This window comes from Streptomyces sp. Ru73 (assembly GCF_002920575.1).
In the GTDB taxonomy this organism is placed as follows: Bacteria; Actinomycetota; Actinomycetes; order Streptomycetales; family Streptomycetaceae; genus Streptomyces.
In genome coordinates, this window is record NZ_PQSQ01000024.1 from 1 (window position 1) to 83,548 (window position 83,548).

The window sequence follows — 83,548 nt, forward strand, 5'->3', positions numbered from 1 at the left end:
GGAGGGAAATCGGGAGCCTCCGGACACCGCTCGGCCTGCGGGGTGGTGCCGTGCGGGAAGCGGATCACCCTGTGGACAACGCCCACGCCGCGACCCGCCCCCCTAAACTCCCCGGACTGTAAGGGGAGCCTGGTGGCGAAGCGTTACTTCACGTTGACGCCCGTCCACGCCGCCTCGACGCCCTTGACCTCGGCGCCGTCCTTGCCGTACAGGTCGGTCGCGGCCTTCACGGTCGCCTCGCGGGCCGCCGCGTAGTCGGTCGTCGAGGTCATGTACTCGGTCAGCGCCTTGTACCAGATCTTCTCGGCCTTGTCCCGGCCGATGCCCTCGACCTTGGAGCCGTCGGCGGTCGGGCTGTCGTACTTCACCCCGCCGATCTCCTTGGCGCCGCTGCCCTCGGACAGCAGGTAGAAGAAGTGGTTGGCGATGCCCGACGAGTAGTGCACGTCGACGTCGCCGGCGCCCTTCTTCCAGAAGTCCAGCGACTGGCCGTCCTTGCTGGGCTTGTCCATGTACCGCAGCGGCGAGCCGTCACCGTTGATGTCGATCTTCTCGCCGATGAGGTAGTCGCCCGGGTCCTCGGTGTTCTTCGCGCTGAACTCCGCCGAGGTGCCGAAGATGTCGGAGGTGGCCTCGTTCAGGCCGCCGGACTCACCGCTGTACTCCAGGCCGGCCGTCGCCGAGGTGACGCCGTGCGACATCTCGTGCGCCGCCACGTCCAGCGCGGTCAGCGGGTGGGTGTCGCCCTGGCCGTCGCCGTACGTCATGCAGAAGCAGCTGTCGTCCCAGAACGCGTTGACGTACTCCTTGCCGTAGTGCACCCGGGACGTCGCGCCCTTGCCGTCGCCCTTGATGCCGCTGCGGCCGTGCACGTTCTTGTAGTAGTCCCAGGTGACCTGGGCACCGTACGCCGCGTCGACGGCCGCGGTCTGCGGGTCGTCACCCTTGCCGGTGCCCCACTTGTCGTCCTCGTCCGTGAGCAGCTTGCCCTCGCCGCTCTCCGAACCGCCCAGGTCGAGCGTGGAGTGACCGCCGCGGCTGTCGTCGGTCAGCTCGTAGCCGCCGCTGCCCTTCTTGGTGGCCAGCTCGACCTTGCCGCTGTACATGCTGGTGCCGGCGCCGGTCTCGATGGCCTGGTGCTCGAAGAGCTTCTTGCCGGTGTTCGCGTCGGTGATGACGTGCAGCTCGCTGGGCGTGCCGTCCTTCTGCACACCCTTGACCACGGTCTCGTACGCCAGGACCGGCTTGCCGGAGGCGGCCCAGACGACCTTGTTCGGGGTGGCGGCGTCGGACTTCTTGATGCCCTCGGTCTTCCCGGACACCGACTCCGCCGAGGCCGCGGCCTTCGTCGGGCTGATCTTCGCGGTGGTGGAGGCGACCGCGACGGAGCCCTTGGCGGCCTTGGTCGTGGACTTGATCGCGCCGCCCTTGGCCTGGTGGACGATCAGGTCGCCGCCGAGGACGGGCAGGCCGTCGTAGGTGCGGTCGTAGCGGGTGTGCGTGGTCCCGTCGGCGTCCTTGATGACGTCCTTGACGACCAGCTTCTCCTTGGCGCCGAGCCCGAGCTCCTCGGCGGTCTTCGCCTTGGTGGCCTGCGCGTCGCGCAGCAGCTCGGCGCGGTGCGAGGCGGTCATCTTCGCCGGTGCGCCGGCCGCCTCGTGGGTGGCGGGCGCCGCGCCCGCCGTGGTGGCGATGCCGGCCGCGAGCAGTGCGGCGGCGGCCACGGAGGCGCCGGCGATACGAGTGGTACGCGATATGTGGGGGGTCACGCGTGCTCCTTCAACTTTGCTCTGAGGTGGGGGTGCAAAGCGATGCGGGTGGTACGTGCGGGGTCAGCGTGCCATTCCAACCGGCCGCTGTCACCGGGTAATTGGGCCCGGTTTGCAATTTGTTCGCAAAGAGCGCGCTGTCGTCCGCATAACGGAGGAGTGCCACCCCCGCCGTCCGGCGGGGGTGGCACTCGGGTCGTACGGGACCGCTCGGGAGCGGTGTCAGAAGGTGAGCTTCCAGCTGTTCAGGCGGCCGCTGTCACCGGAGTACACGTCCCGGATCCGCAGCTTCCAGGTGCCGGCCGCGTTCTCCGAGGAGGCGTTGACCGTGTAGGTGGTCTTCACGTCCGCCGCCGAGTCCCAGGCGCTGGAGTTCTTCAGGCGGTACGCCGTGCCGTCCGGCGCGACCAGGTCGAGCACCAGGTCACCGCGGTAGCTGTGGGTGATGTCCACGCCGACCTTGAGCGTGCTCGGGGCCTTGCCGGTGCGGTTGACGGTGATCGGCGAGGTGACCGTGGCGCCCGTGTCCGGGATCGCCAAGCCGTCCTTGTTCTCGTAGACGTTGCCGCCCGGGTCGCCCGGGTCGCCGCCGTCCCCGACGCGGCTGCCGACGTTCACCGCGGCCCAGGTGTTGGCGACCGTGTTGTACGTCGCGGTGTCCTTGCCGAAGAGGTCGGCGGCGGCCTGCAGGGTGGCGGTGCGGGCCGCCGCGTAGTTGGTGCTGGAGGTCATGTACTGGCTGAGCGCCTTGAACCAGACCTTCTCGGCGTTGGCCCGGCCGATGCCCGGCACGGACAGCCCGTCGTACGTGGGGCTGTCGTAGTGCACGCCGTTCACGTCCTTCGCGCCGCTGCCCTCGGACAGCAGGTAGAAGAAGTGGTTGGCGACGCCGGAGGAGTAGTGCACGTCGACGTTGCCGACGCCGGAGTACCAGTAGTCCTTGGACGCGCCGTCCTTGCTGGGCTTGTCCATGTAGCGCAGCGGGGTGCCGTCGCCGTTGATGTCGATCTTCTCGCCGACCAGGTAGTCGCCCGGGTCCTGGGCGTTGTTGGCGTTGAACTCGACGGCCGCGGCGAAGATGTCCGAGGTCGCCTCGTTCAGGCCGCCGGACTCACCGCTGTACGTGAGGTTCGCGGTCGCGGAGGTGACGCCGTGCGTCATCTCGTGGGCCGCCACGTCGATCGAGGTGAGCGGGGCCGCGTTGCCGGACCCGTCGCCGTAGGTCATGCAGAAGCAGCTGTCGTCCCAGAAGGCGTTCACGTAGTTGTTGCCGTAGTGGACCCGGCTGTACGCGCCGACGCCGTCGCCCCTGATGCCGGAGCGGCCGTGCACGTTCTTGTAGTAGTCCCAGGTGAGCTGGGCGCCGTACGCGGCGTCCACGCCGGCGGTCTGGACGTTCTGCGGGGTGCCGTCGCCCCACACGTCGTCCGGGTCGGTGAAGAGCGTGCCGGTGCCGGACGAGCCGTGGTTGAGGTTGTACGTCTTGTGGTTGCCGCGCGCGGTGTCGGTCATGGTGTACGACGGCGCGGTCCCGATGGTCACCTTGCCGCTGTACTGGCTGTTGCCGGTGCCCTGCTCGATCTCCTGGTACTGGAAGAGCTGCTTGCCGGTGCTCGCGTCGGTGATGACGTGCAGCCGGTTGGGCGTCTGGCCGTCCTCCTGGGTGCCGCCGACCACGGTCTCGTAGGCGAGGACCGGCTTGCCGTCCGCCGCCCAGACGACCTTGCGGGGCTCCTTGGCGTCGGACTTCTCGGCGCCCTCCGCCTTCGACGCCTTCAGCGCCTTGGCCTCGGCGGTCGCCGGGGTCACGGCCGCCTTGGTGCTCGGCACCGCGATCCTGGCCTTGTTGCCCTTGGTGACCCGCTCGACCTTGCCGGTCCGGGTCTCGTGCACGACCAGGTCGCCGCCGAGCACGGGCAGGCCCTTGTAGGTCCGCTCGTACCGGGTGTGGGTCGTGCCGTCGACGTCCTGCTGGACGTCCCGGACCACCAGCTTCTCCTCGGCGCCGAGCTGCAGCTTCTTCGCCGTCTGCGCGGTGGTGGCGGCGGCCTCCTTCAGCAGCTCCGCACGCTGCGAGGGGGAGAGCTTGGCGGGCAGTGCGCCCGCCCGGGGCTGTGCGTGGGTGCCGCCCGGGTTGGGGGCTGCGTTGCCGGCGCCGGTCTGCACGCCGACGGCGAGCAGAGCGGTCACGGCGACGAGGGTGCCGGTGGCCATCGCGCGTCTGCGGGCCTGTCCGGAACGTGCATGGGGGGTGCGTCTCACGCTGGCTCCTTCTGCGGGGCCACGACGGGATGTGCCGCGGCCGGGGGGACCGGTCGGCTGGGTGGCCGTCCGGGCAGAACAAGTGCGTGTGGGGGGAGGCGGTACGGAAGTGACCGGCGCGGGCGGTGATGCTGTGGGGACCCGCCCCGACTGCCGCGCAGCTTCCCACCTGCCTTACCCGATTGTCAGGGCCCGTACAAAAAAGTGGCCGGAAACCGTCCGTAGAGCGGCGGTTGGTGTTCGTATAACGGTCAACCAGTGGCCGGCGCGGCCTGTCACCGGCCCCGCAGCGGGGGAGCCGCCGACGGAAGACCGACCCGCTCCTGACACCGAGCCGCCCGCTGCGCATGCCGAGCCGCCTGAACGGCGAAGTCGGACAGCGCCTGACGAAGCGCGCCACCGGAGACGCGGCTGTCGCCCGCAGCCGTCGCCTCGATGTCCAGCGCGAACCTCGTCTCGGCGGCTTCGCTCTTCTGTCCTGGCGGCGTACAGGGCAGGTAGATCATCGTCTTTGTCGGCCACGAAAGGAGATGCATCGTTCCCGGCGGTTCGATGTAGCCGGTGCCTAGGTCCTTCCGCCAGTAGTCGCGCCACGATGCCACGCTGGCATCGCGCCTCTTCACGACAGCCGAAATCATCGACTCCCCTGCATCGAGCGAGCAGAGGAAGAAGAAGTTGTCTGCCGGTGATTCGTGCGATTCTTCCTTGACCTCATGTGCAGCGGGGAGAATCTTTGCCGCGGTCGCCCGCTGAACGGCGCCGCCGCACGGCCGCTCAGGAAGTTTTTCTATGCCGTCCAGGTATATTTCTCGATACCCGAACACCGCGCCGGCGAGCAGTGCCACGCAGCCGATTCCGCCGACGAGCAAGTTGCGCCTCGGGTTTCTCTTCACTGTGATGCTTCCTTTGAAGGCTCAAGAGGTGGCGCTCTTGCCGACTTCCTCCAGGCGGGTGTCGCTTTCGAGCCAGCCGGCTCTTACGGCCTCGCGGATCTCGTTGTCCATGGCGTCCTGGCTCGGGCCGGAGTCGTAGGATTTCCGCGCCTGGCGGCCCGCTTCGATGACGGTTCCGAGCGTGTCGTCCTCGGAGATGTAAAGGCGGCGCCCACTTTGGTACATCGCCTTGTCCAAGCCGTCGAGTTCCCTGCCGTCCATGATGCGGTCCACGCCCATCGTCGCGGCGGCGGAGAAGAATGCGCCGCCTGCCCCCACGGCCGCCTCCGCAGTCGCCCCCACCGGAGCGAGAGCGACTGCGCCGACCGCGAAGCCTGTGGACAGCATCGTTTTGAAGAACTCGCCCTGCCGCTGCATCGCTTCGTTCTCCCCCTGTTCTCCCTCCTGCTGATGTTCGACTTCCATGCCCTGGCGGGAGTGCGCCAGGATGCCGTCGATCAGACCGGAGTTGTGCGAGATCGCTTCGATGGCGGCGCTGGTGCTTCCCCCGAAAAGGTGCGGATCGGCGATGTGAGCTTCCATCGTGCTGCTCGTGTAGATGCTGCGGCCGTAGACGACGGCGGCACTGGCATCGTCGTCCCTGCCCAGTGCACTCAAGAACCGGTACGTGTCGGCACGGTCGAGGCCGTCCGGCGCATCGCTGTTCGTCAGGAAGATGTGTTCGGCGCCCAGCCCGGCGATGGTCCGGTTGATCTCCGGCATGTACGCCGCCGCCATGTGGCCCAGGCTGGCTCCCATGTGGTTGTCGACGAGGGCGGAGCCGCCGTCGGGGTTGGCGACGGCGTGCATGACGTTTCTCATGATGGCGACCTGGGTCCGGTTGTGCGGGACGGGTGCGGCCGGTGTGGTGTCACCGTGGGCGACGCCGGTGACGGCGGCTTCCAGGGCTTGGCCTACCGAGGTGCCCCGGTCGGTGTTCTTCGTGCTCTCCAGGAGGTGGTTCAGGTCGGCCTTCCGGGCGAAGGTGTGCTCGGCGGCCTCCGGGGCGTGCGAGAGGGCGGTCATGAAGCCGGTCACGGGATCGTGTCCGTCGTCCTTGCCGAACACGAGGTCGACGCCGTCGATGTTCTCCCAGATTTCTTCCGTGCGGGTCGCGCCCATGGCGTGGCTCTTGTCCTTGCGGAGCAGGGCACTGCCGTAGGAGTCGAGGAACTCCGTGTCGTACCGGCCGTGGCGCAACAGGCTGCTCATGACCTGGAAACCGAGCGCGCCGGCGGAGCTGCGTACGGGGTCCGGCCGGAAGCTGGTGTTGCCCGCCGTGACGACCGACTCTTCCCAGTGCTGCATCGCGGGGCTGTCGGAGTGCGTCGCGGTGGCCAGCGTCATGCCGAGGTTCGTCTGCAGGTCCCGCAGCATGGCGGCATGGCCGCGGTCGCCCTGGTGTGCGCCGGCCGTCCGCGTCCAGAACTCCAGCGTTCCGTTGCCGCCGAGTTTCGTGGCGAAGGTCTCGGCGAAGAGTTCGTCGTTGCGGTACTTCTTCAGGTCCCGGCCGAGCGCGCCGAGCTGCTTCAGCGACATGCCCTTCGGGTTCCTGGCCGCCCTGGCCCATTCCTCGGCCCGGTGCACTGCCCGGGCCGCGGAGTCGCGGTCCTTGTACGAGGCGCCCGAGAAGCCGTACTTGCTCTGGTCCACCAGCGTCCGCAGGACCTTCGCCGCGGTGGTGTCGCACTCCGTGGCCTTGCCGAGGATTTCCGCGATCTCGTCCCTGACGGCGCCGAGCTCGCCCTCGGTGGGCTGCTCCTCTTCCGCCGTGCACAGGGAGCTGACGACGAACTTGCCGCCGCCCGTGGGCACCACGCTGATCTTCTTGTCCCGGGCGCGGCCCAGCGCGTCCCTGAGCTTCTCGCGGTGGCTGATGAGCTCGCCGCGGGTGTCCCGGAGGATGTTGCGGATGGAGGAGGCCTGGGTGACCGCGTCAGCGAACTCCGCCGCCGTCTTGGTGACGAACTCCCGGGTGACGGTGGCGTTGAGGCCCGCCCAGTCCGCCTTCTTGGCCTTGCCGTCGAGCTCCCGCTCCGCCCGCTCCCGGAGTCTCGTGAGCTTGCCCACCATGTCCGACCAGTCCGTGACCGCCTCGCCGAGCCGGGCGAAGTTGCCGTGCTGCAGGGCTTCCAGGTCCATCAGTGGCCGTCCCGCGAGTCGAACGCCTTGTCGAGGTCGGAAATGCGGCTGAAGACGGTGGCGAGGTACGTCTCATCGCCCCGGTGCGCCTTCCGGGTGCAGTCGAGGTGGTTCGAGATGTGGGCGCACGCGTCGAGCAGGGACCACTGCTGCTCCGTCCACCGGCTCATGACGTGCTCCAGCGCGCTCCCCAGTGCGAAGTCCGCCTTGAGTGAGGAAGCGGCCTCGTAACTGCTGAGACGTGCATGGTTCCCGTCGCGGCTGAGGTCCTGGTGGAGCCTGAAGGCGGCGTCACCGATGGCCGCCAGATCCTGTTGGCTCACCCGCAGGTCGCCGGGCGGATCGGCGGCTCTCGTGCCTTCCGGGGCCAGCTGGTTGAGACGCACATGAGTTCGCCGGGCGTCGGACGAATCCGTCTTGAGCTGCTTCCACTCGGCTTCGAAGGACATGTGGTCCGCTTCCTTGGCCTGCTCGATGCGACGGGAAGCCGCGTGAGAGGAGGGCCCGTTGTGCAGCGTGGGCAGGAGAAAACCGACACGGACGAGCACACGGTGTGCAGCGTGCCGTGTGAGGCATGGGAGATCTTACGGACGCACGGGCCGCTCGGCAGCCGTTGCCGATATTCGCCGGAAGCCGGTCTCCGGCGACCATCGGTCACTGCACCAGACTCTCCCTCCAAGCCGTGTGCAGGCCCGCGAAGTGGCCCTTGTCGGCGATGAGTTCGGAGGGTGGGCCGTCTTCGAGGATGCGGCCTCGGTCCATGACGAGGACGCGGTCGGCGACCTGGACCGTGGAGAGGCGGTGGGCGATGACGACGGCGGTGCGGTCGCGGAGGACGGTGTGCATGGCGCGCTGGACGGCGCGTTCGCCGGGGATGTCGAGGGAGGAGGTGGCCTCGTCGAGGATGAGGACGGCCGGGTCGGCGAGGAGGGCGCGCGCGAAGGAGACCAGCTGGCGCTGGCCGGCGGAGATGCGGCCGCCGCGCTTGCGTACGTCCGTGTCGTAGCCGTCGGGGAGCGCCGTGATGAAGTCGTGCGCGCCGATGGCCTTCGCGGCCGCCTCGATCTCGGCGCGGGTGGCGTCCGGGCGGCCGATGGCGATGTTCTCCGCGACCGTGCCGGAGAAGAGGAACGCCTCCTGGGTGACCATGACGACCCCGCGCCGCAGGTCGGTCGTGGAGAGGTCGCGCAGGTCGACGCCGTCCAGGAGGACCCGGCCGGTGGTGGGGTCGTAGAAGCGGGCGAGCAGCTTGGCGAGGGTGGACTTGCCCGCGCCGGTGCTGCCGACCACCGCGACCGTGCTGCCGGCCGCCAGGGTGAGGTCGAAGCGGGGGAGCACCTCGCCGCCGGTGCGGTACGCGAACCGGACGCCCGCGAAGGTCACTTCGCGGCCCGGGCGGCCGTCGGCGGACGGCGGCAGGGGGACCGGGGTGGCCGGTTCCGGGACGGCGGGGCGCTGGGCGAGCAGGCCGGCGATCTTCTCCAGGGACGCGGCGGCCGACTGGTAGGCGTTCAGGAACATGCCGAGCCGGTCGATGGGGTCGTAGAGGCGTCGCAGGTACAGCACGGCGGCGGCGAGCACGCCGAGGGCGAGGGAGCCGGTGGCGACCCGGTAGGCGCCCCACAGGACGATGGCGGCGAGGGCGATGTTGGCGGACGTGCGGGAGAGGACGACGTACCGGGCCATCTCCAGGATGGCGGTGCCGTTGGCCCGCTCGTGGGTGCGGTTCAGCCGGGCGAACTCCGCGTCGTTGGGCCGCTCGCGGCGGAACGCCTGGACCGGCCGGATGCCGTTGAGCGTCTCGGCGAACTTGACGATGACCGCGGCGATGGCCGTCGAGCGGTTCTTGTAGACGGCCAGCGAGCGGCGCTGGAAGGAGCGGATCAGGAAGAGGAGCGGACCGGCCGACAGTACGGCCGCGGCCCCCAGGCCCCAGTCGAGGTACAGCAGCATGGCCGTCACGTAGACCATCGACAGCACGACCCCGACCAGCTCCTGCAGGCCGTCGTTGAGCAGTTCGCGCAGCGCCTCCACGTCGGTGGTGGAGCGGGAGATCAGCCGCCCCGAGGTGTACCGCTCGTGGAAGTCCAGGCTGAGCGCCTGGGCGTGCCGGAAGATCCGGCCGCGCAGGTCGCGCAGCACGTCCTGGCTGACCCGGGAGCAGGAGCGGGTGAAGGCGTACTGCAGGACGCCGGCGGCCAGCGCGCACCCCAGGTACCCGGCGCCGACGGCGAGCAGCGGGCCGTGGTCGTGCGCCCGCAGCGCGGGCACGGCGCGGTCGATGGCGTACGCGACGAGCAGCGGGCCGGCCTGCACCGCTGCCTGCTGGAGCAGCAGCAGGACGACGGTGAGCCGGCCGCGGGCCGCGTACGGGCGCAGCAGCGAGCGGAGCAGGGCGAACGAGGCCCCCTTGGGGGCCGGCAGGACGTCCCGGTCGAAGGGGTCGCCGGCGGGTGCGGGGCCGGCGGCCGTGCCCGGTTCCGCGTCGCCGTCCTCGGGCGGCCGCCCCGCCTCGGTCGTGGTCGTGGTCATCGCTCCGTCTCCTTCTCGGTACGGTGCGGTCCGGTGCTGTCGGGGGAGCCGGGTAAGCCGGGGGAGCCGGTCCGGCCGTCCCCGGCGGGGCCGGGAGCGCCCGCCAGGTCGGCGCCCGACATCAGGTGGGCGTACTCCGGGTTCTCGCGCAGCAGGTGCTGGTGGGTGCCGACGGCGGTGACGCGGCCGTCGGAGAGGAGCGCGACCCGGTCGGCGAGGAGGACGGTGGACGGGCGGTGCGCGACGATCAGCGCCGTGGTGGTCGCGAGCACCTCGCGCAGCGCCGCCTCGACCCGGGCCTCGGTGTGCACGTCCAGCGCGGAGAGCGGGTCGTCCAGGACGAGGAAGCGCGGCGCGCCGACCACCGCGCGGGCCAGCGCGAGCCGCTGCCGCTGGCCGCCGGACAGGCTCAGGCCCTGCTCGCCGACCTGGGTGTGCTCCGCCTGCGGGAGCGCGGCGACGAAGTCGTGCGCCTGCGCGACCCGCAGCGCGCGCCGCACCCCGTCCTCGCCCGCCTCCTCGCCGCCCATCAGGACGTTCTCCGCCGCGGTCGCCGAGAAGAGGGTGGGTTCCTCGAAGGCCACCGCGACCAGGGAGCGCAGCTCGTCGCGCGGCAGGGTCATGATGTCGCGGCCGTCCAGGGTGATCCGGCCGCCGGTCGCGTCGTACAGCCGCGGCACCAGCGCCGTGAGCGTGGTCTTGCCGCTGCCCGTCGCGCCCACCAGCGCCATCGTCTCGCCGGGCCGGACGTGCAGGTCGACGCCGCGCAGCGTGGGCGGGGCGTCCGCGGGAGCGTCGGGGTAGCGGAACTCCACGCCGGTGAAGGCGAGCCCGTCGGGCGCCGGGGCAGCGGGCGTGCGGGCGAGCGCCGCGGTGCGTACGGCCGGGTCATCGGCGTCCGCCGGCGGTACGTCCATGACCTCGAAGTACCGGTCGGCCGCGGTCGCCGACTCGTTGCTGATCGCCAGCAGGAAGCCGATCGACTCCACCGGCCAGCGCAGCGCCAGCGCGGTGGAGAGGAACGCCACGAGCGTGCCGGCCGACAGACCGCCGTCCGCGACCTGGACCGTGCCGAGGACCAGCGCGGCCCCGATGGCGGTCTCCGGCAGGAAGGTGATGACGCCCCAGATCGCGGCGAGCAGCCGCGCCTTGTGCAGCTCCGTGCCGCGCAGCTCATGGGTGAGGGCGGTGTACGCGCGGGCCTGGGCGCGGTGCCGGCCGAACCCCTTGATGATGCGGATGCCCAGTACCGACTCCTCGACCAGTGTGGTCAGGTCGCCGACCTGGTCCTGCGAACGGCGGGCGGCGACCGAGTACTTGGCCTCGAACACCGAGCAGAGCACGATCAGTGGCACGAGCGGCGCGAGCAGTACCAGCCCCAGCGACCAGCGCTGGGCGAGGAGGATGCCGAAGCCGGCCAGGATGGTCACGCCGTTGACGAACAGGAAGGTCATCGGGAACGCCAGGAACATCCGCAGCAGCTGCAGATCGGTCGTGCCGCGGGAGAGCAGCTGCCCGGAGGGCCAGCGGTCGTGGAAGGCGACCGGCAGCCGCTGCAGACGGCGGTACAGCGCGTCCCGCATCGCCGCCTCCACGCCCGCCAGCGGGCGGGCCACCAGCCACCGGCGCAGCCCGAAGAGGCCCGCCTCGGCCAGGCCCAGAAGCAGCAGGAGGCCGCCGCCCAGCCAGATGCCGGCCGCGTCCCGCCGTGCGACCGGCCCGTCGACCAGCCACTTCAGCACCAACGGGATGAGCAGGCCCATGCCGGAGGCGAGGACCGCGACGCCTGCCGCGCCGAACAGCCGGGCGCGTACGGGGCGGACGTACGGCCACAGGCGCAGCAGCGACCGGACGGCGGAGCGGGGTGGGGGGACGGCGGACTCGGGGCGGTTCGCTGCATCGCTCATCAGCAGTGAGCCTAGAAGTCACCACTGACAATCCTCACGCGGTTTTTCCCGCCGCTGGATTGCCGCGGGACCGCCGCAAGGCCACCGCGGGACCGCCCGGACGGTCCCGCGGCCGGGCTCAGCGTGCGGCCCGCAGCAGCCACACCGCCCGGCCCGGCAGCTCCACCTCGGCGCCCGCCTCGTACGCCGTGCCCGGCTCCGCCGCCTGGTCCTCCCGCGAGGTGTCGACGAGGAGGGCGTACGAACGGGCCCACGGCTCGGCGGGGAGGGTGAAGCGGCCGGGCTCGTGCCCGCTGTGCAGCACGACCAGGAAGCTGTCGTCGGTCACCGGCAGCCCCCGCTCGTCCCGCTGCGGGATGTCCGTCCCCGACAGGAACATCCCCAGCCCGCTCGCCGGCGCGTACCAGTCGCCCTCGGTCATCTCCGTCCCCGCCGGCGTGAACCACGCCAGGTCCCGCAGGCCGTCCGGCCCGTTGGGGCGCCCGGAGAAGAAGGCGCGCCGGCGCAGCACCGGGTGCGCCCGGCGCAGCGCGATCAGCCGGGAGACCAGCTCGGTCAGCGGCCGCCACTCCGGGTCGTCCGCCAGCGACCAGTCCAGCCAGCCCAGCTCGTTGTCCTGGCAGTAGCCGTTGTTGTTGCCCTGCTGGGTGCGGCCCAGCTCGTCGCCCGCGACCAGCATCGGCACGCCCGTGGAGAGCAGCAGCGTGGTGAGGAGGTTGCGCAGCTGGCGGCGGCGGAGCGCCCGTACGTCCGGGTCGTCGGTCTCGCCCTCGGCGCCGCAGTTCCACGAGCGGTTGTCGTCCGTGCCGTCCCGGTTGTCCTCGCCGTTGGCCTCGTTGTGCTTGTGCTCGTAGGAGACCAGGTCGCGCAGGGTGAAGCCGTCGTGCGCCGTGACGAAGTTGACGGAGGCCTGCGGGCGCCGGCCGCCCCAGGCGTACAGGTCGCTGGAGCCGGACAGCCGGTAGCCCAGGTCCCGTACGTCGTGCTGCGCGCCGCGCCAGAAGTCGCGCACGGTGTCGCGGTAGCGGTCGTTCCACTCCGTCCACAGCGGCGGGAAGGCACCGACCTGGTACCCGCCCATCCCCACGTCCCACGGCTCCGCGATCAGCTTCACCCGGCGCAGCACCGGGTCCTGCGCGATCACCGCGAGGAACGGCGAGAGCATGTCCACGTCGTGCATGGAACGGGCCAGCGCCGCCGCCAGGTCGAAGCGGAAGCCGTCCACGCCCATCTCGGTGACCCAGTAGCGCAGCGAGTCGGTGATCAGCCGCAGCACGTTGGGCTGCACGACGTGCAGGGTGTTGCCGCAGCCGGTGTAGTCGGCGTACCGGCGCGGGTCCTGCTGGAGCCGGTAGTAACCCCGGTTGTCGATGCCGCGGAAGGACAGCGTCGGGCCCATCTCGTTCGCCTCGGCCGTGTGGTTGTAGACCACGTCGAGGATGACCTCGATGCCCGCGTCGTGCAGCGCGCGCACCATCCGGCGGAACTCGCCGACCTGCTGGCCGCGGGTCCCCGAAGCGGCGTACGCGGCGTGCGGCGCGAAGTAGCCGATGGAGTTGTAGCCCCAGTAGTTGCGCAGGCCCCGCCGCAGCAGATGGTCCTCGTGCGCGAACTGATGTACGGGCAGCAGTTCGACGGCCGTGACCCCGAGCCGGGTCAGGTGGCCGATCGCGGCCGGGTGCGCGAGACCTGCGTACGTCCCGCGCAGCGGCTCCGGGATGTCCGGGTGCCGCTTGGTGAAGCCGCGCACGTGCAGCTCGTAGATCACCGAATCGGCCCACGGCGTCTTCGGCCGGCGGTCGTCCGCCCACTCGTCGCCCGGCGCGTCGTCGTGCACCACCACGCCCTTGGGGACGTGCGGCGCGGAGTCCCGCTCGTCGCGCACCGTGTCCGCTATGTGCTGCTCGGGCCAGTCCCGCACGTGCCCGTACACCTCCGGCGGCAGCCGGAAGTCCCCGTCGACCGCACGCGCGTACGGATCGAGCAGCAGCTTCGCCGGATTCCAGCGGGCCCCGGCCCACGGGTCCCAGCGGCCGTGCACCCGGTAGCCGTACCGCGTCCCCGGCAGTACGCCGGGGACGAAGCCGTGCCAGATCTCGTGGGTCAGCTCGGTGAGCGGATACCGGGTCTCGGCGCCCGCCTCGTCGAAGACGCACACCTCCACCGCCTCGGCGCCCGCCGACCACAGCGCGAAGTTCGTGCCCGCGACGCCGTCCGGGCCGCTGCGGAACCGCGCCCCCAGCGGCTGCGGGCTCCCGGGCCGCACCACGGCAGGCCCGGCGGCCGTTCTCGCCCGGCCCTCGTCCGGCAGTGCCTCCTGCTCAAGCGCGCTCGACACGTGGCAGCCTCCCGCGGCTCGCGACTCGATCGGGCGGTGCCGCACGCGGCGTCCCGGCCGCGTGTGTGGACGTGCCCTCCCGGCAATCCTTCCCTGCATCCCTCCTTCCCCGAACCGGTCGCCACGTCACGTTTCCCCACGAAGGGAGCGCTCGTTGAGTCCACCGTGACCAACCGATCCCTGACCCACCGAAGGACCCGGCGCTCCTGGACGACCGCCGTACCGCTGCTCACGGGTGCCGCACTGCTCGCGGGCTGCCAGGGACCCGGCGGCTGGACCTCGGACGCGCCGCGCTCCGCACGGGAGGCCGTCCGCGTACTGCCCGCCGACGGGGCGCGCGGGGTACCCGCCGGACGGCGCATCGAGGTCCGCGTGCCGGACGGGCGGCTGGAACGGGTCGAGGTCACCCGGGCGGGGGACACCGGCAGCGAACCGGTGCCCGGCCGGCTCACCCCCGACGGGCTCGGCTGGCGCTCGGCCGGCACCCCGCTCGCGCTCGCCTCCCGCTACACCGTCGAGGCGGTGGCGGTGGACGGGCAGGGGCGGCGCACCGCCCGGCACACCTCCTTCACCACGTACGTGCCGGCCCACCGCCTGGTCGGTTTCTTCCGCCCCGAGCACCGCTCCACCGTCGGCACCGGCATGATCGTCTCCTTCGACTTCAACCGCCCCGTGCGCGACCGGGCCGCCGTCGAGCGCGCCCTCTCCGTCACCGCGCGCCCCGCCGTGCGCATCGCGCCCCACTGGTTCGGCGACCGCCGGCTCGACTTCCGCCCCCGCGCGCCCTGGCAGCCGGGCACCGAGGTCACGATGGCGCTGCGGCTGCGCGACGTCCGTGCGGCTCCCGGGGTGTACGGGATCCAGCACAAGACCGTCCGCTTCAGGATCGGCCGGGATCGGACCAGCGTGGTTGACGCCGCCGCGCACACCATGACCGTACGGAGCGCGGGACGGCCGGTGGCCACCCTGCCCGTCACCGCGGGCGACCAGGACAACCCCACGTACAACGGCCGGATGGTGATCCTCGAACGGCATCCGATGACCCGGATGGACGGCGGCACCGTCGGCTTCGGGGGCGAGTACGACATCCCCGACGTGCCGCACGCGCTGCGCCTGACCACCTCCGGCACGTTCCTGCACGGCAACTACTGGGCGTCCAGGAACACCTTCGGCGCCGCCAACACCAGCCACGGCTGCGTCGGGCTGCGGGACGAGCAGGGCGGCAGCCCGGACACCCCGGCGGGCTGGTTCTACCGGACCTCGCTCGTCGGCGACATCGTGGAGGTGGTCCGCTCCCGCGAGACGACGGTGGCGCCGGACAACGGTCTGGGTGGCTGGAACATGCCGTGGAGCGCGTGGCTGCGGGGCTCCGCCGTCCGCTGACCCCGCGCCCCGCGCGGCCGCCCGCCGCGCCGTTATCCGGCCGAGTTGACCGCCCGCCGGAGGCACTCGCGTACGTCCCGCACCACGCCCACCAGTCGGTACGAAACGGTGACATGTCCGGGGAGTCCCCTCACGTCCGCGGTGTGGTTATCTGGCGGCAAGCGCGCGCGTGGCCCGTGCCGCGCGCCGCGAACGCGGGGTTGTGCGAGGGGAAAAGAGGCCAGTCTTGGACGTGCAGCCGATATGGGGGGCGCCGCGGGAGCGGTTTCGGCGGCGGCAGGGGGGAAGGGTCCTGCTCGCTCCGGTGCTCGGGGCGCTGATGGTGCTGGTGGCCGCGTGCGGGGGCAGCGGTGACGGCAAGGGGGACGGGGAGAAGGACAAGGCGTCCGAGGCCGCGGTGCGGATCACGCCGAAGGACGGCGCCGAGGACGTCGCCACGAGCGGCGCGCTGAAGATCACGGTACGCAAGGGCACGCTGAAGTCCGTGTCGGTCAAGGACCGCGCGGGCCACGCCGTCGACGGCAAGCTGTCCAAGGGCGGCAGCGTCTGGGAGCCGGTGCGGCACCTGAGCACCGCGACGGAGTACACCGTCGACGCGGTGGCCAAGGACGCGGCGGGCCGCGAGGCCGCCGAGCACGCCGACTTCACCACCCTGTCGCCCAAGAACACCTTCATCGGGCGCTACGTACCGGAGAACGGGCAGACGGTCGGCGTGGGCATGCCGATCGACGTGCGCTTCACGCGCGGCATCACCGACCCGAGGGCGGTCGAGGACGCGATCAAGGTGACGGCGGAGCCGTCGGTGCCGATCGAGGGCCGCTGGTTCGGCAACGACCGTCTGGAGTTCCGCCCGGAGAAGTACTGGAAGCCGGGCACGAAGGTCACCTTCACCATGAACCTCAACGGCGTCGAGGGCCGTCCCGGGGTCTACGGGACGCAGAACAAGAAGGTCACCTTCACCATCGGCCGCAGCCAGATCAGCACGGTGGACGCCGAGGCGCACCGGATGACCGTGGTCCGCGACGGCAAGAAGATCAAGACCCTGCCGGTCACCTCGGGCGCGCCGGGCACCGAGACGTACAACGGCAAGATGGTGATCAGCGAGAAGCACCCGGTGACCCGGATGAACGGCGAGACCGTGGGCTTCGGCGGGGAGTACGACATCAAGGACGTGCCGCACGCCATGCGGCTCAGCGACTCCGGCACGTTCATCCACGGCAACTACTGGTCCGGGCAGTGGACGTTCGGCAACCGCAACGCCAGCCACGGCTGCGTGGGCCTCTTCGACTACCGGGGCGGCAGCAGCTCCACGCCGGCCGGGTGGTTCTACGAGAACTCCATGATCGGCGACCTGGTCGTGGTCAAGAACTCGCACGACCGCACCATCCAGCCCGAGAACGGGCTGAACGTGTGGAACATGCCGTGGGAGGAGTGGAAGAAGCCGCAGCGGCCGGCCGAGGCGGCGCAGTAGGGGCGGTGCGGGCGGTCCGGGCGGGCCGCCCGGGCCCCCGGGCGCGACCCGCCGGTGCACTGTGACCAAGTGCACCGGCGACGTTCGCGTGAACGGCCATTAACCTGCCGGTATGACTGTGAACTTCGAGGTCGCCGACGGCGTCGGCACCATCCGCCTGGACCGCCCGCCGATGAACGCGCTGGACATCGCCACCCAGGACCGGCTGCGCGAGCTGGCCGCCGAGGCCACCCGCCGCGACGACGTCCGCGCCGTGGTCGTCTGGGGCGGCGAGAAGGTGTTCGCGGCCGGCGCGGACATCAAGGAGATGCAGGCGATGGACCACGCGGCGATGGTCGCGCGGGCCGGGGCGCTGCAGGAGTCCTTCACCGCCGTCGCGCGCATCCCCAAGCCCGTGGTGGCCGCGGTCACCGGGTACGCGCTGGGCGGCGGCTGCGAGCTCGCGCTCTGTGCCGACTACCGCATCGCAGCGGAGAACGCCAAGCTCGGCCAGCCCGAGATCCTGCTCGGCCTGATCCCCGGCGCGGGCGGCACCCAGCGCCTCGCCCGCCTCATCGGCCCGTCCAAGGCCAAGGACCTCATCTTCACCGGCCGCCAGGTGAAGGCCGACGAGGCCCTCGCGCTCGGACTGGTGGACCGTGTGGTTCCCGCCGAAGAGGTGTACGCGCAGGCGCACGCCTGGGCGGCCAGGCTCGCCAAGGGACCGGCGATCGCGCTGCGGGCCGCGAAGGAGTCGGTGGACGCCGGTCTGGAGACCGACATCGACACCGGGCTGACGATCGAACGCGGTTGGTTCGCAGGTCTGTTCGCCACCGAGGACCGCGAGACGGGCATGCGCAGCTTCGTCGAGGAGGGCCCGGGCAAGGCCAAGTTCCGCTAGACCGAGCGGGGTTGGCGGTACGGCGGGGAAACGGGCACCGCGTGTGCCCCTTGCGGGCGAATGATGTGCGACTCAAGGGCGGCTTGAGAAGCCTCCCGCACACGGCCCCGACGATCACCCTGCGTCAGCACTGCCGCGCAGGTCAGAGTAGGTGTAGGGCCGGGTTGACTGCCCGGGGCATATGTCAGGAGGGGGTGTGGGAGCCGCGGATTCCGGGAGACCGATTCCCGCGGTTCCGCCCCCGTAACGTGCCCGTTGCGTCCATGATGGTGGCATGGCGGGCCTCGGAGGCAGGGAGCAGCCGCAGCCGCGAACCGGCACGGCCGGCGCGCGCTGGGCTCTGCCCGCCCAGGATGCGGAGGGGGAGAGTGCCAGGGTGACGGCTGCCGCTCGGGGTGACGGAGCGTCAAGGGCGCTCGATCTCATCGGCGACCCCGCTCACGAAGAGGTACGGCTTCCCTCGCGTCCCGAATCCGCCGCCACCGCCCGCCGTCTGACGCACTCCGTGCTGCTCAAGCAGTGGTCGCTGACGCCCCAGCTCGCCGAGCACGCCGTGCTGCTCGTCTCGGAGCTGGTCGGCAACGCCGTACGGCACACCGGCGCCCGGACGTTCGGCCTGCGGATGCTGCGCCGCCGCGGCTGGATCCGCATCGAGGTGCGCGACCCCTCGCGCGGGCTGCCCTGTCTGATGCCGGTCCACGAGCTGGACGTGAGCGGCCGCGGGCTCTTCCTCGTCGACAAGCTCTCCGACCGCTGGGGCGTGGACCTGCTGCCGCGCGGCAAGACGACGTGGTTCGAGATGCGGGTGACGGACCGCGCCTGAGCGGTGCCCGCGGCCGGCCCGTGCCCGGAAACGTGACTGGGGCCCTTCCGCGCTGTCGGCGGAACGGGCCCCAGTAGTCGCGCGCCGGCGGGCGGAAGGGGTGTGCCCACGGCGCCATGACGACCTCGCCCGGGTCAATGGGGGTCGTTGCCCCGACTATGGCAGGCAGGGCAGGCAGCTGCCAAAAGGGCATTTCGGTCAAGCACGGACGTAAGGGTGGTAACCTGCGGCTGATCAAAGGTGAGTTGTGCCACCGGCCTTCCAAACACCGCCCCCGAAGGGTGAATCGCTGAGTAATTACCGGACCGGGGTGATGGTTATGCGGACTGCCCGGCCGGCCGCGCACAGTGGCTCGGTCACCCCGTGGGAGCGCGCGGCACCGGTCCGTAGGATGGGGCGCCGAGGCCGCCCGACCGCGGGCGGCACCGGACACCGGGGAGGGAGCGGCCGCATGGGAGCGACGGGGCGTGCGCACCGCTCGGCGGCCTGGACGCTGCTGGTCCTCCTCGCGGTGGTCTTCGCGCCACTGCTGTGCCGTACGGGCGGCGTGCCCGGCGTCTCCGGCGCGCCGGCCGCGACCGCGCCGGGGCACCCGGCCGTCGCCGCCACCGCTCCGTCGGCCGCCGTGGAGCCCGCTCCCGTGGCCGCGGCCGTGCCCAAGAAGTGCTCGCCGCACGACGCGCCGGGCTCCGGCGACACCGTGCCCGCGCCCGCCACGCACCGCGGCGAACCGCTCGCCGCCCCCGCGGCCGTGCCCGCGCCGTACCTCTCCCACGACCCCGCGCGCTGCGCGCTCGCCCGGCCGCCCACCGGCCCGGCCGCCGCCACCGACCCCCGCGCCCTCCTGACCGTGCTGCGGATATAGCGCCGCCCCGCGCGCCGGCACCACGGGCCCCGTGCCCCGAGAACCGAGCGCGCGCACCGGTCGCGTCATATCTCCCTCCGTACGCACGTCAGGAGCACACCCATGTCCGCAGCCCACACGCCGGGCCGCCGCCTCGCGGCCGTCGGCGCGATCCTCGCCCTCATCGTCGGCCTCGTCGCCATCGGCGTCGCCGTCGGCACGGCCGTCGAGGGCGACGGCGGCAGCACGTCCGCCGAACCCGAGCCCGCCGCCTCCGTCACCGACGGGGACTCGCAGGGCCGCCGGCAGATGTACGACGACATCGCCGAGAAGACCGCACGCCGCGAGAAGGGCGACGCGCTGGCCGTCGGCCGGACCGACGCACCGGTCGTGCTGGTCGAGTACGCCGACTACCAGTGCGGCTTCTGCGGCCGCTTCGCCCGCGAGACCCAGCCCGAACTGATCGAGAAGTACGTCGACAAGGGCATCCTGCGCATCGAGTTCCGCAACTTCACCATCTACGGCGAGGACTCCGAGCGGGCGGCCCGCGCCTCCTGGGCCGCCGGGCGCCAGGGCAAGTTCTGGGAGCTGCACGACGCGCTGTACGCCAAGAGCCGCAAGGGCAAGGCGCTCGCCGAGGACAAGCTGACCGAGCTGGCACGCAGCAGCGGCGTCGCGGACATCGACCGCTTCCGGCGCGACATGAAGAGCGACGCTGCGGCCGAGGCGCTGGGCCGGGACCAGGCCGAGGGCTATGACCTCGGAGTGCAGTCCACCCCGTCCTTCCTGGTCAACGGCGAGCCGATCGCCGGTGCCCAGCCCACCGCCACCTTCACCCGGGCCATCGACGACGCCGCGGCCCGGGCGGAGAAGGAGAAGGGGGGCGGCAAGTGACCGACATCGGCTACCTCGCCGCCTTCCTGGGCGGCGCCCTCGCCCTGCTCAGCCCGTGCAGCGCGCTGCTGCTGCCGGCGTTCTTCGCGTACTCGCTCGCCACGCCGGGCCGGCTGCTCGCCCGCACCGGCGTCTTCTACCTCGGACTGGCGACCACGCTCGTACCGCTCGGCGCGGCCAGCACCGCCGCCAGCCGGCTCTTCAACGGCCACCGCGACCTGCTCATCGCCGTCGGCGGCTGGGTGGTGATCGCGATGGGCGTGCTGCAGATCCTGGGCCTGGGCTTCGCGTCCCGCCGGGCGCAGTCGGCCGCCGCCCGGATCACCCCGCGCTCGGCCGTCTCCACCTTCCTGCTGGGCTGCGTCTACGGCCTCGCGGGCTTCTGCGCCGGGCCGATCCTGGGCGCGGTGCTGACGGTCACGGCGGTCAGCGGCTCGCCCGTGTACGGCGCGTCGATGCTGGCCGTCTACGCGCTGGGGATGGCCCTGCCGCTCTTCGTCCTGGCCCTGCTGTGGGACCGGTTCCAGCTGGGCCGGCGGGGCTGGCTGCGCGGCCGGGAGTTCGGCCTCGGACCGCTGCGGCTGCACACCACCTCGCTGGTGTCCGGGCTCTTCTTCATCGGCATCGGCGTCCTCTTCCTGGCGTTCAACGGGACCAGCGCGCTGCCCGGCATCCTCGGCACCGACGCGGAGTTCCGGCTGGAGGAGTGGGTGGCCAGGACCGGGAACGCGGTGCCGGACGCCGTCCTGGTCGCGGCGGCCGCGCTGGCCGTCGCCGCGGTGCTCGGCCGGATCGCGCTCCGCCCGGACAAGAAGACGAAGGACTGATCCCACTCATGGGCCGCTCATAGGGCCATTCGGCTCATATCCGGTGCGGCGGCCGGCGACCTCCCGTGGCGTGCGCGGGATGGCGCCGGCCGGCCACTACGTTGCCGTGCCATGGACGCCCTCCTCTTCGCCGGTCTCTTCGCCACGTTCCTGTGCATCGTGGGGCAGAAGAGCCGGGTGGCGGTGGTCGCGGTGTGGTCGGTGATGTTCGCCTCCGCCGTCTGGCTGATGGCCCATCACATCACCGGTGCCGTGGTGCTCGGTCTTCCGCACTGACCCGCGCCGCGCCCCGCCGTGCGGGCCGGCCGCGGGGCGCCAACGACTGGACCGGAGTTTTCTTTCTCATGAGTGCACTACTGACCGGCCGGATGAGCACGCCGCTGAGCACGCCGGCGATCCCCGCGCTGGACCCCGGGCCGCCGGGGATCGTCGCCCGCGCGCAGTACTGGTTCGCCTGCCTCTTCGTGACCGGCTGGACCGGCGTCCTCTGCGCGGGACTCGCCCTGCAGTTCGTCCGCGGGGAACAGCCGTGCCCGCTGTGCGTCGTACAGCGGATGTTCATCGTGCTGGCGCTGCTCGGCGCCGCCCACATCGTCCGGCAGGGGCTGCGCGGTGCGGTGCCGCGCCGGGACTACCTCATGGGGTGGGGGCTCGCACTCCTCGGCTGCACGGCGGGCTCGGTGGCGGCGGGGCGGCAGGCGCTGCTGTACCTGCTGCACGGCGAACGGCCCGGCGCCTCCGCGGGCGCGGCGTACGGCAGCACCGTGCACGGGCTGCCGGCCGACGCCTGGACGTGGCTCTTCTTCCAGGCGTCCGTCCTGGCGATCGGCGCCGTGCTGGTCACCTCGCACCTCACCACGGGCCGCCGCATCCCCACCCAGGGGGCGCACCGGACCGCGGGTCTGGGCGCGCTGTTCCTCGCCGGGGCGGTGATCGCGCTGAGCACGGGGGTGCTCCTGCTGCAGGCCGGGCTGCACGCCGTCCTGCCCGGCCCGTCCGCCCACTACCCGCTCCTGCACGGCCTGGGGCTGCTGCGCTGAGCCCCGGCGGCGGGGCCGGTCAGGCGCTGCGGCGCAGCGGCCGGTGCGGCTGCGCGTCGGCGCGGCGCCGGCGGTCGTTGCACAGCAGGCACTTGCCGTACCCGGGCGGCAGCGGGTCCTCGGGGTCGCCGTACAGCGGGTCGACGGCGCCGTGCGGATGCGCGGCGCAGCCGGTCGGGCCGGGAACCGGGCCGCTGTCGGAGCCGAGCGAGTCGGCGGCGGTCAGGGCGCGCCGCAGGGCGTCGACCAGCCGGTCGGCGTCCTGCCGGCTGGGGGCCGTCTGCAGGCCCGAGGCGAGGTCGGCGGCGAGGGTGAGCGCGGTCTGGAGTTCGCGCAGGTCTGCGTAACTCATGCCCCGGAGCGTAGGCGCACCCACTGACAGTTGATCTTGCGATCGCACTTCGTGGCATCCCATGGGGCGATCCCTGCCCGCCGGCGCCGACGAATCACCGCCGTGCGGCGGAAGCCCCCCTTGCGGAGGCATGACATCTGCGTGACGGGCGGTACGCCGGGGGCGGTGCGGTGCGATGCGTCCTGCCCGGGGGCTCGAGCCCCGGAATCCCGGATCCGCGGAGCCCCGGGGCAGGAGCGGGGGCCGGGCGCGCCCGTGCTCGCGCCCGGCCCCGGTACCACTGGTCCGTGCCCGCGCTCAGGGCGCGGTCGGCAGCTCGCGCTTGTGCGCGGTGAGGCGGTAGCGGCGCACGATGGTCTCCTGCGTCTGCTCGCTGACCGGCTTGCCCTCCAGGAAGTCGTCGAGCTCGTCGTACGTGACGCCGAGCGCCTCCTCGTCCGCCTTGCCCGGCGACAGCGTCTCCAGGTCGGCGGTCGGGACCTTCCACACCAGCTCGGAGGGGGCGCCGAGGGCGTCGGCCACCGCACGCACCCGCCGCTTGGTCAGGCCCGTCAGCGGCACCAGGTCCGCGGCGCCGTCACCGAACTTGGTGAAGAAGCCGGTCAGCGCCTCGGCCGCGTGGTCGGTGCCGACGACCAGGCCGTCCCGGGCACCGGCGACCGCGTACTGCGCGATCATCCGCTGCCGGGCCTTGATGTTGCCCTGCACGAAGTCCTGGTGGTGCGCGTCGCGGAACGGCACACCGGACGCCAGCACGGCGTCCAGGGCCGCGTCGCTGGCCGGCTTCACATCGACCGTCAGCACCTCGTCGGGCTTGATGAAGGAGAGCGCGAGCTGCGCGTCGTGCTCGTCGGCCTGGACGCCGTAGGGCAGCCGCATGGCGTAGAACGTCGCCTCGTACCCCGCCTCGCGGACCCGCTCCACCGCGAGCTGGCACAGCCGGCCGGCCGTGGTGGAGTCCACGCCGCCGCTGATGCCGAGCACCAGGGACCGCAGCCCGGTGCTCGTCAGCCGCTCGGCGAGGAAGGCCACCCGGCGCTCGATCTCCTCCTGCGCATCGAAGGACGCGGACACCTGGAGATCCCGGGCGATCTCCTGCTGCAGGCTCATGGACGCCGGATCGGTCACGGTCGCTCCTCGTGGTCTCGCTGTGCCGCCGGGGCGTGCCGTGAAGCGGGCGGCACCGGCGCACAGGCGCGTACGTACGAGGAAACTCTATGCGTCGTCGGCCCAGGCCTTCAGCGCGGCCTTGCTGGAGAACTGGCCGACGTTCTTGTCGAGCGGGCTGTCGGTGTACTGGTGGAACCGCCACTTGGCCTTGATCCGCGGGTGCCCGGCCTTGACGTAGTCGGCTATCCAGAGGCCGTCGCCGGCGTAGGACGTCGTGTCGTGGTTGAGCCAGAAGTCGCGGTTGCAGTACAGCAGCACCTTGTGGCGGTGCGGGCGCAGGGCCTTCACCTCGCGGATGAACTGGTCCTTCTGCGCATTGCTCGCATACGTCCCGGCGCTGGTGCGCTCCCAGTCGACTATCAGCACGTCGCCCAGCCGCGACGCGCACTTCTCGACGAAGTACCGCGCCTGCGCCGCGATGTTCCCCGGCCACAGGAAGTGGTAGAAGCCGACCACGCAGCCGGCCTCCCGCGCCCGTGACGCCTGGGAGCCCTGGTGCGGGTTGATGTAGGAGCGGCCCTCGGTCGCCTTGATGAAGACGAAGTCCTGGCCCTTGGTGGAGTAGGTGGGTTGGTACGAGCTGACATCGACACCGTGCAGCATTGCATCCTCCCGCAACCGCGCGATTACCAAGCGTCACTTCGCGTCCCCCATGGACATGCCCGCTGACGCAAGGTCTCAAAGGTGGAGTTGGCCTCCGGCCGTGCTTCGTCGCTCCCCTCGACGTCCCCCGTGCACGACGGCTGTGCACGCTGTGTGAGATGTGCCGTCGGTAACCAAACGCCGTCCGGCGTACGGGAGTTCCCCGCGGTTACTACGGATACGGCGTGCGGCGCGGGTGCGCAAGGAGAAAACGGCAACGGGTCCGACCCGGCAGGGGGTCGGACCCGTCGTGTGGGAGCAGGGAAAGTCAGGCCGGGGGGCGGGGCGCGTAGCGCGCCACCAGCAGACCCAGCGATGCCAGCACGATCAGCGGTATGACGATCACCAGCCTCGCCTGCCCCGCTCATGCACGGCCATTCCGTGACGTGCGTCACAGATGAGTGTGTGCCGTGCCGGGCGGTGCGGTCAGCACTCGATGATGTTCACCGCCAGCCCGCCGCGGGCCGTCTCCTTGTACTTCACGGACATGTCCGCGCCGGTGTCCTTCATGGTCTTGATGACCTTGTCGAGGGAGACGTGGTGGCGGCCGTCGCCGCGCAGCGCCATGCGCGCGGCGGTGACGGCCTTGACCGAGGCCATGCCGTTGCGCTCGATGCACGGGATCTGGACCAGGCCGCCCACCGGGTCGCAGGTCAGGCCGAGGTTGTGCTCCATGCCGATCTCGGCCGCGTTCTCCACCTGCTCCGGGGAGCCGCCCAGCACCTCCGCCAGGCCGCCCGCGGCCATCGAGCAGGCCGAGCCGACCTCGCCCTGGCAGCCGACCTCGGCGCCGGAGATCGAGGCGTTCTCCTTGAACAGCATGCCGATGGCGCCGGCCGCCAGCAGGAAGCGGATCACGCCCTCCTCGTCGGCCCCGGGCACGAAGTTCATGTAGTAGTGCAGGACGGCGGGGATGATGCCGGCCGCGCCGTTGGTAGGCGCGGTCACCACCCGGCCGCCGGCCGCGTTCTCCTCGTTCACCGCCATCGCGTAGAGGGTGATCCACTCCATGGCGCGGGCCTGCGGATCGCCCTCGGCGCGCAGCGCGCGGGCGGCGTTGGCGGCCCGCCGGCGCACCTTCAGGCCGCCGGGCAGGATGCCCTCGCGGCTGGTGCCGCGGGCCACGCACGCCTGCATGACGTGCCAGATCTCCAGCAGCCCGGCCCGGATCTCCTCCTCGGTGCGCCAGGCCTTCTCGTTCTCCAGCATCAGCGCCGAGATCGACAGGCCGGTCTCCCGGGCGAGCCGCAGCAGCTCGTCGCCGGTGCGGAAGGGGTACTTCAGCACCGTGTCGTCCAGCTTGATCCGGTCCGCGCCGACCGCGTCCTCGTCGACCACGAAGCCGCCGCCGACCGAGTAGTAGGTCTTCTCCAGCAGCGGCGCGCCGTGCCCGTCGTACGCGAAGAGGGTCATGCCGTTGGCGTGGTACGGCAGCGAGCGGCGCCGGTGCAGGATGAGCTCGGTGGACTCGTCGAAGTCGATCTCGTGCGCGTCGCCTATCTCGGCGTCCAGCAGCCGCAGCCGCTTGGTGGTGCGGATGCGCTCGACCATGTCGTCGGCCTTCTCGACGTCCACGGTGCGCGGCGAGTGGCCCTCCAGGCCGAGCAGGACGGCCTTGGGGGTGCCGTGGCCGTGGCCGGTGGCGCCGAGCGAGCCGAACAGCTCGGCCCGTACAGAGGTGGTCTGCGCGAGGAGGCCGTCCTTCTTGAGGCGGCCGACGAACATCCGCGCCGCGCGCATCGGGCCGACCGTATGGGAAGAGGACGGGCCGATGCCGATGGAGAACAGGTCGAAGACGGAGATGGCCACGGTGGCGGACTCCTTTGTCGGCTCGTGGTGGGCGGTCGTGCGCGGGCGTGCGGAAAGCACGCGCCGGTGGGGAGGAGGCCGGAGGGCCGAAGAAGTGTGACGTTTCTGCGCCGGCGGACGGTCAGCGCCGGTTGTCGAAGCGGTACCGGTTGTCGAGCGTAACGCGCTTCCGGGGCGACCCGGGCATTCACGGGCGAACCCGTACGTGACGTCGCCGGCTCCGGCGGAGGCCGGGCGGCCGCGCACACCACGGGCCCGGGACATCCTGCCCCGGGCCCGTGAAGCCCGTGCGACCGCGCGGTGGCGTTACTTGCCCAGCGAGGGGTACAGCGGGTGCTTGTCGGCCAGCGCGGTGACGCGGGCCTTCAGGGCAGCCGCGTCGTACTCCGGCTTCAGCGCGAGCGCGATGATGTCGGCGACCTCGCGGAAGTCCTCGGCCTGGAAGCCGCGGGTGGCCAGGGCCGGGGTGCCGATCCGCAGGCCGGAGGTGACCATCGGGGGCCGCGGGTCGTTCGGGACCGCGTTGCGGTTGACCGTGATGCCGACCTCGTGGAGGCGGTCCTCGGCCTGCTGCCCGTCCAGCTCGCTGTCGCGCAGGTCGACCAGGACCAGGTGCACGTCGGTGCCGCCGGACAGCACGTTGACGCCGGCCTCACGCGCGTCCGGGGAGGTCAGGCGCTCGGCGAGGATGCGGGCGCCCTCGACGGTGCGCTGCTGGCGCTCCTTGAAGTCCTCCGAGGCGGCGACCTTGAAGGAGACCGCCTTGGCCGCGATCACGTGCTCCAGGGGGCCGCCCTGGAAGCCCGGGAAGACCGAGGAGTTCAGCTTCTTCGCGAAGTCCTTCTTGGCGAGGATGATGCCGCCGCGCGGACCGCCGAGCGTCTTGTGCGTGGTGGAGGTCACGATGTCGGCGTACTCGACGGGGTTCGGGTGCAGACCCGCGGCGACCAGGCCGGCGAAGTGCGCCATGTCGACCCACAGGTACGCCTCGACCTCGTCGGCGATCCGCCGGAACGCCGCGAAGTCCAGCTGGCGGGGGTACGCCGACCAGCCCGCGATGATCACCTTCGGGCGGTGCTCCTTGGCCAGCTGCTCGACCTCGGCCATGTCGACCAGGCCGTCGGCGTCGACGTGGTAGGGGACCACGTTGAACTGCTTGCCGGAGAAGTTCAGGCGCATGCCGTGCGTGAGGTGCCCGCCGTGCGCCAGGTCCAGGCCGAGGATGGTGTCGCCCGGCTTGGCCATCGCGAAGAGGGCCGCCTGGTTCGCGGAGGCGCCCGAGTGCGGCTGCACGTTGGCGTACTCGGCGCCGAACAGCTCCTTGACCCGGTCGATCGCGATCTGCTCGGTGACGTCGACGTGCTCGCAGCCGCCGTAGTAGCGGCGGCCGGGGTAGCCCTCGGCGTACTTGTTGGTGAGGACCGAGCCCTGGGCCTCCATGACGGCGGCCGGAGCGAAGTTCTCCGACGCGATCATTTCGAGGGTGGACTGCTGACGGTGGAGTTCGGCGTCGACAGCGGCGGCGACGTCGGGGTCGAGCTCATGGAGGGAGCTGTTGAGAAGCGACATGAGTCTTCCTGGGTGGGAGCCTCCGAGGGGCCCGCGGCCCCTCGGCACGGCGGGCGGGCAGGTCAGCCGGCGGTGAAGGCGGTGTACTCGTCGGCGGAGAGCAGGTCCTCCGGCTCGCCGCTCAGCTTCACCTTGAACAGCCAGCCGCCCTCGAAGGGGGCGGAATTCACCAGCGACGGGTCGGCCACCACGTCCTCGTTGATCTCCGTGACCTCACCGTCGACCGGGGAGTAGAGATCGCTGACGGACTTGGTCGACTCCAGCTCGCCGCAGGACTCGCCCGCGGTGACGGTGTCGCCGACCTCGGGGAGCTGGGCGTAGACGACATCGCCGAGCGCGTTGGCCGCGTGCTCGGTGATGCCGACCGTCGAGACGCCGTCCTCGGCGGCCGACAGCCACTCGTGCTCCTTGCTGTAGCGGAGCTGCTGGGGGTTGCTCATGGTTCGATTCTCCTGGATGCGCGGGAATGGTCGTGCAGAGGGTCTTGACAGGTGAGACGCGACTGCGTCACTTCTACCGGCCGGACGGCCGCCGTGCGGTGATTTTCCGGGCCGGAGCGTGCCGTACGGTCACTTCTCCCGCTTGTAGAAGGGGAGCGCGACCACCTCGTACGGCTCGTGCTTGCCGCGGATGTCCACCGCCACCCCCTTCGTCCCGGGCTCGGCGTGCGCCGCGTCCACGTAGGCCATGGCGATCGGCTTCCCGAGGGTGGGGGAGGGGGCACCGGAGGTGACGGTGCCGATGGCGGTGCCCTCCGCGTCCACGACGGGGTAGCCGGCGCGCGGCACCCGGCGGCCCTCGGCGATCAGGCCGACCAGCTTGCGCGGCGGGTTCTGCTCGGCCCGCTCGGCGGCCGCGGCCAGCGCGTCCCGGCCCACGAAGCGTCCCTCGTTGCCCGCCTTCTCGAACTTCACGACCCGGCCGAGCCCCGCGTCGAACGGCGTCAGGGAGGTGGACAGCTCGTTCCCGTACAGCGGCATGCCGGCCTCCAGGCGCAGCGTGTCGCGGCAGGACAGGCCGCAGGGGATCAGGCCCGCGTCCTTCCCGGCCTCGGTCAGCGCCTCCCAGAGGGTGACCGCGTCGGCGGGCCGGACGAACAGCTCGAAGCCGTCCTCGCCGGTGTAGCCGGTGCGGGCGATCAGCGCCTCGGTGCCCGCCACCGTGCCGGGCAGGCCCGCGTAGTACTTCAGCCCGTCCAGGTCGGCGTCGGTGAGGCTCTTCAGGATGCCGGCGGACTCCGGGCCCTGGACGGCGATCAGCGCGTACGCGTCGCGGTCGTCCCGCACGGCGGCGTCGAAGCCGGCCTGGCGGGCGGTGAGCGCGTCCAGCACGACCTGGGCGTTGGAGGCGTTGGCGACGACCATGTACGTGGTCTCGGCGAGCCGGTAGACGATCAGGTCGTCCAGGATGCCGCCGTCCTCCTGGCAGATCATGGTGTACCGGGCCCGGCCCGTCGCCAGCTTGCCGATGTTGCCGACCAGCGCGTAGTCCAGCAGGTCGGCGGCCTGCGGCCCGGTGACCGTGATCTCGCCCATGTGCGAGAGGTCGAAGAGGCCGGCGCGGGTGCGGACGGCGACGTGCTCGTCGCGCTCGCTGCCGTAGCGCAGCGGCATGTCCCAGCCGGCGAAGTCGGTCATGGTCGCGCCGAGCGCGCGATGCGTGGCATCGAGCGCCGTACGACGGGGTTCACTCATGGCTGCGGGCTCCCGGGATGGACGACAGGGACGTATCGGACGTCTCCCCATCTGTCATCGGAACCTGAGAGGTTCACCGACAGCCCCCGACCGGGGCCTCGGCTTGCACCTTGGGTGGGGCCGCACCGGTGCGGCCCGCTTTTCAGATCTGCCTCGTCCGCGCAGTACAGGGGCCTGAGAGATTCAAGGGAGGACTTGCTCCTTCGGCGCCCCGCCGTGGCCTGGCGGGAACTCTCCCGCGCGGATTCAAGCGGCCGGTATGCAGTTGGCGCCGGCGTCGGTCACGGCGTCCGGCGCGCACATCATTGCACGGGATCGCCGGATGCAGGAGCCCCGGCCCGCTGTGCCCGCCGTGACACGGGTGAACCCGCCATGACCTGCTCTCCGCTTGAAGCTCATTACCTTTTCTTGACACTCTGCGGGTAAGGGGGCGGCAGTGAACGGAACGGGGAGGGCGATCACGGTGCAGAGGCAAGCCGTATGCGCGACGTCGGCGGGGACCGTGCGCGGCGCGGTCCCGCGCCGCGCACGCGCTCCGAAAGCGGTGGTACGCCCGGGCCGCGGCGCCCGGGTGACGGACCTGCGCGGCACGGAGGAGGGCGACCGGGAGGTCCGTGAGCTGCGCTTTCCCGCCCGCGGCCTGGTGGTCGTCTCGGGCCTGCCGGGCAGCGGCAAGAGCACGCTGATGCGGCGCGTGGTCCCGGCGCTGGACCGGGCGGGCGCGCCCGTCCACCGCATCGACTCCCAGGACGTCCGGGAGCGCTGGGAGGCCGGCCGGCTTCGCGCGCTGCCGTACGCGGTGGTCCGGCCCCTGGTGCGGTGCGCGCACTACTACGGACTGCGGCGGGCACTGCGCTCCGGCGACAGCGTGGTCGTGCACGACTGCGGCACGCTCGCCTGGGTGCGCCGCTGGATCGCGCGCACCGCCCGGCGGGACGGCCGCGAGCTGCACCTGCTGCTGCTCGACGTGCCCGCCGAGGTGGCCCTGTCGGGCCAGCGGGCGAGGGGGCGCGGGGTGTCCGGCTACGCCTTCGCGCGGCACCGGCGCGCGGTGCGCCGGCTGCTCGCCGCGGCCCGGTCGGCGCGGCTGCCGAAGGGATTCACGGCGACGGTGCTGCTGGACCGGCGGGCCGCCGACGCGCTGGAGCGCACGACGTTCGGCTGACGGGGCCGCGTGCTTCGGTGCCGGTGTGAGACGGGCCATGAGGAACCCGCCGGTCGGACGCTAGGGTTTTCGACCAGGCAGTGCGGTACGAAGCGGGTGGGTGACCATGGACATTCCGGAGCAGAGCATCCCAGGTCAGGGCGTTTACGAGCAGGGCATTCCGCAGTTGGCCTGGCCGGCCAACGAGCTGGAGGAGGTGCTCGCTGCGTCGGTCGGTCATCCCGGGGCCGGTGCCCGGATCGTCGAGGTGCTCGGCCGCAGCCGGATCTGGGTGCCGCTGCCCAAGGGCGGCGGCCCCGACGACGCGGGCTTCGGCCGGCCGGGCCTCGACCTGCCCACCGTGGAGCTCCCCGACGGCCTGGCGTACGTCCCCGTCTTCAGCTCCGAGCAGGAGTTCCTGCGGGTCGCCGGGGAGTACATGTCGTACACGGTGGCGCCGGCCCGCGAGTTCGCCCGCGGCCTCCCGCCGAAGATCGGGATCGCGGTGAACCCGGACGGCACGGTCGGCGTCCCGCTGCCGCCGCCCGCCGTGGCCGAGCTGTGCCGCGGCGACGTCCCCCGCGAGGGCCTGCCCTCCGGCGGCCGGGTGCGGCTGTACGAGCCGGACTGGCAGGACGAGCCGGTGGACTTCCTCGCCGCGGCGGGGCTGGAGTTCTCCGGCGTACCGCACGTGACGACCGCCCGCCGCTGCCTGGCGAACATCGAGGGCGACGCGCCCACGCTCTTCGTCGGCGTGCAGGTCGCCGACCCGGCGGCCGCCCTCCAGGACCAGACCCAGCGGGACGTGGCGCTCGAGGCGCTGGGCCGGGCGCTCGGCGCGGTGCCGGTGCCCTGGCCGGTACAGCTGGTGATGCTGGACATCGCGCAGGACCCGGTCGTCGACTGGATGCTGGAGCGGGTGCGCCCGTTCTACGCGCAGGGGCAGGTCTAGCGCCGGGCGGCCCGCGCGCCGGGGCCGGTCGGCACGCGGGGCCCGCCGGGGCCGGTCCGCCGCGCGACCCGGCCCGTAAGCTGGTGGGATACCGGGCGGGCGCCCCCACGTGCCCGCCGAGAGAAGGGACGGGGACACGTGAGCGCGGGTGCGCATCAGGGAGCGGCGGCCGGCCAGGTCGAGCAGGTGCTGCAGCAGGTCTCGCCCGGCCGGTACGACGCCTACGAAGCGCTGCTGCAGGCGCTGTCCGGCGGCCAGGTGTGGATGCTGCTGTGGCAGGGCAGCGCCGGGTCCCCCGATGCGCAGTACGGGAACATGGAGGTCGACGGGCTCGGCTACGCGCCGTGCGTGACCTCCCCCGCCGAGCTCGCGGCCAGCGGCTGGACCCGGGCCCACGAGGTCGTGCCCGGCGCCGAGATCGCCGCGGCCCTCTACCCCGACCGCTGGGGCCTCTGGCTGAACCCGCACGCGCCCGGCGGCGGCGTCGGCATCCCCTGGCTGGACCTGCGCCGGATCGCCGGCGGCCTGGACCGGCTGCCCGCAGGGCCCCTGCGGATCACCGAACCGGCCGTGGAGATCCCGCAGTTCTACGCCCTCCTCGGGCAGAACGCGCACCGCACGCCGGCCGTCCGCTCGCTGCGCCGCGCCTGGGTGCAGCCCGCGCTCGGCGTCCCCTACCTGGCGATCGGCCTGGATCTGTACGACACGGGGCGGGCCGCCGTGGAGTCGGTACGGCTGATGATGCAGCAGTCCATCGGCGCGGTTCCGGAGGGGCTGCCGGTCTCGACGGTGGCGATGGACGACGAGTACGACCCGGTGGGCATGTGGATGCGCGCCTACTCGCGCCCCTTCTTCGACCGTGGGGCGCACGGCGCGGCCCCCGCACCGGCCGCCTCGTACGGGTACGGATACCCCCGCCCCTACTGACGCCACGCCCGGCCCGTGCCCGGCGGCCGCCGCGGGCTCCCCGTACGCCGCGCTGTGCCGAATTGCCCCCGTGTGTACCGGTGTTGAGGCCGTCTAGAAGGGCCGCGCAAACCGCTCAGCCGTCCGTGTTGTCCGTATAACGGAACGCCGAGGCGCACATCACAGTTGCGCATCCTTTCCCCGGCAGGACTGGTGACTGATCGCGAGTCGGATGAAGACTCCCGCAGCAGGGTCTAGACCCTGTGTGCGACAAGCAGCTCGACCTGTCGCGCGGACATCCGAAAACCGATGAACGACCTCCGGACCGTCCGCCGGCGTGCACACCAGTGATGTGAACCGAGCCGCCGAAGCGGCGGGCGTGGGCCGGCCGCAGGGCGGGCCGAGAGGGGTCAAGGGCACCGTGACCGCACCGATCGAGACCACCGGGGCGGCTGCTGAGGCGCAGCCGGAAGCGGTGCTGGAAGGCGTCGGGAGCAAGCGGATCGAAGGCCGTTCGCTCGGCCAGATCGCGTGGTTGCGCTTCAAGCGCGACAAGGTCGCGGTGGCCGGTGCCATCGTTGTCATCCTGCTGATCGTGGTCGCCGCGCTCTCCCGGCCGCTCCAGTCGCTCCTCGGCCTGGACCCGAACGAGCCGCATCAGTCGCTGATCGACCCCAACACCACCCTGCCGCTCGGCGACTTCGGCGGCATGAGCGCGGACCACCCGCTCGGCGTGGACCCCAAGTTCGGCCGCGACCTGCTCGCGCGCGTGCTGGAGGGCTCCTGGGTCTCGCTCATCGTGGCGTTCGGCGCGACGCTGCTCTCGGTGGCCATCGGCACGGTCCTCGGTGTCGTCGCGGGCTACTACCGCGGCCGGGTGGACGCGGTGATCAGCCGGATGATGGACGTCTTCCTGGCCTTCCCGCTGCTGCTCTTCGCCATCGCGATTTCCGCCTCGCTCCAGGGCGGTGCCTTCGGCCTGGAGGGCCTGCCGCTGCACATCTCGGTCCTGATCTTCGTGATCGGCTTCTTCAACTGGCCGTACATGGGCCGCATCGTGCGGGCCCAGACGCTGTCCCTGCGGGAGCGCGAATTCGTCGACGCCGCCCGGGGGATGGGCGCACGCGGGCCGTTCATCCTCTTCCGGGAGCTGCTGCCGAACCTGGTGGGGCCCATCGTGGTGTACTCCACGCTGCTGATCCCCTCCAACATCCTCTTCGAGGCGGCGCTCAGCTTCCTGGGTGTCGGTATCCAGCCCCCTCAGTCCTCGTGGGGCGGGATGCTCAACCAGGCGGTCAAGTACTACGAGGTCGACCCGCAGTACATGCTCGTCCCCGGCCTCGCGATCTTCGTCACCGTACTCGCGTTCAACCTGCTCGGTGACGGCCTGCGGGACGCGCTGGACCCGCGCAGCCGCTGAGCCGCACCGGCAGCGCCCGGGCAGTCCCGGCAGTTCCACCGAAGTTTCCGACGAACGAAGGGGAAACCGACCATCATGCGAAGGTCAGTTCCGGTCGCGGCGATCGCGGCCATATCCAGTGCGGGCCTTTTGCTGGCCGGCTGCAGTGGCGGCAAGGGCTCGGACGACGGGCAGTCCGCGGCGAACGCCGCCACGAAGGGCATCGTCAACGCCTCGAACGAGAAGGGCGGGACGGTCAACTACGCGATCAGCGACGCCCCCGAGTCCTTCGATCCGGGCAACACCTACTACGCCTTCATCTACAACTTCAGCCGGCTGTACGCCCGTCCGCTGACCACCTTCAAGCCGGCCCCCGGCCAGAAGGGCAACGAGCTGGTCCCGGACCTCGCCGAGTCGATGGGCAAGGCCACCGACGGCGGCAAGACGTGGACGTACAAGCTGCGCAAGGGTGTGAAGTACGAGGACGGCCGGGAGGTCACCTCCCAGGACGTGAAGTACGCGGTCGAGCGCTCCAACTTCGCGCGTGACGTGCTCTCCCTCGGCCCGAACTACTTCCAGCAGTTCCTGGAGGACAAGGACAAGTACAAGGGTCCGTACAAGGACAAGTCCAAGGCCGGGCTGAAGTCCATCGAGACGCCGGACGACCACACGATCGTCTTCCACCTGAAGAAGCCGTTCGCGGAGTTCGACTACCTGGTCTCGGCGCCGCAGACCGCGCCGGTCCCGCAGGACAAGGACAAGGGCGCTGACTACACCAAGTCCGTCCTGTCCACGGGCAGTTACAAGTTCCAGAGCTACCAGGAGGGCAAGCAGCTCGTCCTGGTGCGCAACCCGCAGTGGTCCGCCAAGACCGACCCGCTGCGCAAGCAGCTCCCGGACAAGATCGTCCTGAAGATGAAGGTCGCCCAGTCGACCATCGACAAGGACCTGCAGTCCGGGAACACTCACATCGACCTCGCCGGGCGCGGCGTGGACGGCCAGACCCAGGCCCAGCTCCTGACCGACCCCAAGGAGAAGGCCAACACCGACAACGCGCTCGGCCAGCGCCTGGTCTACACGGCGATCAACACCAAGGTGAAGCCGTTCGACAAGCTGGAGTGCCGCCAGGCCGTCCAGTACGCGATCGACAAGAAGGCCGTGCAGACCTCGCTCGGCGGCCCGATCCGCGGTGACATCGCCTCCACCGTCCTGCCGACGGACATCCCCGGGTACAAGAAGTTCGACCTGTACCCGCAGAAGTACGACGCCAAGGACAAGCTGGACCTGACCGAGGCGCGGAAGAAGTGGAAGGAGTGCGGGGCCGGCAACGTCGACACCACCATCCTCGCCCGCTCCGACCGGCAGGACGAGGTCGACGCGGCCACCACGGTCATCGACTCGCTGAAGAAGATCGGCATCAACGCCAAGATCCAGCAGTACCCGACCAGCAAGTACTTCTCGGACTACGCCGGCGTGCCGAAGTTCAACAAGAAGAACAACGTCGGTCTGATCATGATGCAGTGGGGCTCGGACTTCCCGACCGGCTACGGCTACCTGCAGCAGATCCTGAACGGCAAGGCGATCAGCCAGTCCGGCAACACCAACCTCTCCGAGCTGGACGACCCGGAGATCAACAAGCTGCTCGACTCCGCCATCGCCAACACCGACCAGGCCGCGCGCGAGAAGGCGTACGCCGAGATCGACAAGAAGACGATGGAGCAGGCGGTGATCGTGCCGCTGACCTACTTCAAGGTGCTGATGTACCGCTCGCCGGAGGCCACCAACCTGGTGTCCACCTCCGCCTTCAGCGGCCAGTACGACTACCTCAACGTCGGCGTCAAGAAGTAGCAGCCCCGGAAGGCAGGTGAAGGCATTGGTGCCCGCCGGCGGCGGCCGGCGGGCACCGACGCCGCAGTCCCGTGTTCTCGTACATCATCCGCAGGTTGATCAGCGCAGTGATCCTGCTGCTGATCGTCAGCGCGGTCACCTTCGGCATCTTCTTCGTGCTGCCGAAGCTGGCCGGGCAGTCCACCGACCAGCTCGCGCAGCAGTACATCGGCAAGGCCCCCACGCCCGCGGACATCGCCGCGGTGAAGAAGAACCTCGGCTTGGACAAGCCGGTGTACGAGCAGTTCTGGGACTTCCTCAAGGGCATTTTCGCCGGCGTCGACTACAGGTTCGGCCCTGAAGTGGCGCACTGCCACTTCCCGTGCTTCGGCTACTCCTTCAAGACCCACATCGAGGTCTGGCCCGAGATCCAGTCCCGGCTCCCGGTGACCCTGTCGCTGGCCGCGGGTGCCGCCGTGGTCTGGGTCGTCTCCGGCGTGGCCACCGGCGTGCTCTCCGCGCTGCGGCCCGGCTCCCTCTTCGACCGCGCCGCGATGGGCGTGGCGCTGGCCGGCGTCTCGCTCCCCATGTTCTTCACCGGCGCCCTGGCGCTGGCCCTGTTCACCTACCAGTGGCCGATCTTCGAGCGCAGCGACTACGTGCCGCTGCTGGAGGACCCGTTCGGCTGGGCGCGCACCCTGGTACTGCCCTGGGTGACCCTCGCGTTCCTCTACTCGGCGCTGTACGCGCGGCTCACCCGGGCCGGCATGCTGGAGACGCTGAACGAGGACTTCATCCGCACCGCGCGCGCCAAGGGCCTGCGCGAGCGCAAGGTCGTCGTCCGGCACGGCCTGCGCGCCGCGCTCACCCCGATCATCACCGTCTTCGGCATGGACCTCGGTCTGCTGCTGGGCGGTGCGCTCATCACCGAGCAGGTCTTCTCGCTCCAGGGCGTCGGCGCCTTCGCCGTCCAGGCGATCACCGCCAACGACCTGCCCAACATCCTCGGCGTCACCCTGCTCGCCGCCTTCTTCATCGTCCTGTGCAACCTGGTGGTGGACGTCCTGTACGCCGCCGTCGACCCGCGGGTGAGGCTCTCGTGACCGACTCCGATGACCTGACGAGGACCGCGCCGGCGGCCGGGTCGGCGGCGCTCGCCGAGCCGGTGGCCGAGGGCGGCGCGGCCCCCACCGCCTTCCTCGAAGTACGCGACCTCAAGGTCCACTTCCCGACCGACGACGGCGTCGTGAAGTCCGTCGACGGGCTCTCCTTCAAGCTGGAGAAGGGGAGGACCCTCGGCATCGTCGGCGAGTCCGGCTCCGGCAAGTCCGTGACCTCGCTCGCCGTGATGGGCCTGCACCGGGCCTCCCGGCAGCAGCGCAGCAAGGTGCGGATGTCCGGCGAGATCTGGCTGGACGGCAAGGAGCTGATCGGCGCCGACCCGGACGAGGTACGGCGGCTGCGCGGCCGCGAGATGGCGATGATCTTCCAGGACCCGCTGTCCGCGCTGCACCCCTTCTACTCCGTCGGCAGCCAGATCGTGGAGGCGTACCGCGTCCACCACGACGTCGACAAGAAGACCGCGCGCAAGCGGGCCGTCGAGATGCTGGACCGGGTGGGCATCCCGCAGCCGGACAAGCGGGTGGACGACCATCCGCACCAGTTCTCCGGCGGCATGCGGCAGCGCGCGATGATCGCGATGGCGCTGGTCAACAACCCCGAGCTGCTGATCGCCGACGAGCCGACCACCGCGCTGGACGTGACCGTCCAGGCGCAGATCCTGGACCTGATCCGGGACCTGCAGAAGGAGTTCGGCTCGGCGGTCATCATCATCACCCACGACCTCGGCGTGGTCGCCGAGCTCGCGGACGACCTGCTGGTGATGTACGGCGGGCGGTGCGTGGAGCGCGGCCCGGCCGAGAAGGTCTTCTACGAGCCGCAGCACCCCTACACCTGGGGTCTGCTCGGCTCGATGCCGCGCATCGACCGCGAGCAGACCGACCGCCTGATCCCGGTCAAGGGGTCCCCGCCCAGCCTGATCAACGTCCCCTCCGGCTGTGCCTTCAACCCGCGCTGCCCGTACGCCGACGTGCCGAAGGACAACCTCACCCGTACGGTCCGCCCCGAGCTGCGCGAGGTAGCCGGCGGGGGAGGCCACTTCTCCGCCTGCCACATGGAGCCCGCGGAGCGGGAGCGGATCTGGACCGAAGAGATTGCGCCGAAGCTGTGACCGAGACGACTGGCGAGAAGAACACGACGGCGGCCCCGGCGGAGCCCGACGGCACCGCGGCCGCGCCCCTGCTGAAGGTGCGCGGCCTGGTCCGGCACTTCCCGATCACCAAAGGGCTGCTCAAGCGCCAGGTCGGCGCGGTGCAGGCGGTCGACGGCATCGACTTCGACGTGCACCCGGGCGAGACGCTGGGCGTGGTCGGCGAGTCCGGCTGCGGCAAGTCCACGATGGGCCGGCTGATCACGCGGCTGGACGAGCCGACCGGCGGCACCATCGAGTTCGAGGGCCGGGACATCACGCACCTGTCCACCGGCGGGATGCGCCCGATGCGCCGCGACGTCCAGATGATCTTCCAGGACCCGTACGGCTCGCTGAACCCGCGGCACACCATCGGCGGCATCGTCGGCACCCCCTTCCGGCTCCAGGGCGTCGAGCCCGAGGGCGGCGTGAAGAAGGAGGTGCAGCGGCTGCTGGAGCTGGTGGGCCTGAGCCCGGAGCACTACAACCGGTACCCGCACGAGTTCTCGGGCGGCCAGCGGCAGCGCATCGGCATCGCCCGCGCGCTCGCGCTCAAGCCCAAGCTGGTCGTCGCCGACGAGCCGGTCTCCGCGCTGGACGTCTCCATCCAGGCCCAGGTCGTGAACCTGATGGACGACCTCCAGGAGGAGCTGGGCCTGACGTACGTGATCATCGCGCACGACCTCTCGGTCATCCGGCACGTCTCGGACCGGATCGCGGTGATGTACCTGGGCAAGATCGTGGAGCTGGCGGACCGGTCCTCGCTGTACGAGGCGCCGATGCACCCGTACACCAAGGCGCTGCTCTCCGCCGTCCCGGTGCCGGACCCCAAGCGGCGCACCAAGCGGGACCGCATCCTGCTCAAGGGCGACGTGCCCTCGCCGATCAACCCGCCCTCGGGCTGCCGCTTCCGCACCCGCTGCTGGAAGGCGACGGAGGTCTGCGCGACGACCGAGCCGCCGCTGGTGGCGCTGCGCACCGGTCACCAGGTGGCCTGCCACCACCCGGAGAACGCGCCGGACGCGGCCGCGCCCGACGGCGCCGCCGGCCGGACGCCGGAGCCGACCGGCAAGGAGTAACGGACCGCCGATTCTGATGAGTTGGCAAAGTGACGGGTGTGGCGGAACGGGAGAGTGCAGAGTCGGCACGGTTGTTCGACAAGCATCCGTGTGTGCGAAGGGATCGGCTCACCCATGGCACTCTCCCGTTCAGCACGTGGCACCCGCTCGGCCCGCCGCAGAACCCGGCTGCTCGCGGCGGCCATCGCCACCGCAGCAGCGTGCACCGTCGCCGCGGCGCCCGGCGCCTCACCCGGCGCCCCCGGCGCGGGCGACCCCTACTTCCCGCACCTGGGCAACGGCGGCTTCGACGCCCTCCACTACGACCTCGGCGTCAGCTACGACCCGGACACCGACCGCCTCGACGGCCGTACGACGATCACCGCCCGGGCCACCCAGTCCCTCAGCTCCTTCGACCTGGACCTGCAGCAGCTCGACGTCACCTCCGTACGGGTGAACGGCGCGCCGGCCCGCTTCACGCGCTCCGGCGACGAGCTCACGGTCACCCCGCGCACGGCGCTCCGCGAGGGGCGGCGGTTCACCGTGCGCGTCGTCTACGGTGGCGTCCCCGAACCGCTCGGCGGCCCGATCGTCTTCGGCTCGAAGTACGGCTGGATGAAGACGCCGGACGGCGTCTTCGTCGCGTGCGAGCCGAACGCCGCCTCCACGTGGTTCCCCTCCAGCGACCACCCGGGCGACAAGGCGACGTACGACATCCGCATCGACGCGCCGAAGGGCCTGACCGGCGTCTCCAACGGCCGGCTGGTCGCCTCGTACGAGAAGCGCGGCCGCTCCTACGCGCACTGGCGCGAGTCGCGGCCGATGGCCACCTACCTCGCCACCGCCACCATCGGGAAGTTCGACGTGCGCACCGGGACCACGCCCGGCGGCATACCCGTGTACGTGGCCACCGACCCGACGCTGCCCAGCGGCGGCGTCGACTTCTACGCGGTCACCTCCGAGGCGACGGACTACTGGTCGCAGGTGTTCGGCCCGTACCCCTTCGAGGAGACCGGCGCGATCGTCGACGACATGCCGGACGCGGAGTTCTCCCTGGAGACCCAGACCAAGCCCGTCTACTCCGCCGTGCGCGACGAGTCCACCATCGTGCACGAGCTGGCCCACCAGTGGTTCGGCGACTCCGTCTCCGTGGCCACCTGGCGGGACATCTGGCTGAACGAGGGCTTCGCCACGTACGCGCAGTGGCTGTGGAACGAGCACAAGGGGCGGGCCACCGCCCATGACGCCTTCCGCAAGGCGTACGCGGCCCGGCCGGCGGGCTCCGACTTCTGGAAGGTCGAGGTCGCCGACCCGCAGCGGGACACGATGTTCGCCTCGGCGGTGTACCAGCGCGGCGCCATGACCCTGCAGGCGCTGCGCGAGCGCATCGGCGACAAGGCGTTCTTCGAGCTGCTGCCGGCCTGGACGCGGGCGCACCGCTACGGCAACGCCACCACCGCGCAGTTCATCGCGCTGGCGGAGCGGATATCGGGACAGCAGCTGGACGACCTCTTCCACACCTGGCTCTCCACGGACAGCCGCCCGGCGCTGCCGTAGCCGTAGCGGGTGCCGGACCGGTGGGGGCGACGGGGCGGACCTCGTCGCCTCTCCCGGGTCGCCTCTGCCGGTGCGGGGCTGCCGGCTTGGCTCCGCCTGCCCCCTCTACCGGTCAGTAATATTTCCCTGTACCGTGCACCGTATGGCACAGGTGACCATAGGTAACAGCGAGTTCGACCGCGACACGGCGGTCGTCCGCCGCTCTCCCGGCGTCTACGACGCCGAGCTCTCCGCCGGCTGGACGATCATCCACGCGGTCAACGGCGGCTACCTCCTCGCGCTGATGGGCCGCGCCCTGGGCGACGCGCTGCCGCACCCGGACCCGATGACGGTCACCGCGCACTACCTCACGGCGTCCACGCCGGGCCCCGCCGTCATCCGGACCGAGGTCGTCCGTACCGGCCGCACCATGTCCACCGGCACCGCCACCCTCGTCCAGTTCCAGGAGGACGGCAGCGAGGTCGAGCGGATGCGGGTACTGGCCGCCTATGGCGACCTCGACGCGCTGCCGGACGACGTCCGGACCACCGCCAAGCCGCCCGCCATGCCGGCGCGCGAGGAGTGCTTCGGCGCCGACGCCGCGCCCGGCGGCCGCCCCGCGCTCCCGGGCAGCTCGGCGATCACCGCCCGGCTCGACGTCCGGCTGGACCCCGCGACCTGCGGCTGGGCCATCGGCGCTCCCAGCGGCAACGGCGAGATGCGCGGCTGGTTCGGCCTCGCCGACGGCCGCGACGCCGACCCGCTCTCGCTCCTTCTCACGGTCGACGCGCTGCCGCCGACCGCCTTCGAGATGGGCCTGAAGGGCTGGGTCCCCACCGTGGAGCTCACCACCCACATCCGCTGCCGCCCGGCTCCCGGGCCGCTCCGGGTCTCCATCACCACCCGCAACCTCGCCGGCGGCTTCCTGGAGGAGGACGCCGAGGTCTGGGACGCCGACGACCGCCTGGTGGCCCAGTCCCGCCAGCTGGCACGCGCACTGCTGGACTGATCCGGGGCCGCTCAGCGGCGCTTGCCGGCCGTGGTCCTGCCGGGTGCCGGGCAGCGGTTCCGTGGAGCGCCCGGCTGTGGTGTTGTGGAGGGTGCCTCCGCGCGCCGGGTGTGCGCTCCCGGTGCGCCCCTCGGCAACTCGTAGAATCGTGCGCACCATGGTTTACCTCGACCACGCCGCCACCACCCCGATGCTGCCGGAGGCGGTGCAGGCGATGACCGCCCAGCTGACCGTCACCGGCAATGCCTCCTCGCTGCATGCCGCCGGCCGGCGTGCCCGCCGTACCGTCGAGGAGGCCCGGGAATCCCTCGCCGCTTCGCTCGGCGCCCGCCCCAGTGAGGTCGTCTTCACCGCGGGCGGCACGGAGGCCGACAACCTCGCCGTCAAGGGCCTGTACTGGGCCCGCCGGGACGCCGAGCCGTCCCGCACCCGCCTGCTCGCCAGCCCCGTCGAGCACCACGCCGTCCTGGACGCCGTCGAATGGCTCGCCGAGCACGAGGGCGCGCGCGTGGAGTGGCTGCCGGTCGACACGTACGGACGGGTGCACCCCGACGCGTTCCGCGCCGCGATCGAGTCCGGGGCCGGCCCCGACGACGTCGCGCTCGCCACGGTCATGTGGGCCAACAACGAGATCGGCACGGTCCAGCCGGTCCGCGAACTGGCCGCCGTGGCGAACGAGTTCGGCATCCCGCTGCACGCCGACGCGGTGCAGGCCGTGGGCCAGGTGGAGGTGGACTTCGGGGCCAGCGGGCTCGCCGCCATGACCGTCTCGGGCCACAAGATCGGCGGCCCGTACGGCATCGGGGCGCTGCTGCTGGGCCGCGCGTACGCGCCCGTGCCCGTGCTGCACGGCGGCGGCCAGGAGCGGCACGTCCGCTCCGGCACCCTCGACACGCCCGCGATCGCCGCCTTCGCCGCGGCCGGCCGGTACGCCGTGGACCACCGAGAGGAGTTCGCGCGCGAGGTCGGCGCGCTCCGCGACGAGCTGATCGAGGCCGTACGGGCGGCCGCGCCCGACGCCGTCCTCGGCGGCGACCCCGACCCGGCGGGCCGCCTCCCCGCCAACGCGCACTTCTCCTTCCCCGGCTGCGAGGGCGACTCGCTCCTCCTCCTGCTGGACGCCCAGGGCATCGAGTGCTCCACCGGCTCCGCCTGCACGGCCGGCGTCGCCCAGCCCAGCCACGTCCTGCTCGCCACCGGCATGGCCCCCGACCTGGCCCGCGGCACCCTCCGCTTCTCCCTCGGCCACACCTCCACGAAGGAGGACGTGGCGGCCCTCGCGGAAGCGATCGGCCCGGTCGTGGAACGGGCCAGGAGCGCGGGGCTCAGCTGACCCGCCGGCGGGCAGCCGCGACCACTCGCCCCCGCCGCTGACGGAGCCGCGCGCGGGGCGCCCAGTCACTGACGGGGCCGCGCGCGGGGCACCGGCGGCTAGGCCGGGGCCCGCCCCGGGCTCTTGCCCTTGCCCGGATTGCGGGACAGGGCCTCCTTCACCAGGTCCATGTACCGATCCCAGTCCCAGAGCGGGCCGGGGTCGGTGTGGTCGGCACCCGGCACCTCCACGTGCCCCATGATGTGCGTTCGGTCCGCCGGGATCCCGTACCGCGCGCAGATGTCCGCGGTCAGCCGCGCCGACCCCGCGTACATCGCGTCCGTGAAGTCCTGCGGCCGGTCGACGAACCCCTCGTGCTCGATGCCGATGCTGCGCTCGTTGTACTCCCGGTTGCCCGCGTGGAAGGCGACGTCCAGCTCGCGGACGGTCTGCGCGACGTGCCCGTCCTTCCGCACGACGTAGTGCGCGGCCGCGCCGTGCGCCGGATTGCGGAAGACGCGCAGGGCGGTGGCGTAGCTGCCCTGGACGACGTGGACCACCACCCGGTCGATCACGTAGTCGTCGGGGCGGTCGGCCCGCCGCCAGTTCGCCCCGGACGCGGCGGACCACTGCGCCTCGCGGTAATCGACCTCACCCGGCTTCCGCGGCTTCTCCTGGCCCGGCAGCCGCCACCACCACCGCGCCAGCTGCTCGTGCGCCGCCAGTCCGGCGGCCGCCACCGCTGCCGACCCGCCGATCAGCACCGCGCGGCGGCCGATGCCTCTGCGGGCCGTGTGATCACCGTCTCCCATGCGCTGAACAACGCTCACCCCCCGGCTCCCGGTTCCGCCCGGCGGCCGGTGACCTTCCCCTTCCACCCGTGTCAGCGGTTCCGTCTACTCTGGAAGGGCTATGACTGACGCTCCCCGCCGCCTCCGTGTCCTCGCCGCCATGTCCGGCGGTGTCGACTCCGCCGTCGCCGCCGCCCGCGCCGCCGAGGCGGGCCACGACGTGACCGGCGTGCACCTCGCGCTCTCCGAGAATCCGAAGTCCTTCCGCACGGGTGCGCGCGGCTGCTGCACCATCGAGGACTCGCACGACGCCCGGCGGGCCGCCGACGTCATCGGCATCCCCTTCTACGTCTGGGACCTCGCCGAGCGGTTCCGCGAGGACGTGGTGGACGACTTCGTCGCGGAGTACGAGGCGGGCCGCACGCCCAACCCCTGCCTCCGCTGCAACGAGAAGATCAAGTTCGCCGCGCTCCTCGACAAGGCCCTCGCGCTCGGCTTCGACGCGGTCTGCACCGGCCACTACGCCAAGGTGATCACCCGCGAGGACGGCAGCCGCGAGCTGCACCGCGCCTCCGACATGGCCAAGGACCAGTCCTACGTCCTCGGCGTCCTGGACGAGCGCCAGCTCGCGCACGCCATGTTCCCGCTGGGCGACACGGTCACCACCAAGGCCGAGATCCGCGAAGAGGCCGCCCGCCGCGGCCTGTTCGTCGCCAAGAAGCCCGACAGCCACGACATCTGCTTCATCGCCGACGGCGACACCCAGGGCTTCCTGGCCAAGCGCCTCGGCAAGGCGGAGGGCGACATCGTCGACGAGACGGGCAACGTCCTGGGCAGGCACGAGGGCGCGTACGGCTACACCATCGGCCAGCGCAAGGGCCTGCGCATCGGCACCCCGGCCCCGGACGGCAAGCCGCGCTACGTCCTGGACATCTCCCCGGTGGACAACACCGTCACCGTCGGCCCCGCCGAGGCCCTGGACGTGACGGCCCTCACCGCCATCCGCCCCCGCTGGTGCGGCAGGCCCCCCGCCGGCCCCGGCACGTACACCGCCCAGCTCCGCGCCCACGGCGACGAGACCGAGGTCACCGCCGAGCCCACCCCCGACGGCCTCACCGTCACCTTCGCCACCCCTGCCCGCGGCGTCGCCCCCGGCCAGGCCATCGTCCTCTACGACGGCACCCGAGTCGTCGGCTCGGCAACCATCGCCACGACCACCCGCGCGACGGCGGCGGTATAACCGACCTCCTCGGGCCGGCCTGCCCTCCATGACCGCACGGCCCCGCTGAGGGCCCGTATCTCTGCTGCCCTGCCGGTGTCCCGCCGCAGGGTCAGTGCGCGCTGCCCGCTCGCCTGTCCCCTCTCCGCCCCTTTCCGCCCGGTATTGGGGGAGACGATCGTCACAGCGTGAAGATGTGCCGGGGTTCTCAAAGAGGCCGGGTGTGGGACGTGTTGGCCGGGAACATAGGGTCGCGGGGGCGACGGGACGACAACGGCTGCTGATCGAAAGGGAGTCAACGTGACCGTGCATACGGAGGAGAACCGCGCCGGGGTCCATGGGGCCGGGCCGGCTGCGCTCCACGCCGAGCTGGTCCGGCGCAACCCCGGGGAACCGGAGTTCCACCAGGCCGCACTGGAAGTACTGGAGACGCTGGAGCCGGTGCTCTCCGCCCGTCCCGAGCTCGCCGACGCCCGCGTGCTGGAGCGGCTGGTGGAGCCGGAGCGGCAGATCATGTTCCGGGTGCCGTGGCTGGACGACCGGGGCCGCGTGCAGGTCAACCGGGGCTTCCGGGTGGAGTTCAACAGCGCGCTCGGCCCGTACAAGGGCGGCCTGCGCTTCCACTCCTCGGTCAACCTCGGCATCGTGAAGTTCCTCGGCTTCGAGCAGATCTTCAAGAACGCGCTGACCGGCCTGAACATCGGCGGCGGCAAGGGCGGCAGCGACTTCGACCCGCACGGCAGGTCGGACGCCGAGGTCATGCGGTTCTGCCAGTCGTTCATGACCGAGCTGCACCGCCACCTCGGCGAGCACACGGACGTCCCCGCCGGTGACATCGGCGTCGGCGGCCGCGAGATCGGCTACCTCTTCGGCCAGTACCGGCGGATCACCAACCGCTGGGAGGCCGGCGTCCTCACCGGCAAGGGCCTGGGCTGGGGCGGCTCGCTGGCCCGCACCGAGGCCACCGGGTACGGCAACGTCATGTTCACCGCCGAGATGCTGAAGCAGCGCGGCGAGGACCTGGACGGCCGGCAGGTCGTGGTCTCCGGCTCCGGCAACGTCGCGATCTACAGCATCGAGAAGGCCCAGGCCCTCGGCGCGAACGTGCTGACCTGCTCGGACTCCGGCGGCTACGTGGTGGACGAGAAGGGCATCGACCTCGACCTGCTGAAGCAGATCAAGGAGGTCGAGCGCGGGCGCATCAGCGAGTACGCGGAGCGGCGCGGCTCCTCGGCGACGTACGTGCCCGGCGGGTCCGTGTGGGACGTGCCCGCCGACGTGGCGCTGCCCTCGGCCACCCAGAACGAGCTGGACGAGGACGCGGCGCGCGTCCTGGTGCGCAACGGCGTGAAGGCGGTCTCGGAGGGCGCGAACATGCCCACCACGCCGGGCGCGATCGCGGTGTTCCGGGAGGCCGGGGTGGCCTTCGGGCCCGGCAAGGCCGCCAACGCGGGCGGCGTCGCGACCAGCGCGCTGGAGATGCGGCAGAACGCCGCACGCGAGACGTGGACCTTCGAGCGCACGGAGGGCGAGCTCGCGGCCATCATGCGCACCATCCACGACACCTGCTTCGAGACCGCGGAGCGCTTCGGGCACCCGGGCGACTACGTGACGGGCGCGAACATCGCCGGCTTCGAGCGGGTCGCCGACGCGATGCTGGCGCAGGGCCTGATCTGACGGCTGCCACGAGGAGCGGGCGGGGGACGGCCGTCCCCCGCCCGCCCTTATGGTTGCGGTATGAACATTTGCGTCTTCTGCTCCGCCGCCGACCTCGACGAGCGCTACACCACACCCGCCCGCGAGTTCGCCGAGCTGATCGGCAGGGGCGGCCACGCGCTCGTCTGGGGCGGCTCGGACACCGGCCTGATGAAGGTCATGGCCGACGGCGTGCAGGAGAACGGCGGCCGGCTCATCGGCATCTCGGTGGAGTTCCTGGCCCACAAGGCACGCGCGGGCGCGGACGAGATGGTGATCACCGCGGACCTCGCCGAGCGCAAGGCCGCCCTCCTCGCCCGCGCCGACGCCATCGTCGTGATGGTCGGCGGCACCGGCACGCTGGACGAGGCCACCGAGATCCTGGAGCTGAAGAAGCACGGGCTGAACACCAAGCCCGTCGTCATCCTCAACACCAACGGGTTCTACGACGGCCTGCGGCAGCAGTTCCAGCGCATGGAGGAGGAGAACTTCCTCCCCGTGCCCCTCACCGAGCTGGCCTTCTTCGCCGAGGACGGCGTCGGCGCGCTGGCCTACCTGGAGGAGCAGGCGGGCGTCCGGGCCTGACGCGCCCGTAGGGCCCGCGGCCGCGGCGTACGGAGGCGGGGGCACCGGACGTACCCCCTCGTGTCCCGCCCCGTACGTCCCCCTTGTGCGGACCTGTCGGCGGACCTGTCGTTAGGATCGCCCCCATGGGTACGCACTTGATCACCGGCGCAGGATCGGGCATCGGGACGGCGGTCGCGCGGCGGCTGGCCGACCGGGGCGAGGAGCTGTGGCTGCTGGCCCGGGACGCTGGCCGCGCCAAGGAGCTGGCCGAGCAGTTCCCCGGGGCCCGCACGGTCGTCGGTGACCTCGGCGTCCCCGAGAAGCTCGCCTGGGCGCTCGGCCACCAGACGCTGCCGGACCGGCTGGACTCCGTCCTGCACATCGCCGGCGTCGTCGAACTGGGTGCGGTCGCCGACCTGCCCGCCAAGAGCTGGCAGCGCCAGCTGACCGCCAACCTGGTCGCGCCGGCCGAGCTGACCCGCCTCTTCCTGCCGCAGCTGCGGCTCGCGCAGGGCCACGTGGTCTTCGTGAACTCCGGCGCCGGGCTGCGCGCGAACCCGCAGTGGGGCGCGTACGCGGCCAGCAAGCACGGCCTGAAGGCGCTCGCCGACGCGCTGCGCGCCGAGGAGCACGAGAACGGCGTCCGCGTCACCTCCGTGTACCCGGGCCGCACCGCGACCGCCATGCAGGCCAGCGTGCACCAGCAGGAGGGCAAGGAGTACGACCCGTCCCGCTGGATCGACCCGGAGTCGATCGCGACGACGGTGCTCACCGCGCTCGACCTGCCCCGCGACGCGGAAATCACCGACCTGTCGGTACGCCCGGGCCGCTGAGCCCGCGCGGTGCCGCGCGCCACGCGCGCCCGGCCCCGGAGAACCGCGGCGCCCGAGCCGCATAGGCTCGGACGCGTGAGCGACAAGACCACCACCCCCTGGGGCGCCCGCGCGGCCACCGGTATCGGCTCGATGCCCGGTGGTGACGCGCGGGAGGCCGCGAAGACCGTCACCGGTTCCCTGGAACGGCTGCCGTACCTGCCCGAGCTGCCCGCGCGCGGGCCCGGCGCCGACATGATCGGCCGGACCGCCGGGCTGCTCGTCGAGGTGTACGCGCACGTCGAGCCCAGTGGCTGGCGGATCAGCGACCGGCCGGGCCGGGACACCCGGCGGGCCCGGTCCTGGCTCGGCGAGGACCTCGACGCGCTGGAGGAGTTCACACAGGGATACGAGGGCGCCCTGAAGGTCTCGGCCGTCGGGCCGTGGACGCTGGCCGCCGCCCTGGAGCTGCGCAACGGCGAGGCCGCGCTGAGCGACCCCGGCGCCTGCCGGGACCTGGCGGCGTCGCTGGCGGAAGGGGTGCGCGCGCACCTCGCGGACGTACGGCGGCGGGTGCCGGGCGCACGCATCGTGCTGCAGCTGGACGAGCCGTCGCTGACCTCCGTGCTGCGCGGCAGCGTGAAGACCGCGAGCGGCTACCGCACCCACCGGGCCGTGGACCGCGCCGTCGTCGAGGGCGCCCTCCGCGACATCGTCGACGCGGCGGACGGCGCCCAGGAGGACGGCACACCCGTGATCGTCCACTCCTGCGCCCCCGACGTGCCCTTCGCGCTGCTCCGCCGCGCCGGAGCCGCCGGTATCGCATGCGACTTCTCGCTGCTCACCGAGCGTGACGACGAGGCGATCGGCGAGGCGGTCGAGGGCGGCACGACGCTCTTCGCCGGCGTCGTGCCGGGCTTGGACGGCCCATTGTCGGACCCTGCCGGTAGCGTCATGGGTGTCAGGACGCTGTGGCGCAGGCTGGGGCTGAATCCGGGGACTCTCAGCGAGTCCGTCGTGGTCACTCCCGCGTGCGGGCTCGCGGGTGCTTCGCCCGAGTATGCCCGTAAGGTTCTTGCTCATTGCGTCCGGGCGGCGGGATCGCTCGCGGACAACCCTGAGTGAGCGCACTCAAGGACACGGGAGGACAGACGGTGGCCGGCGAAGAGCAGACCGGACAGGCGGCGGACGACGCGGCGGGGGCCGGCGTGCCCTCGGAGGCGCGCGAGCGGCACCAGCGGCTCGCGGAGCAGATCGAGGAGCACCGCTTCCGGTATTACGTCAAGGACGCGCCGATCGTCAGCGACGCGGAGTTCGACAAGCTGCTGCGCTCCCTGGAGAAGCTGGAGGAGGAGCACCCGCAGCTGCGGACGCCCGACTCGCCCACCCAGAAGGTCGCGGGGGCCTACGAGACGGAGTTCACGGAGGTCGCCCACCGCGAGCGGATGCTCTCGCTGGACAACGCCTTCGACGACGAGGAGCTGGCCGCCTGGGCCGAGCGGCTGGCGACGGAGCTCGGCGGCGACCCGAAGTCCGCCGGGTACCACTTCCTGTGCGAGCTGAAGGTCGACGGCCTCGCGGTCAACCTCACGTACGAGCACGGCCGGCTGACCCGCGCCGCCACCCGCGGCGACGGCCGCACGGGCGAGGACATCACGCCCAACGTCCGCACGATCGCGGAGATCCCGGACCGGCTGGCGGGCGACCGGATCCCGGAGCTGGTGGAGATCCGCGGCGAGGTCTTCTTCCCGATGGAGAAGTTCGAGCAGCTGAACGCCCGTCTGGTCGAGGACGGCAAGCCCCCGTTCGCCAACCCGCGCAACGCCGCCGCCGGTTCGCTGCGCCAGAAGGACCCCAAGGTCACGGCGACCCGCCCGCTGCACATGGTGGTGCACGGCATCGGCGCCCGTGAGGGCTTCGACATCGACCGCCAGTCGCAGGCGTACGACCTGCTGCGCGAGTGGGGCCTGCCGACCGCCAAGCACAACAAGGTCGTCGACTCGCTCGCCGCGGTGCGCGAGTTCATCACGTACTACGGCGACCACCGGCACGACGTCGAGCACGAGATCGACGGCGTCGTGGTCAAGCTGGACGAGGTCCCGCTGCAGGGCCGGCTCGGCGCGACCTCGCGCGCCCCGCGCTGGGCCATCGCCTGGAAGTACCCCCCGGAGGAGGTCAACACCAAGCTGCTGGACATCCGAGTGGGTGTCGGGCGGACGGGCCGGGTGACGCCGTACGCCGTCGTGGAGCCCATCATGGTGGCCGGCTCCGAGGTGGAGTTCGCCACCCTGCACAACCAGGACGTGGTCAAGGCCAAGGGCGTCCTCATCGGGGACACGGTCGTGTTGCGCAAGGCGGGCGACGTGATTCCCGAGATCCTGGGGCCCGTGGCGGACCTGCGGGACGGCAGCGAGCGGGAGTTCGTGATGCCGTCCGAGTGCCCCGAGTGCGGCACGAAGCTGCAGCCCGCCAAGGAGGGCGACGTCGACCTCCGCTGCCCGAACGCACGGGGGTGCCCGGCGCAGCTCCGGGAGCGGCTGTTCTACCTGGCCGGCCGCAAGAGCCTGGACATCGAGCACTTCGGGTACGTCGCGGCGACCGCGCTCACCCAGCCGCTGGAGCCGGCCGAGCCGCCGCTGAAGGACGAGGGTGACCTCTTCGGGCTCTCCATCGAGCAGCTGCTGCCCATCAAGTCCTACGTCCTGGACCCGGACAGCGGGCTGCCCAAGCGGGACCCGAAGACCGGCGAGGAGAAGGTCGTCACCTTCTTCGCCAACCAGAAGGGCGAGCCGAAGAAGAACGCCCTGGCGATGCTGGAGAACATCCAGGCCGCCAAGGAGCGTCCGCTGGCCCGCATCCTGACCGGCCTTTCGATCCGGCACGTGGGCCCGGTGGCGGCGCAGGCGTTGGCCATGGAGTTCCGTTCGCTGGACCGGATCCGGGAGGCGAGCGAGGAGGAGCTGGCCGCGGTCGAGGGCGTCGGGGGCACCATCGCCGCCTCGCTCAAGCAGTGGTTCGAGGAGGACTGGCACCGCGAGATCGTCGACAAGTGGCGGGCCGCCGGGGTGCGGATGGAGGAGGAAAGCAGCGGGGACGAAGGCCCGAGGCCGTTGGAGGGCGTCACCGTCGTCGTAACGGGAACACTTCAATCACACACCAGAGACGGTGCGAAGGAAGCGCTGCAACGTCTTGGGGCAAAGGTGACCGGGTCTGTCTCGAAGAAGACCGGTTTCGTCGTTGTAGGCGACAATCCTGGTTCGAAATATGACAAGGCTATGCAGTTGAAGGTGCCTGTGCTGGATGACGACGGGTTCGCGGTGCTGCTCGAAGAGGGCCCCGACGCCGCGCGAGCGGTGGCTGTCACCCCGCCGGAGGAGGAGTGAGGAAGCGACCCCTTCGGGGCATACCAGACGCTTACGGGTGGTCGGGTCGCATTCGGGCAACCGCTGCCGATCGCTGCCCGTGGCAGCCTTCTGCGGCCTACTGTTGAGGGGTGCGCCTGCCGTGGCGCGGGCACAGCCGGCTGTGAGAGGGATCGGAATGGAACCGACCGACAGCGCCGCTCCGGCGTCGCGGCTCCGGCGGCTCGTCATGCCCGCGTTGCCCGCCGCCGTGGTCCTGACGGCCGCTCTGGTGCTCGTGACGGGCGTGATCATGACGATCGGAGGCGACGCCGCGCTCTTCCCGCGCGGCGCCGTCGGCTGGTCGCTGGCCGTCCTGACCGCCGTCATCGTCGGGCACCTCCTCGCCATCGGCCGGGACCGCTGGTCCGGCGGCACCGGCTCCGGTGCCGCGCTGGCCCTCGCGGTCCTGCTGCTGTACGGCTGGCTGCCCGCGGTACTGATCAGCCTCGCCGTCGTCGTCCTGGTCGGCGCGGTGCGCAGACAACGCCGGCGGCAGGCCGTGGTGCACGGCGCCATCGACGTACTGGGCCTGGGCGCGGCAGCCCTCGGACTCGCCGCGTTCGGGCTCACGCCGAGCGTGTCGGAGCCCGGCGGTTCCGGCGCGTGGGACTTCTCCGTACTGCCCCCGGTCCTCGGCTCGGCCCTGGTCTACCTGCTCGTCACCCGCGCCCTGCTGTGGTTCCTGACGGGCTCGCGCAACGGCCGGCTGCCCTCCATCGAGCGCCGCTCGGTGACCCGGCAGGTCCTGGTCGGCATCGCACTGGTCGGCATAGCGCCGCTCATCGTGGTGGTCGCCGAGCACTCCCCGCTGCTGCTGCCGCTGTTCGCCGTCCCGCTCATCGCGCTCGACTCCACGCTGTGGATAGCCCGCGCGCGTGCGGAGGAACAGCTGCGCGACCCGCTGACCGGCCTGCCGAACCGGCAGTGGCTGCTGGAGCGGACCTGGAGCGCGCTGGACGACGCCGAGCGGGTCGGGGCCCGCGCGGCCCTGGTCCTGATCGACCTGGACCGGTTCCGTTCGGTCAACGACACCCTCGGCCATCTCGCGGGCGACCGCCTGCTGCTCCAGATCGCCGAGCGGCTGCGGCACGCCCTGCCCCGCGGAGCGGAGGCCGCGCGGCTGGGCGGCGACGAGTTCGCGGTCCTGCTGCCCACGGCCGACTCGCTCACCAGCGCGCAGCGGGTGGCCCGTTCGCTTGTGGCCGCGCTGGGCTCGCCGCTCGACCTGGACGGGCTGACGCTGGTGCTCGAGGCGAGCGCCGGCGTCGCCGTCTATCCGGACCACGCGCTGGACGCCGAGGGCCTGCTGCGCCGCGCGGACGTCGCGATGTACCAGGCCAAGCGCGACCGCAGCGGTGTGGAGGTCTACGAGGCCAAGCGCGACGGCAACACGCCCGACCGGCTCGGCCTCCTCGGCGACCTCCGACGGGCGCTGGACGCCGGCGAGGTCGAGCTGCACTACCAGCCCAAGGTGCGCTTCGACGGTCAGGTGGCAGGGCTCGAGGCCCTGGTGCGCTGGGTGCACCCGGACCGCGGGAGAGTGCCTCCCGACGAGTTCATCGCCATCGCCGAGTCCTCCGGGCTGATGCCGAGGCTGACCGAGTACGTCCTGGAGACCGCGCTCGGCCAGGTGGCGCGCTGGCGCGCGGACGGCCTGGAGGTCCCCGTCGCGGTCAACGTCTCGCCGCGCGACGTGCACACCCCCGGGTTCGCCGGCGCGGTGGCGGCGCGGCTGGCCCGCCACCGGGTACCGCCGGGCGCGCTCCAGCTGGAGATCACCGAGCACGTGCTGCTGGAGGACCCGCAGCGGGCCGCCGACACGCTGAACGGCCTGACCGGGCACGGCGTGAAGATGTCGCTCGACGACTTCGGCACGGGCTACAGCTCGCTGGTGCACCTGCGGCGGCTGCCCGTCAGCGAGCTGAAGATCGACCGCTCGTTCGTGGCACGGCTCGCGGTGGACACCGAGGACGCCGAGATCGTCCGCTGCACCCTCGACCTCGCGCACTCCCTCGGGCTGCTGGTCGTCGCCGAGGGCGTGGAGGACGACGAGACCTGGGAGCGGCTGCGCGACCTGGGCTGCGACGCGGTACAGGGCTGGCTGGTGGCGGCCGCGATGCCGCCGGACGAGACGACGGCGTGGCTGCGGGCGCGGGAGCACCACGGCTGGCGCCGGGAGTCGGAAGGCGCGCCTTCCGACTCAGAGGAGGCCGACTCCCGGCCCTCCGGCCAGGTAGTGAAGTAGGGCGCCGGCCCCTGCCGAGCGGGCGCCCCGGCCGCGGGGAAGCGGTCCCGCGGCCGGCCAGGGGCCGCCGGTGGGGGAGCGCCCTCCGGGCGCTGTCCTCAAACTCCCCCCGCTACCGCTGGGAGGTGCCCCCGGACGGGCTGTCTTTAACCGTTTCGCGGTCAGGAGGCCGGGCGCCATAGGATTGGGGCGAAAACTCCACCGGAAACCAGCAGAGGATCGCTGCATGCCTGGCATCACGCGCGAGGAGGTCGCCCACCTCGCACGGCTGGCACGTCTGGAGCTGAAGGACGAAGAGCTCGACCACTTCGCCGGACAGCTCGACGACATCATCGGCGCGGTAGCCCGCGTCTCCGAGGTCGCCGACCAAGACGTTCCGCCGACCTCCCACCCGCTGCCCCTGACGAACGTCATGCGGGCGGACGAGGTGCGCCCGTCGCTCACCCCCGAGCAGGCGCTCTCCGGCGCCCCCGCCCAGGAGCAGCAGCGATTCAAGGTGCCGCAGATCCTGGGGGAGGAGTGACCGAGATGGCAGCGAACGAACTGATCAAGCTGACCGCCGCGGAGACCGCGGCGAAGATCGCGGCCGGTGAGGTCACCGCCGTCGAGGTCACCGAGGCCCACCTGGCCCGGATCGAGGCCGTGGACGAGAAGGTGCACGCCTTCCTGCACGTCGACCGGGAGGGCGCGCTCGCCCAGGCCCGCGCCGTGGACGCGAAGCGCGAGCGCGGCGAGAAGCTCGGCCCGCTGGCCGGCGTCCCGCTCGCTCTGAAGGACATCTTCACCACCGAGGGCGTCCCGACCACCGTCGGCTCCAAGATCCTCGAAGGCTGGCTCCCGCCGTACGACGCGACGGTGACCCAGCGCCTGAAGGCCGCCGACGTCGTCATCCTCGGCAAGACCAACATGGACGAGTTCGCCATGGGGTCCTCGACGGAGAACAGCGCGTACGGCCCGACCGGCAACCCCTGGGACCTCACCCGCATCCCCGGCGGCTCCGGCGGCGGTTCGTCCGCCGCGCTCGCCTCGTACGAGGCGCCGCTGGCGATCGGCACGGACACCGGCGGTTCCATCCGCCAGCCCGCGGCCGTGACCGGCACGGTCGGCGTGAAGCCCACCTACGGCGGCGTCTCCCGGTACGGCATGGTGGCGTTCTCCTCCTCCCTCGACCAGGGCGGACCCTGCGCCCGTACGGTCCTGGACGCGGCGCTGCTGCACGAGGCGATCGCGGGCCACGACCCGATGGACTCCACCTCCATCGACGCGCCGGTCCCGGCGGTCGTCGAGGCTGCCCGCAACGGCTCGGTGCAGGGCATGCGCGTCGGCGTGGTCAAGCAGTTCCGCGGCGAGGGCTACCAGGCCGGTGTCCTCCAGCGGTTCGACGAGTCCGTCGCGCTGATGAAGGAGCTGGGCGCCGAGATCGTCGAGCTGGACTGCCCGTCCTTCGACCTCGCGCTGGCCGCGTACTACCTCATCGCGCCCTCGGAGTGCTCCTCCAACCTCGCCCGCTTCGACGCCATGCGCTACGGCCTGCGGGTCGGCGACGACGGCACGAAGTCGGCCGAGGAGGTCACGGCCCTGACCCGCGAGGCCGGCTTCGGCCCCGAGGTCAAGCGCCGCATCATGCTCGGTACGTACGCGCTCAGCTCCGGCTACTACGACGCGTACTACGGCTCCGCGCAGAAGGTGCGGACCCTGATCACCCGCGAGTTCGAGACGGCCTTCGAGCAGGTCGACGTGATCGTCTCGCCGACCACGCCCACCACGGCCTTCCCGATCGGCGAGCGTGCCGACGACCCGATGGCGATGTACCTCGCCGACGTGTGCACGCTCCCGGTGAACCTCGCGGGCAACGCGGCCATGTCGCTGCCCTGCGGTCTCGCGCCCGAGGACGGGCTGCCGGTGGGCCTGCAGATCATCGCCCCCACCATGAAGGACGACCGGCTCTACAAGGTCGGTGCCGCCGTCGAGGCCGCCTTCGTGGAAAAGTGGGGCCACCCGCTGCTGGAGGAGGCACCGTCACTGTGAGCTCGATCACCAAGAAGGCCAAGAACTTCAAGAAGTCCAAGTCGGGTCTGTACCTGTCCATGGGCACCACCGCCTTCGGCGCGCTGAGCGTCGCCAAGCAGGCGAAGCTCGCCCGGCAGGAGAACGACACGCTCCGGCTCATCGACGCGGCCGTCTCGGCCGCGGCGATCGTCACCGGCCTGGCGATCCTCTACCGGGAACTGAAGCACCTGGGCGACGACGACGTCCTGCTGGGCTGAGGGAGAAAGTTTCACCGTGACTGTCACTGACCTGGTCTCGTACGAGGACGCCCTCGCGACGTACGAGCCCGTCATGGGTCTCGAGGTGCACGTCGAGCTCGGCACCAAGACCAAGATGTTCTGCGGGTGCTCGACGGCGCTGGGCGCCGAGGCGAACACCCAGACCTGTCCCACCTGCCTGGGCCTGCCCGGCTCGCTCCCGGTCGTCAACGCGACCGGCGTCGAGTCCGCCATCAAGATCGGCCTGGCCCTCAACTGCTCGATCGCCGAGTGGTGCCGCTTCGCCCGGAAGAACTACTTCTATCCGGACATGCCGAAGAACTTCCAGACCTCCCAGTACGACGAGCCGATCGCCTTCGACGGCTACCTCGACGTACAGCTGGAGGACGGCGAGGTCTTCCGCGTGGAGATCGAGCGCGCCCACATGGAGGAGGACACCGGCAAGTCCACGCACGTGGGCGGCGCGACGGGCCGTATCCACGGCGCCTCGCACTCCCTGCTGGACTACAACCGCGCCGGCATCCCGCTCATCGAGATCGTCACCAAGCCGATCACGGGTGCGGGCGAGCGCGCCCCCGAGGTCGCCAAGGCGTACGTCGCCGAGCTGCGCGAGCTCATCAAGGCGCTCGGCGTGTCCGAGGCCCGCATGGAGATGGGCCAGATGCGCTGCGACGTGAACCTCTCGCTGATGCCCAAGGGCAGCGAGAAGTTCGGTACGCGCTCGGAGACGAAGAACGTCAACTCGCTGCGCAGCGTCGAGCGTGCGGCCCGCTTCGAGATCCAGCGGCACGCCTCCGTGCTGTCCTCGGGCGGCACGATCGTGCAGGAGACCCGCCACTTCCACGAGGAGGACGGCTCCACCACGTCCGGCCGGGTCAAGGAGGAGGCGGAGGACTACCGCTACTTCCCCGAGCCCGACCTGGTCCCGGTGGCCCCCTCCCGCGAGTGGGTCGAGGAGCTGCGCAAGGGCCTGCCCGAGCTGCCGCGCGTCCGCCGCAACCGGCTGCGCGAGGAGTGGGGCATCTCCGAGCACGACATGCAGTCGATCCTCAACGCCGGTGCGGTCGACCTGATCGTCGCCACCACGGAGGCCGGCGCGGACGCCGCTGCCGCCCGCAAGTGGTGGATGGGCGAGCTGGCCCGCCGCGCCAACGAGGACGGCGTCGAGCTCGCCGCGCTGCCGATCACCCCGGCCGACGTGGCCCGGGTGGCGGCGCTGGTCGCCGAGGGTTCCCTCAACGACAAGCTGGCCCGCCAGACCATCGAGGGCGTCCTCGCCGGCGAGGGCACCCCGGACGAGGTCGTCGAGAAGCGCGGCCTGAAGGTCGTCTCCGACGAGGGCGCGCTGGGCAAGGCCGTCGACGAGGCGATCGAGTCCAACGCGGCCATCGCCGACAAGATCCGCGGCGGCAAGGTCGCGGCGGCCGGCGCGCTGGTCGGCGCGGTCATGAAGGCCACCCGCGGCCAGGCCGACGCGGCCCGCGTCCGCGAGCTCATCCTGGAGAAGCTGGGCGTCGAGGGCTGACCCCAGCCCTCGTACGTGTCGAGGGGCGGCGCACCTATTGGTGTGCCGCCCCTTCGCGTACTCCGGGCCGGATGCCGGATGCCGGATGCTGGATGCCGGACGCCGAATGCCGAAGGCTGGACGCCGGAGGGCGGTCACGCCCCCGGTGGGGGCGCGATCGACTCCCGGTCGAGGAATTCCGTGTCCAGGACGAGGTGTTCGGGGGCGTGGGTGGTGCCTTCGATGCGGGTGATGAGGGACTGGACGGCGCGGGCGCCGAGTTCCTGGACGGGCTGGGCGACCACGCTGATGCGGGGGCGGACGGCGCGGGCCCAGTCGGTGTCGTCGAAGGTGACGACGGACAGGTCGTCGGGGACGCGGAGGCCGTGGTCGCGGGCCGCGGAGAGGACGCCGAGGGCGATCATGCTGTCGGTGGCGAAGACCGCGGTGGGCGGCTCGGGGAGCGACAGCAGGCCGGCGGTGAGGTCGGCCGGGTCCTCGCGGTGGAAGGTGCCGGTGCGCAGGTAGGCGTCGGTGTCGGTGATGCCCGCTTCGCGGAGGGCGGCGCGGTAGCCCTCGATGCGTTCCAGGCCGGTGGAGACCGGATCGGCGGGGACGGCGGCGGCGTCGGCCGGGGTGCCGGCCGCCTCGGCCGGGCCGCCGGCGGGGGCGCTGCCGAGGAGGCTGACCAGGGCGATGCGGCGGTGGCCGGCGGCGAGGAGGCGGCGTACCGCGTCCTGGGCGGCGCCGTGGTTGTCGACGGTCACGGAGTCGGCGGGCAGGCCGGGCACCTGGCGGTCGAGGAGGACGACGGGGCAGCCGGCGGCGTGCGCCGCGGCCAGGTGGCCGGTCTCGGCGGTGGCGGCCGGGGCGACGATCAGGCCGTCGACGTGCTTGTCGCGCAGCATCTTCACCGCGGCGCGCTCGGCGGCGACGTCCTCGTCGGTGTTGGCGAGCAGGACCTGGTAGCCGGCGGCGCGGGCCGCGTCGGTGATGCCGCGGGTGACGCCGGCGAAGAACGGGTTCTGGATGTCGGCGACGATCGCGCCGAGGGTGTGCGTCCGGCCCGTGATCATGGACCGGGCCAGCAGGTTGGGCCGGTATCCGAGCTTCTCGGCGGCCGCCCGTACGCGTTCGCGCGCGTCCGGGCTGACCGAGCCGTAGTCCGCGAGCGCGCGGGAGGCGGTGGAGCGCGAGACGCCCGCCTCGCGCGCGACGTCGGGGATGGTCGCGGGGCGGCCTGCTGGCTTGCGTCGGTTCGTCGTCATGGCGCGGTCAGGCTATCGGGTCCGGCAGGGGTATTGACGGTGGGGAAGCGGGAGTGGGAAGGTTCCCAGCATCCCGCGATTGAGAACGTTCCCAAAGGCGTCACGGCATGACTCTGGGAACGTTCTCAGCAAGGCGTTGGGAACGTTCTCAACACTGGGCGCGCGGCGCCCGGCGCACCGTTTCGGAAAGGACCCGCGTGACTACCGCATCCCTGCCCCTCAAGCCGATCACCGAGGACTTCAAGGAAGCCGTGGCCTTCGCGCTCAGCCAGAACGAGGCCGCGCACGCGTTCGTCGACGAGGCCGTCGCGGGCGGGCTGCGCAACGTCTTCCTCGTCGGCTGCGGCGGCTCGCTCACCGCCGCCTACCCGGCGCACTTCCTGCTGGAGACCCGCGCCTCCTTCCCCGTCTTCCACATGAACAGCGCCGAGTTCACCCTGCGCCGCCCCGCGCTGCTCGGCGAGGGCTCGCTCGTCCTGGTCTCCTCGCACACCGGCACCACCAAGGAGACCGTCGCCGCCGCCGAGTACGCCCGCAGCGCCGGTGCCAGGGTCGCGGCCCTCACCCGCGACGCCGACAGCCCGCTCGCCCGGGCCGCGCACGCCGCCTTCACCTACCGCAGCGAGGACACCGTCGTCGCGCCCAAGGGCGTGCTGTTCGGCCAGCTCGTGTACGCGCTGCTGGAGAAGACCGGAGCGGCGGGCGACTACGCGGCGCTCCGCACGGCGTACGAGGCGCTGCCCGAGGCGCTGTACCGGGCCCAGGAGGAGGGCGAAGAACTGGCCTCCTCCATCGCCACCGCGCTGGCCGACGAGGACATCACGTACGTGCTGTCCGCGGGCCCCAACTACGGCGCCGGCTACGGCTTCACGATGTGCTACCTGATGGAGATGCAGTGGAAGCACGGCGGCACCTACAACGCCGGTGAGTTCTTCCACGGCGCCTTCGAGGTGGTCACCGAGGACCAGCCGGTGATCCTCTTCCTCGGCGAGGACGCCACCCGCCCGATGGCCGAGCGCGCCAAGACCTTCCTGGACAAGTACACCAAGAAGGCGCACTACGTGGACTCGAGGATCTTCTCGCTGCCCGGCGTCCCGGCGGACGTGCGCGGCGACATCACCCCGATCGCGCTGGACGTCTTCGCCACCCGGCTCGCCCGCCACTACGAGTCGGTGCGCGGCCACGACCTGGACCAGCGCCGCTACATGTTCCAGGTCGAGTACTGACCTCCGCGCCCCGCCCGGTGCCGTGCCGCACCGGGCGGGGACACACCCCCCTCCCGACCGCAGCTCCCCCTGAGGAACTCCCATGCGCATCTGCGGAGTCGGCGACAACGTCGTCGACCGCTACCCCCAGCGCGGCCTGATGTACCCGGGCGGCAACGCGCTGAACGTCGCCGTGCACGCCGCCCGGCTCGGTGCCGACGCCGGGTACCTCGGCGTCACCGGCACCGACGAGGCCGGCGCGCACGTCCGGGCGGTGCTCGCCGCCGAGGGCGTCCGCACCGACCGGGCCCGTACCGCCGAGGGGCCCAACGCGTACGCCACCGTGCACCTCGACGCGGACGGCAACCGCACCTTCGGCGACTGCGACGCGACCGTCTCGGTCTTCGCGCCGGACGCCGCCGACCTGGCCTGGCTGGCCGGCTTCGACCTCCTGCACACCGGCGACTGCAGCCGCCTGGAGGCGCACCTGCCCGCGCTCGCCGCGGCCTGCCCGGTCAGCTTCGACTTCTCCGACCGCCCCTGGTCCTACGCCGCGCCCCTGCTGCCGTACGTGCGCGCTGCCGTCTTCTCGCGCCCCGGGGCCGGGGACGACGAGGCGGCGGCCCTCGCCGAACGGGTGCGGCGGGCCGGGCCCGAGCTGGCCGTGGTGACACGCGGGGCACGCGGCTCGCTGGTGTCGTACGGGGGGACGGTGCACCACCAGCGCGTCGTTCCGGTCGCGGCCACCGACACCCTCGGCGCCGGCGACTCCTTCATCGCGGCCCTCCTGGTCTCCCTGGCCGAGGGCCGGTCCCTGGCCGACGCCGCCGCCGCGGCCGCCCGGTACGCGGCCGGGGTCTGCACCAGCCCCGGCGCCTTCGGCCACCCCCTCGCGCTGCCCGGCAGCCCGGCCCACCGCTGACCGCCCGGCCCCGGCCACCGCTGACCGCCCGCGAGGCCCCCTCCGTCCCGCCCGCCCACCCCCGTCCGCCCGCCTCCCGACAGGAGAGAGCCGATGCGCCGTACCCCGGCCACCGCCGCCGGCTGCCTGCTCGCCGTCCTGCTGACGCTGCTCAGCGGCTGCGGCCAGCCCCCCGTCCGGGCCACCGCCGACGACTTCCGCCTCGCCGGCCGGCCGCAGGGTCACCTGACGGTCCTGGAGAAGTGGGCGGACCCGGAGTACGCGCCGTACTTCAAGGCGGCGGTACGGGAGTACGAGCGGCGCAACCCCGGCGTCACCATCGACCTTCAGGCCGTCGGCGACCAGCCGTACAAGGACCGGCTCGCGGTCCTCGCCGCCTCCCGCGAGCTGCCCGACATCTACTTCGCCTGGCCGGGCCGGTACGCGCGCAAGTTCGCCGACGGCAGGCTCGCCGCCGACCTCACCGGGCAGCTGCGCGGCACCCGTTGGGGAAAGACCTTCGAGCCCGACGCGCTGGACGCGTTCACCTTCGGCGGCCGGACGTACGGCGTGCCGCTGACCCTCGACGGCAAGGTCTTCGCGTACAACGAGAAGATCTTCGACAAGGCCGGGGTGCGGCGCGTCCCGCGCACCTTCCCCGAGCTGCTCACCGCCTGCGACCGGATCGAGAAGGCCGGGTACACGCCGCTGGCCTTCGGCAACCAGTACGGCTGGCCGGCCGGGCACCTGCTGACCCAGTTCAATGCCATGGAAGTGCCGCCCGCCGTGCTGGCCAGGGACTACGACGGTGCGAAGGGTGCCTTCACGCACCCCGGGTACGTCCGGGCGCTGAAGGACCTCGCGCAGCTGCGGCAGCGGTGCATGGGCCCCGGCGGCACCAGCATCAGCCACGAGTCGGCGCAGGCCCGGATGCTGTACGGCAAGGCCGCCATGCAGTACGTGGAGACACTGGAGTTCTCGTACCTGGACGAGAGCGGGGGAGCGCCGAAGGAGTTCGCGCGGCACTGGGACTTCTTCACCATGCCCGCGATCCCCGGCGCGCAGGGCTCGCCGCGCGCCGTCGCCGGCGGCACCGACGGCCTGCTGGTCTCCAACACCTCGCCCCGCAAGGCGCTCGCGGTGGACTTCCTGAAGTTCCTCACCAGCCGCGCGCAGGCCCGCGCGATGGTCCGCGACCTGGGCTGGCTGAGCGCGGTGAAGGGCACCGCCGACGCCGCCCGGCTGCCCGGACTGGCCGGCGCGCAGCGGACCCTGGCGCGCCACGAGATGTCGGTCTGGCTGGACACCCGCGCCGACGACAAGATCGTCAACCCGTACCTGGCGGCCGCCGACTCCGTGCTCGGCGGGAAGACCACCCCGGAGCAGGCCGTACGGGCCGTGCGCCGGGGCGCCGAGAATGCCCGCCGCTTCGCCGTCCGGTGAGCGGCCCACCCGCCCGACCGCTCCCGAAGGAGGTGCACCAGTGACACGACGCCGCATCCGGCACGCGTGGTACGTCGCGCCCGCACTCGCGCTGATCGCGTTGTTCGTCTACTACCCGATCGTCGAGAACGTCCGGCTCAGCCTCTTCAAGTTCAGCGTCTTCCGGCCCGGCATGCGCTACGTCGGGCTGGAGAACTACCGGCAGGCCCTCCAGGACCCGGTCTTCTGGCACGCGCTGCTCAACAACGTCTGCTACGCCCTCACCTCGGTCGTCTTCCAGGTCGGCGCCGCGCTGGTGCTCGCCGCCGTGCTGGAGGAGCTGATCGGGCGGCGGCTGCGCGGGGTGCTGCGGGCCGTCTACTTCATCCCGGCCGCCGTCTCCATGACCGTCGCGGGGCTCCTCTTCCAGTTCCTGTACCAGCCGGACGCGGGCCTGGTGAACGCGGCGCTGGACGCGGTCGGCCTCGACGGGCTCCAGCACGACTGGCTGGGCGACACCGCCACCTCCATCTGGGGCGTCATCAACATGAGCCAGTGGCAGTCGTTCGGGTACACCACGATGCTGCTGACCGTCGCGGTCCAGCGCATCCCGCGCGAGCTGTACGAGGCGGCGACCGTGGACGGCGCGGGGCGCATCCGTACGTTCTTCCACGTCACGGTGCCGATGGTGCGGGAGATGACCACCCTGCTGATCATCCTCACCGTCTCCGGGGCCTTCCTGGTCTTCAACGAGGTGATGGTGATGACCGGCGGCGGCCCCGCCAACTCCAGCCAGGTCCTCGGCACCTGGCTCTACACCAGCGCCTTCACCGGCGACGACATGGGCTACGCGGCCGCGATCGGCACGGTGATCTTCGTGATCACCTTCGTGGCCGGCGCCCTCCAGCTGCTCCACTCGCGCAGAAAGGCGGTCGCCGCATGACCCTCACCCTCGACGGGTCCGCCCGCACCGCACCGGCCCCCGCCCGGCCCGGCACCCGGCGCACGCCCGCCCGCTTCGGCCCCGTCGCGGCACGCGTCCTGGCCTACGGGGCACTGGCCGCGCTCGCGGTCGCCGTGATCTATCCGCTGTGCTGGATGGCGCTGGCCGGCCTGAAGAGCAACGGCGAGATCTTCGCCGACCCCTGGGGGCTGCCCGACCACCCGCGCTGGTCCACGTACGCCGACGCCTGGCACCAGGGCGTCCTCGGCTACCTGCTCAACAGCGTGCTGGTCACCTCGGCGAGCGTGCTGGCCGTCGTCCTCATCAGCGCCTGGGCGGCCTACGGCCTCACCCGGCTGGACATCCCCTGCTCCCGGCCCGCGCTGCTGCTGGTGCTCGGCGCGATGATGCTCTCGCCGACGGTGGCCCTGGTGCCGCTCTCGCAGCTGCTCCAGGCGCTGCACATCTACGACACGTACTGGGCGCTGATCGTCCTCTACACCGCCTTCAAGGTGCCCTTCACCACCTTCCTGATCCGGGCCTACCTGCTGGGGCAGCCGGTGGAGGTGGAGGAGGCGGCGTACATCGACGGGGCGAGCCGGTGGCAGACGTTCTGGCGGGTGGTCGTCCCGATGGCCCGGCCCATCCTCGCCTCGGCCGCCGTCCTCCAGGCGCTCTTCGCGTGGAACGAGTACGCCTTCGCGCTGGTCTTCATCACCGACGACCGGCTCAAGACGCTGCCTGTGGGCCTGGCCGACATGGCGGGCCGGCTCAACTCCGACTGGCCGGTCCTCTTCGCCGGCCTGACCATCGCCGCGCTGCCGATGATCGTGATCTTCCTGATCGGCCAGCGGCACTTCGTGCGCGGCCTGGCCGCCGGCATGGGCAAGTGACCCCACCGCAACCAGCTCGGCCACGCCGTCCATAACGGGCCGATCCGAGCGGAAGGCGCCCCTTCGCTTCTTTGTGGGGAAGTACACAAAGGGGTCAAAGGATCTTTTCGGGCTGTCACTCTGCTGGAACGTGGTCCCGCCGCCCCTTCGTCGGCAGGCGGCGGGACCGCGCCCTCCCCCGCCCGTCCCGCGCGCGACAGCACCGGTGGTCCCGGACTTCGGAGCCCAGCCCGGGAAAAGCAGAAAAGACCTCCATGACCGCACTCGCCCGGTGGTGTCTCCGGCGCCGCGCCCTCGTCATCGCGTTGTGGCTCGCCGTCCTCGCGGGCGTCGCCGCGGCAGCCGGTGCGCTCGGCTCCTCGTACTCGAACGACTACACGGTGCCCGGCACCGAGGCCGGACGCGCGGCGGACCGGATGGCGGCCGCCTTCCCCGGCAGGTCGGGCGACAGCGACACCATCGTCTGGCACACCGGCTCCGGCACGGTGCGCGCGGAAGCCGTCCGGGACCGCATGGCACCGGTCCTGGACCGGATCGCCGAGCTGCCCGGCGTCGCCTCCGTCGACGGCCCGTACGACAGGCAGTCCGGCAGCCCGGCGGACGGCGCGGCGGAGCGGCGCGTCAGCGCGGACGGGCACACCGCCTACGCCTCCGTCGTCTTCGACGCGCCCGCCGACGACCTCGACGCGAAGACCGTGCAGGCCGTCGTCGACACCGCGCAGAGCGCCTCCGGGGACGGCCTCACCGTCGCGCTCGGCGGGGCCGGCATCGGCCTCACCGACGCGCCCAAGAGCCACCTCGCCGAGGCCATCGGCCTGGCAGCGGCCGCCGTCGTCCTCTTCCTGGCCTTCGGATCACTGGCCGCCACCGCCCTGCCGATCATCACCGCCGTCGTCGCGGTCGGCACCGCCTCGTCCGGCATCGGCCTGCTCGGCCACGTGATGACCGTGGCCGACTTCGCGCCCATGCTCGGCATGCTCATCGGGCTCGGCGTGGGCATCGACTACGCGCTGTTCATCGTCACCCGGCACCGCAAGAACCTCAGGGCCGGAATGGACGTCGAGGAAGCCGCGCGGAAGGCGGTGGCCGTGTCGGGCCGGGCCGTGGTGTTCGCCGGGGCCACCGTGTGCATCGCGCTCCTCGGCATGCTCGTCCTGCGGCTGAGCTTCCTCAACGGCGTCGCCCTCGCCGCCTCGCTGACCGTCGTGCTCACCGTGGCCGCCTCCGTGACCCTGCTGCCCGCCCTCCTGGGGCTCATCGGCACCCGCGTCCTCGGCAGGCGCGAACGCGCCCGGCTGGCCGCCGACGGGCCGGTCACCGAGCACCCCACCGGCTTCGCCGTCCGCTGGGCCGGCTTCGTCGAGCGCCACCCCCGGCTGCTCGGCGGCCTCGCCGCCGCGATCATGCTCGTCCTCGCACTGCCCACCCTCGGGCTGCACCTGGGCACCTCCGACCAGGGCACCGACCCGCCCGCCTCGACCACCCGCCAGGCGTACGACCTGCTCGCCGACGGGTTCGGGCCCGGCTTCAACGGGCCGCTCACCCTCGTCGGCGACCTGGACGGGGCCGGCGACCGGCTCGCCTTCGACGACCTCCCCGACCGGCTGCGCAACACGCCCGGAGTGGCCCAGGTCAGCGGCCCGGAGTTCGACGGCAGCGGCAGCACCGGCGTGATCACCGTCGTCCCGGACAGCTCACCGCAGTCCCGTGACACCTCCGACCTGGTCGACCGGCTCCGCCACGACGTGCTGCCCGAGGCCGCCGACGGCTCCACCCTGCGCGTCGACGTCGGCGGCGTGACGGCCGGCTACGACGACTTCGCCGACGTCATCGTCGGCAAGCTGCCGCTCTTCGTGGGCGTGGTCGTCACCCTCGGCTGCGTCCTGCTCCTGCTGGCCTTCCGCAGCATCGGCATCCCGCTCAAGGCCGCCGTCATGAACGTCGCCGCGGTCGCCTCCTCCTTCGGCGTCGTCGTCGCCGTCTTCCAGTGGGGCTGGGGCAGCGGACTCCTGGGCCTGGGGAGCGGCGGCCCGATCGAGCCGTTCCTGCCGGTCATCATGGTCTCGGTCCTCTTCGGCCTCTCCATGGACTACCAGGTCTTCCTGGTCAGCCGGATGTACGAGGAATGGCGCCGCACGCACGACAACCGCAGGTCCGTACGGGTCGGCCTGGCCGAGACCGGCCGGGTGATCAACTCGGCGGCCGTCATCATGATCGCGGTGTTCTCCGCCTTCGTGCTCAGCGGCGACCGGACGATCTCCATGTTCGGCATCGGACTCGCCGCCGCCGTCGCCCTCGACGCCTTCGTCCTCCGCACCCTCCTCGTACCGGCCCTGATGCACATGCTCGGCGGCGCCAACTGGTGGCTCCCCGAGCGGCTGGAACGGCTCCTGCCGCGCATCAGCATCGAACCGCCCGAAGAGACCGCGGACGAGCCGGACGCCACCGCGGACGACGGGCCCGGCGCGCCCGTACCCGTCCCCGAGCCGCGGCACGCGGCGGACGCGCCACTGGTACGCGGCTAGCCGGACCCCCGGCGCGCGCCCGCCCGGGGCGCTCTCTCATACGACTCTCAGACGCGGCCCCTACGGTCGCGCCCATGGGTACCACGACGACCAAGAACGACACCGAGAAGACCGAAGCGGTCACCGACGACACGGCCGCCGACCCGAAGCCGGCGGCCGCCTCCGAGGAGCAGGCCACCGCACCCGAGGACCGCGCCCCGGACACCGGTGCCGAGGAGACCGGCCAGGAGGAGCCGCACGCGGCGGACGCGCCCGCCGAACAGGCCGCGCCCGCCCGGCGCTCCATCGCGGCCGGGGCCGGCGCCGTCGCCGGTGCCGCGCTCGGCCTCGCCTCCCTGACCGGCACCTGGGCCGGCACCATCCTCGCCGAGCGGCAGACCGTACTCGGCCAGATCAAGCTGCAGACCGGCAAGACCCAGGACCAGATCGCCGCCGTCTACACCACCCCCTGGCACACCACCGCGCTCGTCAACGGGATCTTCGCCCTGCTGGCCCTCGTGGCCACCGGTGTCGTCCTGGCCCGCCGCCCGCAGGCCGCCTGGACCCGGGCCGTCGCATGGGGCGGGTTCGCCCTCGCCGTCATCGGCCTGATCATCGCCGGCGGCATGTACCTCGACCTGTTCGCCGCGGCCCCGAAGGTCGGCGCGGGCAGCTCCTGAGGAAGCCCGCACGACGGCATACGGAGGGGCCTTAGGCCGCCGCGCACGAGAACGCGGCGAATCTGAGGCCCCTCCGGCCGTGGAGATCGGGAAGTTGCCCGATGCGGCACCCCCTCTGAGGCGGCGAGGCTGACGACATCACGCCAGCCGCCGCGGGACCCGCTCCCGCGGCCGTCCCAGGGGGAACCGTGTACTACTACGAACTCCAGCACCGCGTCCGCCACGAAGAACTGCGCCGCGAGGCCGACCTCGACCGGCTGGCCCGCGAGGCCGCGGCCGGCCGCCGCGCCGCCCGGTCCGCCGAGCACGGGACCGAAGGGCGGGTGAGCCGCAAGCGGGGCCGAAGCCTGCGCACCCGCCGCCGGGCAGCGGCCTGAGGACCCGCCCGGCGGGCCGCCCGGTGCCCCGGAAACTCGGTGCCGGTCTGTCGGACCCTTGTGCCATGCTCTGCGACGTGGAGATCAAGTCCGTCAGTCGTGTGTTCGTCGGCCGCAGCGGAGAGTTGGGCCTGCTGGGCGACGCGCTGACGCGCACGGCGACCACGGGCGAGCCCCAGGCGCTGCTCATCGGCGGCGAGGCGGGCGTCGGCAAGACCCGGCTCATCGAGGAGTTCGCCGCGGCCGCCCGGGCCGCCGGCGCGCTCGTCGCCGTCGGCGGCTGCATCGAGATCGGCTCCGAGGGCCTGCCCTTCGCCCCGTTCTCCGCCATCCTGCGCACCCTCCACGCCCGCCTGCCCGAGGAGCTGGCCGCCGCCGTCGCCGGACAGGAGGGCGAACTGGCCCGCATCCTGCCCGAACTGGCCGAGGCGCCCGGCGAGTCCCGGGACGACGAGCACGGCCGCGCCCGCCTTTTCGAGCTGACGGCCCGGCTCCTGGAGCGGCTGGCCCGCGACCGCAGCCTCGTCATCGTCGTCGAGGACCTGCACTGGGCCGACCGCTCCACCCGCGAACTCCTCGGCTACCTCCTGCACACCCTGCACGACGCGGCCATCGTGCTCGTCGCCACGTACCGCTCCGACGACGTCCACCGCCGTCACCCGCTCCGCCCCTTCCTCGCCGAGATCGACCGGATGCGCACGGTCCGCCGCGCCGAGCTGGCCCGGTTCAACCGCGACGAGGTCCGCTCCCAGATGGCCGGCATCACCGGCAGCGCACCCGAAGAAGCCCTCGTGGCACGGGTCTTCGAGCGCTCCGAGGGCAACGCCTTCTTCGTCGAGGAGCTGGCCTGCAGCATCCACGACGGCACCCTCCCCGGCCTCAGCGACTCGCTCCGCGACCTCCTCCTGGTGCGCGTCGAGGCACTCCCGGAGCACACCCAGCGGGTCGTCCGCACCGCTGCCGTCGGCGGCTCCACCGTCGAGCACGACCTCCTCTCCGCCGTCGCCGGCCTGCCCGAGGACGACCTCATCGAGGCCCTGCGGGGCGCCGTCGGCAGCAACACCCTCGTACCCACCAGCGACGGCACGGGCTACCGCTTCCGGCACGCACTGGTCCGCGAAGCCGTCCTGGACGACCTCCTCCCCGGCGAGCGCACCCGCCTCAACCGCCGGTACGCCGAAGCCCTGGAGGCCGACCCCGGCCTGGTACGCGCCGAGGCCTGCGCACCCCGCCTGGCGAGTTACTGGTACCACGCACGGGACGCCGCCAAGGCACTGCCCGCCGTGCTCACCGCCTCGGTCACGGCCCGCCGCCGGCATGCGCACGCCGAGCAGCTGCGGCTGCTGGACCGGGCACTGGAGCTGTGGGACGAGGTCCCCAAGGACGTCCGGCTCGCGGTCCGCCCGGTGGACTGCGCCGAGGCGTACCCGGCCAGCGGCTGCGACGACGACGCGCTGCGCTACCTCGACCTGCTCGCCGAGATCGTGGTCGCGGCCCGGCTCTCCGGCGACCGCGAGCGCGCCTACACCGTCGCCAAGCGCGCGCTCCGCACCCTCGCCGGCGAGCACGACCCGCTGCGCGAGGCGTGGTTCCTCACCCAGCGCTCCCGGCTGGTGCAGGGCACGGGCCGCGGCGACGGCTGGGACGACCTGCGGGCCGCCCAGGAACTGGTGCGCGGCCTGCCGCCGTCCCCGGTGCACGCCGCCGTGCTGGCCCAGGCCGCCGCCTGGGGCGCGCTGCACGAACCGGGCCCGGACTCCTTCACCGCCGCCGAGCGGGCCGTCGAACTGGCCCGGCTGGTCGGCGAGGAGGAGGTCGAGCTGAACGCCCGCATCACGCTGCACGGCCTCCAGGTCTTCTCCGGCGACGCGGACGGCGGCCTGGCCGGACTGCGCGAGGCGCTGGACCGGGCGCTGGAGCGCGGCTTCTCCGCCGTCGTCGCGCGCGGCTTCACCAACCTCCCCTCCTGTCTGGAGACCGTCGGCAGGTCCCGGGAGGCGGTGACGGTCACCGAGCGCGGACTCGCCATGACCGACCACTTCGGCCTGAAGGACTCCCGCAGCTGGGTGTACGGCAACCTCGCCGAGAGCCTGCTCTCCCTCGGCCGCTGGGCGGAGTCGGCGGAGGCGGCCGCGGCCTGCCGGCGGCTCGCCCTGAGCAGCCGCACCCGGGCGCTGGCCGCCTCCCGCCACGCCGACCTCGCCCTGCGCCGCGGCGACGTCGACGCGGCCGCGGAGGAACTGTCCCAGGCCCGCCGCCACTTCGGCAGCTATGAGAACCAGCCGCAGTACACCCTCCCCATGGCCCGCTTCGCGTACGGGATCGCCGTCCGGCGGGAGGGCGTCGTCGCGGCCAGGGAGGTACTGGAGCCACTGCTGTCGGCCGGCTTCCCGGCCGACACCTACAGCCTCGGCTGGCCGCTGCTGTGGCGGGCCGCGGCGGCGGAGGCCGACGCCCGGGGACTGCCCGCCGCGGCCGAGGGCCGGGACGCGCTGCTCGCCCGGCTGGCCGAGGTGGTGAAGACGCTGCCCCGGCCGGTCCCGGTGTGGCAGGCCTACGGCAAGCTGACCGAGGCCGAGCTGTGCCGGGCCGGGGGCCGCCCGGCGCCGGACCGCTGGGCCGAGGCGGTCGCCGCGCTCCGCCGGGTCGAGCGGCCGTACGAACTCGCCTGGGCGTGCCTCCGCTGGGCCGAGGCGCTGCTGTCCGACGGCCCGATGGCCCGCGGCCCGCGCGAGGCGGCCACGGCCCTGCTCGCCGACGCGCGCGCCGCGGCCCGGTGGATGGGCGCCGACCCGCTGACCGTCGAGATCGACCAGCTCGCCGTACGGGCCCGGCTCACCCTGCCCGAAACCGATGACGAGGGCACGAGCGGGACAGACACCGCACCGGCACCGGACACCGGAGCGGTACGGCGGCGGACCGGGACCGAGGGGGCGCGGCGGCCGGCGATCACGGCGGGCGCTGTACCGGCGGCGGTGACCGGCGCGGCAGCGGCACGCACGACGGCCGCGGTACCCGAGGGGGATCGGGGCCTGGAGCGGCGCTCCGGGGAGCGGCGTCCCGGACGAAGATCCGGAAGACCCGGCGACATGTCCGCCGTGCCGCCCGTCGTACCGGCGCCCGCCTCGTCCGCCGCACCGCCCGCCGCGTCGTCCGCGGCGTCCTCCGGCCCGTCGTCCGGCGTGGCGGGGGAGCGGGCGGCCGGGCCCGCCGGGGCGGCCGACGGCGGGGCCACCGCCGACTCACTGGGGCTCACACCGCGGGAGCGGGACGTGCTGCGGCTGGTCGCGGCGGGCCGCAGCAACCGCCAGATAGCCGACGCGCTCTTCATCTCACCCAAGACCGCGAGCGTGCACGTCTCCAACATCCTGGCGAAGCTCGGCGTCTCGGGGCGCGGCGAGGCGGGCGCACTGGCGCACCGGCTGCGGCTGTTCCCCGACGCCGGGCCGGCCTGAGCCGGCGGCCGGTCAGGCCGCCGGACGCGGCACGCGCACGACGACCCGCCCGGAGGCGAGGTCGATCGGGCCCCGGCCCGGATCGGAGTCACCGGCGTCGACGACCATGAGGGAGAGCTTCTGCCGCTCGTCCTCGGTGTGCTTGCGGCCCGGCGCGAAGAGCTCTTCGGCGAGGTTGAACATCGCGACCCCCTGGCGTGGCGTCCCTGCTCACTGCGGTCAGTGTAGGCACGCCCGCCGCAAAAAGGACATCATGTGATCTTCAGCCGCAGAATCCGGTCGTCGCCCTTTTCCGGTGTGCCCCGCTTGTCCGTCTCGCTGGTCACCAGCCAGAGCCCGCCGTCCCCGGTGGGCACGACCGTCCGCAGCCGCCCGTACTTCCCCGCCAGGAACGCCTGCGGCTTCGCGACCGGCTCGGTGCCGCGCAGCGGGATGCGCCACAGCCGCTCGCCGCGCAGCCCGGCCATCCACACCGACCCCTTGGCGTACGCGATGCCGCTGGGCGAGGCGTCCGCCGTCCGCCACTGCTCGACCGGCTGCACGAACGAGGACTTCCCGCCGCTCCGGCCCTCGGCGTCGGGCCAGCCGTAGTTCCCGCCCGGCCGGATGAGGTTCAGCTCGTCCCAGGTGTTCTGGCCGAATTCCGACGCCCACAGCCGGTCCTCGGCGTCCCAGGCCAGGCCCTGGACGTTGCGGTGGCCGTAGGAGTAGACGACGGAGTCGGCCGAGGGGTTGCCGTGCACCGGCTCGCCGTCCGGCGTCATCCGCAGGATCTTGCCGCCCAGCGAGTCCTTGTCCTGCGCCTGGTCGCCGTCGCCGGTCTCGCCCGTGCCGGCGTACAGCATCTTGTCCGGGCCGAACGCGATCCGCCCGCCGTTGTGGATGTGGCCCTTGGGGATGCCCTTGAACACCGTGTCGGGCGCGCCCAGTTGGTCGCCGGCCGGGCGCTTGTCGTCGTAGGTCATGCGCGCGATGCGGTTGTCGGACGCGGTGGTGAAGTACGCATAGACCAGGTGGTCGGCGCCGAACGTACTGGCCACGGCGAGGCCCAGCAGCCCGCCCTCGCCGTCGGCTGCCACGCCGGGCACCGAGCCCAGCTCGGTCTTCCTGCCGCTGCCGGCGTCCACCTTGAGGATCTCCCCGGTGTCCCGGGAGGCGACGAGCAGGTCCCCGCCGGGGAGCACGGCCACGCCCCAGGGGGAGTCGAGGCCGGTGGTGAGGGTGTCGACGACCTTCACCGAGCCCTTGGCGGGGGCGGCCGAGGGGGTGCCGTGCGGCGACGCCGAGGCGGAAGCGCCGCGCGACGGCCCGGTGGACGTTTCCGCCGGGCCGGGGGCGTCGTCACCGGAGGAGCAGCCGGCGGCCAGGAGCAGGGCGGCGGCGGTCAGCGCGGCGGTCGCGGTACGGCGTGGCACGGCAGGCGTCCTCTCGTCGACGGGCGCCCCCAGCACACCACACACCAGCGACAACCGCCCGGCCGTTCCGACGACGGGGCCGCGCCCGGATCCCGCGTCCGGTCCCGCGGCCGGCCCCCGGGCCCGTTTCCGCGGTCGGCTCGCCGCGATCGGTTCGCCGAGCCCGGTTCCCGGGTAACCCCCGGCCGGGGGGAAGAGTGCGTTCGATTCGCCCCGAAGGCGCGCGCCCCGCCCTAGTCCGCGTGCTCCCTCGCCCCGTACCCGTGCCTCTCGCCCCGTAAGGCCATCCCCGCCCCCCCCCGTACGCGCGCCCCTCAGTCCCACGACCCCCGGGCCGGCGGCAGGGCGGCGATCTCTGCGAGGTCGTGGCGGGTGAGCCGCACCGTGGCGGCCTTGGCGTTCTGGGTGGCCCAGCGTTCCTTCTTCGTGCCCGGTATGGGGACCACGTGGCGGCCCTGGGCCAGTACCCAGGCCAGCGCGACCTGCCCCGGCGTGACCCCGTGCCGCGCGCCCACCCGGCGCAGCCCGGCCACCACCGGCTGGTTGGCGGCCATCATCTCCGCCGTGAAGCGCGGGTGCCGGGCCCGCAGGTCCTCCGGCTCGAAGCCCTGGCCCGGCGTCAGCGTGCCGGTCAGATAGCCGTTGCCCAGCGGCATCGCGGCGAGGAAGCCCACGCCGCGCGTCTCGCACCACGGCAGCAACGCCTCCAGCGCCTCCGGCGACCACACCGACAGCTCCGCCTCCACGCTGCTGACGGGGAACACCTGCTGGATGCGCTCCAGTTGGCGCAGCGTGGCGTCGTGCATACGGGCGCCGCGGCGCCGGGGGGCCCGCGCGCCGACCGCGCACAGCCCCAGCGCCCGTACCTTCCCGGCCGCCACCAGCTCCGCCATCGCGCCCCAGGTCTCCTCCACCGGCACTTCGGGGTCCGCGCGGTGCAGCTGGTAGAGGTCGATGTGGTCGGTCTGGAGCCGGCGCAGCGAGGCGTCGCAGGCCCGCTTCACGTACCCGGGGCGGCCGTTGGCGACGATGTGCTGCTCGCCGACCAGCAGCCCGACCTTGGTCGAGACGAAGGCCTGCGCACGGCGCTGCTTCAACGCCCGGCCCACCAGCAGCTCATTGGTGAACGGCCCGTACATGTCGGCGGTGTCCAGGAGGGTGCAGCCCCGGTCGAGCGCGGCGTGCACGGTCCGCACCGAGCTCTCCCCGTTCTGCTGCGACGCGGTGTACCCCCAGCTCATCGGCATGCAGCCGAGCCCGATTGCGCCCACTTCGAGCGCTGCCGCACCGATTGTCCTGCGCTCCACCTGGTCGTGCCTCCGTCCCCTCGCCCCGGTCAAGGGCGCTGACCAAACTAACGTCTGATGAGGGGCACTCTTCGCATAGCCTCGGGCCATGGCTTCCGCAGACACCACCCGCGCCACCGATATCTGGCTCCCCTTCCCCGCCGCCGACATCGAGGGACTGCCTGAAGGCCTCTCCTACGTCCAGTGGGACGCCGGCCCCGAATACCCCGCCGATCCCGCCCGCTGCGCCTTTTACGCCGTCCCCTACATGAAGCCCCCGGAGCAGGTCCTGCGGCCGCTGCCGGAGATGACGCACGTACGCGTCGTACAGACCCTCACCGCCGGCATCGAGCACATGCTGCCCGCCGTGCCGCAGCTGCCGGCCGGCGCCCAGCTGTGCAACGCCCGCGGGCTGCACGACGCGAGCACCGCCGAGCTGGCGCTCACGCTCATCCTCGCCGCGCTCCGCGACATCCCCGCGTTCGTCCGAGCCCAGGACGCGGGGGAGTGGCAGCAGGGCTTCCGCGACTCGCTCGCCGACAAGTCCGTCCTCATTGTGGGTTACGGTTCGATCGGAAGTGCCATCGAGGACCGGCTCACGCCGTTTGAGTGTGCGCGGGTGGCGCGCATTGCGCGCACCGCTCGTGACACCGTGCGCGGTCCTGTGCATCCACTCGCGGAGTTGCCCGCCCTGTTGCCCCGGGCAGACGTCGTGATCATGGCGACGCCGCTCACCGACGACACGCGTGGCCTGGTCGGAGCCGATTTCCTGGCCCGGATGAAGGACGGCGCACTCCTCGTGAACATCGCGCGCGGGGGTGTCGTCGACACCAAGGCGCTCCTCGCCGAACTGGAGTCGGGACGGCTCCGGGCAGCACTCGATGTAACCGACCCGGAACCGCTGCCTGCCACTCACCCCCTGTGGCACGCTCCCGGCGTGCTCATCACTCCGCACGTCGGTGGCCCCAGTAGTGCGTTCCTGCCCCGCGCGAAGCGGCTTCTCCGTGATCAACTGCAACTCTTCGCGGCCGGCGAGCCCCTGAAGAACGTCATCACCACCGCGGGCTGACGGGTTGACCGTCGCTCTACGGAGTCGTACGACTGCAAGCTGTACCCCGAATCCGCAGCCAGTCACGCTCCGTAGAGCGACTATGTCCCTGTGTGACGGAACTGGTGTATCGTCCCGAACGGGGACCGGCGCCGGGACGTGGCGGCGCGCGGCGAACGACCGGAACCGAGGGGGGCGACGGGCGATGTACGGCCGATGCACCACCGAGACGAGGACCGCTGACCACACGCGCGTTCCGCGCGTTCCCACGGCGATACGGACGCGGCGCGCGCCGCGCCCGCCACGACCACGCCGCTGGACCGCCCGGGGGAGAGCCCGGTGACCGCCTCCGGTGCCGTGCTCGCCCAGCCGGCCGGGCCGCGCTCGGCGAACAGTCTCCCGCAGATCCTGCTCGCCGTCGTCTGCGGCGGATACGCCACGGGCGCCGCGTTCGGCTGGGGCTCGGAGAAACTGGCCCTGATCATGGGTGACTTCGGGCTCAGCGCGGCGGCCCTGACGGCCGCGGTCTCCTGCGTGCTGTACGCCCGCAGGCACCAGAGCCGCTTTCGACCCGCCTGGCTGCTCTTCGCCGTCTCCTCCGCCATGGCCGGCCTCGGCAACGGCGTCTGGGGATGGTACGAGGTCGTCCTCCAGGCACCCGTACCCAGCCCCTCGGCGGCCGACTTCTGCTTCCTGCTCTTCGCGCCGCCCGCCATCGTCGGACTCCTGGTGCTCGCCAAGCGCCCGGTGACCCGGGCCGGCTGGGTCTGCCTCGCGCTGGACGCCTGGCTCATCGGCGGCTCGCTGCTCACGCTCTCCTGGAGCCTGGCGCTCGCCCACACCACCCACTTCCAGGGCCAGACCGTCTCCCAGAGCGCCCTGTCGCTCGCCTACCCGCTGCTGGACATCGTCCTGGTCAGCATGGTCCTGGCGCTGCACTTCAAGCGCTCCTCTGCCCACCGCTCGGCCATCAACACCGCCATCGCGGCCCTCGCGCTGACCGTCCTGTGCGACGCGCTCTTCACCTCACCGCTGCTGCGCGAGCACTACCGCTCCGGGCAGATCCTGGACGCCGGCTGGTTCGCCGGCTCCATGCTCCTGGCGTACGCCCCCTGGGTCGCCGCGCGCAACGGCGCCGAGACCCCGGGAGAGGGCTTCACCCGCGCCACCCGGCGCACCGCCGTGCCCGCAGGCCCCCGCCCGATCGCCGGGTCGCTGGCCGCGCTCACCCCGTACCTGGCCGCGGCGGTCTGCACCCTCGGCATCCTGCTGAACGTCCTGGACGGCCGCCGCATCGACCACGTCGTGCTCTTCACCGGCTGTACGGTCGTGCTCGCCCTGGTCGTCCGCCAGGGGATCATGCTCGTGGACAACATCACCCTGACCCGGGAGCTGGCCCAGAAGGAGAACCACTTCCGCTCCCTCGTACAGGGCTCCAGCGACGTCATCATGATCGCCGCACCGACCGGCGTGCTGCGCTACGTCAGCCCCGCCGCCTCCGGCGTCTACGGCCGCGACGCCGACGACCTCGTCGGCTCCGAACTGGCCTCCCTCATCCACCCCGAGGACCTCGGCCGCGTGGTGCACGAGGTACGGCGGTTCCTCGCCGCCGACCCCGAGGAGGAGCCCACCACCCGCATCGAGTGCCGCTTCCGGGCCGGCAGCGGCCGCCCCGGCGGCGAGGAATGGCTGAACGTCGAGTCCACGGTCAACCGCCACGAAGGCGGCCTGATCTTCAACTCCCGCGACGTCACCGAACGGGTCCGCCTCCAGGCCCAGCTCCAGCACAACGCCTCCCACGACGCCCTCACCGACCTGCCGAACCGCGCCCTGTTCACCGAGCGCGTCAGCCAGGCCGTCAGCGGACGCCGCTCCTCCGACCACGACACCGCCGTGCTCTACATCGACCTGGACGGCTTCAAGCAGGTCAACGACACCATCGGGCACCAGGCCGGGGACGAGCTGCTGATCCAGGCCGCGCGCCGGCTGGCCGAATCCGTACGCGCCGGGGACATCGCCGCACGCCTGGGCGGCGACGAATTCGCCGCGCTCATCATGGGCGACGGCACCCGCGACCTCACCAGCCGCGAGTTCCGCGTCCACGAGATCGCCGACCGGCTCCGCGTCCGGCTGTCCGAGCCGTACCGCATCGACGGCCAGGAAGTCCGGGTCGCCGCCAGCATCGGCGTCGCCTTCGCCGAGCCCGGCGTCACCCCGGCCACCCTCATGCGCAACGCCGACCTCGCCATGTACCGCGCCAAGCAGGCCGGTAAGGGCCGCGTGGAGCTGTACGCACCCCAGATGCAGGCCGACGTGGTACGCCGCTCCGAACTGGCCACGAAACTCCGCACCGCCCTGCACGACGGCGAATTCGCGCTGCTCCACCAGCCCGTCGTCGAGCTCGCCAGTGGCCGGATCACGGCGGTCGCCGCTCAGGCCCGCTGGCGCTCCGCGCAGGGAATCCTCTTCACCCCCGCCGAGTTCATGCGCGTCGGTGAGGGCGGCCGGGCGGCCGCCGACGACGACGGCGAACGCACCGCCGAGCTGGGCCGCTGGCAGCTGGAGGAGGCGGTCGAGCAGGCCGCGCGGCGGCACCATGCAGGCCACCCGGTCTGCGTCGCCGTCCGGCTCTCCGCCCGGCGGCTGCTCGACCGCAAGCTGCCGCCCCGGAGCATCGAGACGCTGCTCGCCCGGCACGGACTGCCCTCCGGCGCACTCCTGCTGGAACTGTCCGACAGCGACCCACGGGTCCCCCTGGAGGAGCTGGAGCGCCGGCTGGCGGCCCTGCGCCGGCTGGGCGTACGCATCGCCCTCGACGGCTTCGGCAGCGGATACGCCGCCATCAGCGCCCTGCGCCGGCTCCCGATCGACGTACTGCGGCTGGACCGCGGCCTGGTCGACGGAGTGGTGGAATCCGCCCGGCTGCACAAGATCACCGCCGGGCTGCTGCGCATCGCCGGCGACCTCGGACTGCAGTCCGTCGCCGACGGCGTCGACCGCCCCGAACAGATCACCGCACTGCGCGCCATGGGCTGCACGCACGGCCAGGGCATGGCGTTCTCCGGGCCGCTCGACGAGCACCGGCTGCGCCGCGCGCTGACCATCGGCTCGTACCCCGTCCCCGGCTTACTGCCCGAGAGCCGCGAGATGGTCCTGAGCAGCACCGTGCCGACCGCCCGGCGGGCCGGCGGACCCCTGGAGCCGGGCGGCCCCGCACGGCTCGGAGAGCTGCCCCGGCGGCTCGGCCCGGGGGACGTGCCGGCCGGACCGGACGCGATCAGCCATCCCCCGTTGCGCTCAAATAGTGAGACCTCCGTCCCACCCACTTGACACTCCAGGTGCGCCGGGGGGAAGGTCGGAGCCATGCGCACCCGAATTCTCGTACTTGGACAGCGCGTCGGCTAAGGCCGGGCCATGAAGTAGCCCGGCGCACCGCACCGACGCGCTCCCCTCGCTTGCCTACCGGCACGAGGGGTTTTTTGTTGCACCAGCACCGCCAAACCCCATCAAAACCCTCACCTCCGAGAAGAGACGCAGATGACCGAGCAGGCCTCCGGGGCCCACCATCCGCAGCCGCGGGCCCGTACCGGCGGAGCGCAGCAGCCCGCCACCGTCGAGCACGTCACGGGCGCGCAGTCCCTCATTCGTTCTCTCGAGGAGGTCGGGGCCGACACCGTATTCGGTCTCCCCGGCGGTGCGATCCTCCCGGCGTACGACCCGATGATGGACTCCTCCAAGGTCCGCCACGTCCTCGTCCGCCACGAGCAGGGCGCCGGCCACGCGGCCACCGGATACGCGCAGGCCACCGGCAAGGTCGGCGTCTGCATGGCCACCTCGGGCCCCGGCGCCACCAACCTGGTCACCCCGATCGCCGACGCGCACATGGACTCCGTCCCGCTGGTCGCGATCACCGGCCAGGTCGCCTCCGCCGCGATCGGCACGGACGCCTTCCAGGAGGCGGACATCTGCGGCATCACCATGCCGATCACCAAGCACAACTTCCTGGTGACCGACCCCGCCGACATCCCCCGCACCATCGCCGAGGCTTTCCACATCGCCTCCACCGGCCGCCCGGGCCCCGTCCTGGTCGACATCGCCAAGGACGCCATGCAGGCGAAGACGGTGTTCTCCTGGCCGCCGCAGCTGGACCTGCCCGGCTACCGCCCCGTCACTAAGCCGCACGCCAAGCAGATCCGCGAGGCCGCCCGGATGATCACCGAGGCCAAGCGCCCGGTGCTCTACGTCGGCGGCGGCGTGATGAAAGCCGGCGCCACCGCCGAGCTCAAGGTCCTCGCCGAGCTGACCGGCGCCCCCGTCACCACCACCCTGATGGCGCTGGGCTCCTTCCCCGACACCCACCCGCAGCACCTGGGCATGCCCGGCATGCACGGCTCCGTCGCCGCGGTCACCTCGCTCCAGAAGGCCGACCTCATCGTCGCCCTGGGCGCCCGCTTCGACGACCGCGTCACCGGCAAACTCGACAGCTTCGCGCCGTACGCCAAGATCGTGCACGCGGACATCGACCCCGCCGAGATCGGCAAGAACCGCGCGGCCGACGTGCCCATCGTCGGCGACGCCCGCGAGGTCATCGCCGACCTGATCGTGGCCGTCCAGGCCGAGCACGAAGCCGGCCGCACCGGCGACTACACCGCCTGGTGGAAGGACCTCAACCGCTGGCGCGAGCGGTACCCCCTCGGCTACGACCTGCCCGAGGACGGCACCCTCTCCCCGCAGCAGGTCATCCAGCGCATCGGCCAGCTCGCACCCGACGACACCATCTACGCGGCCGGCGTCGGCCAGCACCAGATGTGGGCCGCCCACTTCATCGACTACGAGAAGCCCGCCACCTGGCTGAACTCCGGCGGCGCCGGAACCATGGGCTACGCCGTCCCGGCCGCCATGGGCGCCAAGGCCGGCCAGCCCGACCGCCCGGTGTGGGCCATCGACGGCGACGGCTGCTTCCAGATGACCAACCAGGAACTGGTCACCTGCGCGATGAACAACATCCCCATCAAGGTCGCCATCATCAACAACGGCGCGCTCGGCATGGTCCGCCAGTGGCAGACCCTCTTCTACAACCAGCGCTACAGCAACACCGTCCTGCACCGCGGCCCGGACGACGAACCCGTCCCGAACACCGGCACCCGCTGCCCCGACTTCGTCAAGCTCTCCGAAGCCATGGGCTGCGTCGCGATGCGCTGCGAGGACCCCGCCGAGCTCGACGCCGTCATCGCCAAGGCCAACGCCATCAACGACCGCCCCGTCGTCGTCGACTTCATCGTCCACGAGGACGCCATGGTCTGGCCGATGGTCGCCGCCGGCACCTCCAACGACGAAGTCATGGCCGCCCGCGGGGTCCGCCCCGACTTCGGCGACAACGAAGAAGACTGACCGGCCGGGACAGAAGAGAAGAGACGCAAGCCCATGACCAAGCACACGCTCTCCGTCCTGGTGGAGAACACGCCGGGTATCCTGGCCAGGATCGCCGCGCTGTTCTCCCGCCGCGGCTTCAACATCGACTCACTCGCCGTCGGTGTCACGGAGCACCCCGACATCTCACGCATCACCATCGTCGTGAATGTCGAGTCGCTCCCGCTGGAGCAGGTCACCAAGCAGCTGAACAAGCTGGTCAACGTCCTGAAGATCGTCGAGCTGGAGCCGTCCTCGGCCATCCACCGCGAACTGGTCCTCGTCAAGGTCCGCGCGGACAACGAGACGCGCTCCCAGATCGTCGAGATCGTCCAGCTCTTCCGCGCCAAGACCGTGGACGTCTCGCCGGAGGCCGTCACCATCGAAGCCACCGGCGGCGCCGACAAGCTGGAAGCCATGCTCAAGATGCTCGAGCCGTTCGGCATCAAGGAGCTGGTCCAGTCCGGCACGATCGCCATAGGGCGCGGCGCCCGGTCCATCACGGACCGCTCGCTGCGGGCCCTGGAGCGCTCCGCCTGACCGACGCGTACCCCGGCCGCGCCCCGCACGGCCGGAACGCACCCCCTCACCTGCGGCCCCTGCCCGCATGGCGAGACCCTGAGCTTTCATCCCCGAGCCCCGGCATAGTCTGTGGGCACCAGCTAGTACCAAGGAGAGACCCCAAGTGGCCGAGCTGTTCTACGACGACGACGCCGACCTGTCCATCATCCAGGGCCGTAAGGTCGCGGTTCTCGGCTACGGCAGCCAGGGCCACGCCCACGCGCTGTCGCTGCGCGACTCGGGCGTCGACGTGCGCGTCGGCCTGCACGAGGGCTCCAAGTCCAAGGCGAAGGCCGAGGAGCAGGGCCTGCGCGTGGTGAGCCCCTCCGAGGCGGCGGCCGAGGCCGACGTCATCATGATCCTGGTGCCGGACCCGATCCAGGCCAAGGTCTACGAGGAGTCCGTGAAGGACAACCTGAAGGACGGCGACGCGCTGTTCTTCGGGCACGGCCTCAACATCCGCTACGGCTTCATCAAGCCCCCGGCCAACGTCGACGTCTGCATGGTCGCCCCGAAGGGCCCGGGCCACCTGGTCCGCCGCCAGTACGAGGAAGGCCGCGGCGTGCCCTGCATCGCCGCCGTCGAGCAGGACGCCTCCGGCAACGCCTTCGCGCTCGCCCTCTCGTACGCCAAGGGCATCGGCGGCACCCGCGCCGGCGTCATCAAGACGACCTTCACCGAGGAGACCGAGACCGACCTGTTCGGCGAGCAGGCCGTGCTCTGCGGCGGCACCGCCGCCCTGGTCAAGGCCGGCTTCGAGACCCTGGTCGAGGCGGGCTACCAGCCCGAGATCGCGTACTTCGAGTGCCTCCACGAGCTGAAGCTGATCGTGGACCTCATGTACGAGGGCGGCCTGGAGAAGATGCGCTGGTCGATCTCCGAGACCGCCGAGTGGGGCGACTACGTCACCGGCCCGCGCATCGTCAACGACGCGACCAAGGCCGAGATGAAGAAGGTCCTCGCGGAGATCCAGGACGGCACCTTCGCCAACACCTGGATGAAGGAGTACGAGGCCGGCCTGCCGAAGTACAACGAGTACAAGAAGGCCGACGCCGACCACCTCCTGGAGACCACCGGCAAGAAGCTGCGTGGCCTGATGAGCTGGGTGGACGAGGAGGCGTAAGCCTCGGACGGAAGGGGCCGTACCGCACCGGTACGGCCCCTTCCCCCACTACCTTGTCCACTGCGTAGAACCACGCACGGGTGATCCTTCCGCACCGGAGAAGGAAGAGCCCTGAAACGCCACTACACTGCTGACCACAAGCGCGTCAGGCTCACAACGTCGTGCGTCTTCCACGCGGCTGCCCCCTTCACCGCCTTCGGCCGTCGGGACGGCCGTCCGCGAAGGATTAGTGAGGACTGAAGACCACGTGAGCACTGCTCCTGCCAGCAAACCTGTCGTACTCATCGCCGAAGAGCTGTCGCCCGCGACCGTCGACGCGCTCGGTCCGGACTTCGAGATCCGGCACTGCAACGGCGCGGACCGCGCCGAGCTGATTCCCGCCATCGCCGATGTCGACGCCATCCTGGTGCGCTCCGCGACCAAGGTCGACGCCGAGGCCATCGCCGCCGCCAAGAAGCTCAAGGTCGTCGCCCGCGCGGGTGTGGGTCTGGACAACGTCGACGTCTCCGCCGCCACCAAGGCCGGCGTGATGGTCGTCAACGCACCGACCTCCAACATCGTCACCGCCGCCGAGCTGGCCTGCGGCCTGCTGGTCGCCACCGCGCGGAACATCCCGCAGGCGAACGCCGCGCTGAAGAACGGCGAGTGGAAGCGCAGCAAGTACACCGGCGTGGAGCTGGCGGAGAAGACCCTCGGCGTCGTCGGCCTCGGCCGCATCGGCGTCCTGGTCGCCCAGCGCATGTCCGCCTTCGGCATGAAGGTCGTCGCGTACGACCCGTACGTCCAGCCGGCCCGCGCCGCCCAGATGGGCGTCAAGCTGCTCTCCCTGGACGAGCTGCTCGAGGTCTCGGACTTCATCACCGTCCACCTCCCCAAGACCCCGGAGACCGTCGGCCTCATCGGCGACGAGGCGCTGCACAAGGTCAAGCCGTCCGTCCGCATCGTCAACGCCGCCCGCGGCGGCATCGTCGACGAGGCCGCGCTCGCCTCCGCGCTCAAGGAGGGCCGGGTCGCCGGCGCCGGCCTGGACGTCTACGCGCAGGAGCCCTGCACCGACTCCCCGCTCTTCGAGTTCGACCAGGTCGTGTGCACCCCGCACCTGGGCGCCTCGACCGGTGAGGCCCAGGAGAAGGCCGGTATCGCGGTGGCCCGCTCGGTGCGCCTGGCGCTCGCCGGCGAGCTGGTCCCGGACGCGGTCAACGTCCAGGGCGGCGTGATCGCCGAGGACGTGAAGCCGGGCCTGCCGCTGGCCGAGAAGCTGGGCCGGATCTTCACCGCGCTCGCGGGCGAGGTCGCGGTCCGCCTGGACGTCGAGGTGTACGGCGAGATCACCCAGCACGACGTGAAGGTGCTGGAGCTCTCCGCGCTCAAGGGCGTCTTCGAGGACGTCGTGGACGAGACGGTCTCGTACGTCAACGCGCCGCTGTTCGCGCAGGAGCGCGGCGTCGAGGTACGCCTCACCACCAGCAGCGAGTCGCCGGAGCACCGGAACGTCGTCACCGTGCGCGGCACCCTCGCCGACGGCCAGGAGATCTCCGTCTCCGGCACGCTGGCCGGTCACAAGCACCAGCAGAAGATCGTGTCCGTGGGTGACCACAGCATCGACCTGGCGCTGGCGGACCACATGGCGTTCCTGCGCTACAGCGACCGTCCCGGCGTGGTCGGCACCCTCGGCCGCATCCTGGGCGAGGCGGGCATCAACATCGCCGGCATGCAGGTCTCCCGTGCCGACGTGGGCGGCGAGGCGCTGGTCGCGCTGACGGTGGACGACACCATCGCCACGCCGGTGCTGGCCGAGATCTCCGAGGAGATCGGCGCCACCTCGGCGCGTACGGTCAACCTCGCGGACTGATTCGCGCAGGCTTTCCGAAGGGCCCGGACGA

The 83,548-nt window shown here is 72.0% G+C and carries 66 protein-coding genes and 1 riboswitch; of the genes, 46 read left to right on the top strand and 20 right to left on the bottom strand.

Annotation, left to right across the window (positions count from 1 at the left end; translation table 11 throughout):
* Positions 1-143: 143 nt before the first annotated feature.
* The 8 genes from C3486_RS13665 to glgX form a co-directional block, all read right to left on the bottom strand.
* Complete coding sequence (locus tag C3486_RS13665; protein WP_103832940.1) at positions 144-1,769, bottom strand: M4 family metallopeptidase; 1,626 nt, start codon at positions 1,767-1,769, stop codon at positions 144-146.
* A gap of 222 nt (positions 1,770-1,991) precedes the next feature.
* Complete coding sequence (locus C3486_RS13670) at positions 1,992-4,031, bottom strand: M4 family metallopeptidase (protein WP_374936864.1); 2,040 nt, start codon at positions 4,029-4,031, stop codon at positions 1,992-1,994.
* A 275-nt stretch (positions 4,032-4,306) separates the two neighbouring features.
* Complete coding sequence (locus C3486_RS13675) at positions 4,307-4,924, bottom strand: hypothetical protein (RefSeq protein ID WP_146074995.1); 618 nt, start codon at positions 4,922-4,924, stop codon at positions 4,307-4,309.
* A gap of 21 nt (positions 4,925-4,945) precedes the next feature.
* Positions 4,946-7,105, bottom strand: a complete 2,160-nt coding sequence (locus tag C3486_RS13680; RefSeq protein ID WP_103832943.1) for a hypothetical protein — start codon at positions 7,103-7,105, stop codon at positions 4,946-4,948.
* The gene (locus C3486_RS13685; RefSeq protein WP_103832944.1) at positions 7,105-7,554 is read right to left on the bottom strand and encodes a hypothetical protein; all 450 of its coding nucleotides are present in this window, start codon (positions 7,552-7,554) and stop codon (positions 7,105-7,107) included. The genes C3486_RS13680 and C3486_RS13685 overlap by 1 nt, the downstream gene beginning before the upstream one ends.
* A 205-nt stretch (positions 7,555-7,759) precedes the next feature.
* A complete protein-coding gene (locus tag C3486_RS13690; RefSeq protein ID WP_103832945.1) occupies positions 7,760-9,637 on the bottom strand; it encodes an ABC transporter ATP-binding protein in 1,878 nt (625 codons plus the stop codon).
* On the bottom strand, positions 9,634-11,544 hold the full coding sequence (locus tag C3486_RS13695; protein ID WP_103832946.1) for an ABC transporter ATP-binding protein: 1,911 nt from the start codon (positions 11,542-11,544) through the stop codon (positions 9,634-9,636). The genes C3486_RS13690 and C3486_RS13695 overlap by 4 nt, the downstream gene beginning before the upstream one ends.
* 118 nt (positions 11,545-11,662) lie before the next feature.
* The gene (gene glgX / locus C3486_RS13700; protein WP_374936865.1) at positions 11,663-13,882 is read right to left on the bottom strand and encodes a glycogen debranching protein GlgX; all 2,220 of its coding nucleotides are present in this window, start codon (positions 13,880-13,882) and stop codon (positions 11,663-11,665) included.
* Positions 13,883-14,047: 165 nt separating this feature from the next.
* On the opposite strand from glgX, the gene C3486_RS13705 reads away from it, so the two are divergent.
* From C3486_RS13705 to C3486_RS13740, 9 genes are all read left to right on the top strand, one after another.
* Positions 14,048-15,265, top strand: coding sequence for an Ig-like domain-containing protein (locus C3486_RS13705; RefSeq protein ID WP_103832948.1), 1,218 nt, complete (start codon positions 14,048-14,050; stop codon positions 15,263-15,265).
* Positions 15,266-15,491: 226 nt separating this feature from the next.
* Positions 15,492-16,736 (top strand): Ig-like domain-containing protein, encoded by a 1,245-nt coding sequence (locus C3486_RS13710; RefSeq protein ID WP_374936866.1) that lies wholly within the window; start codon positions 15,492-15,494, stop codon positions 16,734-16,736.
* A gap of 112 nt (positions 16,737-16,848) precedes the next feature.
* The gene (locus tag C3486_RS13715; RefSeq protein ID WP_103832950.1) at positions 16,849-17,616 is read left to right on the top strand and encodes an enoyl-CoA hydratase/isomerase family protein; all 768 of its coding nucleotides are present in this window, start codon (positions 16,849-16,851) and stop codon (positions 17,614-17,616) included.
* 274 nt (positions 17,617-17,890) lie between these two features.
* Complete coding sequence (locus tag C3486_RS13720) at positions 17,891-18,439, top strand: ATP-binding protein (RefSeq protein ID WP_103832951.1); 549 nt, start codon at positions 17,891-17,893, stop codon at positions 18,437-18,439.
* Between the two features lie 451 nt (positions 18,440-18,890).
* Positions 18,891-19,304 carry a hypothetical protein gene (locus C3486_RS13725; RefSeq protein ID WP_103832952.1) on the top strand — a complete coding sequence of 138 codons (414 nt, stop codon included), beginning with the start codon at positions 18,891-18,893 and terminating at the stop codon, positions 19,302-19,304.
* A 102-nt stretch (positions 19,305-19,406) separates the two neighbouring features.
* A complete protein-coding gene (locus C3486_RS13730) occupies positions 19,407-20,177 on the top strand; it encodes a DsbA family protein (RefSeq protein WP_103832953.1) in 771 nt (256 codons plus the stop codon).
* Positions 20,174-21,004 (top strand): cytochrome c biogenesis CcdA family protein, encoded by an 831-nt coding sequence (locus tag C3486_RS13735; RefSeq protein ID WP_103832954.1) that lies wholly within the window; start codon positions 20,174-20,176, stop codon positions 21,002-21,004. Before C3486_RS13730 ends, C3486_RS13735 begins: the two co-directional genes overlap by 4 nt.
* A gap of 111 nt (positions 21,005-21,115) precedes the next feature.
* Positions 21,116-21,280 (top strand): DUF5993 family protein, encoded by a 165-nt coding sequence (locus tag C3486_RS37255; protein ID WP_181138537.1) that lies wholly within the window; start codon positions 21,116-21,118, stop codon positions 21,278-21,280.
* A gap of 68 nt (positions 21,281-21,348) precedes the next feature.
* Positions 21,349-22,044 carry a disulfide bond formation protein B gene (locus C3486_RS13740; protein ID WP_258052761.1) on the top strand — a complete coding sequence of 232 codons (696 nt, stop codon included), beginning with the start codon at positions 21,349-21,351 and terminating at the stop codon, positions 22,042-22,044.
* A gap of 19 nt (positions 22,045-22,063) precedes the next feature.
* Here the strand turns inward: C3486_RS13740 and C3486_RS13745 are convergent, their stop codons facing one another.
* The 7 genes from C3486_RS13745 to gcvT form a co-directional block, all read right to left on the bottom strand.
* Positions 22,064-22,396, bottom strand: coding sequence for a hypothetical protein (locus C3486_RS13745; protein ID WP_103832956.1), 333 nt, complete (start codon positions 22,394-22,396; stop codon positions 22,064-22,066).
* Positions 22,397-22,693: 297 nt separating this feature from the next.
* The gene (gene nadE, locus C3486_RS13750; protein ID WP_103832957.1) at positions 22,694-23,524 is read right to left on the bottom strand and encodes an ammonia-dependent NAD(+) synthetase; all 831 of its coding nucleotides are present in this window, start codon (positions 23,522-23,524) and stop codon (positions 22,694-22,696) included.
* 87 nt (positions 23,525-23,611) lie between these two features.
* Positions 23,612-24,169 (bottom strand): GH25 family lysozyme, encoded by a 558-nt coding sequence (locus C3486_RS13755; RefSeq protein WP_103832958.1) that lies wholly within the window; start codon positions 24,167-24,169, stop codon positions 23,612-23,614.
* A 465-nt stretch (positions 24,170-24,634) separates the two neighbouring features.
* Positions 24,635-26,017: an L-serine ammonia-lyase gene (locus C3486_RS13760; RefSeq protein WP_103832959.1), complete on the bottom strand. Its 1,383-nt coding sequence runs from the start codon at positions 26,015-26,017 to the stop codon at positions 24,635-24,637.
* A 306-nt stretch (positions 26,018-26,323) separates the two neighbouring features.
* Positions 26,324-27,586, bottom strand: a complete 1,263-nt coding sequence (gene glyA / locus C3486_RS13765) for a serine hydroxymethyltransferase (RefSeq protein ID WP_103832960.1) — start codon at positions 27,584-27,586, stop codon at positions 26,324-26,326.
* A gap of 62 nt (positions 27,587-27,648) precedes the next feature.
* Complete coding sequence (gcvH, locus tag C3486_RS13770; RefSeq protein ID WP_103832961.1) at positions 27,649-28,026, bottom strand: glycine cleavage system protein GcvH; 378 nt, start codon at positions 28,024-28,026, stop codon at positions 27,649-27,651.
* Between the two features lie 129 nt (positions 28,027-28,155).
* The gene (gene gcvT, locus C3486_RS13775) at positions 28,156-29,280 is read right to left on the bottom strand and encodes a glycine cleavage system aminomethyltransferase GcvT (protein ID WP_103832962.1); all 1,125 of its coding nucleotides are present in this window, start codon (positions 29,278-29,280) and stop codon (positions 28,156-28,158) included.
* 152 nt (positions 29,281-29,432) lie between these two features.
* Positions 29,433-29,529: riboswitch (glycine riboswitch) on the bottom strand.
* Positions 29,530-29,737: 208 nt separating this feature from the next.
* Between gcvT and C3486_RS13780 the strand changes: the two genes are divergently transcribed.
* The 11 genes from C3486_RS13780 to C3486_RS13830 all read left to right on the top strand — a co-directional run bounded on the left by C3486_RS13780 (position 29,738) and on the right by C3486_RS13830 (position 42,692).
* On the top strand, positions 29,738-30,445 hold the full coding sequence (locus C3486_RS13780; RefSeq protein ID WP_374936867.1) for an AAA family ATPase: 708 nt from the start codon (positions 29,738-29,740) through the stop codon (positions 30,443-30,445).
* A 106-nt stretch (positions 30,446-30,551) separates the two neighbouring features.
* Positions 30,552-31,376 (top strand): enhanced serine sensitivity protein SseB, encoded by an 825-nt coding sequence (locus C3486_RS13785; RefSeq protein ID WP_103832996.1) that lies wholly within the window; start codon positions 30,552-30,554, stop codon positions 31,374-31,376.
* Positions 31,377-31,514: 138 nt separating this feature from the next.
* Positions 31,515-32,303, top strand: a complete 789-nt coding sequence (locus tag C3486_RS13790; RefSeq protein WP_103832964.1) for an enhanced serine sensitivity protein SseB C-terminal domain-containing protein — start codon at positions 31,515-31,517, stop codon at positions 32,301-32,303.
* A gap of 400 nt (positions 32,304-32,703) precedes the next feature.
* Positions 32,704-33,702: an ABC transporter permease gene (locus C3486_RS13795; protein WP_103832997.1), complete on the top strand. Its 999-nt coding sequence runs from the start codon at positions 32,704-32,706 to the stop codon at positions 33,700-33,702.
* Between the two features lie 75 nt (positions 33,703-33,777).
* Entirely contained in the window at positions 33,778-35,529 is a 1,752-nt protein-coding gene (locus C3486_RS13800; protein WP_103832965.1) for an ABC transporter substrate-binding protein, read from the top strand.
* 71 nt (positions 35,530-35,600) lie between these two features.
* Entirely contained in the window at positions 35,601-36,611 is a 1,011-nt protein-coding gene (locus C3486_RS13805) for an ABC transporter permease (RefSeq protein ID WP_103832966.1), read from the top strand.
* The gene (locus C3486_RS13810) at positions 36,608-37,738 is read left to right on the top strand and encodes an ABC transporter ATP-binding protein (protein ID WP_181138538.1); all 1,131 of its coding nucleotides are present in this window, start codon (positions 36,608-36,610) and stop codon (positions 37,736-37,738) included. Before C3486_RS13805 ends, C3486_RS13810 begins: the two co-directional genes overlap by 4 nt.
* The gene (locus C3486_RS13815) at positions 37,735-38,835 is read left to right on the top strand and encodes an ABC transporter ATP-binding protein (RefSeq protein WP_103832967.1); all 1,101 of its coding nucleotides are present in this window, start codon (positions 37,735-37,737) and stop codon (positions 38,833-38,835) included. Before C3486_RS13810 ends, C3486_RS13815 begins: the two co-directional genes overlap by 4 nt.
* Positions 38,836-38,949: 114 nt before the next feature.
* On the top strand, positions 38,950-40,371 hold the full coding sequence (locus C3486_RS13820; protein WP_103832968.1) for a M1 family metallopeptidase: 1,422 nt from the start codon (positions 38,950-38,952) through the stop codon (positions 40,369-40,371).
* Between the two features lie 142 nt (positions 40,372-40,513).
* Complete coding sequence (locus C3486_RS13825) at positions 40,514-41,359, top strand: thioesterase family protein (protein WP_103832969.1); 846 nt, start codon at positions 40,514-40,516, stop codon at positions 41,357-41,359.
* 157 nt (positions 41,360-41,516) lie between these two features.
* A complete protein-coding gene (locus C3486_RS13830) occupies positions 41,517-42,692 on the top strand; it encodes a cysteine desulfurase family protein (RefSeq protein ID WP_103832999.1) in 1,176 nt (391 codons plus the stop codon).
* Positions 42,693-42,790: 98 nt separating this feature from the next.
* On the opposite strand, the gene C3486_RS13835 is transcribed toward C3486_RS13830, so the two are convergent.
* A complete protein-coding gene (locus C3486_RS13835; RefSeq protein ID WP_103832970.1) occupies positions 42,791-43,483 on the bottom strand; it encodes an N-acetylmuramoyl-L-alanine amidase in 693 nt (230 codons plus the stop codon).
* A 100-nt stretch (positions 43,484-43,583) separates the two neighbouring features.
* Here C3486_RS13835 and mnmA point away from each other — a divergent pair, with 100 nt between their 5' ends.
* The 11 genes from mnmA to gatB all read left to right on the top strand — a co-directional run bounded on the left by mnmA (position 43,584) and on the right by gatB (position 57,196).
* Entirely contained in the window at positions 43,584-44,702 is a 1,119-nt protein-coding gene (mnmA, locus tag C3486_RS13840) for a tRNA 2-thiouridine(34) synthase MnmA (RefSeq protein WP_103832971.1), read from the top strand.
* 348 nt (positions 44,703-45,050) lie between these two features.
* The gene (gene gdhA / locus C3486_RS13845; RefSeq protein ID WP_374936868.1) at positions 45,051-46,358 is read left to right on the top strand and encodes an NADP-specific glutamate dehydrogenase; all 1,308 of its coding nucleotides are present in this window, start codon (positions 45,051-45,053) and stop codon (positions 46,356-46,358) included.
* Between the two features lie 60 nt (positions 46,359-46,418).
* A complete protein-coding gene (locus tag C3486_RS13850; RefSeq protein ID WP_103832973.1) occupies positions 46,419-46,961 on the top strand; it encodes a TIGR00730 family Rossman fold protein in 543 nt (180 codons plus the stop codon).
* A gap of 125 nt (positions 46,962-47,086) precedes the next feature.
* Positions 47,087-47,776, top strand: coding sequence for an SDR family oxidoreductase (locus tag C3486_RS13855; RefSeq protein WP_103832974.1), 690 nt, complete (start codon positions 47,087-47,089; stop codon positions 47,774-47,776).
* Positions 47,777-47,851: 75 nt separating this feature from the next.
* Positions 47,852-48,880 carry a methionine synthase gene (locus tag C3486_RS13860; RefSeq protein WP_103832975.1) on the top strand — a complete coding sequence of 343 codons (1,029 nt, stop codon included), beginning with the start codon at positions 47,852-47,854 and terminating at the stop codon, positions 48,878-48,880.
* A gap of 29 nt (positions 48,881-48,909) precedes the next feature.
* The gene (ligA, locus tag C3486_RS13865) at positions 48,910-51,138 is read left to right on the top strand and encodes an NAD-dependent DNA ligase LigA (RefSeq protein ID WP_103833000.1); all 2,229 of its coding nucleotides are present in this window, start codon (positions 48,910-48,912) and stop codon (positions 51,136-51,138) included.
* A gap of 157 nt (positions 51,139-51,295) precedes the next feature.
* Positions 51,296-53,404, top strand: coding sequence for a bifunctional diguanylate cyclase/phosphodiesterase (locus tag C3486_RS13870; RefSeq protein ID WP_103832976.1), 2,109 nt, complete (start codon positions 51,296-51,298; stop codon positions 53,402-53,404).
* A gap of 226 nt (positions 53,405-53,630) precedes the next feature.
* On the top strand, positions 53,631-53,927 hold the full coding sequence (gene gatC / locus C3486_RS13875) for an Asp-tRNA(Asn)/Glu-tRNA(Gln) amidotransferase subunit GatC (RefSeq protein ID WP_030258164.1): 297 nt from the start codon (positions 53,631-53,633) through the stop codon (positions 53,925-53,927).
* A 5-nt stretch (positions 53,928-53,932) separates the two neighbouring features.
* Positions 53,933-55,432, top strand: coding sequence for an Asp-tRNA(Asn)/Glu-tRNA(Gln) amidotransferase subunit GatA (gene gatA, locus C3486_RS13880; RefSeq protein WP_103832977.1), 1,500 nt, complete (start codon positions 53,933-53,935; stop codon positions 55,430-55,432).
* A complete protein-coding gene (locus C3486_RS13885) occupies positions 55,429-55,671 on the top strand; it encodes a hypothetical protein (protein WP_258052762.1) in 243 nt (80 codons plus the stop codon). The genes gatA and C3486_RS13885 overlap by 4 nt, the downstream gene beginning before the upstream one ends.
* A 16-nt stretch (positions 55,672-55,687) precedes the next feature.
* Positions 55,688-57,196 carry an Asp-tRNA(Asn)/Glu-tRNA(Gln) amidotransferase subunit GatB gene (gene gatB, locus C3486_RS13890; protein ID WP_103832978.1) on the top strand — a complete coding sequence of 503 codons (1,509 nt, stop codon included), beginning with the start codon at positions 55,688-55,690 and terminating at the stop codon, positions 57,194-57,196.
* Between the two features lie 134 nt (positions 57,197-57,330).
* Here the strand turns inward: gatB and C3486_RS13895 are convergent, their stop codons facing one another.
* Positions 57,331-58,443: a LacI family DNA-binding transcriptional regulator gene (locus C3486_RS13895; protein WP_103832979.1), complete on the bottom strand. Its 1,113-nt coding sequence runs from the start codon at positions 58,441-58,443 to the stop codon at positions 57,331-57,333.
* 197 nt (positions 58,444-58,640) lie between these two features.
* Here C3486_RS13895 and C3486_RS13900 point away from each other — a divergent pair, with 197 nt between their 5' ends.
* The 9 genes from C3486_RS13900 to C3486_RS13940 all read left to right on the top strand — a co-directional run bounded on the left by C3486_RS13900 (position 58,641) and on the right by C3486_RS13940 (position 70,823).
* Complete coding sequence (locus tag C3486_RS13900) at positions 58,641-59,669, top strand: SIS domain-containing protein (RefSeq protein ID WP_103832980.1); 1,029 nt, start codon at positions 58,641-58,643, stop codon at positions 59,667-59,669.
* A gap of 82 nt (positions 59,670-59,751) precedes the next feature.
* Positions 59,752-60,570 (top strand): PfkB family carbohydrate kinase, encoded by an 819-nt coding sequence (locus tag C3486_RS13905; protein ID WP_103832981.1) that lies wholly within the window; start codon positions 59,752-59,754, stop codon positions 60,568-60,570.
* Positions 60,571-60,663: 93 nt separating this feature from the next.
* The gene (locus C3486_RS13910) at positions 60,664-61,992 is read left to right on the top strand and encodes an ABC transporter substrate-binding protein (protein ID WP_103832982.1); all 1,329 of its coding nucleotides are present in this window, start codon (positions 60,664-60,666) and stop codon (positions 61,990-61,992) included.
* Positions 61,993-62,032: 40 nt separating this feature from the next.
* The gene (locus C3486_RS13915) at positions 62,033-62,914 is read left to right on the top strand and encodes a carbohydrate ABC transporter permease (protein WP_103832983.1); all 882 of its coding nucleotides are present in this window, start codon (positions 62,033-62,035) and stop codon (positions 62,912-62,914) included.
* On the top strand, positions 62,911-63,807 hold the full coding sequence (locus tag C3486_RS13920) for a carbohydrate ABC transporter permease (protein WP_103832984.1): 897 nt from the start codon (positions 62,911-62,913) through the stop codon (positions 63,805-63,807). The genes C3486_RS13915 and C3486_RS13920 overlap by 4 nt, the downstream gene beginning before the upstream one ends.
* A gap of 254 nt (positions 63,808-64,061) precedes the next feature.
* A complete protein-coding gene (locus C3486_RS13925; protein ID WP_103832985.1) occupies positions 64,062-66,332 on the top strand; it encodes an MMPL family transporter in 2,271 nt (756 codons plus the stop codon).
* A 74-nt stretch (positions 66,333-66,406) separates the two neighbouring features.
* On the top strand, positions 66,407-66,991 hold the full coding sequence (locus tag C3486_RS13930; RefSeq protein ID WP_103832986.1) for a hypothetical protein: 585 nt from the start codon (positions 66,407-66,409) through the stop codon (positions 66,989-66,991).
* Positions 66,992-67,179: 188 nt separating this feature from the next.
* Positions 67,180-67,368 (top strand): hypothetical protein, encoded by a 189-nt coding sequence (locus C3486_RS13935; RefSeq protein ID WP_103832987.1) that lies wholly within the window; start codon positions 67,180-67,182, stop codon positions 67,366-67,368.
* A 65-nt stretch (positions 67,369-67,433) separates the two neighbouring features.
* Entirely contained in the window at positions 67,434-70,823 is a 3,390-nt protein-coding gene (locus C3486_RS13940) for a LuxR family transcriptional regulator (protein WP_258052763.1), read from the top strand.
* A gap of 12 nt (positions 70,824-70,835) precedes the next feature.
* Here C3486_RS13940 and C3486_RS37260 read toward each other — a convergent pair whose 3' ends face one another.
* From C3486_RS37260 to C3486_RS13955, 3 genes are all read right to left on the bottom strand, one after another.
* Positions 70,836-71,006, bottom strand: a complete 171-nt coding sequence (locus C3486_RS37260) for a DUF6191 domain-containing protein (RefSeq protein WP_181138540.1) — start codon at positions 71,004-71,006, stop codon at positions 70,836-70,838.
* Positions 71,007-71,074: 68 nt separating this feature from the next.
* Positions 71,075-72,238: a sorbosone dehydrogenase family protein gene (locus C3486_RS13950; protein ID WP_103832988.1), complete on the bottom strand. Its 1,164-nt coding sequence runs from the start codon at positions 72,236-72,238 to the stop codon at positions 71,075-71,077.
* 314 nt (positions 72,239-72,552) lie between these two features.
* Positions 72,553-73,545 carry an aldo/keto reductase gene (locus C3486_RS13955; RefSeq protein WP_181138541.1) on the bottom strand — a complete coding sequence of 331 codons (993 nt, stop codon included), beginning with the start codon at positions 73,543-73,545 and terminating at the stop codon, positions 72,553-72,555.
* A gap of 88 nt (positions 73,546-73,633) precedes the next feature.
* Between C3486_RS13955 and C3486_RS13960 the strand changes: the two genes are divergently transcribed.
* The 6 genes from C3486_RS13960 (at position 73,634) to serA (ending at position 83,517) form a co-directional block, all read left to right on the top strand.
* Positions 73,634-74,593 (top strand): 2-hydroxyacid dehydrogenase, encoded by a 960-nt coding sequence (locus C3486_RS13960; protein WP_103832990.1) that lies wholly within the window; start codon positions 73,634-73,636, stop codon positions 74,591-74,593.
* A 318-nt stretch (positions 74,594-74,911) separates the two neighbouring features.
* The gene (locus C3486_RS13965; RefSeq protein WP_103832991.1) at positions 74,912-77,902 is read left to right on the top strand and encodes a bifunctional diguanylate cyclase/phosphodiesterase; all 2,991 of its coding nucleotides are present in this window, start codon (positions 74,912-74,914) and stop codon (positions 77,900-77,902) included.
* A gap of 207 nt (positions 77,903-78,109) precedes the next feature.
* On the top strand, positions 78,110-79,963 hold the full coding sequence (locus C3486_RS13970) for an acetolactate synthase large subunit (protein ID WP_103832992.1): 1,854 nt from the start codon (positions 78,110-78,112) through the stop codon (positions 79,961-79,963).
* Positions 79,964-79,996: 33 nt separating this feature from the next.
* Positions 79,997-80,521, top strand: a complete 525-nt coding sequence (gene ilvN, locus C3486_RS13975; RefSeq protein ID WP_103832993.1) for an acetolactate synthase small subunit — start codon at positions 79,997-79,999, stop codon at positions 80,519-80,521.
* Between the two features lie 145 nt (positions 80,522-80,666).
* Positions 80,667-81,665 (top strand): ketol-acid reductoisomerase, encoded by a 999-nt coding sequence (gene ilvC, locus C3486_RS13980; protein WP_103832994.1) that lies wholly within the window; start codon positions 80,667-80,669, stop codon positions 81,663-81,665.
* A gap of 247 nt (positions 81,666-81,912) precedes the next feature.
* Positions 81,913-83,517, top strand: coding sequence for a phosphoglycerate dehydrogenase (gene serA / locus C3486_RS13985; RefSeq protein ID WP_103832995.1), 1,605 nt, complete (start codon positions 81,913-81,915; stop codon positions 83,515-83,517).
* Positions 83,518-83,548: the final 31 nt, after the last annotated feature.

Bases quoted from the DNA above. Each gene is read 5' to 3' on its own strand.
- C3486_RS13755 (WP_103832958.1), bottom strand. From the start codon at position 24,169: ATGCTGCACGGTGTCGATGTCAGCTCGTACCAACCCACCTACTCCACC.
- glyA (WP_103832960.1), bottom strand. From the start codon at position 27,586: ATGTCGCTTCTCAACAGCTCCCTCCATGAGCTCGACCCCGACGTCGCC.
- C3486_RS13870 (WP_103832976.1), top strand. From the start codon at position 51,296: ATGGAACCGACCGACAGCGCCGCTCCGGCGTCGCGGCTCCGGCGGCTC.
- C3486_RS13685 (WP_103832944.1), bottom strand. From the start codon at position 7,554: ATGTCCTTCGAAGCCGAGTGGAAGCAGCTCAAGACGGATTCGTCCGAC.
- C3486_RS37255 (WP_181138537.1), top strand. From the start codon at position 21,116: ATGGACGCCCTCCTCTTCGCCGGTCTCTTCGCCACGTTCCTGTGCATC.
- C3486_RS13925 (WP_103832985.1), top strand. From the start codon at position 64,062: ATGACCGCACTCGCCCGGTGGTGTCTCCGGCGCCGCGCCCTCGTCATC.
- C3486_RS13825 (WP_103832969.1), top strand. From the start codon at position 40,514: ATGGCACAGGTGACCATAGGTAACAGCGAGTTCGACCGCGACACGGCG.
- C3486_RS13895 (WP_103832979.1), bottom strand. From the start codon at position 58,443: ATGACGACGAACCGACGCAAGCCAGCAGGCCGCCCCGCGACCATCCCC.
- C3486_RS13850 (WP_103832973.1), top strand. From the start codon at position 46,419: ATGAACATTTGCGTCTTCTGCTCCGCCGCCGACCTCGACGAGCGCTAC.
- mnmA (WP_103832971.1), top strand. From the start codon at position 43,584: ATGACTGACGCTCCCCGCCGCCTCCGTGTCCTCGCCGCCATGTCCGGC.
- C3486_RS13910 (WP_103832982.1), top strand. From the start codon at position 60,664: ATGCGCCGTACCCCGGCCACCGCCGCCGGCTGCCTGCTCGCCGTCCTG.
- C3486_RS13785 (WP_103832996.1), top strand. From the start codon at position 30,552: ATGGACATTCCGGAGCAGAGCATCCCAGGTCAGGGCGTTTACGAGCAG.
- gatA (WP_103832977.1), top strand. From the start codon at position 53,933: ATGGCAGCGAACGAACTGATCAAGCTGACCGCCGCGGAGACCGCGGCG.
- ilvN (WP_103832993.1), top strand. From the start codon at position 79,997: ATGACCAAGCACACGCTCTCCGTCCTGGTGGAGAACACGCCGGGTATC.
- C3486_RS13855 (WP_103832974.1), top strand. From the start codon at position 47,087: ATGGGTACGCACTTGATCACCGGCGCAGGATCGGGCATCGGGACGGCG.
- gatC (WP_030258164.1), top strand. From the start codon at position 53,631: ATGCCTGGCATCACGCGCGAGGAGGTCGCCCACCTCGCACGGCTGGCA.
- C3486_RS13715 (WP_103832950.1), top strand. From the start codon at position 16,849: ATGACTGTGAACTTCGAGGTCGCCGACGGCGTCGGCACCATCCGCCTG.
- C3486_RS13835 (WP_103832970.1), bottom strand. From the start codon at position 43,483: ATGGGAGACGGTGATCACACGGCCCGCAGAGGCATCGGCCGCCGCGCG.
- C3486_RS13930 (WP_103832986.1), top strand. From the start codon at position 66,407: ATGGGTACCACGACGACCAAGAACGACACCGAGAAGACCGAAGCGGTC.
- C3486_RS13695 (WP_103832946.1), bottom strand. From the start codon at position 11,544: ATGAGCGATGCAGCGAACCGCCCCGAGTCCGCCGTCCCCCCACCCCGC.
- C3486_RS13820 (WP_103832968.1), top strand. From the start codon at position 38,950: ATGGCACTCTCCCGTTCAGCACGTGGCACCCGCTCGGCCCGCCGCAGA.
- C3486_RS13960 (WP_103832990.1), top strand. From the start codon at position 73,634: ATGGCTTCCGCAGACACCACCCGCGCCACCGATATCTGGCTCCCCTTC.
- C3486_RS13800 (WP_103832965.1), top strand. From the start codon at position 33,778: ATGCGAAGGTCAGTTCCGGTCGCGGCGATCGCGGCCATATCCAGTGCG.
- gcvH (WP_103832961.1), bottom strand. From the start codon at position 28,026: ATGAGCAACCCCCAGCAGCTCCGCTACAGCAAGGAGCACGAGTGGCTG.
- C3486_RS13745 (WP_103832956.1), bottom strand. From the start codon at position 22,396: ATGAGTTACGCAGACCTGCGCGAACTCCAGACCGCGCTCACCCTCGCC.
- C3486_RS13940 (WP_258052763.1), top strand. From the start codon at position 67,434: ATGCTCTGCGACGTGGAGATCAAGTCCGTCAGTCGTGTGTTCGTCGGC.
- C3486_RS37260 (WP_181138540.1), bottom strand. From the start codon at position 71,006: ATGTTCAACCTCGCCGAAGAGCTCTTCGCGCCGGGCCGCAAGCACACC.
- C3486_RS13970 (WP_103832992.1), top strand. From the start codon at position 78,110: ATGACCGAGCAGGCCTCCGGGGCCCACCATCCGCAGCCGCGGGCCCGT.
- C3486_RS13730 (WP_103832953.1), top strand. From the start codon at position 19,407: ATGTCCGCAGCCCACACGCCGGGCCGCCGCCTCGCGGCCGTCGGCGCG.
- C3486_RS13740 (WP_258052761.1), top strand. From the start codon at position 21,349: ATGAGTGCACTACTGACCGGCCGGATGAGCACGCCGCTGAGCACGCCG.
- C3486_RS13680 (WP_103832943.1), bottom strand. From the start codon at position 7,105: ATGGACCTGGAAGCCCTGCAGCACGGCAACTTCGCCCGGCTCGGCGAG.
- C3486_RS13720 (WP_103832951.1), top strand. From the start codon at position 17,891: ATGGCGGGCCTCGGAGGCAGGGAGCAGCCGCAGCCGCGAACCGGCACG.
- C3486_RS13725 (WP_103832952.1), top strand. From the start codon at position 18,891: ATGGGAGCGACGGGGCGTGCGCACCGCTCGGCGGCCTGGACGCTGCTG.
- C3486_RS13920 (WP_103832984.1), top strand. From the start codon at position 62,911: ATGACCCTCACCCTCGACGGGTCCGCCCGCACCGCACCGGCCCCCGCC.
- C3486_RS13830 (WP_103832999.1), top strand. From the start codon at position 41,517: ATGGTTTACCTCGACCACGCCGCCACCACCCCGATGCTGCCGGAGGCG.
- C3486_RS13690 (WP_103832945.1), bottom strand. From the start codon at position 9,637: ATGACCACGACCACGACCGAGGCGGGGCGGCCGCCCGAGGACGGCGAC.
- C3486_RS13905 (WP_103832981.1), top strand. From the start codon at position 59,752: ATGCGCATCTGCGGAGTCGGCGACAACGTCGTCGACCGCTACCCCCAG.
- gcvT (WP_103832962.1), bottom strand. From the start codon at position 29,280: ATGAGTGAACCCCGTCGTACGGCGCTCGATGCCACGCATCGCGCGCTC.